Source organism: Geomicrobium sp. JCM 19039, assembly GCF_000698145.1.
In the GTDB taxonomy this organism is placed as follows: domain Bacteria; phylum Bacillota; class Bacilli; order Bacillales; family Marinococcaceae; genus Geomicrobium_A.
In genome coordinates, this window is sequence record NZ_BAXB01000006.1 from 1 (window position 1) to 115,343 (window position 115,343).

The window sequence follows — 115,343 nt, forward strand, 5'->3', positions numbered from 1 at the left end:
TTATTTCTTCCTTTTTCGTTGTTTTTGTCGGCGTTTCGGCCTCTCTTGCGGCGACTCTTAATATATTATCAGCTCTCTAATCTACTGTCAACGATTCTAGTGATATTTTTTAAAAATAATTTTATAGGGTGTGTATTTTAGAAAGGAAGCACGAAGTAATGAACAGCGAAGAGCATAATAACGCCTGGTATACCAAGGATTCCTGCCACCGATGATGTAAACAGATTGATTGGCATATGAATCCCTGCTAAGTTTCCGAATAAATTAATAACAAAAAGAGCGATCGCGCCAATGAGAATTCGAACTGCGCCACTGCCTAACCACTTTATTGGCTTTAGAGAGGCACTAGCAATAACACCTACAAATAATATCGCACTTACAATAGAAATAATGATTACAGGATCCACAATCATTCCTCCTTCATAGCTTTATAACCATACTATGCTTGGACATGTGTGGACTTGCTTACTTCTTTAAATAAATTCATAGGTAACAAAAGAAAAACGAAATCACCCCCTACTCATTATCCAGGGACGACTTCGCCGCTTTTACCATCTTCTCGCTTCTTTAAGGAGGAAGCGATATTTTGCTTCTTCCATTTTCAGTTGCGCTAACGCTTCTCTACTTGGATCAATGCTCTTTTCCATATGCTTCTTCTGTGAGCTAAGTTTGAATTTCTGCGCATCTAACACTTCATATAGACGTTTCTTTTCTTTATGGTAGATTTTCGCTTTTCTTCTCATAACTCTCGCCGCCCTTCCACTGCCCGTGAAAGGGTCACTTCATCCGCATACTCTAAATCTCCACCAACCGGTAGACCATGAGCAAGGCGCGTAACGCGAATGCCTGTTGGTTTAATCATACGTGACAAATACATCGCTGTCGCTTCACCTTCAATAGAAGGGTTAGTTGCGACAATCACTTCTTGAACGGTATCATCTTGCAGACGTTTGATGAGTTCTGGCATTCGTATATCCTCAGGACCAATCCCATCCATTGGTGAGATCGCCCCGTGCAATACGTGATACAAACCCCGATACTCCTGCATTTTCTCCATGGCCATAACGTCTTTAGAATCTTCAACAACGCAGATCATCGACCGATCACGATGTGAGTCATCACAAATGAGACATGGATCTTTATCGGTAATATAGAAACAAGACGAACAATGCGTAAGATCTCGTTTCGCATTCACTAACGCTTTCGCAAAATCCAACACATCGTCTTCTTTCATATTGAGTACGTGAAAAGCAAGGCGACCTGCCGTTTTTGGGCCAATCCCTGGCAATTTCATAAACCCGTCAATTAATTTTGAGATCGGTGCAGGGTATTGCACAAACCATTCCTCCTAGAACATGCCCGGAAGATTCATCCCTTTAGTAAACTTACCGAGATCTTCTTCAACGAGTTTGTCAACTTGAGCCAACACATCATTAGTCGCCGCAAGCACAAGATCTTGAAGCATTTCTACATCTTCTGGGTCGACAACTTCTTCATCAATTTGAATATCGAGGATGCGCTTATCCCCTGAGGCAACAACTTTAACTGCGCCACCGCCTGCAGTTGCTTCTACTGTCTTTTCTTTTAGCTTCTCTTGCGCTTCCGCCATTTGCTTTTGCATCTTTTGCATTTGTTTCATCATATTTCCCATATTTTTCATCGTTTAATATCCTCCTTAAGGTTTAGGTGGTGCATCGTCTACAATTTCGACGAGTTCCTCACCGAACAATTTATGCGCTTCAGAAACAAGCGGATCTTCTTGAGGCTCTTGCGGCTGTTGTTCTTCTTCGCCTGACTCTTCTTCTGCATTTTTCGATCGGTAGGAAGATTTTATTTCTTCCCATTGATGATGCAGAAGATTAATTATCTGATAGCTATGTTCATTATTAGACGCAATCGCCCGTTCCGTCAACGTCCGAAACTTATCGTCAATCATCCTCTGTGCATTTCGTTTTGGAACACGAGAATGATTGCTTCTGTACTAGCTGCTACAGGCTTCGCATCATTAATCCAAGCGGATGCGGGCACACTCTCTTGTTTAATCGTGCGCAAGGTGTCCGCCCAACGACTTTCTACTTTCGCCCGTTCTTCTTTCGAAGCGTTTGGCAACATCCGCTGCGCTTGTTTCACTGATGCACTATTTTGCGCATTTGGTTGCGGTTTGCGCTTCGCCTGTTGTTTCTTAGGCGCTTCCTCCTCACTAGAAGAAGCACTGCCCGCACTTACTTTTCCAAGCTTCTCTTGAAGAAGAGACACTTGTTCTTTTAACTGTTGGACCACTTCATCATCAACCGATGATTCAGACTGAACCGTTTTATTCTTTTGGGCTACATGAATGAGGGCCATTTCCAAGAATATCTTAGGGTGTGATGCCCCTTTCATTTCTCTTTGTTCTTGATGGAGCGTCTCAATTGTATCATAGACCCATTCTCGATCGGCGAGTTTCGCCAATTCTGCAAACGCATCATCCGCTTGAACACGGTCTAATAACGTGTCCAGCGAAGGCGCGGTTTGGTACAACAACAAGTCTCGCAAGTAATAAATGAGGTCCTCCATGAACCGTAACGGGTCTTTCCCTTCACGCACGAGCGCATCCGCAGCTTGCACAGCCGCTTGAGCATCCCGATTCACCAATGCTCTCACCGCGTCGGTAAGAAATTGCTGTGAGACTGCACCCGTAATCGTCAACACATCACCAGAACGCACCGTTTGGTCTTCGGAAAATGACAGTGTTTGATCAAGCAAACTAAGCGCATCCCTCATCCCACCTTCGGCCACTCGCGCAATGAATTGAAGGGCATCGTCTTCCGCCTCCGCGCCAATTTCTTGGACGATATAGCGCATGCGTTCCATTAACGTCTCCGGACCAATTCGTTTAAAATCAAACCGCTGGGTCCTCGATATAATCGTCAGTGGAATCTTATGGGGTTCTGTCGTAGCAAGAATGAAGATGGCGTGCGCTGGAGGTTCTTCTAACGTTTTTAATAACGCGTTGAACGCTCCTGTTGAAAGCATGTGCACCTCATCAATAATATACACCTTAAACCGTACATCTCGCGGTGCAGCAATGACATTATCTCGGATATAGCGAATCTCATCCACTCCGTTATTTGATGCCGCATCGATTTCAATTACATCAACGACCGCGCCGCTCTGAATTCCTTCACACGCCTGGCACGCATTGCACGGCTCAGCGACTGGTGCATGTTCACAATTGATCGCTTTTGCCAAGATCTTCGCAGCACTCGTCTTACCCGTCCCTCTTGGTCCACTAAACAAGTACGCATGAGCGACCTTTTGTTGCAATAATGCATTTTGCAGTGTCTTCGTAATATGATTCTGCCCAGCCACATCCTCTAACCTTCGTGGGCGCCACACCCGATACAACGCTTGGTAACTCAATCGACCCCCCCTTCCTTCGTCCATCCTCTGACTTCGCGCAGTTTGCTTTTATTATACTTGTTCCATTGTCGATTTTCAAAACCTAAAAAGAGCCCCTCTTTAAACAAGAGAGACTCTCCATTATGTAGCCGCGCACCTTCCATCGATCTATACACCACAAGCGTTACCTAAGCAGTTGGCTCGATCCAGGCAACTCCACGGCACACGAAAGGTCACGCTTACTGCTGCTTCCTTCCGGACCTGACAGGGTTCACGAGTTTCCGTTGCGTGGAACCCAAATGTCAACACTACTTACTTAGGGCAGACCTCGCAGCGTATAAACCTCAGGAAGGGATTCAGTCTTGCTGTAGCGGATTGCAAGTACAGGGCACCGCTAATTCCCCACCTAGCACGGCATGTAAAAGTATAAATCATCAATTACGAGAAATCAATGCTTGTTTCTTTTCTTTCTTTCACGAAGCTCTTTGAAAAAAGAAGACAGCATCGTCCCGCACTCGTTTTCGAGCACACCGCCAATCACTTCACTCCGATGATTAAACCGTTCATCATCAAGAAGATTGTAGAGAGAACCCGTAGCACCGGCCTTTGGGTCCCGTGCACCGAATACCACCCTTGGCACCCGGCTTGCAACAAAGCCCCTGCGCACATCGGGCACGGCTCGAGTGTCACATACAATGTGCATTCTTCTAGTCTCCAAGAACCCACATGTGCGTTCCCTTCACGAATGACGACACATTCTGCATGCGAAAACGTATGCTGATCATGTTCACGTCGATTGTGCGCCTTTGCAATCACCTCGCCCTCATAGACGAGTACAGCCCCAATCGGCACTTCATCAATACGAGCCGCTTTCATCGCTTCTTCCAAGGCCAAACGCATATAATATTCATCCAATTGTGTTTGTTCCATGTGAAACGACTTCTTTCTATAATAAATTTACATACAAAAAAACTTCCAGCAATTGTGGAAGGTTTGGTTTGTGTAATAATGGCGGAGGAGGAGGGATTCGAACCCCGCGGGGCGTTAACCCCCTGGCGGTTTTCAAGACCGCTCCCTTCAGCCAGACTTGGGTACTCCTCCGTGCAATGTATAACGTATCTTGTCCGACAAAAATTATAGTAGCACGGACACACACACAAATGCAACACTTTTACCTGGTTTTTTTTAAAATCCTTTTGTATTTACGCGTGCGCATGTCCATTGTTACACCTGATTTACAACGTTTTAATCATGCGTTCGAACGGTAGCCGCAGGCTCTGTGCCCATCATTTCAATGATCTCATTTTTTGCATTCATGATCGCCACCCGCGGTTGGAAAGCACTCAGTTCTTGTTCATGAACGACGGCGTAACCGATAATAATGACCGTATCCCCGGGTTGAACTAACCGTGCAGCTGCTCCATTCAAACAAACGACTCCACTACCACGCTCACCTGCAATAATGTATGTTTCCAGTCTTGCTCCGTTATTATTATTCACGACTTGTACTTTTTCATTTTCCATTAGGTCGACAGCATCTAGCAAGTCTTCGTCTATAGTAATACTGCCTACGTAGTTCAAGTTCGCCTCAGTCACTACGGCTTGGTGAAGTTTCGCTTTCATCATATGACGGTACATGTCTCTTCCTTTCGAACAACGTCGGCATCCTTTGTCTCCGGTTTTCACACTCGAAGCAAATACATCTGTTGTTCACTACAAAAAGTACAGCTTCCAAAGAATGCTGTCTACCGTTTTATTATACCAGAATCATCACAAGGTTTGATCGTACATAAATCGGGAATGATAAAATGAAACTTCTTAAGAGAAAGGGTTCGTGGACCAATGGCTAAAAATCAAGACAATCAATCTCTTTTACTCGTCAAGTTCCCAGAACAAGCACAAGCATTTGAAGCGCTGTCAGAACTTAAGAAACGAGCAGAAGGGCCGAACCATACGATCGTACAAGCTGCAGTTGTAGAGAAAAGTATAAATGATGATATGGTGTACCGAGACGGATTCACAACAGAACAAGAACGAAGCAATGACTGGTTTAAAGGCGGCATCATTGGCAGCCTCGTCGGAATTCTTGGCGGACCGTTCGGTGTACTCATCGGCGGTGGTATCGGCACACTGATCGGTACAATCGTTACTCAAGATAAAATTCAAGACCAGAGCGAAATCATAGATGGGAAAATGGCGGACATTGATGCGGAAAACCCATTTATTCTTGCTCTCGTCGAAGAAGACGAGAGCAACGTGAATTATGTATTCCGCGAAATCGACGAGCGCGTCGTCATCCGTCGTACAGATGCAAATGTCGTTGCCAAGGAAATCAAACAAGCACAATCAGAAGATTAATTATATAGTCAAGACGGTATCAAAATTCCATCACAAGAAAACCTGTGTTGGAATTTTGATCGTTTCATCCTACTATTCGGAGGTGTCTTATGGCTCGACAAACCTTCCCATTGTATATGTTTGGTCTCCTATTTGGCATTGGGTTTTGCTTGCACTTATTTTTCAATCGCCATACGTATGACCCAGACTACATGTTGAGCGGTTTGATTTTTACTGGAGCCGTTCTCCTTTACTATTTTCCAGCTGTGTATGTGTATCATCGCCACCCCATCGGTAAAATTATTGTGATGATTAGCTGGCTCATCATTTTCGCATTCTCAATATATATGATCTTTTTCGTCGCATCGTGATATAGTGAGTAAAAACGATGAGGGGCGTCAAATGTTTACAGAATACGGAGAATTAAGTGCGCAATTTTATGAAGTTTCTAAACCGGTGGGCACATCACTATCTGGAGATATCGAATTTTACACGGAACAACTCAACCACGTTACAGGCAGCGTATTGGAAGCGGGTGTCGGTACAGGTCGTATGCTCATTCCCCTTCTTAAACGAGGCATTGCCGTTGACGGTGTCGATTTGTCAGAACAAATGTTGAATGTGTGCAAACAAAATTTGCAACGAGCTGAACTCCACGCCAACTTGTATGAGCAAGACCTCACAACATTGACATTGCCAAAGCGATACGAAGCCATTATTATGCCTTCTGGCAGCCTGAATCTACTACCGGGAAGAGAGGCATTGGAACAAATGTTATCCGCATTCAAAACCCATTTACAGCCAGGCGGACAAATCATTGTCGACATGCTGCTCCCTGTCAATTGGCAACAAGGAAAGGTCATGACAAAATCAATCCAAACAAGCAATCACGAAGGCATCGTTCTCACGTCCACATCTGCAGAGATAAACTGGGAACGTCAATACACCATCGACCTACACAAATACGAAAAATGGCGAAATGGGCAGCTTCAACATACGGAGCTTTCACAGTTCACCCTCCACTGGTACGGGGTCCAAGAATTTAAAGACATACTGACCGGGTACGGATTTACTCGTATTCACATTGTGCCAAGTTACAACAGGGCGAACCCGGATGGCTCTCTCTACACGTTCATCGCGTCTTAGTGGATAGGGTTCGACAGTCTACATAAGTAGACCATCGGAACTTGTAGGGATGATTAGTCAATGAGTACTTCTCCTATTTTATGAATAAAATACGGCAAGAAGTTTATGGGAACCTGCGGTTCAAGAGAGAGCTGGTCATTCGCGGTCGCGGTGTCGTGAGGACGTGGTGAACTTGTCAGAAGCAGGAAAAACACTGGTAACTCAGATATCTGGGGGCTGTGCACACACGGCAACCGGGCACCTCCAATTGGTGAGACGGGGGAGGGCTGAAAAAAATACTCTCTCACTTTATATGTTACTCGTGCAACCCTTGGAGTTCGATCTATTTTGGGATTCCAGTGATCGGGGGCGTGGATGCAAATAATCCTCTCATAGAGCCGTCTACGAGGGGATATTGCCTTTCTATGTGGGGATTCCAGCAAAAAGTGTGTCCTCATCAACATAAATACCATCAAAGACAGCGTCTATGCGGGATCTTCTACTAAAAACAAGATTATACGTTTTTCAATTTGCCTCTTCCCGCATCCTCCTTGGCACCAACTAGGCTCAGGACGAAAACTTTACCATAGAGCTTCCTGTGGTAAGAATTCTCTCCTTCTCCGCGTTTTGTTTTTGGAAATCCTACCATAGAAACCTAAAATCCCACCATAGACAAAACAATGGTAAGATTTTAGCTAATTCGGCTCCCTACTTGCAAAAAATCCTACCATAGCCAGGAGCCACTCTTTAAAATACGTAAGCAAACGTGCACAGTCACCGAAAGAAGCTCCTCACTTTCTAAGCCAATCTTTAACGCGAACGATCCGATCTATTTGGGGTTTTCAATTCCCCTTTTTCAGTGACCTCAGTCCGCCTTCTGCTCTACTATTTTGTCGTGCCGAGTAGTTCAAGAAAGCTCCTCATAGTTTGTTTTCCTATATTCTTTGAATGACCATTTTAAAAACGGATATAAGAGAAGGACGAACGCGACGTTGCCGATGGCGTGCGCGGTGTCGAATGGCAAACCTGCTAAATAATACGCCCAGTAATTATTGGCAAAAAGCAGCATGTTTAAAGAGACGATTGCCCCGTATACGTACCCAAGCACACCGCCAATGGCTGCCAACACGTAGCGATTCGTGTTCGGAAACAGTTTTCCAATTCCTCCAGTAAGAAATCCAATACATCCCCAAGCGACGATTTGAAAAAGTGTCCAAACGCCAGAGCCTAAAAATAAATTCGTAATAACCGCACTACCTACGGCAAGCAGGAAACCAAAGACTGGCCCCATAAAAAATGAAGATAAAATAATTATTGCTGTCACCGGTTGTACGTTAGGAATGAACACAAACACGACGCGTCCGACGACACAAAGTGCAATCATCACCGCTAATAACGTTAGTTTTTTCGTTGTCATGTCGCGCTTAACCATTTACCGGAACCTGTACACATGAAGAAGCCACCTTCCTTACTCTATTCATCAAGTGTACCAATCCAGTATTTTTCACACAATCTATCGTACATTCCAAGATTCAAGGTGCTGTTGCCAGCGTGACATAAATTCTTGCTCATCTATATCAATTTTCTCATCCGACTCTGCTTGAGCGAATAACTCTGCTTGAGAGTAACACTGACCTCCCTTGCCAATGATTTCAATTTTACTAACGTTTTCAATGTGTTTAAGAGGGTCTTCTTTTAATAGCACGAAATCCGCGCGATTCCCACGTTTAATTTCACCAAGATCAGGTCGATTTAACACACGCGCAGGAACGATTGTTGCACTTTTCAATGCTTCATATGGCGACAAACCGGATTGTGTGAGTAACATTAACTCACGGTGCAAACTAGCCCCTGGATTTGTAAAGATGATCGCTGGCGTGTCGGTTCCTGCTAAAACCGTCCCGCCCAACCGATGGTAGACTCGTGTTATCGCTTTCGTATAAGTGAAAATCGCTTGAAAGCGCCACGACGAAACATGAGGAGCTGTTTGTTCCCACACCTGTAATAAACTCGGGCTTAGAAAGCGGTCCGACACCCGATGGTTTGGATAATCAGCTGCTTGTTTGAACAATCCTATTGTTGGTACAAGAATCGCGTCCCGCGCCAGCAATGGTTGCAAAACACGAGCGATCTCTTCTTCATTTGGTGGCTGCAAAAACGGTTCATAAAGATCATCACTTGCATTCATATGCCAGCCAGGGTGAAGCATCTGCATAATCCCTGAGTTATGCTCCAGAAACCGGACGCCTACCTCGACCGCCACCTTTGCATCCAGTGAATCCGCCCCTAGCAAATCGGCACTAACATCTAAATGATTTCTTTTAGATTCCTTTATAACTTCTTTTAACATGTCTTCAGTAATCTTTGAGTAAACCTTTATGAAATCCACACCCGTCTCGACTTGCCTTTTCACTTCTTCTTTCGCCTCTTCGAGATCATCAGTTGATAGTGATCCGTGACTCGTTTCTCCCCACGACCCTGGAGTGCCATCAATCATACGATCTGCTGTAATTAGACGCGGAACCGCTTCGTGTGCATCCGCTTCTCGAATAGATGAGAGCAAGAGATGATTGCCAGCAGTATTACGTACCGTCGTAATTCCAGCTGCTAGAAAAAGGGATGCATAATTTGCGCTGATGTGGCAATGGCAGTCCATTAAGCCCGGAATCATATACAAACCATCACCATTAATGACCTGCTCCCCAACTCGTGATTGGAGTACACCCATTTCTGAAAATAGCCCTGCCTCGATGCGAACATCTTGTAACGTATAACTACCTGTAGCTATATCTAAAATTTGACTTCCTTTAATTAACATAAGGTTCCTACCTTCCTATCCTACCGATTACGCCACTTCGGATGGCTTCTCTTCGTTTCTTTGCTCGCGAATTTTTCGCCATCCGATGATGACAGCTATAATTGACATACATGCTGCGATTAAGATGACAAATTCACTGTCTACGACCATGAGGATGAACCCTGCAATAAACACGCCTAGCGGTTGGGCAATGGTCACCCCTGAGGAAAGCATCCCCATCGTACTACCTAACATATTTTTCGGTGTGCTTTCTTGAATTTCGGTCGTGAAAATAATCGATAACGGGCTGATAACAATCCGAATATGCCGAACAAAAGGATGCTAAAAATGATTTGATCAATAAGAAAACCTGCACAAACGACAGCTAAACTAGAAATGATATATAAAGTAATGGATACGTCGAATGTGATCTTTTTCATCCTGAATGTTAAGGCTGCACCGATGAGAGTTCCGAGTCCGATCGCAGTGAAACAAACCCCTAAAGCCGCTGACCCGTTAATGCTAATATCCGCGAATAGATACGGCAAAGCTGCATCCATAATCATGACGAACGCCATATTCGTGAACACTGCAGACAATACACCGATGACGATCCAATTTTGTTTTTTTATTTGTTGGAATGACTCTTTTAGTGCATTCAATGTGCCTGAACTCGTTTTTTCGTTTCTCGGGATATGTACTCGTATTTTTAAAATAAAGTAACAACTGATCGAAACAATTGATAAACTAATCGCGAGAAGTATCGTCACACCAAAACCGGTAACAGCAATCATAATTCCGGCGATACTTGTACCGATCAGACTTGTAACCTGGGATAGTGCTGTGATCACACTGTTTACAGACTTCAACTCACCTTCATTGGCAAGGATGGGCGTGAGCGTGCGTTCGAGTGGAGACAATACCGCTGAAGCCATACCCATAATGACGACGAGCGCGACATACACCCAGTATCCGGCACCAACCGCTACGACCTCGTTTAAACCAATCACTAAAAAAATACAGAGAGTGATCAAGTGCCAAATACTCGCCCCTAATCCGAGTGTTATCTTATCAGTGCGATCAATCGCCACGCCACTTAACATCGTAAGCAGTATGCCGGGTATGTATCGAAAAGCCATAAGCGAGCCAAATGCGACTGCAGACTCGGTAATTGTCGTAAAGTACCAGGCAAACGTGATAAAGATAATACTTGATTGCAAGGATTGCGCGCCAACCGCTACAATGACGAAAGAGACATTACGATTCATAACATTATCGATCCACCCTTACTAAATGATCATTTTATTTTAGATAAATAATAATATTAAGAATATTAACCCTCTAGTAAGACTATCCCTTCTTCGAAAAAACGTAGAACAAGCCCGTTTAAAGGCCTGTTCTATTAAATAAACAGATGGTTTATTTCTCCACGACTCTAGGGTCTAGTGCATCTCGCAATCCATCACCGACGAAGTTAAAACTAAGTACAGTGATGAAGATCATTAACCCTGGAAATAGTGGATACCACCAGGCAGTCTGGAAAATCGTTAAATTTTGTGCGGATGAAAGCATGTTCCCCCATGTAGCCGTTGGTGGACTAATACCAAGACCTAAGAAGCTCAGTGTTGATTCCGCGATTATAAATGAACCAATAGCTAGTGTTGCCGAAACAATGAGCGGTCCGATGGCATTCGGCATAATGTGGTTGAAGATGATTCTCCATTTTGGTAAACCAAGCGTTCGAGCAGCAAGAACGTATTCTCTGCGCTTCAATGATAGAATTTCTCCTCGCATAAGTCGAGCTGTGCCCATCCAACCTAATGAACCAAACACGACGACTAGCCAAAATGGGCTCGGTCTAAATAAGGCAACGAGGGTGATGAGTAAAAAGATGTTCGGGAATGAAATAAGAACGTCTACAATTCTCATAATAATACTATCAATCAGGCCACCAAAATAACCTGCAATTGCTCCTAAGGAAGCCCCAATGATCGTTGAACTTGCCATCGCAGCAAATCCAACGAGCAATGACATTTGACCAGCATACAATAACCGACTAAACAAATCTCGCCCCAGTTGATCGGCTCCAAGCCAGTACTCTGCGCTTGGTTCATGTAAACGGGCAATCAATGTTTGATAATTGGGATCATGAGGTGCAATCAATGGAGCAAAAACTGCAGCACCTACAATAATTCCTAGCATAATTAAACCAAAAACAGCTAATTTGTTCTGAAAGAATTTGGTTACTATTATCGCTAACATCGAACGGTGTTTGCCTAGCGTCTCCGGATTATTAGGGGTAATTGATTCTTGTTTTCCTGCTTGATTAAATTGATCCATAGCTGTTCCTCCCTAATACTCAATACGCGGATCGACAATGGCATATAAAATGTCCGCGATCAGATTTCCGATTACGACAAGGAATGCGGTAAACATCGTCATTGCCATAATCACTGGATAATCACGCTGGTTTACACTCGTTAAGAAGAGTTCCCCAATTCCTGGCCAGGAAAAGACGTTTTCAACAACGACAGAACCGCCAATAAACGTAGGCAACATCAGACCAAAAATTGTAATTAACGGGAGCAACGCATTACGAAGTGCATGCTTAAAAATAACTTTCCCTTCTTTAAATCCTTTTGCTCGTGCTGTCCGAATGTAATCTTGGTTCTTCACTTCCAACATGCTCGTTCTTGTATAACGGGTAAGCGCAGCTGTGTCTGCTGTTGCTAAAACGAGTGCTGGTAAAAATAAATGATGCAACCTGTCCCAAAGATTAAAGTCAGCATTTAAGGTTTGAACACCCCCGACAGGGAACCAACCAAACTGAACACTTAAGAACATAATGAGCATCAAACCAATCCAAAAGTTCGGTACAGCTACGCCGGCAAAAGAAACGAGCGTAATTGCATAATCGGTTTTTGTATACTGACGAACGGCGGATACGATTCCTATCGGTATGGCAATGACAACTGCCAATACTGAGGACGCAAACATGAGAATTAATGTGTTTGGCAACCTCTCTGAGATCATATCAACAACCGGTCGTTTAGAAATGTAGGAATTTCCTAAATCCCCTGTCACAACCCCACCCATCCAGCGTGCGTATTGGACTGGAAGCGGGTCATTTAACCCTAATGCCTCAATCTGAGCCTCTCTCGCTTCTGGTGGGATATCCGGGTCAACATCAAGTACCGCTGGATTTCCAGGCGCGAATTGCATCATTGCAAACGTGATGATGGAGATCCCGATTAGCAATGGAATTGTCATGATGAGTCTTCGAATGATATATGTAGTCATATTCCAAATCTCCTTTTAAGCGAAAGAGAAGAGAGGACGTCCTCTCTCCCCTTTCCGAATGAAGATTTACTCTTCAATCCACCACTCATTTACACGGAATAAACCTGCTCTTGAGTTGTACTGATGATTTTGAATTGTATCACGGTGTACTTGGAACTCAGTTGGGTAGTACATGAACGTATATGGTTGATCTTCTGCCACTTGAATGGCAGCTTCACGAAGAACATCAATTCGCTCATCAGGATCTACAATACTACGGTTGTCTCCAGCAAGCTCATCAAATGCATCACTTGCATACGCAACATTATTTTGTCCTTCTTCAATGTTGTCTGAATGGAACAATGCTTCTAGGTTTGGATCTAAAGCGAGACTCCATGCCCCTGCAATTGCATCAAAATCCCAGTTTGGTGGGTTAATGCGGTCAAGGTAAGCACCAAACTCCATTGTTTCTGTTTCTACAGCAATACCAATCTCACCAAGCATTTGTTGAACAGCTACAATCCAATCTGTACGAACAAGTGCTTCAGAGTTTGTTAATAAGTTGAATGAGAATTGTTCGCCGCTGTCATTAACAAGTTGATCTCCTTCAAGCTCCCATCCTTCTTCAGCAAGTAGCTCAAGGGCGCTTCTGGATCATAAGGAATTTCTTCAATCTCATCTGCATAGATTGGACCTTCAGGACTGTGCGGGAAGTTCGCAATCGTTCCGTGGCCATCCATAATTCCATCGATAACCCCTTGACGGTCAATTGCCATCGTCATCGCTGTACGAACATTCGCAGATTCAAACAATTCATTTCTTTGGTTCCAGCCGATATAGTTGTAACCAAATTGTGGAGCTTCTGTTAATGTGAATCCGTCTACAGATTCAGCTGTTACTACATCTTGAGGTGCAACATTCATTACATCAATTTCATTTGCTTGAAGCATAGCAAGTTGTGCATCCGTATCACCGATACGTTTTGTAATATTTTGGATGTAAGGACCATCTTGGTGATAATCATCACGTGCTTCGTAGTTAATGTACTGACCAGACGTCCAATCTGTCATTTCGTAAGGACCTGCACCAACAACAGCGTCAGTTGTGCTAGCTTCGTGCTCTTCAATTGCTGAATAGCTGTCAGCGTCACCAAGGATGTGTTCTGGAACAATTGCAACACCAAGGCCTACAGTAAGCGCTGCATCTGGCTCATTAAGCGTCAATGTAACTTCAAACTCATCTGTTGCTTCTACTGAGTCTACGCGCTCAAACGTCGTAATTGCAGGACCAGCATAGTCTTCCATGAGGTAAATACCAATCGTAAACGCAACGTCTTCAGCAGTTAATTGCTCGCCGTCACTGAAATATACGTCATCGCGAATTTCTACAACGTACTCCATTCCATCTTCAGAAATCTCAGGCAAGTCTACAGCAACGTCTGGCTCAACTTCATACGCATCACTTTGTTGACGATAAAGTTGCGCATGAACAAGGTCATGGGCATCACGTGAAGCTGTATCTGATACAGTTGCAGGCGTTAACCCGTTTGGCTCTGCATCCGTACCAACGATTAATTCGCCGCCTTCAACCGGATCGCCTGTTGCTGCTGTATCATCGTCGCCATCTTCATCATCTGTATCATCGTCTGTTTCTTCTGTATCTGGCTCGTCATCGCCACCTGCATCGCCGTCTGTTTCTGTTTCGTCAGCGCCGCCGCCACATGCAGCAAGCAATAGACCTAATGCAAAAATCATTGCTAGAAGTAACCAATGTGCTTTTTTACCCACTTATAAATCCCCCTTTAATAAATGTAAAGATAATTGATTTGAACCTTCCGACAATTGTTTAGCATCCCTCCCTGTACAGGGTAATCTGTTCTTACTCGTGTAAGTGACAAGCGACGTAATGCTTCGGTCTAATTTCTTTCATTTCCGGCTTCACTTCTCGACAATGGTCCATCACATACGGACATCTTGTATGGAACACACACCCACTCGGTGGATTTGCAGGACTCGGGATATCCCTTTTAGAATGATTCTCTCCCGCGTTTGTTCACGAGGGTGAGAACGAGGAACCGCAGACAATAGCGCTTGTGTATACGGGTGTAGGGGTTCATTGTACAAATCATTCTTTTCAGCAACTTCAGCCATATTGCCAAGATACATGACTCCAATCCGGTCAGAGAAGTGTTTCACAACACTTAAATCATGAGCAATAAATAAGTACGTAAGGTCAAACTCATCTTGAAGATCATTAAGTAAGTTGAGTACTTGGGATTGGATCGAAACATCTAATGCCGATACGGGTTCGTCTCCAACGATAAGTTTTGGATTAAGGATAAGTGCTCTAGCAATCCCAATACGTTGACGTTGTCCGCCGGAAAATTCATGGGGATAACGATTAATGAATGAAGGGTTTAACCCCACTCGCTCCATGATTGACTGAGCAAATTCACGTCGTGCTTTCGTATTCGATTGAATGCCGTGCACCTTCATCGGTTCAATAAGCGTCGCCCCTACGGTTTTACGGGGGTTAAGTGATGAAAATGGGTCTTGAAAAACCATCTGCATATCTCGTCGTAACGAGAAAAGATTACGCTCTTTGCTCTTTGTGATATCGTGCCCGTCAAACATAATCGTGCCGTCTGTCGGCTCATACAATCTTGTGATCGTACGCCCTGCCGTCGATTTCCCACAGCCAGACTCTCCAACGAGTCCAAACGATTCACCTTTACGGATATAGAAATTAATTCCATCAACCGCTTTGATTTGCCCTTTTGTTCTTTGGAGCACTCCTGCTTTAACTGGAAAGTGTTTTTTCAGATTTTTAATTTCTAAAATCTTATCATCATTCTGATTTATATTCGTTGATGGATCATGAGCTACGTTCGTGTTCGCCATCGTTTACGACCCCTTCCTCATGTAGAAAACAGCGCACTTTATGTCCGGATTCTTTTTCTAGTAATGTTGGCTGCTCTTTTGTACATACTTCCATCGCATACGGGCAACGCGTCACGAAACGGCATCCGACAGGGAAGTTATCAGGTGTCGGCACGGCACCTGGAATCGATTGCAAGCGATCTTGTTCTTCATCAAGCTTCGGCATCGAGTTTAATAATCCTTCTGTGTACGGGTGTAACGGTTTATCAAATAAATCTTCTATAGCAGCCTCTTCAACAACTTGGCCAGCATACATAACGACGACTCGTTGAGCAAGCTCTGCTACAACGCCAAGATCATGTGTAATCAGAATAATCGAAGAATCATACTCATTCGATAAGTTCCTCATTAAATCGAGAATTTGTGCTTGTACCGTTACATCAAGTGCCGTTGTTGGTTCATCGGCAATGAGCAACTTCGGATTATTACTTAGCGCAATCGCGATCATCACCCGCTGCCTCATCCCACCTGACAACTGGTGCGGATACTCTCCCATGATTTCTTTCGCTCTTGAGAAACCGACGCGCTCTAGCATTTCGATTCCCTTCTGATGAGCTTCACGCTTAGACAGTGGCTGGTGATACATGAGTTGTTCCCGAATCTGTTCTCCAACAGTATATACAGGATTTAGCGATGTCATTGGTTCTTGGAAAATCATCGAAATGTCATTTCCGCGCACCGTATACATCGCCTTCTCTGGCTTTTTAAGTAAATCTTCTCCGTTAAAGATGATTTCACCGTTCGTAATCTTCCCATTTGGTGCAGGGACGAGCTGCATAATTGAAAGAGAAGTCATACTCTTTCCCGATCCTGATTCACCAACAATCGCTAGTGTCTCCCCTTGTTTTACGTTGAAGCTGACACGATCGACGACGGTTAATTCTTGCTTTCTGCTGTAAAATGATGTGGTTACTTCTTTAAGTTCAATAACATTCTGCTGTTGATCCATAGATGATTGCACCTCATCTCTTTCATCCCTGTATATTTCTATTTGATTGAATTGATAAACAATTCTAACTAGCGTTTGCCTGCTCATATGTAAAAAAGTACTATGACAGAATATTTATTACAAGAAACTAAAGATCATTATAAGCGCAATTCTATGAGCGATGCAATAATTTCTTTAAATTTTTTTAATTTTTTTGTGATATAAATGTCATACTTCGTAATAAAACTTAACTGTCAATGTAAGAAAACGTATCCTTATATTGCTTTAGTTCAACATTTACATCGACGCTAATAATTCCTTCGATTTCTGATAATTCCCGATTTACAAATCCAATAAGTTCATCGTTGTTTCGGAAGTAAGCTTGAATGATCAAGTCATGCTTTCCGGAGAACGCCCCAATAAAACGAACAGCCCCATGCCCCTGAAGCCGACAAGCAATCGAATCTTGTTTACCGAGCCGTGTTTCCAAACCAATAATGGCTTGCACGTGCAGTCCTATCTTATTTGGATTTGTATGAATAATGAATTCAAACACTTCTTCTTTGAGCATTTTGTTTACCCTGGAACGGATGGTTCCTTCACTTACTTCAAGACCTCTCGCAATCTCACTATACGATTGTTTTCCATTTTCTTGAAGATGCGCCAAGATCTTAAAGTCCATTTGATCTAGTTCCATAGCTTCACCACTTCTTTTTCCATGTATATAGTTTGAATATTCGGCTTAAAAAGCAAAAAATGAACTTCTTTTTTACTGATTTCGTAGAATATTTTAGACTTATTATACTTTTTGCTTGTCTGAAGTGCAATGCTTTTCTACACAAAAAAAGATTATTGCTCATGGAGTCAATAATCACGACATCAGGCTTTTACGTATGATTCGATTTTTAGACGACTCATATGTTTTTAATTCGATATTCATCGTCACTCCTAGTATGCCATCCATTGCTGCCAAATGGTCATTCATAAAAGCGGTCAATGCTTTCTTATCTTTAAAGCGAGCCCTCATCAGTAGATTAAAATCACCAGAATAGGCACTGATGAAATGCACTTGCTCACAATCCATAAGTTCGCGGGCAATCGTATCTTGTTTTCCTGCTACGGTCGTAAGCCAGATGAGAACGTGTACTGTCCCCAAACGACTCGGGTCTACGGAGATAAGAAACTGGAATACCCCTTCTCGAAGCATGGCATTCACTCGGTGCTTAACCACTCGTTCACTTAGCATCAACTCGCTAGCGATCTTTCTATATGATTTCCTTCCATTTCGTTGCAGTTCATCTAGTATTGAAAAATCAATTTCGTCAAGATACACCGTCCTCACCTTCTTTCATAATCAACTCGTCGTTTGCTGCATGGTCTTTAAAGCATTACCGATTGAGAAAAAGATTAATGAAGTAACAGCAATGGCTAACGATGGCCAAAAAATGACCCACATTTCATTAGGAATATGTGTACGAGCGTTTGAAAGCAGTGTTGGCCACGTTTCAAATGCATTGATCGCGATTGGCTCACCTAAGTCATTAACAGCGAACGTCATTGATATGAACATCGCGAAAAACCCAAGTTGTCCGAGTAACATCATCATTTTACTAATATCTAAGCAGAACAACACGATAAGTGGACCTCGAATATGACGCCAATAATATTTTCGCCAAACTGTCCAACGGCTGCTGCCAATCATTGCAGGTGCCTCCATAAAGGATTTCTGACGAACTTGATGAAAGCTCTCTTGAACTGTAACTGCTGTCCTGCCAAGTTCAAATAGTACAATTCCAATAAACACAAGAAACATTCGGTATTCAGAGGAAATGACAAACGGAATGGTCATAAAAAAAATCATTCCAATGAGTAACGGCATAAACGAGAACAATTGATTAAGAAGATGGATTCCTTGATGAAAGATGCCCTTTTGTTTCCTTCCGAAGTAAGCGAGCGGTACGGCAAGAACAAACCGAATAGCGACAATCATCAACACGAGTAATAACGTTCCTTGACCCGCACTCATCAGTTGTCCGAATAAATCATTACCCGCAGCGTCCGACCCGAGTAAAAAATCTTCGCCTGGAGGGAACGGAGCCGTTCTAATCGAGCCATCATTCATTATCATCACCCCATCTTGGTCTTCTGGCGATGAATAGATGAGGGGACCGACAAATAAAAAAGCAACGAGCATCACAAGGGCAGACACTGAAATGGTCAGTGAGGCAGGAAGGTTCTTCACGATAATCTCCTCCTCGTCACAATTTCCGTCATAACTCGACTACCGATGTTGACAAGAAAACCTAAAGAAATAAAGAATGTCAAATAGACGACAATTACAGGTTCTTCAATGTAAAATTGGTTAGGTAAACTTTCCAAGCTCGTCTCTTGAAATCCCATTGCCTGATAGGTCCTATACATTGCCCCTCGGAATGACGTGAGAAATTCTACCATTAATAAGTTAGAAAGTAAGTACATAAACATAATCGGAATCTGTTGAATAATCGACGGTAGGGCATTTGCTAACTGATGTTTGATTAACAATACGCTTTTTTTAACTCCTCGTCCTTTGGCTGCTATTAAATAGAAGGAACCTTCTTCGCTTTCAAGTGTTGAAGCGACAATGTTCGCAAAATACATAGAAGGAAATAGTGACAACAAAACCGCAGCAAACAAGAACGAAGACAGATCCTCATTTCCATACAATGAAAATTGCGGGAACCCTTGTCGAAATAGCCACAAGACGACCATTTGCACGACAATAATGATGAAAAAATCGGGCAATGCCTGCATGCCTTGTCCAATTTTTCGACTTGAACGAGCAAAGATTCCTTTATACCGTGTGTCAAAATACGCTTTTGCTGTTCCTATAAAAATAGCGATAATCGAAGCGATTCCTATGAGTTGCAAGCTACGGCTCGCATACAGGTGTAAATCCACGAGTACACTCGTCCCGTATCGATTCTCTCCTAACGATCCCGCCCCAATCATGGCGACATATTCAGAGAGCCTCTCCCCGTAGAGTTGCATATTCATCGTCGCAATTCCATACGTTTCGTATTCTTCGGAAACAAACACGAGGTCTCGTGGCAGAAAGGCAATAAGCACAACTACCACGACCATACATACCCACAGAAAGAGTTGTTGCAGAAGAAATATTCTCATGCACGTCGTTCCTTCCTATAAGCGGGTATTTATTTTCTGCTGCTTTTCGGATCAAAAGCATCTCGTAAACCGTCGCCAATAAAGTTAATTGATAATACCGTAATAACGATCATGATGCCTGGTGGCATCCATGCCCACGGCATGCCCGTAAGGATATTTAAACTTCTTGCTTCGTTCAGCATCGCCCCCCAAGACGGCGTCGGAGCAGGGATCCCAAAACCGATAAAACTTAGTGCAGACTCTAAGATAATCATCTGCGCCATAATGATTGTTGCATTTACAATGATCGGACCGATCGCATTTGGAATCATGTGTTTCATGATAATGCGTAGATCGGTCGCGCCTGCCGCTCTTGCACTATATATAAACTCTCTTTCACGTAACGTGAGATATGTTCCCCTCAGAATCCTCGTAATGTTTGGCCAGACGATGAGCCCGAGGGTGATGACCAGAATCGCAACATTCACATTTTGTAAGATTGTAACGACGGTCAGAACGAGCAATAGAAACGGAAAGATTAAAAACAAATCAGTAACTCTCATAATAATGCTATCTATCCAACCACCGAAATACCCAGAAATACTACCGAGAACAACACCTATCACAGATACAATGAGCATGATAAACACGCCGACTTGTAAGGAAATTTGTCCTCCATACACAAGGCGAGCAAAATTGTCTTGACCTGAGCTGTTCGTTCCGAGCCAATGATCGGCGCTCGGCTCTGCATACGTATTTAATGGGTTTGTTTGCGCTGGATCATGTTCGACAAACAAAGGAGCTGAGAAAGAAAAAATGACGACAAGTAAAAACATAAATACACCGGCTACTGCCAATTTATTTGCGAAAAATCGTTTCACGATTAATTTTGTCGGACTATAGCTTTTCTTTTGTTCTTTCGCTTCTGGCATTGGTGGCTCGGTGTTTACTTGCTTTGTGCTACCTGGACTTGGTCCGCTCATCAACTACCACCTCAATCATAACGAATTCTCGGATCAACAACTGCATACATAATATCGGCTAACAGATTCCCAACAAGTATTGTGACACCAATGAGTAAGTTAATGCCCATAATTAACGGAAAATCACGATTTTGAATGCCTGTTAGGAACAGTTGACCAATGCCTGGAAAATTAAAGACCGCTTCGGTAACAACGGCTCCGCTTACAAGTGTTCCAAATTCAAAACCGAGAAGAGTTATAATTGGAATCGTTGCGTTTCGAAGCGTATGCTTGTACACGACAGTCCCTTTTGTCATTCCTTTTGCACGTGCAGTCCGGACGAAATCACTGCTCAACACATCAAGCATCTCCGATCGAATGTAGCGCATGTAGATGGCAACACTTGCAAGTCCAAGTGTGAGACCGGGCAAGATAAGGTGATGCAATCGATCCAAAAATTCTGCCAGACCACTGATGGATGCACTGCTCTGTGTACCTTGCGCTGGAAACCAGCCAAGTTGAAAAGAGAAAAAGTAAACGGCTAATAAAGCGAAGAAGAAGTTCGGAACAGCAAGTCCAAAGAAACCAAATGTTGTTACAAAGTAATCTGCTGCAGTGTATTGCTTTCGAGCCGCATATATACCGAGCGGCAGTCCGATGACTAGCGTAATAAATAGAGAGAAAACCGCAAGATATACCGTATTCGGGAGACGAGACCAAATTAAATCTTGGACGGTTCGTCCACTAAAGTACAGTGAATCCCCTAAGTTCCCTGTCGCTACTTCACTCAACCAATTTATGTATTGCACAGGCGGTGGGTCATTTAATCCGAGTGCTTCTCTTCGTTCTTCCAGCGCTGCTGGATCAATTGTAGGGTCAAGTTGTTGACCTGTTAATGGGTCTCCTGGTGCTAATGTAGCAAGAGTAAATACTACAATCGTTACGATGAAGAGCATCGGAATAAAGATGAGTAAGCGCCGCAAAATATACTTTGCCATAGTACATTGGACCTCCTTATAAGCCAATGATGAGAAAAGGCGTGTGGTGGCTCTGCACACCACACGCCTTTTGCTGGTGTTTCTCGTCTATTCTTGGACGTACCACAGATGTGGATCTTTTAGCATCGTTACTGGATCTTCTGTAATTCCACCAACACGATCTGTTGCAGCCCAGTTATTAATCATTGACCATAAGAATGCGTAAGGCACTTGCTCGGACACATATTCTGCCCACTCGCTATATACTTCCTCCCGGTACTCTTGCTCAAAAGCATCCGGTGCAGAAAGTCCACGTTGAATCATTTCATCACTCGTTTCATCTACCCAACGCGTGTAGTTGTAAGGAACGTGTGACGTGAAAATCCCTCCAGGGTCTGGGTCGCCTGATGCAAGGCCCCAACCCATCAAGTACATATCAATACTCTGGTCATCATTTTCCACAATCTCAGAGTGAGCTGGAAACTCTCTTGGTGTATCGACGTTCACATTGATACCTACTTCAGCTAGTTGTTGTTCAATAACAATTGCGGCATTTTCTCGTGGTTCATTCCCTGTTGGATAAGCCAATGTGAGTACGTACTCTTCACCATTTGGATCTTCAACAAAACCATCACCATTCGTATCTTCATAACCCGCCTCAGCTAATAGTTCCATTGCACGGTCTGTATCGTACTCTAGACCGATGTCAGCATTTTCATCGAACGCCCACGATGCTTCTGGGAACGGAGCATGAAGCACTTGACCTGACCCTTGAAGAAGGCCACCTTCACCGTCTTCACCACCAACCATCGCTTCACGATCTAAAGCATGAACGATCGCTTGACGAACACGAACATCACTTAGCTTTTCATTCTCAATAAAATTATCCGTATCAATCACACCAGCTTCAACATCTTCCGATGGGCGATAACCGATTTTGAAGCCCATATATTGATACCCTAAGTCTTGGGGTTGATACAAAGTCACATTGTCCATCTGTTCAACAGAAGCGACATCACTTGGCACAATACCATCCGGTTGGATAACCATGTCCACATCGCCAGACTCGAGAAGACCGGTAATAACAGCTTGGTCACGAACTTGCAATGTTACCGTATCCAAATTAGGTGCACCATTCCAATAATCTTCATTTGCATTCAACACGTACTGATCCCCTTCGACGAAGTCTCCGAGCATGAACGGTCCAGTTCCAACAACTTCACCCGTTGCAATGGAGCTTTCATGACTCTCAATTTCACCAGGTTCAACCGCGCCAAAAATGTGCTCAGGAATAATCGGGAAACTTGCATTAAATTCCGGTGTTACGCTTGACTCTTCCCATCGGAATATAACGGTTTGATCATCTTCTGCAACGACACCTTCAAATTCTTCCGATTCGCCAGCACGAAAATCTTCATACCCTACGAGTTTATCTGCATACGTTCCACGCACACCCGTATATTCCGGATGAGAAATCATTTCGTACGTAAATACGACATCGTCAGCTGTAAATGCTTCCCCATCATGCCAAGTAATGCCTTCGTTTAATGTAATCGTCATTTCCGTTTGATCATCATTTAGTTCATAACTTTCTGCCAAATGCGGTTGCAATAACAACTCATCATCCGTTCTAAATAATGCTTCAAAAATAAAGTCCATGACGTTTGCATCATAAGTAGACGTATAATAAATCGGGTTAAACTGATGCTCAGGAGGTGAGAAGAAGGCAATGTTTACATTTCCGCCTTCACTTGCTTCTCCAGCTGTGTCGTCGTCACCATCGTCATCACCATTTTCATCATCTGCAGGCTCTTCCCCGTTGTCATCTGCAGGTTCTTCTGGGTCTGTGCCTGTCTCATCATCGCCCCCGTTACATGCTGCTAACAGTAGCACTGAGAATGTAAGTGCTAATAAGAAACTCCACCATTTTTTTAAATTCACGATATCATATCCCCCTTAGTTAATCTGCACTAGGCAAAACATTCAATCCATCCATGCTTTCGGTACACCACCCCCTAAACGGATCTAAATGTTAACTTTGTGTATACAAGTGACAAGCAACGTAATGTTCTTCTCCCATCTTTGTCATTTCCGGACGCTCCAACGTACAGCGTTCATGCGCCTCTGGACAACGTGTGTGGAATGGACACCCACTAGGCGGATTGGCTGGGCTCGGCAAATCCCCTTGCAATATAATTCGTTCCCGTTTTTCATCAATATCTGTCGTTGGCACAGCTGAGATCAACGCCTGTGTATACGGATGTAATGGATTGGCGTACAAGTCGTCTTTCGGTGCTACTTCTGCCAGTCGTCCTAAATACATCACGGCCACGCGGTCGCTAATATGCTTAACGACGCTCAAGTCATGGGCAATGAACAAATACGTAAGTTGAAAATCATTCTGCAAGTCTTCCATCAGGTTCAATACTTGTGATTGGACCGATACGTCAAGTGCACTGACAGGCTCATCACCGATAATCACCTTTGGCCGTGTTGACAGTGCACGAGCAATACCGATCCGTTGGCGTTGTCCCCCAGAAAACTCATGCGGGTATTTATATCTTGCTTCCTGTTGTAAACCGACTCTTTCTAGTAAACTGATTACATTTTCTTGCCGTTCTTTTGATGATCCCGTTTTTTGGATAAGCATGGGTTCTTCAATAATTTCCCCAACACTCATCCTCGGATTGAGCGAAGCGTACGGATCTTGAAAGATCATCTGCATATCTTTACGGAGCGGGCGAATCTTCGATTGTCGAATGGTAGAAATATCAACGCCATTAAACGTAATCTGTCCTTCGGTCGGATCTAACAGACGCATCATCATTCGACCTAATGTTGATTTCCCTGAGCCGGACTCCCCGACAATCCCCAAAGTTTCGCCTTCAAAAATATGTAAGGAAACGTCATCTACAGCCTTGACATGACCGACGGTTCGTTTTAACACCCCGCCTTTGATCGGAAAGTATTTCTTAAGATTCTGAACTCTAAGGATTTCTTTTTTTTCGTTAGGCTCTTTGACTGGTTGTGACATCGTCATACCGTTGTCCCCCTTGCTCGGCATACAGGATGCACCGAACCAAATGTTCATTTTCATTGTTGACGAGCTCAGGAATGTCTTTCGTACAATTCTCAGTCGCGAAGTCGCACCGTGGTGCGAATCGACATCCTTCTGGAAAACTATGTGCCGGTGGTACACTGCCACGAATCGATGTTAACCGCTCTTTATTAGAAGTTAGGCTAGGCATACTTTCCAACAACCAACCGTATACGGGTGCTTTGGCGTTTTTAACAACTGCCTTCTCGTCGCTTGTTCAACCACTTGTCCTCCGTACATAACGATAATGTCATCGGCCATCTCTGCCACAACACCAAGATCGTGAGTAATGAGTAAAATGGATGAATCGAATTCTTTTTGCACTTTTTTCATTAGGTCTAATATTTGCGCTTGAATGGTTACATCAAGTGCAGTTGTCGGTTCGTCTGCAATCAGCAGTTTAGGGTCACAACTCATGGCAATTGCAATCATTACCCGTTGCCTCATTCCCCCGGATAACTGATGTGGAAACTCTTTCATCGTATCTTCAGCTCTTGGGAACCCGACGAGCTTGAGTAACTCAACCCCTTTTTGAAATGCTTGACTCTTTGACAATCCTCGGTGTTTCATTAACGGTTCTTTGATTTGTGTTCCAACAGTGAACACGGGGTTCAAACTGGTCATCGGCTCTTGAAAAACCATGCCAATTTCATTGCCACGTACTTTCTCCATTTGCTTATCACTTAATTTGAGCAAGTCTTTGCCCGAGAGTTTCACAGCCCCATCAACAATCTTTCCAGTTGGACCTGGCACAAGTTGCATGATGGATAACGACGTCATACTCTTCCCACTACCTGACTCCCCAACGATCGCGAGTGTTTTCCCTTTCTTGATCGTAAAGTCTACACCATCTACCGCTTTAGCAACATTGCCACCCATGTAAAAATACGTCTTTAACTGATTCACTTCTAATAGCACATCATCAGCCATGATTTCACCTCTATCTGACAATACTGAAAATTCACCTTAAACGATACGAAGAACAATTCTCCTTTTTCTGAATTTGAATGAGTTTATTATAATCATGTCTATAGGACATTGCAACAAAAAATTCCAAACTTTTTGTTTTGGATTAGATATAAAGTAGCACCACTATAGAATGAGTGTGGTGCTACTTTTATTTACAATACTTTTTTTCCACCCATGTACGGAACGAGTACATCTGGAACACGGACAGTTCCATCCGCTTGTTGATAGTTCTCAATAATTGCTGCGATCGTACGTCCTACTGCAAGCCCTGAGCCATTTAATGTGTGCACAAATTCCGCTTGAGATTTAGCATCTCTTTTGAATTTAATGTTCGCACGACGAGCTTGATAGTCTTCACAGTTACTGCAAGAAGATATTTCTTTATACGTGTTATAGCTCGGCAACCAAACTTCTAGATCATACGTTTTTGCCGCTGTAAAACCAATATCACCTGTGCAAAGGTCAAGGATGCGATAAGGCAGTTCTAAATCTTGTAAAATACGTTCTGCATGTCCTGTGAGATTCGTAAGCGCCTCATAAGAATGTTCCGGCTTCGTATACATAATGAGTTCGACTTTACTAAATTGATGCTGACGAATAATGCCCCGTGTATCTCTTCCTGCAGAACCTGCTTCAGCTCTAAAACATGCGCTGTACGCGACATATTTGAGATCGAGGTCATCGCCGGTTAACATTTCGTTTCGATGCAAGTTCACCACAGGCACTTCTGCAGTTGGGATCAAGTAGTAGGGCTCTCCTTCAATACGAAATGCGTCTTCTTCGAATTTCGGCAATTGACCAGAACCAACCATACTATCCTCATGAACAATTTGGGGGGGATCGTTTCTGTATACCCATGCTCGTCGGCATGCGTATCCATCATCCATTGCATTAGCGCGCGCTCAAGGCGTGCACCGTTGCGTTTGTAAAAGGCAAAGCGACTCCCCGTCGTTTTCGCCGCTCGTTCAAAGTCAATAATATCTAGTTGTGTAGCGAGGTCCCAATGTGCTTTTGGTTCGAATTCGAAACTCGTCGGCGTTCCCCACGTTTTTATTTCGATGTTTTCTTCTTCGCTCTCGCCGAAAGGCACGGTCTTGTGTACGAGATTCGGAATGTTAAGCAGAAGTGTTTGCAGCTTCGACTCTATCGCGCGTAATTGTTCATCATAATCCTTCATCGCCTGTGAAACGTCTTTTGTAGCTTGAATAAGATCATCGGCGTTCTCTTTTGCCCGTTTTCTTTCAGCTACTTGTTTACTAATTTCGTTACGCTTTTGCTTTTGCTCCTCTGTTTTAACGATCAATGCTCTTCGTTCTTCGTCATAACGAATGGCTTCATCAATTTCTCTTGGGTCCACTCCTTGTGACTGGACATTCGCTTTCACTTCTTCGGTATTTTGCCGAATGTACTTCATATCTAACATGATGTTTCCCTCCTAAAATAAATAAAAAAACGCCCCTGTATATTATATACAGGGACGATTGAACACCGCGATGCCACCCTCATTATCAGCGCTAATAGATTACGTTTAGCTACTGATCCGCTCAACTCCATTAACGCTGGACAACGGAGAAAATTACGCCTTAATGGTTTCCATTTCTCACTCAAGACTGGATTCACTTCAATCAACTTACCGGCTTTCACCAACCGCCGACTCTCTGAGAAATCGTCGAAGTTACTATTGTCTCTCAATGCTTTAGCTTATAGTATCACACAATATGATAAAGAGTATACCACGAAATCAAAATTAAGAGAACCAGCCACCAATTGTCTCCGTCGTTCGACTCCAAAGTCCAGAGAAAAAGTCCCCGATTCCTCTCATAGAAAGAACAAACCAATTTGAACGATCCACATTTTCTTGAATGACAACAGGTACAGTTTGCCGCTGTTCATGGGCATTTGTAAGAAATTCGTATTCACCTTCACCTTGGTACTCGACCATGGCATAACCGACCGTTTGCCCGGCTTCAATCGGTGCATCAATCGTTCCATCTTCATTTAGCGCATCCGGATCAAGCGTAAAAGAAACTTCATATAGTTCTTCTTCACCTTCTTGAATTGGGAGCACAAGCTGTTCACCCGCTGCAATTGCCACCTCTTGCTCCTGACCATTCGGGACTTCAAGCATCATATGTTCAGGATCTTGATCACCTTCAGCAATCATTTCCGTCTCAACAAACTCTTCAAAGCCATAATCGTAAAGCGTTGCTGTTTGGTTAAAACGTTCTTCATGACTTTCCGTTCTCATGACAACCGATAACAAACGCGTGCCATCTTGCTCAACCGTTCCTGTAAACGCACTTCCAGCCCGAGAAGTCGAGCCTGTCTTCAGACCGTCAACACCGTCATACTCTTGCCCAAGGCCTGGTAACATCCGATTCCAATTCAGCATCGTAATTTCATCGTTTGTTCCTTCACGAAATTGCATTTGCGGAATGCTCGCTGTATCTAAAATCTCAGGGTATTCGGTAATAAGGCGGTACGCTAATGTCGCAGTATCTCGAGCTGACATTTCGTTTTCTGCATTTTCATCCGTGCCTTCAGGATGGAAACCTTGCATACTGGCATTGTTCAACCCTGTAGAGTTCACAAATACGGTATCATCCAACCCTAATTCACTTGCTGTTTCATTCATTAGGTCAACGAAGGCCGCTTCGCTGCCAGATACTGCTTCTGCAAGTGCGATTGTTGCGCCATTAGCTGAATAAATTGCCATCGATTCATACAGTTCTTCAATTGTATACGTCACATCCGTGCGTAAAAATACATTCGAAAGTGCTGTATCTTGCGATAATAACGCAATTTCATCTGTAACCGATACTTCATCATCCCAAGACAATTCCCCTGCATCAATTGCACGGTTCACCAAGTATTCGGTCATCATTTTTGACATACTTGCTACCGGTAATTGTGTATCGATCTCATCACCATGAAGAATGACCCCGCTATTCATATCAATGAGGATCGAAGCATCTGCTTGCAATTCGGGACTTTGAGCTTCGGCTGATATTGGGGTAGCCATCGTTGTTAGTAAAGCTGTAGCAGCAATCAAGCTTATGTATGTATGTTTCGTTTTCGTTATAAGTTTCTTCATGATTAATTAGCACCTCCGAGGTGTAGTTCACTGAACTTGTCCAGACGTAATTTTACCATATATGCATCGGAAAGAATAGGCGAGCTCGGACAAAAAAAATCCCGGGATATTTCCCGGGAAATAATCATTAAAGGCTATAATTTGGCGCTTCTTTCGTAATTTGTACGTCGTGAGGATGACTTTCTTTCAACGATGCATTTGTAATCTTCACAAATTGTCCATGTTCTCGTAACAGTTCCAGGCTGTCTGTACCACAATAACCCATTCCTGCTCTCATACCGCCTGTCATTTGATAAAGCGTATCTGCCAATGGTCCTTTATATGCAATTCGACCTTCAATGCCTTCAGGAACGAATTTTTTATTTTCTTCTTGGAAATACCGATCATTGCTTCCTTTCTCCATCGCTCCAAGCGAACCCATTCCTCGGTAAACTTTAAACTGACGTCCTTGATAAATCTCCGTCTCTCCAGGACTTTCAGTCGTTCCGGCAAGCATGCTACCGAGCATAACCGCATTTGCACCCGCTGCTAAAGCCTTTACAATATCTCCAGAGTATTTAATTCCTCCATCAGCAATGATCGGCACATCATGTTTCACCGCTTCTTGGGCACAATCATAAACTGCTGTAATTTGTGGTACACCGACACCTGCAACAACGCGCGTTGTACAAATCGACCCTGGGCCAATACCGACTTTTACAACGTCTGCACCGGCTTTAATTAAGTCTCTTGTTCCTTCAGCTGTAGCGACGTTCCCGACAATGAGTGTAATATCAGGATACTGACTGCGTATTTCCGCCACTTGATCGAGAACACCTTTGGAATGACCGTGAGCAGTATCAATAACAAGTGCATCCACATCTGCATCAGCCAGCGCTTTCACGCGGACTGCAGTATCTTTAGACACACCAACCGCTGCGGCAACAAGAAGACGACCTTGGCTATCTTTCGCTGAATGAGGAAATTCAATTGCTTTTTCTATATCTTTAATCGTAATTAACCCTTTTAATGTCATATCATCGTCAACGAGGGGCAATTTTTCGATCTTATACTTCTGTAAAATCTTCTCCGCTTCATTCAAGGTAGTCCCAACAGATGCGGTCACGAGATTATCTTGGGTCATCACTTCATCAATCGTAATCGCGTAGTCTTCGATAAAACGCAAATCCCGATTCGTAATGATGCCGACAAGCTTTTGGTGTTCATCAACAATCGGCACACCTGAAATGCGATATTTCCCCATGAGATGCTCAGCATCGAACACTTGCCGATCTCTTGTGAGGTAAAAAGGATCGGTGATAACACCACTCTCTGAGCGTTTCACACGGTCGACCATTTCCGCTTGTTCTTCCACCGACATGTTCTTATGAATCACACCAAGTCCACCTTCACGTGCCATGGCAATCGCCATTCCAGCCTCAGTGACCGTATCCATGCCAGCACTTAAGATCGGAATATTCAGCGGTAGCTTCTTTGTCAACTGCGTCGATATATTAACATTTCTAGGATGAATTTCTGACCTTGCCGGAACGAGCAGTACATCGTCAAACGTTAATCCTTCTTTTGCAAACTTATCCTCTCTCATTGAAGCTCCACCCTTTCTTCGATTACACGTGTATTTTGTACAAAACGGGGACAGTAATTCTTAACAGCAATAGTATTTTTCCTATTTTATCACGTTTTCCAACGTTTTTATTGCTAGGAAGAGAAGTTCTAACTTTCAAACAATGATTGGGGTGCTCACATTGGAACCACTTGATACTTTGCAAGCGTTTACGACGACCGACCATTTGCAACCCGCATTGCAAAGCCATTACGAGCGCATTGGTTTTAGCGATCCACTCCCCAAAAAATATGCGTATGCCAATACATTACCGTTTTTGCATCGGTATCTACAAGCCCGACGACTTTTAGCGTCGACCGGTCAGAATGACGTCCATATTCAGCCACTGCTCCTTTACTATAGTTTTACCGAATTTATGAAAGCCATTGTCTTATTTCATGATCCTGAATATCCGTCAACAACTTCTGTGCTTCAACACGGTGTGAGTACGAGAAAGCGTAAGAAAAAAGATTATCGGTTTATCGATGATGAGGTGAAAATTCAACAAAACGGATTGCTTCCACTTCTTAACCGCAAAATGTTTCACGTGAAAATGAATGATGGCGAACGATTTACGATGGGGAAACTATTCGGAGAGCTCGATGACTTGAGAGCCATTCTTCAGCACGATCGTCGTCTGTCGAACCAACATAAAGATGCTCGAAATCTTCCGGCTTTGTTCGTACATTATCTAATCCTCTATAATTTGAGCATGATTTGTCGTTATGAAACCGAATGGTGGGGGGAACTGATTTCATCACGCTCGTCTATTGATTTGCCGCTAATTGAACACTACTTGCGCATCGCCCCACTTCATATTTGTGAGGAGATTGCTATTGAAATGCGCACACATCTCATAAGTGATTGATCGATATATGTTGAATTATAAACGGTTACTTCCGCATGGAGCTGAGTGAGCCATACTACATGAAATGAACGAAACCTTTTCCATCTTAGCACCGTTAGTTGGTGCTTCCCACTGCTAGCGTATGGTTGCAGTCCAGACTATAAGGGCAACATCGGTGGCTAAAAGACAGCCCCCGTGTTTTCTTGACACTCCAGAGCATAAGTACGACATCACCTCTCACTGCGCTCTCCGCTTGTGCTCGCTGTGGCTACTTTACAGTCCAGACTACAAGGGCAACATCGGTGGGCGAAAGACGCCTACCGTGTTTTCTATGCTATCGCGATCATAAGGGCGAGGTGGTTCACGTTTCTGCCTACTGACTACGGGGTGTGAAAAGAAGTCCAAGTGCCCCATATATTCATTTATGCGACACTTTGGAAAGAAAAATCATCATTTTAAACGTGGATGCGCACATAAACGGAGTCAACGGTCACATATCGCGATATATGTGACCGTTGAGGGGTGAAAGTGCCCGGTTTGAGCTGAATGGTCACATAAGTGACAGGTCATCACACGCTTGTGCCAGGTGGTAACCATCAATCATGACTTTTCGATCTTTATAATTTAGACGAAAGAATTTCTTCAAGAACCAATGGGAAGCTTTGGAAAGTGGAAACTGTGCTCGAGTTGCGACTGAACGGTTCTCAAGTTGGGGAAAATCGCAGGAAAAGCGGTATATTCTCATAAACGAAGGAACAGATTACCGGGTCACGTGTACATCCCCTGCCCGAAGTACTCACAAGCTATCGGCGCGAGCCGCGCCGAACCGAGTCCGATTTTGCTTCCGCCCTGCTGGGGCCGACGTGTCGTTGGCAATTCAGCATTGAATCTGCGCTCCAGTTGGAACAAACTGCGCAGGAGTTTAGCGGAATGAGCGCCGAAATCGTTTAACTAGGCAAACTTGCGCGCAGAACGTGTAAACTAGCGCGCAAAATAGCACCCAGCACCGCGCTACCTTTCCTACCCAACAGCGCAAACAATAAACAAAAAACGGACGCTCTCCAATAATAAGAGCGTCCGTTTTTAATCTATTCTTCTTCTGTTGAATTTTCTTCTGCATTTTCTACTTCTTCAGTCGGTGCTTCTTCCTCTTCGCCATCGATGTCTTCGTCTTCATCGATTTCAATTGGAGCGACAGTAGAAACTTCTTCGTCATCACTAACACGGATCAGTGTGACTCCTTGTGCATAACGACCGAGTGTAGATATCTCATCCGATTTTATGCGAATGAGCACCCCTTTAATCGTGATCAGCATTAAATCAAAATCATCATCAATGACTCGTAGAGACACAACGTGTCCAGTGCGATCAGTCAACGTTGACGCTCGAAGACCTTTACCACCCCGATTTTGGATGCGGAATTCGTCTTCGTTTGTGCGTTTTCCGTAACCCTTATTGGACACAATGAGCACTTTCTGACCGGCTTTCACGATGTCCATGCCGACAACTTGATCATCATGATCTAATGAGATGGCTTTCACACCGCCTGCTGTCCGGCCCATTGAACGCACATCATCTTCTTGGAAACGAATCGCCATCGCTTTTTGCGTGCCGATAATCACATCACTTTGACCATCTGTTAGACGTACACCGTGCAATTCATCATCGTCACGAAGATTAATTGCAAACAGCCCGCCTTTTCGAATGTTCGCGTATGCAGAAAGTGGCGTGCGTTTGGAAATCCCTCTTTTCGTCAAGAAGAACAGGTACTTGTCATCACTGAATTCCTCGATCGGAATGACCGTACTGATTTCTTCGCCTTTTTCAATTTGCAAAAGGTTGATGATCGGAATGCCTTTCGCCGTTCGCGAAAGGTCAGGAATTTCATAGCCTTTGAGACGATACACTTTCCCTTTATTCGTAAAGAGAGAATCGTGCGGTGCGAATTCGTCGTGAACAGATGCTCGACGAAGTCCCCGTCGTTCGTTCCCATTCCTTGAATGCCTCGTCCGCCACGACGCTGACTTTTGTAAGTCGTAATTGGCAGTCGTTTAATATATCCTTCATGCGTTACCGTGATAACAACGTTCTGCTGTGGAATGAGATCCTCATCTTCAAGCACATTTTCACTCGCATGAATCGCTGTGCGTCGTTCGTCGTTAAAACGCTCTTTCACTTCAAGCAATTCTTCGCGAATAAGGTCGAGCACTTTCTCATCGTCAGCAAGAATGGCTCGTAGCTCTTGAATACGAGCGAGCAACTCATCGTACTCATTCTCAATCTTATCTCGCTCAAGACCGGTTAAACGTTGCAAACGCATATCAAGAATGGCTTGTGCTTGTTCGTGGGACAACTCATAGTTCTCCATCAAGCCGTTACGCGCAATGTCGGCCGTTTCAGAAGCACGAATGAGGGCAATGATCTCATCAATATGGTCAAGTGCAATTCGAAGACCTTCAAGAATATGGGCGCGTGCTTCCGCTTTGTTCAAATCAAATTGCGTCCTGCGGCGAATCACTTCGACTTGATGGTCTAAGTAGTGTTCTAGCGTTTGTTTGAGGTTGAGCACTTTCGGTTGCCCATTTACAAGCGCAAGCAAGTTAACGCCAAACGTCGTTTGTAATGCCGTTAACTTGTACAAGTTATTTAGCAATACGTTCGCATTGGCGTCTTTTCGAACCTCGATGACAATTCTCATCCCTTGACGAGCAGACTCATCGCGCAAATCCGTAATACCTTCAATCTTCTTCTCACGAACAAGTTCAGCAATTTTTTCAACAAGGCGTGCTTTGTTCACTTGATACGGAAGTTCAGTAACGATGATTTCTTCTTTGCCGTTCGCTTTTTGGTCAATATGAACGTTCGCCCGCAACGTAATGGACCCACGCCCGGTTTGGTATGCCTTTCGGATTCCGCTGCGCCCCATAATTAAGCCGGCTGTTGGGAAATCTGGTCCTGGGATATAGTCCATCAGTTCTTGAATCGTAATCTCTTTGTTATGGCTATAAGCGAGCAATCCGTCAATGACTTCTCCAAGCTGGTGAGGGGGATGTTCGTTGCCATCCCAACCGCGATGCCGGATGCACCGTTCACGAGCAAATTCGGGAATCTCGCAGGTAATACAACCGGTTCACGTTCAGCCCCGTCGTAATTATCTTGGTAGTCAATTGTATCTTTTTTAATGTCCCGGACGAGTTCCATCGAAATCTTCGACATTTTCGCCTCGGTATACCGCATGGCTGCAGCAGAGTCCCCATCTACTGAACCGAAGTTTCCGTGACCATCAACAAGCATATAGCGGTAGCTGAAGTCTTGTGCCATACGAACCATCGTCTCATACACCGCTGAATCACCGTGAGGGTGGTACTTACCAATCACATCCCCGACAATTCTTGCTGACTTCTTGTATGCTTTATCTGGCGTCATGCCGAGTTCATTCATAGCGTACAAAATACGTCGATGAACGGGTTTCATCCCGTCACGAACATCTGGCAGGGCACGGCTGACAATGACACTCATTGCATAGTCAAGAAATGATGTTTGCATCTCTTGGCTAATGTTAATTTCATGAATTCTTGATTCTTGGTCTGCCATCCTCTTACCTCCAATTTCTTAGAACACTGCGAAATGTTCGTTACACGTCCAAGTTCTTCACGTATTCCGCATTTTCTTGGATAAACTCACGACGTGGTTCTACACGATCACCCATCAATGTTTCAAACACTTGATCCGCAAGCATAGCGTCTTCTAACGTCACTTGAAGAAGTGTACGTACTTCTGGGTCCATCGTTGTTTCCCATAACTGTTCTGCGTTCATCTCTCCAAGACCCTTATACCGTTGTACATCAGGCTTTGGTGTATCTGGCCATTCGCTAAGCGTATTTGCAAGTTCTTTATCAGAATGTACATACGCAATCTTTTTCCCTTGTTTGATTTGGAACAAAGGAGGTTGTGCAATATACACGTAGCCTTTTTCAATAAGTGGTCGCATGAAACGATAGAAAAACGTCAGGATGAGGGTACGAATATGTGCACCGTCGACATCTGCATCGGTCATGAGCATAATTTTATGATACCTTGCTTTTTCGATATCGAATTCATCGGCAATTCCTGTTCCTAACGCCGTAATTATCGTACGAATCTCATTGTTGGCAAGGATCTTATCTAATCTTGCTTTCTCGACGTTTAGAATCTTCCCTCGTAACGGTAGAATCGCTTGAAAATGACGATCTCGTCCCATCTTCGCGGATCCGCCGGCTGAATCACCCTCAACGATATACAGTTCACTAATAGATGCGTCCCTTGAGGAGCAGTCGGCAAGCTTACCAGGCAAGGCACCGACATCGAGTGCACTTTTTCGGCGGGTAAGGTCACGTGCTTTTTTCGCTGCTTCTCTCGCTCTTGAAGCAGTTATTCCTTTCTCAACAATGAGTCGGGCTGTGTCCGGGTTTTCTGCGAGAAAACGTGAGAACAATGTGCTGAACTGCTGGTCGGTAATTGTTCTTGCTTCGCTGTTTCCAAGCTTCGTCTTCGTCTGCCCTTCGAATTGTGGATCGGGAATTTTGACAGATATAATTGCTGTTAAACCTTCCCGAACATCTTCACCAACAAGGTTCGGATCATTTTCTTTAAACAGTTGGTTCTGTCTCGCATAATTGTTAATCACACGGGTGAGTGCCGTTTTAAACCCTGACTCATGCGTTCCACCTTCGTGTGTATTGATGTTATTGGCAAACGAGTAAATGCTGCTCGTAAAACTGTCGTTGTATTGAACGGCAATCTCCACACTCATGCCGTCTTGCTCGCTTTCAATGAAGATCGGCGGAGCATGAAGCGGCTCTTTCGAACGATTCACATATTCCACGAATGAACGAATCCCGCCTTCATAGTAATACTTCTTCTGAGACGGTTCTTCATCACGCTCATCGGTAAAGATGATGCTTAACCCTTTGTTCAGAAATGCCAGTTCTCGAATCCGTGTTTGCAGTATTTCCGCTTCATAAACGGTTGATTCTGTAAAAATGGAAGGGTCCGGTTTGAAATGAACACGCGTACCTGTGAGCTCCGTTTCTCCAATAACCGAAATGTCCCCTTGTGGTTGGCCTTTCCGGTAATCTTGATAATGAATTTGACCGTTTCTGTACACATGAACTTCAAGATGTTCTGATAACGCGTTTACAACAGACGCGCCTACCCCGTGAAGGCCACCAGACACTTTGTACCCTCCGGCACCAAATTTTCCGCCCGCATGCAAGACCGTCATTATAACTTCTAAAGCAGGTCGGCCTGTTTTTTCTTGCGTATCTACTGGAATCCCACGGCCATTATCGGTCACAGTAATGCTGTTATCTTTCTCCAGCACAATAGTAATCTCATCCGCATATCCAGCCATCGCTTCGTCGATGCTATTATCAACGATTTCCCATACGAGATGATGCAAACCTCTTGGACCTGTCGAACCAATATACATTCCCGGTCGTTTACGAACTGGATCAAGCCCTTCGAGAACTTGAATTTGACTAGCATCATAAGAGTGTTCAATCGACAATCTATTCACCTTCGCTTCTGTCAGGTATTCAGGGGGCAAGTCTATAGAGACATGCCCTGTCATTTTGTTGCTATTGGCACATGACGGTAACGATCACACCACTCAAAAAATAAAATCAGACGGGATCATCTTCTTCATGCAATGAATCGTGTCCTTGCACTGCCCGTCGCTTCAATGTCACCGACGATATGGGTGAGTAGAAGACTTTTGTATCTGTGATGACAACCGACTTTGTCCCTTCTTCACTAATGTGTACGACATCTTCTTTTGGCACATGAGCCAAAAAATTATCGGTATGCAAAGACGTATCTTCTTCGTCGTAATTCAAGATTGCAACAACATCTTTTGATTGAATTACCGCATAGCCACCAAGATGTAGGAACAAATCAACCACCTCACTTTTACACAATCCGTATATGTTCGTTTATTTAATCAAGCAAAGAAATGCGTCCATTTTGCACGTTGTACCTCTTTGCTTGTTGCAACGTACGATGTTCAATCCCGGAAACATTCGTCGTCGTTACGAATGTTTGGACTTTGCCTTGAATCGCATGCAGGAGATGTGATTGCCGGTGGTCATCAAGCTCACTCAACACATCGTCCAATAGCAATATTGGCGGGTCCCCGGTCGCTTCAGTAATCAGTTCTATCTCTGCTAGCTTTAAAGATAGGGCCGCAGTTCGTTGTTGGCCTTGTGAACCGTATGTGCCAACGTCTCGGTCGTTCACATAGATTAAAACATCTTCCCGATGAGGCCCAACGAGGCTAAGCCCTCTGCGGATCTCTTGATCTTTCTTTTGCACATACTGACTCGTATATGCCTCTTGCAATTGTGTCAAACTCAAGTCGCCATCCACATCTGCAGATGCTTCGTACTGGAGCTGCAGTTGTTCAAGGCTTCGGCTAATTTGCTCATGAATCTCTTTTGCCCAAGATTCAAGCTGACGAATAAACGCTAATCGGCGATGAACGACTTTCGCTGCGACTGCAGCCAGTTGCTCTGTAAGCACATCCAACATGACGTGATCAGGAGATTTGGAACGCCAAAAATCTTTTAACAGTTGGTTTCTTTGTTTCAACGTTTTATGGTACTGGGATAAATCGTGAAGGTAAACATTACTAATCTGCCCAATTTCCATGTCAATAAAACGTCTGCGTTGCTTTGGTCCGCCCTTTACAAGATTCAAATCTTCAGGAGCAAACATCACCACATTTAACGCACCGATGTATTCACTAAGACGACGCTGTTCAAGATGGTTGATTTTTGCGCGTTTTCCTTGCCCGGAGAACTGAACATCGAGTGTGAGTGGTCCGACACGTTTTTCCACTGTTCCGTGGATCCGTGCGTACTCTTCCCCCCAAGCAATTAATTCACGATCTTTAGATGTTCGATGAGATTTCGCAAAACCTAGCACATATAAGGTTTCTAAAATATTCGTTTTTCCTTGTGCATTTTCACCGAGAAAAAGGATGACGGAATCATCAAAGAGAAGAGTATGTGTGTCGAGATTCCGATAGCCGCTCACTGACAATTCACGTACAAACACAGTTTATGCTCCTTCTCATTTAGGCATCATCATGGGTGTGAGCGACGACAAAAGACCCCGAATCTTCTACTTCGACGAGATCACCAGGATATAACTTTCTCCCTCTGCGCTCTTCAGGTTCTCCGTTCACACGCACATCGTACTCAGCAAGAATCATCTTCACCATTCCCCCTGTACCAACGACGCCTCCCTGTTTTAAGAGCTGCCCTAAGGTAATGTATTCAGTCTGAATCGTCACTTTCTCTGTCATGGTCTACACCTTTCTCGGTTGCGATCCCTATTCGAACATTCGCATCCAATCTTTATTTTACTAGAAATTATCTTCGAGCGCCAAAAAATTTAAGAGATTTCTCGAAATGAGGTCCATCTGCACAAACATCCAAACAAATAAAAGCTCTAAAAGAACAAGTTCTGTTCTTAAAGAGCTCTCGATTAGTTCGTACGTACGGGTGAAAAGAGATGAGTCATTTGGTTATGGTCCGTCGGCCGAATGACGAATGGACTCATTGAACCGGTAAACATAATCGAGATCGATTCGCTGTCGATCACCTTTAATGCATCAGAGATATTCTTCCCGTTAAAGGCAATTCGTAATTCTTCTCCATCCATCATCTCTGCGGTTAATTGCTCTTTCACTTTCCCGACTTCAGCAGAAACGGATGTAATTTCGACATCGCCGTCAGAACTTATCCTCATGTGGATAACATTATTTTTCGCTTCTCTTGACAATAGCATGGCACGATCAAGCGCTTGATTCAATGGTTTTGTGGATAACGTCAACGTCATCTTACCCGATTGAGGAATCATGTTATTTGTGAGCGGGAACTTGCCGTCTAAAAGACGTGAGTAGAATAACAGATTTTCCATCTTAAACAATACTTGTGTCTTTTCTAAGACGACAGTGACTGGGGTCTCATCGTCTTTCAAGATTCTGCTCAACTCAACAAGACTCTTTCCAGGAATAATTACATTTGTAAAATCTAACTCATCACTCGTATCTACAGTTGCACTGCGCATCGCTAAGCGGTGGCTATCTGTCGCTGTAGCCGTAAGCTGTTGGTTCTCAACATCGAAATTAACACCCGTTAACACCGGCCTCGTTTCTTGAGAGGAAACAGCAAAAACGGTTTGACGAATCATGTCTTTAAGCAGGTGTTGGGGCAATGTCAATCGGTTATCTTCGGGTAGTTCAGGCAACCTTGGATAATCGTCTGGATCGTAGCCATTCAAGTTGAATACGACCGCGTTCGATTGGATGGTTGCAGCCATTTGTCCGTCCTTTTGCAAGGTGAGAGATTCTCCAGGCATTTTTTTTACGATATCGGTGAAATATTTCTCTTGAAGGACGAGTTGACCTTCTTCATGAACCGTCATGTATTCTCTTTCTTCATCGCCGAGAGGAATAAAGGTTTCAATCGAAATATCAGAATCACTTCCAGTTAATGTGACGCCTTCTTGTGTCGCAACGATTTTAATTCCTGTAAGAATTTGTATCGTTGTTCTGGAAGATACAGCTTTACTTACATATTGAACCGCGGTCACAAATGTATTTGTATCGATGGTCAGGTGCATAATTCATCTCCCGTGTGCCATTAATTTCAGGAATAGACAGCTAAAAAGCTGTAATAATTATATAGATTTTTAAACCGTAGTAGTAGTATATACTGTGAAAGATGTGGATAAGTTAGTGAAACCTATACATATCAATGTTTTGAGCGTGTGGATGAACTGTGCATAACTTCGTATAAAAAAGAGCACTTATTCACACGCTCATTGCTTGATTTTCTCAGTAATCTCGTTTATTTGTGCTTGGACGTGAGCATCTTCTGCAAACAACTTCGTAATCTTTTCATGGGCATGGATGACTGTCGTGTGGTCTCGACCGCCAAATTTCTCACCGATTTTCGGCAGTGAGAAGTCGGTCATTTCACGTGATAAATACATGGCAATTTGCCGAGCATGGGCGATGGACTTCGTTCGTTTTTTAGCTGTTAACTCCTCGATCTTTAACTGGAAATATGCAGCAACGTGCGACTGAATGTCTTCGATTCCGATTGTTCTAGCTTTGCACTTGGAATGATATCTTTCAACGCTTCTGCGGCTAAATCCGCATTCATATCTTCATTAATTAAGGATGAGTACGCCACAACACGGATGAGTGCGCCTTCTAGTTCTCGAATGTTCGTATCGATTTGATTGGCGATATAGAGCATCACTTCATTTGGAATATCGAGCATGTCAGCTTTTGCTTTTTTACGAAGTATCGCGATTCTTGTTTCAAGATCAGGCGGTGTAATATCGGTAATTAATCCCCATTCAAAGCGGGATCTTAGGCGGTCTTCTAGTGTTGGAATCTCTTTTGGCGGTCGGTCACTTGAAATGACAATTTGCTTGGAATCTTCATGAAGCGCATTAAACGTGTGGAAAAATTCTTCTTGTGTTTGTTCTTTTCCCGCTAAAAATTGAATATCATCAATGAGAAGCACGTCACATTTCGGTACTTATTACGGAAATTGTCGCCGCGGTTGTCACGAATGGCATTAATAAACTCATTCGTAAATTTCTCAGAAGATAAATAGACGACGCGAGCCCCTGGGTTATGTTCAATCACATAATGTCCAATCGCATGCATAAGATGGGTCTTCCCCAAACCAACGCCCCCGTAAATAAATAACGGATTATACGCTTTAGCCGGTGCCTCTGCCACGGCGAGTGAGGCTGCATGAGCAAACCGGTTTCCTGATCCAATAACAAACGTATTAAACGTATATTTGTCATTAAGTGGCGCATCTTCACGTTGAACGATCTGGCGCTGTTGTTGCGTCATTTCTTTTTTTGTATCTTTTTCAGATGGAATGGCTTGATTCTCTGGCGTCGTGTCATACACCCGCTCTTGTGGAATCACAAACTTCACATCATATTTTGAACCTGTAATTTCTTCAACGGTACTGGCAATAATGACGGAATAACGATCTTCTAACCAATCTTTAGCAAATTCGTTCGGTGCAGCAATGAGCAAGGTGTCTTCTTTCAGCTCCAACGGCTCCGTTGCTTTTAGCCATGTTTCATAACTAGGCTTGCTAACCCGTTCTTTAACGGTTAACAGTGTCTTTTCCCAAAGATCTGTCAAGTGCTCCAATGGTAACGGTCCCCTCCTTTTACGTACTTTGGTATAGCCTCTCTACACAATCTATATATCGCTCATTCAAACTAGAAAAGGGAGGTACCCTTTCGCTCGTGTGAAAAAGCTTCCTACTCATCACTCGTTTTGAAGTAAGGAAGCTTTCTGATTCTACATGCTCAAGATACGTTTCGTCCACATCAAAAATCTCTAGTCATTCGTGTGGTTTCCACAGTTCTTCACACTATACACGGGAGTGTGGACAACAGTATAAAGAACCTGTGGACTTTATCCACATAGATATACACAGCCTGTGGATGAACGCATTTCGCTCGTTTAAGTTTTCAAGAAAACATGTTAATCATATCAAAAATATAGAGGGGCTTCAACGGGTAATAATAAAGTTATCCACACCACCCAGTGAGGATTTTTGTTTCCTTTTCCACAACATGGGATATGTGGACAACCTGTCGATGAGTGTGTCGATAAAAATCGAGACCACCCACATTTTGAAAATGACTGTGTGGATAACTGTCGAAAATCCTTATGTTTGTAGGGATAATGTCGAATGAATGCGTGTGGATGAAGATAGAATAGAAATCGAGCAAAGGGAATTGCGAAGAAGAATTTACGTGCGGTATTGACAGATGAGTGGATCTGTCTGTATACTTTTTTAGAATGCCTGAATATGGATTGATTTGAGGAGGTGGCTTGCGATGTCAAAGAAAACATTTCAACCGAATAATCGTAAGCGGAAGAAAGTTCATGGTTTTCGTTCTCGCATGAGCACGAAAAACGGTCGTCTCGTACTAAAGCGTAGACGTCAAAAAGGACGTAAAGTTCTTTCTGCATAAGGCCACTGTCGCTTCAGTGGTCTTTTTTCTCATTTGAGTGAGACCATTGTACATATATTGACTAAATGAGGTTTAAGAGATTTTATGAAAAAAGCCTATCGAATTAAAGATCAAGAAGAGTTTGCTGCGATTTTTAAGCATGGGAAGACGGCTGCCAATCGTCAGTTCGTCATTTACGTGCTGGACAAGCCGGACCAACAGCATTTTCGCGTCGGTTTTACCGTAGGAAGAAAAGTTGGGAATGCAGTCACTAGAAATTATTTGAAGCGCTGGATGAGAGAACTTATGAGAGCGCATGCAGACCAAATTGAACAAGATAAAGATTACGTTCTTATTGCAAGAAAAGCGCTTTTGAGTATGGATTATGAGGCTGCTGGTAAAAGTCTGAAGCACGTACTTAAACGAGCAGAAGTATGGAGAAAATGTTAACACCATTGAAACCGAGTCTGTTTCTCTATATCTTTAAGGATAGAGTATTCACCAAGGAGGATGTACGCGTTGCGAAAGAAATTATCACTGGCAGCGATTCTAATAGCTGTAACCGCATTAATGACGGGGTGTTTCAGCCTTGATCAACCGATGGATGGCAACCCAGAAGGCATTTGGGATACCTTCTTTGTTTTTCCCCTCTATTGGCTAATGGTAAACATTGCCGAAGCGACGGGGCAAAACTATGGACTTGCGATTATTGTCGTTACGCTCATTTTAAGAATCTTGATTCTGCCACTTATGATTAAGCAGACAAAAAGTACGAAGGCGATGCAGGAAATTCAACCTGAATTGCTGAAATTAAGAGAGAAGTATAGCGCCAAAGATCAAAAAACGCAGCAAAAGCTGCAGCAAGAGACGATGAGCTTGTTTACAGAGAACAGCATTAATCCGCTCGCCGGTTGTTTGCCTCTGTTCATACAAATGCCGATTCTCATTGCATTCTATCACGCAATTATGCGTACGTATGAAATTCGAGAGCACGATTTTTTATGGTTCCAACTTGGTGAACCCGATTTTATTTTGCCAATCATTGCTGCTGTGACGACTTTCTTACAGCAGAAGATGATGATGGTAAACAACATGAATCCACAAATGCAAATTTTGCTTTACATGATGCCGATCATGATCGGGGTTTTTGCTTTCTTCTTCCCATCAGCACTCGCACTGTACTGGGTAGTCGGTAACATCTTTATGATCGCTCAAACGTATTTCATTACAGGTCCAGGTGCGCAAAAGCGTAAAGAGGATAAAAAGAATCCGGGAGGAGCTAAATAGTCATGAAAACCATTTCGGTGTCAGGCAAGACGGTTGAAGAAGCGTTAGATAACGGACTTACACAACTACAGGTCAGTCGTGAACGAGTCGAATACGTTGAAATCCAGTCACCGAAAAAAGGATTTTTAAATCTTTTTAGCAAACCGGCGATTTTAGAAATCACGGTTAAACCCGATCCTGTTGAAGAAGCACGCTCGTTTCTTTCAACGATTTTGGAATGCATGCAAGTCGATCTGACGATAGATGTTCATCGATTTAAAGAAAATGAAGCACGATTTAATCTTGAAGGTGAAGACGTTGGCATTACGATTGGTAAACGTGGTCAAACACTTGAATCATTACAGTATTTGACCAATTTAGCAGCGAATCGCCATGCGGATCGTTTTTACCGCATTGAATTGGATGCTGAGAATTACCGCGAACGTCGCCAGAAAACGTTAGAACAGCTTGCGTTTAGGCTTGCAGAAAAGGCGAAACGAACGAAACGAAAAGTAACGCTCGAACCAATGCAGGCGAAAGAGCGAAAGCTCATTCACCAGACATTACAAAAAGATCGAGCCATTGAAACCTTTTCTGACGGGAAGGAACCGAGACGACATATTGTTATCGCCCCAAAAAACCACTGATCTTCGTTGCGATCAGTGGTTTTTGATGCAATCTATATGAATGAATTTCATAACTTGATTACAGTTTGTAAAGACGAACATTAAAACCTGTACCGTTTATTGATTTTCACTGCAGGCGGATGCTTGCACTCCAGAGTATAAGGGCAACATCGGCGGCCAAAAGATGTCCACCGTGTTTTCTTGACACTCTAGAGCATAAGGCGACACGGTTCACGTTTCTGCCTACTGGTTACGGTGTGGAAAGAAGTCGAAATGCCCCATATATTCATTAATGTGACATTTGAGAAAGAAAAATCATCATTTTAAACGTGGATCCGCACATAAACGGAGTCAATGGTCACATATCACGATATATGTGACCATTGAGGGTCGGAAGTGCCCGGTTTGAGGGCTGAATGGTCACATAAGTGACAGGTCATCACATGCTTGCGCCAGGTGGTGACCATCGGTCACGTCTTTTTTCCTTTCAGCATACGTTTTCCGTACTGTCCGCAACCCTCGGAGTGACGACCAACGATCGGCAACGAAGTTTTCGAAGTGAGATGAACTTCAAAAGACGATAGGTAGACATTCACCTGCAAACAGCGATTTCGACCATCGAATTCAGTGAATTTCTTTCGTTCAACTTATATAGAAAGAATGAACGTAAGATATTCCTGATTTGCGCTGTTGGGTGTTGGGTTGGAGGGGTAGCGCGGTGCTGGGTGCCGTTCTGCGCGCAAGTTTGCGCTTTTCACCGATTTTAGCGCCGATATCACCAACTTGCGCGCAGATTCAATGCTAAGAAGCGTGCAACCTGTCGGTCCCAGCGGGACCGAAACGAAACCGGTATCGGTTCGGCGCGGCTCGCGCCGAGGTGTTGATGGCACCATGAGCGGGGTGCGGGGCGATAGCTGGAAGCCCAAAGTAAAAGTGCATCACTCTTTACTTTAAATCAAACGATAGAGCCGGGGTTATTAGTCCCACATCGTTGCATCAAGGCCCCATTGGTGGCTAGAGTTGATCGTTATGAAATGCGTTAATATACGAGTCTCTGTTTTCGAGCTTCTATGGTATGATTCTCATCAAATTACATAGGTCAACCAAGTTAAAACCATCTCATAGACCATTCTATGGGAGATTTTAATATTTTGGACACGTTATAGTTACTGGTCCACTTTGATTGGAATATGCAAGCATGTTTACTAGCGACCGTTGGCATGTCTGAACTTTACCCGTTGTGGATAAAACAAAAAGAGGACAGGTGGAAATATCCACATGTGGAAAAAACAAGCGTCACAAAGTTGTCCACACAACAATGGTTTGATCTTTTTTCATGTGTTATCCTAAGGAGATGTGAAGTGAATCGTATCGGAGGTAGAAATGATGGAATGGGATACAATAGCGGCGATTTCGACTCCTCCTGGTGAGGGTGCGATTGCGATTATTCGCCTGAGTGGAGACGGTGCCATGAAAATTGGAGACCGTTTATATCGAGGCAAAACAGCGCTTCAAGACGTAGACACCCATACGATTAATTATGGACATCTCGTTCACCCAACGCGTGAAGAAGTCATTGAAGAAGTGATGGTGTCGGTATTGCATGCGCCGAGAACATTTACGAAAGAAGATATGATAGAAATTAACGTTCATGGGGGCGTAGTTTCTGCTGATCGGGTATTGCAGCATGTGTTGGCTGAAGGAGCACGGCTTGCTGAACCAGGTGAGTTCACAAAACGTGCGTTCTTAAATGGTAGAATTGACTTGTCACAGGCAGAAGGCGTTATGGACATGATCCGTGCGAAGACAGACCGAGCAATGTCTGTGGCGATGAAACAGCTTGAAGGTCGTTTAGCTCGAGAAATTAAACAGCTTCGCCAACAGTTACTTGAAGGAATCGCCAGTGTAGAAGTGAACATCGATTATCCGGAATATGATGCAGACGATGTGACACTGACTTCTTTATATACACAAATCCAAGCCGTGGATGTTGAGATTGATAAACTACTAAAGACAGCAAAACAAGGAAAGATACTACGTGAAGGGTTAGCAACGGCGATTATCGGACGTCCGAACGTCGGGAAATCCTCACTTTTAAATACACTTGTCCAAGATGCAAAAGCGATTGTAACTGATATTCCTGGAACGACAAGGGATGTGCTCGAAGAATATGTGAATGTGAATGGGGTACCGCTCAGACTGATTGATACAGCAGGGATTCGTGATACCGAAGATACTGTAGAAAAAATCGGTGTCGAACGTTCGCGTCAAGCGTTACAAGATGCAGAGTTAATCCTTCTCGTCTTCAATGCGAATGAGCCGCTCACTAAAGAAGATGAAGCGCTCATTGAAGCAAGTATTGCTTTTGATGTGATCATCGTTTTAAACAAAACCGATTTGCCAAAGCAAATTGACGAAGAACGTTTGCAACAATTAGTACCAAACCGACCAATCGTGCGCACAGCATTATTGCAAGAAGAGGGTGTTCGTGCGCTTGAAGAAGCAATTGGCTCCTTGTTTTTTGAGCAAGGCGTTGAGGCGATTGACATGAATTATGTGTCCAACACGCGGCACATTGCTCTGTTACATCAAGCAAAGCATTCCATTCATGAAGCATTAACGTCTGCTGAAGACGGCATGCCGATTGATATGGTACAAATAGACGTTACGAGGGCGTGGGAACAACTCGGCGAAATTGTTGGAGAGACTGCGCCTGATCAATTGATTGATCAACTGTTTTCACAGTTTTGTTTAGGAAAATAAAAGGAGGAGAAAACGATGGCATTTGAACACGGAAATTATGACGTAATTGTCATTGGTGCTGGTCATGCAGGGGCGGAGTCGGGACTTGCTGCTGCTAGAATGGGTGCAAACACACTCATGCTTACATTGAATTTGGATGCAGTCGCCTATATGCCTTGTAACCCTTCGGTTGGTGGCCCGGCAAAGGGGATTGTCGTTCGCGAAATCGATGCGCTTGGCGGCGAAATGGCACGAAACATTGACCAAACGTATATTCAAATGAGAATGCTGAACACAGGGAAAGGCCCAGCTGTACGTGCTCTGCGCGCCCAAGCAGATAAGTTCGAGTATCAGCATGAGATGAAGAAGACGCTAGAAAACACGGAAAATCTGACGCTTCGTCAAGGACTCGTTGAACGTCTAATTATTGAGGATGGCGAATGCAAAGGTGTCGTGACGAACACAGGTGCGCACTACCGCGCCCAGGCCGTCATTGTTACGACAGGCACGTATTTACGAGGGAAAATTATTATCGGAGACTTGGCGTACGATAGTGGTCCGAATAACATGCAACCTTCAGTAGAGTTGTCTCATCATCTTCAAGAGTTAGGATTTGATATGGTTCGTTTTAAGACGGGTACACCGCCACGTGTAAACGGGGACTCCATTGATTATTCCAAGACGGAAATTCAACCTGGAGACGATATGCCACGATCTTTTTCTTATGAGACGGTTGATGTAATTACCGATCAATTGCCGTGTTGGTTAACGTATACAAACGATACAACCCACGGGTATATCAATGACAATCTTACCCGTTCACCGATGTACTCTGGCATGATTGAAGGAACCGGTCCGAGATATTGTCCGTCGATTGAAGATAAGATTGTTCGGTTCCACGACAAAGATAAGCATCAAATCTTTTTAGAACCTGAAGGTCGAAACACGAATGAAGTGTATGTACAAGGACTTTCGACGTCATTACCAGAAGATGTCCAGTATGATATGTTAAAAACGATTAGCGGGTTAGAGAACGCGAAAATGATGCGGCCGGGCTATGCAATTGAATATGATGCCATCGTTCCGACGCAACTGTGGCCAACGCTTGAAACGAAAATGATTCCAGGGTTATTTACAGCTGGGCAAATTAATGGCACTTCCGGGTATGAGGAAGCGGCTGGACAAGGATTAATGGCAGGCATAAACGCTGCACGGCGCGTGCAAAATAAAGAAGGTATTATTTTGGGACGTGCGGATGCGTATATTGGCGTTCTCATCGATGACCTCGTCACGAAAGGCACGAATGAGCCGTACCGATTGCTTACGTCAAGAGCAGAGTATCGTCTGCTTCTTCGTCATGATAACGCAGATCTACGGCTGACTGAACTTGGGTTTGATATTGGGCTCGTAACAAAGCAACGTTTTGATAAACTGGAAAAGAAAAAGCAAGCGGTTGCTAATGAGCGCAAACGCTTGAACAAAACGATCATTAAACCGAGTGATCATGTACAACGTGTGTTAGAGAAAAAAGGGTCAGCGGTGATGAAAGAAGCGTTATCAGCAACCCATCTTCTCAAGCGTCCGCAGCTCACATATGCAGATATCGAAGACATGTTGCAAGAAACGCCTGAGTTGGACGCTGAAGAAAAAGAGCAAGTCGAGATTCAGACGAAATATGAAGGATATATTGCAAAGCAGCTTGAACAAGTGGATCGTCTTAAAAAAATGGAGCGAAAACGTATTCCAGATTGGGTTGACTATGACCTCATCCAAGGCCTCGCGACGGAGGCAAGAACGAAGCTCAAAGAAGTCCGTCCATTGTCCGTTGGGCAAGCGTCTCGTGTATCTGGTGTGAATCCTGCGGATGTATCGATCTTGCTCGTCTTTTTAGAACAAGGTAGGCAAAAGCAGTCATCCTAACAAGTAATGCAGATCGTTGTTCAGATAACGATCTGCATGTTTATCATAATGAATGGAGGACGATCCATGAGGGTGTTTAAGCAATGGCTAAAAGAGATTGATGTTGCGCTAACGCATGATCAAATGAAACAATTCGAAGCGTATTACGATACGTTAGTCGACTGGAATGAAAAGATGAATCTGACGAGAATAACGGATAAGGAAGATGCTTATGAAAAACATTTCTTTGATTCGTTACTAGCAGCGAAGTGCTACGATTTCACGTCGGTTCAACGAATGATTGATGTTGGTGGTGGGGCAGGGTTTCCGAGTATCCCCTTAAAAATTGCCTACCCACATCTTAATGTGACGATTCTTGACGCATCAAACAAGCGCATACAATTTTTAACCCATGTAGCCAAAGTGTTAGAACTCGATAATGTTCACCCATTCATAGCCGGGCAGAAGACGCCGCTCGTGACGATAATCATCGCGATCAGTACGATGTTGCTATTGCGAGGGCAGTCGCTAGAATGCCAGTGCTTGCAGAATATTGTTTGCCGTTTGTGAAACCTCAAGGGGTATGGATTGCCATGAAAGGAAAAGGTGGCGAAGAAGAACGGGAAGAAGCAGAAGTCGCGATTAAACGACTACAAGGCACGGTCTCTGACAATCATTATTTTGAACTTCCTACAGAGGCGAGCGAGAGAAGGATTTATGTCGTAGGAAAAAGGGATGCTACCCCTGACACATATCCCCGAAAAGCCGGCACAATTACTAAGAAACCGCTCATGTAATGACTGCTTCGACATAAAACGTGTGAACATTTCTTTACGGCATGGTAAAATAAATGCAGTATGAGTAGCAATGAGGGGGGAGACGGTGAAAAGTTCTTTTCAGCGTATTTTCGGTTTTGGTGAGGATTCTAAAAACAGTGAATTAAAAACGGATAAAGACGGCGAGAACCATGAAGAAGTCCGTTTGATCCCGGTTTCTGACATCGTGCCCAATCCGTTCCAACCTCGAACAATCTTTGATACAGAGAAAATCGAAGAGCTTGCCCGGACGATTCACACGCATGGCATTCTTCAACCGATCGTCGTACGTATTCGGGACGGACAATATGAATTAATTGCTGGAGAGCGCCGCTTGCGTGCAGTAAAGCAGCTAGAATGGACGGAAGTTCCGGCAATTATTAAAGAGTTTAATGATGCACAGACGGCGTCGTTAGCGCTTATTGAAAACTTGCAGCGCGAAGAGCTGACCGTGATCGAAGAAGCAAGAGCATATAAACAGTTGATTGAATGGCATACGCTTACGCAAGAAAGTCTTGCTCAGCGCCTAGGAAAAGGGCAATCGACCATTGCCAACAAACTGCGACTTTTATCTTTACCAGAAGAAGTTCAAACTGCGCTTTTGAATCGACAAATTAGTGAACGGCATGCCCGCGCACTCATTCGGTTGAAGGACGAGCAGTTACAGCAGGACTTGCTTTTAGAAATCATTGAACACGATTACAATGTAAAAGCTACAGAAGAAGCGGCCCTTCGTCTGCTTGAAGAACGAGAACAAGAAGAACAACCAGCAAAAGAAAAGAAAAAGGCTAGAAAACAACATTTTCCTAAAGATATGCGCATCGCAATGAATACGATTCGTGAGTCACTATCAATGGTTGAGAAATCAGGAATGAGTGTCGATAGTTCGGAAGAAGAACACGATGATTATTACCAATTTACGATTCGTATCCCGAAGAAATGATCTATCATGAGAATACATGATAGATTTTTTTGATGGAGTGCTAAAATAAGAGAAGGAGAATTGTGACACAAACAACAAGGCAGCTTAGGGGAAAGGTTGTGTGCGAATTGGCGAAAGTTATTGCCATCGCGAATCAAAAAGGCGGCGTCGGCAAAACGACCAGCTCTGTGAATTTAAGTGCTTGTTTGGCATACATAGGAAAGCGTGTACTGTTAGTTGATATTGATCCACAAGGAAATGCAACGAGCGGGACAGGAATTGAGAAAGGTGATGTGGACCAGTGCGTATACAATCTTCTCGTCGATGATGTAGACGTAAACACAATCATTTACTCAACAGCTGTTGAGAATCTTTCCGTTGTTCCGGCTACAATCCAACTTTCGGGAGCGGAAATTGAACTCGTTCCGACGATTTCACGTGAAGTGCGTCTGAAAAAAGGACTCGCAGCGTTGATGATCAATTTGACTATATTATTATTGATTGCCCACCTTCACTCGGACTATTGACAATTAATGCGTTGACTGCAGCGGATGCCGTATTGATCCCTGTACAATGTGAATACTATGCCTTGGAAGGGTTAAGTCAGTTGTTAAATACCGTTCGCCTCGTTCAAAAGCATCTGAATACGCACCTTGAAATTGAAGGCGTTTTATTAACGATGTTGGATGCGAGAACAAACCTTGGGATCCAAGTGATTGAAGAGGTGAAGAAGTACTTTAGAGATAAAGTATTTAAAACCATCGTTCCCCGCAGTGTTCGTCTCGGCGAAGCACCGAGTCACGGAATGCCGATCGTTCTTTACGATCCAAAGTCGCGAGGAGCGGATGTGTATTTAGAACTGGCAAAGGAAGTGGTTACTGGTGCCTAAAGGATTGGGCAGAGGATTGAATGCGTATTTTCCTGATGAAAGCAAAGGAGACGATGTGCAAACAATTGCTCTTAAAGAAATGCGTCCGAACCCGTATCAGCCCGTAAAACGTTTGATGATCATGCCATTGAAGAGCTTGCCCAGTCAATTGATGAACATGGGATCTTGCAACCTTTGCTCGTACGAAAAAGCATTAAAGGGTACGATATCATCGCCGGAGAACGCAGGTATCGTGCAGCCAAACATGCAGGGCTAGATGAGGTTCCCGTCATTGTGAAAACACTCGATGACAAAGAAATGATGGAGATTGCCCTTATCGAGAATTTGCAGCGTGAAGACTTGAATCCGCTTGAAGAGGCTATGGCTTATGAAAAACTACAAAAACACTTAAAAATTACTCAGGAGCAGCTTGCAAAAAAGGTCGGCAAAAGCCGTCCACATGTTGCGAATCACCTGCGCCTGTTACAGCTCCCTGAAGTCGTGCAAACCGAGATTTCTGAGCAACGGTTATCAATGGGTCATGGGCGGGCTTTGCTCGGCATCAATCACGAGGAACAGATGCCTGAGGCGGCTTATATGGTCATCGATCGTCAGTTAAACGTTAGACAAACGGAACAACTCGTTCAAGAGATGAATGAGCGGAACAATAAACCAAAGCGAACAAAAGAAAAAGCAAAACCGATATTCATTCGGGAACAAGAGCATCTACTCCAAACGTATTTCGGAACATCTGTACAAATCAAAAAAGGGAAACGTAAAGGTAAAATCGAAATTGAATTTTTATCAGATGAAGATTTGGATCGGATTCTTTCTCTCCTCGACCAACAAGAGGACGGTGAATAATGGATTTTGTAGGTTAGGAGACACACATGGTATTGCTTGGAACACTTGTAAATGGAGCGGCGATTCTATTCGGATCGCTGCTCGGTTTACTTTTAAAACGAATTCCAGAACGAATAAAAACGACGGTCATGCAGGCGCTTGGTCTTGCCGTCATCGCTCTAGGCATTTCGATGTCTTTAGAGGGAGAACAGTTTCTAATCACAGTTGCTTCCTTAGCACTCGGCGCACTGTTAGGAGAATGGATGCGCCTAGAGGAACGTCTTAACGATGTGGGCTCGTGGCTTGAGAAACGGGTCGGGAGCGGCGGCGGAGAATCTCAGTTCGCGAAAGGTTTCGTCACGGCTTCCCTCGTTTACGTTGTTGGTGCTATGGCTATTCTCGGCGCTCTCGACAGTGGGTTACGTTTAGATCATAGTTTGCTTTATACGAAGGCGATGCTAGACGGTTTCACCGCTGTGCTTTTCTCCTCCATTTTCGGCATTGGCGTCTTATTTTCACTCGTTCCCGTCGTTTTGTACCAAGGTGGGATTGCCTTACTTGCAGGCCAGATCGATCAGATCGTCCCAACAGCAATGCTCGATGAATTTATCATTGAAATGACAGCTGTCGGTGGCATTATGATTATCGCCATCGGTTTAAAAATTCTTGGCATCTTGCATATCAAAGTCGCTAACCTACTTCCAGCATTGCCAATCGTATTTCTGCTCGTGATGTTTGTATATGTATTGTAGACGGGGTCAAACGAAACCACCCATAGAGCTTTATATGGGTGGTTTCGTTTTGGATGAAAGATAAGTCAAAGACGACCAGGGGTGTGCCGAAGTGCACGTAATCGACAAGCAAGTGCACGCTTTCGCCACTGTGAGTATACAAAAACATAAAAAACGATCTGCTTCTCGTCAACCGCGTTAAAGAATTCCCCCCCTCTCCTCAATACCAGATTTTTCATATGCAAAGAAGGGTAAAGGGGATTAAGGAGGGAGTAATCCTATGGCAAAAGCGATTTTTGGATCAACATTAATGATTGTTGCCACGATCCTCTTTATCGGAACGTTTATTACGACGGCGGTTGCTTCAGGCGGCGGTGTGGATATTACGGAGATGATCTATTCCTCGATGTGGAACGCTTTCCCTGTGCACATAGTTGTCGCAAGCATCGTATTTGCAGCAGGGCTGGGAATATTGGTGTATGAGGTCTTTCGTAACAAATCTTAGCTTCGTAGAGAGAGACGTTTTCTAGCGGTAAGCGACGACATACCAATAAATATTTACGCAAATGAAACAGACGGCAATCGTCAAAAAGATGACGGTTGTCATCGACCACACACCTAGCACGGAGCTTGCGGATAACATGAAGAAGAACATAACCGCGTTGAAGAATATTCCGAAACCAGCTGCGATACTCATAACGTGTTTCATCGGCAATACACCGAGGCGATACGGGATGAGTAGCAGCGCATACAGAATGGTGATTGTGAGGATGGCTGACCACATGCCCCAGTCTCCGAATTGATTGGCGTTCGGCCCGTAAGCGGCTAAAGGGGTTAACGTCGCGGCAACGGTAAGGGTAATAAAGAGAAATAATGATACGAGTGTTAGGTTTGTTGTTGATTGCATGCTGACCAGCTCCTTATGTTCATTATATTGAAAAATCTTTCTTTTTCCATTCGTCCGGGGACGGAGCTAAGTCATTGAAAAAATAGGTCTAGAGGCGTATACTTACTCGGATAAATCCTTGATAACAAACAAGGTTCACCCTCGGTGTGGCTTTTCAATAGAAAGAAGGAGTAGTATGGGGAAAATCATCAATGACTATCGCACGTTTGGTGTGCGTTACTTTATGAAACGTGTAAGTTTGTTCATTATTGGCTTAATGGTCATGGCCTTTGGTGGCAACCTAATGATTCAATCAACGATGGGAACAGCGACGTGGGATGTGTTGCATATAGGTCTTGCCAACTTGACCCTTTATCGATCGGTGCTTTGGTACAGATTGTCGGACTATTTATGATTGCCATTGCTTGTTGGTTGGAAAGGGAGTGGCCGCAAATCGGTAGTCTTTTAAACATCATCCTTGTCGGTATGTTTTTAGATTTATGGCTGTTACTTCCGCTACAAGAGTTGTTCAATGCAACGTGGCAATCGGTGAGTATGTTATTTCTAGGCATTGTTGTTATTGGTTTAGGCTCCGGCATGTATGTCTCATCTCGCTCGGTGCAGGTCCACGTGACGGGGTTACATTAGCGGTTGCTTCAAGGACCGGTTGGTCGGTTCGACGCGTTCGGACAAAACTTGAGATGCTTGCGCTCCTTATTGGCTGGCTCATTGGTGGTCCGGTTGCATTCGGTACATTTCTGTCTGTCTTTTTAATCGGCCCGGTCATGCAGGCATCGCTAGAGTTTTGGCGTTCTAGAGTACAAGTTTGGGAAAATGATGCAGTTGCTCGCCAACATCCACATACATTTACTGCGTAAAACTACAGCGAACGACGGTGTAGTTTTTTGTCTAATTTGTAAGCGATTTCATTACTATCCTTTCGGGAAAAAGGATGCTACACTTATGGGTAGTGTAATTGAATTCTAACTTTTCGAAACTTTGGGAGTGAATTGGGATGGCACAGAAAGCAGCGAAAGACCTACAGAAAGAACTTTTGAAAAAAGACCAGAAGCATTTTCTTCATCCAACGTCGAATCCGAAACAACAAGCAAAATCAGGTGCTTCAATTGTACTTAAACGAGGCAAAGGCATTTATGTGGAAGATATTGAAGGGAAACGTTACATGGACGGCCTCTCTAGCCTTTGGAACGTTCATATTGGCCATGGAAATGAAGAGCTTGCAAATGTTTCTTACGAGCAAATGTCTACGCTTGCCTATGCGAGCTCTTTCAAAGGATATTCAAACCCGGCTGCGATCGAATTGTCAGAAAAGCTTGCCGATATTGCCCCAGATAAATTAAACAGTGTATTTTACACTTCTGGAGGTTCAGAATCGAACGATACCGCGTTTAAACTGTCGCGATTTTATTGGGAACAAGTCGGCAAACCCGAAAAGAAGAAGATTATTGCGCTAGAGCGCTCATATCACGGGGTAACGGTAGGGGCACAGTCGGCGACCCATTTACCAGCATTCCATTCATTTTCGGGATCATACATGAACGGGATGTTTCATGCACTGCCTCACCTCACCGATTGTGAGCGAGGCAACACTTCTGCTGACCATTATGAACAGAGCATTCGTGGCATTGTCGAGAGGGAAGGTGCAGACACTGTAGCTGCTGTCATTTTGGAGCCGATCCAAGGGGCGGGTGGCATCTATGTTCCCCCTGCAGGATATCTTGAAGCGGTCCGGAAGTTGTGCGATGAGTTTAATATCCATTTGATTGCTGATGAAGTGATTTGTGGTTTTGGAAGAACAGGCAAAATGTTTGCGGTTGAACACTGGGACGTGACTCCTGATTTTCTATGTGTCGCAAAAGGGATTACGAGTGGGTATGCACAGCTTGGTGGTGTCTTGATCCACGATACGATCCAAAAAGAAATCGCGAATTTTGACGGGGTACTCGCGCACGGTTTTACGTATAGTGGTCATCCTACTGCATGTGCGGTCGGATTAAAAAATATCGAAATCATTGAACGTGAAGGCCTCGTCGAGCGGGCGGATGAGATGGGCAAAGTGTTAGCGGATCGACTTGAGCAAGTCGTCACTGCTCATTCGACAGTAGGTTTAACCCGAGGAATGGGATTGCTCCGCTCTATCGAACTATTCAAAGACTCAAAATCATTTGAACGTTTCGATCCGAATGAAAATGCTGCAGAACGTGTATATCAAGCATGTTTTGATCGGGGGTTGCTACTACGCACATCTGGTGGAAATGGCGTGAATATCATTCCGATGGCGCCGCCTCTAATTATTACGGAACCAGAAATCGATGAACTTATCGATCGCTTAGACGCTGGACTTACGGCATTTGAAAGCAGTCTTTAACAAGATGAAAAACAAGGCCCATTCATTCTTCGCGAATGGGCCTTGTTTTTGAGTTTACGTATCGGTTAGGCGAGTTGACAATATATAGCTAGTGCAATTCCTCGGTCGGGGCGGTAAGTGATCCCCCATGTACGGGCAACGGCACATGCGAGAACGCCTCACCGTTGAACGACTGTTAAGAAGTCGATCGGCTTTTAGAATCCCTTCAGCGGTCCACTCGGCCATTTGCATGACAAAATGCAAACGTGTATTTTGTAGAATAACAAATTCCATCATCCCCCACATTGACCGTCCCTGTAATATGCATATCTCCTGCAGCAGGCAATACCTTTTTGACGGCACTTCCTGGACGTACCGGCCCAGAGGCAAAAGTCACCCGGCCAACACTTTCTGACTTGCCCATACTTGCGTCAATGGCAATGACGAGGGCACCGTGATGGAGCAGTTTGATTTCATTTAGTGTCTCCTCAAGGTTTAGCGCATGGACGGGTTTTTGCAATGTTCCATAGACCGTCATCCGTTTGGAACTATTTTCATGAATGATCGTGCCGACTAACGGCCCGAATGCGTCACCGGTGGAGCGGTCCGTACCGATGCAGATGAAGACAATGTGGTTCTTTTGCGGAGAGCTTTGCAACTGTTCGTAAACGTGTTCAGCCAGTTGATCGCTTCGGTCTTGTTGCTCAATATAATAGTGATGATGAAATGATTTTTCTTTGAAAAAAGAGAGCTTGATGGACATACCTTCCCCTCCTTCAACATACTAGTCCCAGTATAGGAGTTTTTTTAGAAGTCTATACTTGTGCTTCTGTAAGGGAGAGAAGGCAATGGTCGGTAGAGGGTTAAAATGGATGCTTTTACTTACAGGAACAATGATTGGCGCCGGTTATGCGTCTGGTCGAGAGATTTGGCAGTTCTTCGGTGCAGATAGCGGCGTTGCCATTATTTTGTTCAGCATGCTTTTTATGATTTGTTCTTATACGGTTCTTAAATTAAGCATTTCACTGCGGGCAGAAAATTACGTGGTCGTGCTGGAAACACTTCTCGGTAAACGACTTTCAAAAGCGTACGACAAGTTAATTATCTTATATTTATTTTTAACGACGGGAATTATGATCTCTGGTGGCGGCGCAACATTGGAAACGTTTGAACTTCCGTATTGGTTCGGCATTGCGCTTATGTGTATTTTGTTAACGGTGTTATTCATTTGGGATTTGGACGGGCTTACATCGGTAAACAACTTTTTGACACCGGCATTAATTGCTGTACTAATTGTCATCTTAATTTTCTTTCAGATGTCAAGTGAGGGAGGGTTTGTGCTAGAGTGGGGCTCCCAATCGAACTGGCCGTCTGCAATTACGTTTACCGCGTTAAATTTATTGCCGATCGTTGCGGTGTTATCGGCCATTGGCACAAAAATTGAGCATCCAGGAGAAGTGTGGATTGCGACGATTGGCAGCGGACTGATTCTCGGTGGAGTGAGCTACTTATACAACCAATCCCTCTTAAAAGTGGCTGATGATATCATTCTTTACGAAATTCCTTTGTTCTCCATTTTAAGTAATTACCCGTATTTACTCGTCATTGCGATGACAATCCTTTTATGGACGGCAATCTTTACGACAGCTGCCGCAAACATCCTCGGTCTCATCAGTCGGTTTCGTCACGTGCTCAGCAGTCCAGGATGGCTGTTAACGATTGTTATTTTACTCCCGCTACTCCCGATGACAACGTTTGGCTTTTCTACGCTCGTTGCCTTCTTGTATCCATTATATGGGATGTTAAATCTTTACTTGCTCGGTTCGGTGTTACTCTACCCGTTTTTAAATGATCGATATGACCGGCTTCGGTAGGATATACCAGACAAATATGGTATACTGATGAGTGCTTCCGTTTACTCGGAAGCTTTTCTATGTTTACACTAGTTTTTTAATAGATAAGGAGGGTGAACGACTTGGCGGATCAAGGTTTTGGGTTACACGATGTCGTGGAAATGAAAAAGCCTCATCCGTGTGGGACGAATCGTTGGAAGATTATCCGCATGGGCATGGACGTAAGGATAAAGTGTCTCGGGTGTGATCATAGCGTCATGATTCCGCGCAAAACATTCACCCGTAAAATGAAGCGCATTCTAGAAGTTGCACCACGTGATTAAGACTGAGAGGAAGTGGCAGTACGATGGCTTTAACTACAGGCATCGTCGGCTTGCCGAATGTCGGCAAGTCGACGCTCTTTAATGCAATTACACAAGCGGGGGCAGAAGCGGCAAACTACCCGTTTGCAACGATCGATCCTAACGTCGGGATTGTTGAAGTGCCGGACGAGCGCTTGCACGTCTTAACTGAACTTGTGAACCCGAAGAAAACGGTACCGACAACATTTGAATTTACCGATATTGCAGGTATTGTTGAAGGGGCGAGCAAAGGAGAAGGGCTTGGGAACAAGTTTCTTTCTCATATTCGTGAAGTAGACGCAATTACCCACGTTGTCCGCTGTTTTGATGATGATGACATTACGCACGTATCCGGCAGTGTTGACCCGCTTCGTGACATGGAAATCATTAACTTAGAACTCGTTCTAGCTGACCTTGAAACCGTAGCAAAAGGCTAGAAAAGGTAAATAAGCTCGCAAAAACAAAAGATAAAGTGGCACTTCAAGAACAAGCCGTACTCCAAAAGATTGTGAGTGCATTAGAAGACGAAAAGCCAGCGCGTTCAGTTGATTTAGACGATGATGAGCGTAAAATGGCAAAAGGCTTTCAACTTTTAACATTGAAACCTGTTTTGTATGTCGCAAATGTGAGTGAAGAAGATTTACTTGCCGGATCTGACAATCACTACGTCGCGAAGGTGAAGGAACGAGCAGCTGAAGAAAATTCAGAAGTCATTTCAATTTGCGCAAGCATTGAAGCAGAAGTGGCGGAGCTTGAAGGGGAAGACCGACAAAGTTTCCTCGAAGACCTCGGCATTGAAGAAGCGGGGCTGGATCGTTTAATTCGAGCGGCTTATGCACTTCTTGGACTCGCCACATATTTCACAGCCGGCGAGCAAGAAGTTCGCGCTTGGACCATTCGCAAGGTACGAAAGCGCCACAAGCGGCAGGTGTCATTCATACTGATTTTGAGCGTGGCTTTATTCGAGCGGAAGTCGTCGCATATGAAGACTTAAAAGCATTAGGCACGATGACGAAAGCAAAAGACGCTGGAAAAGTACGACTCGAAGGAAAAGAATACGTCGTCGTCGATGGCGATGTCGTTCATTTCCGCTTTAACGTGTAAATATGCTCACCAAAACCATCGTAATGATGGTTTTTGGTTTATTTAATTGGAGGTTATGATGGAAACGTTTATGAAAGTAGCAAAAGCGATTGCCGATACGTACGATACGCACCTCCCTCATGCTGAGCTTCTGCTCGTTGGGGGATCGGTGGCTAGAGGTAGAGCAGACGAAGATTCAGATCTTGAACTCAATGTACTCTGGAAAAGACCACCTTCAGACGATGACCGGTTAAAGCTGATCGATGTGCATAAAGGGACGTTACTAGAGTTCTATCCATTTGAAGAAAATGAATGGTCAGAAAGTTACGAAATAAACGGACTGAAGATTGAGATGAGTCATTACTTAACAGAATACGCGATGCAAACGGTTGAGGACGTGCTTGTCCAGTATGATCCTGCCATCGATAAACAATGGCTTATTTCTAGTATTCAAGACGGTGTTGCAATTGGAAATGAGGAATGGTTTCATCATTTGCAACAGCGTGTGATGTGCTACCCAGAAGGGTTGAAAAACGCGATGATCGCCCGTTTTAGCAAGCTTTCAAATACGTGGAACCATCGCGATGCGCTCCTGCAACGAGGGGATTGGTTTGTGTTACGGCAAGCAATGGGGGATGTTCAGCGCCAAATGTTGGCGCTTGTATATGCTGTCAACGGCCGTTATGTTGAGCATCCGTATTTCAAGTGGAATTCACTAATCATAAAGGAAATGACAAGAAAGCCAGACGGTTTTGAAGAGCGACTGGCCTCGTTGTACACGCTTCCGTTACAAGAGGCCGTCCGTGAGCTTGAATGTTTGTGGTCAGAAGTGGAACAGTTGACTCGCTGGGGCGCTTATGAATGTCAGAATAATTGAACATTCCGCCCGGTTGTTTGGTGCGAGTCCTGATCATTGGCGATGTATCGGAGGGTTTCACAACAATGTGTTTTTAAGTCGTCAAAATGGTATCGTGTTAAAATTTTTAAAAAAAGACAGTGAAGACGTGGACGCTCTACGTAGGCAGGCCTATGTCATGGAGCTTGTGCATAAAGAGGGTGTGCGTACGCCAAAACCGATTCGTTCAATGAATGGCATGACGGTTGAAACGGTGGAGCACTTGTACGTAATGGCCACACAGTTTGTATCGGGAGAGCCGCTCGAAGGACTTGAACAGAAACCGCTACAAATTCAACAGTTTGGGCGAGTGCTCGGGAGGTTACATGAAATCGCAAAGAGGCATACAAAAGCGTTTCAGTCATATCCGCTAGCATGGGATCATGATATTTCGCACCGACAGTTTACGACCGGCATTAATCAAGAGATCCAACAAAAATGGCAATGTTATATGGAAAAGTTGCAGAAGCTTCCTAAAGATGCCAGTGTGTATGGACTTGTGCATCATGACTTACATCATGAGAACGTGCTCATCCGTGACGGCGGGATGACGGTTCTTGATTTTGGTGACCTTCGCCTAAGTTGGTTCGCCTATGATGTGGCGATTCCCATTTACCACGCCACCGATGCCACCACATACCGACAGTTTTTCAAGACCCATTTCTTAAAAGGGTACCGTATGGAAACACACATGAGTGAAGATGTGGAGCAGTGGATTGATTTTTTCTTATCATATCGGCGCATCTACTCTTATTTGTATTTCTACGATGTGCTCACGCCTGAACAGTTAACACCATCGACGAAACAAGCGTTGGCGAAAATGAAAGAGAACATTCTAAATCAAGAATAATGGAGACGCGCTTTTGCGGAAGAATCGTCAGCGAGTGAGCGTGCAGCAGTCGCTTTGACGATACCACGGGGTTTGCCCATGCGCGAATACACGGATTCGTATGCGCCTGCCCGCACGTCATACGTCTCATGAAACACACCGACAGCTTCGCTTTTGGCGACTTTTTTGTAGAAATCAATCCAAGCACTTTTATGAGTGTGTCCGTGGGCATAATCAAGTAGCTGATCGGTGCTTTCCCAATATTGTGTCAACACAATGGTGCGCCCGCTGACGGCTGTGTCATGAGACAAGAAGCCAAGGGAACGGTCAGTATACAATTCTTTCATCATTGGTGGCATCGCCATGAATACGGGCCACCAGCTTTTTATATTCCACCATTTATTTACCCTCATCCCGATAATAAATACGACGATGTCCCCGTCATGATCTGCCGTTACTCGCTTTTGCATTTAATATCCTCCTTTGTTTTTTGACACCAGAGTAGTTCAGCTTGTGCTATTTCTTTGCCGTAATTTAAGGTGTACAGCCAAAATTCTGATTCGTCGTTGTTGCAAATATTCGTTTCAATTTGTTCATAAACGTCTAGTTTTGCTTGTAGAAGCTCCGCCTGCTCCTCTAAATGAGCGACTGCCTGCTTCCTCGTCATTTCGGTTCCAAAAAACAATTTTACGAGCAATTCGTTTTTCACGACACTTGTATCATGAATCGCGTCTCGAGCCACCGATGAAGCATGCGCCTGCCTGCAAGTGTGATCGTGTATTGTTTCTTTTCCGGGGCGCCTTCAGTTCTCACAACCGATTGCGTCGCATACCCCTCCTCGACAAGTACTTTTAATGCAGGATAAATTTGCCCATAACTCATTTTCCAAAAATGTTGAAAGCTCGCATCCATCAAGTTTTTGATCTCGTAACCGGTTTGACAGCCAGTCGTCAAAATGCCAAGAATGATCCATTTCGTTTCCGTTTTCACTAGCCACCTCCATATATCTTTGAGATATGTATCTTAAAGATATATGGAGGTTTTGAAAAAGTCAATAAATTTTTTGGGGTGGCTAAAAAAAGACGTTTAAAGAGAGGCGTAGGTGGGGGAAGCGGCTATGAAATTTTTGAAGGAGGAAATGATTAATTTACTTGTTAACATGAAGGGTATATAGGGGCAATCGGATAAGTGCTGGCTATGGGCAGATTTCCACAGATTGGATCGCTTATTCGGCTAAAATCTTCCCATTGGCCTTACTATGGTAAGATTTCCAGTTTCTAAGGTAAGATTTTCAACTATATACCTCGTAAGACAATGAAAATCCCACCATATCAGATTCCATGGAAAGATTTCTGTGCTATAGGCCGCCGCCTTGGGTCTTGTTTTGCCAATCTTACTCAGTGTCATCGCATTTCGTTTACAATGAACAGCAACCGAACGTAAAGAGTGAAACGATCGATTCTTCTAAAACAGCCACGTACTCAACTTGCTCACGCAATCGATTGCGTGAGCAGCATTAAATGGCGGAAATATGAAGGATCTCAGTAATAGATTGCATCGTTTATGTGAGCGTAACTAATAATTTTTTATCGTTGCAGGAAAATGTCTCACATTGGCGAACTAAATTAGGTATAAAGGAGGGGATTTATGATTGATATTGTGAAAGAACTGCGTAAGCCTGAACAAGTTTGGATTTTAGAAGCATTATCTCGCAGGGTGCCGCCAGGTGACGCCCGCACTGTTCAGGAGGTAGAAGGAAAACTTCGGCGCGCGCAGGCAGGTTTTGCCGGAGAAAAGCAGCTGTTTTTTTACCTGCAAAGTTTGGCAGGTAGTGCTCAGACTCATTTGTTGCTCCATAACGTACGCCTCGTAGACGAATCTGCATATCAAATGGATGTCGACGTGCTCACCACTCGCTATGTGCTCATCCTCGAAGTCAAACACATTCATGGACTCGTTCATTTTGGCGACCATGACCAATTCACGCGCGAAGACAAAAATGTTGAGATTTTCTCGAACCCCCTTGAGCAGTGTCTACGTCAAGAACGCCTCTTAAAAACCTTTCTTGAATTCCACAACTTACCCGCTCATTTCCCAGTATTCAGCCGCGTCGTTTTCACATCAAACAAGACAATTTTAAGTGTATCAGAGGTGTGTAAAACAACCATTCGCGAACGCGTTTGGCGCGGCGACGCCGTTTTGTCCAAAATGAAAGAGTTGAATTATCACCCCAGTCTTGACCAGATCCCAGTAAAAGAAGTGTACCGGCTTGCCCATGTGATGATGCAGCACCATACACCGGCATGGTTTAGCCACTTACGCAAAAAGGACTGGCGATCAAAACTCTGCAAAGAGGAGTCTACTGTCGAGATTGTTATAGCTACAACATAATTCGGCAAATAAACAATGTTTATTGGATATGCAATAGTTGTGGAGTGAAAGATCGTCGACCTTACGTCCAAAGTTTGCTTGATTATGCAATGCTTATTAGCCCTATCATTACGAACCGAGATGCAAGGAGTTTTTTACAACTTGACCACCGTCATTACGTGCAGAGATTATTGAAGGAAGTCTCCGATCGGAGTTCTGGAATTAGAAGAAGCAAGGAATATGTAATTCAGCTTCCAAAAACATGATTTTGCTTCCAAAGTACCTTTGTTTGGAACCAAAATAGCACCCATTTAGGTAATTTCAAGAAATCTGATTCCAAACAAAGGTTATCTGGTTCCAAAGTACGGTTATTGGAAGTAGATGATCAGATCAGGATCACAATATAACTTAGCCCCCGCCCTCCACAACGATCAACCCGAAAACACTGCAACCCCCACGAAATAAAAACACCCTGCTTCGTCAATGACGACACAAACCCCATAGCGCCAGTCTAATTCCCTCTTGTGTATTCCACCTTTTCCTGCTAAAATAGGATATTGCGAGTTAAGAAATGGGATTGTCCCTTTTTTATAGCTCCTTGCTCTTACACATGTAAGGGCCGTTTAGACCAAAGGGAGGTGACTAGAATGCGTAACTACGAGATTCTTTACATTCTTAGCCCACAATTGGATGAAGAGGCTGTGAAAGCGGCGAACGAGCGTTTTCAAAAAGTCCTTACTGACAATGGTGCTGAAATCACATCTGTTGATGATAAAGGAAGACGTCGTCTTGCTTATGAAATCAACGATTTCACAGAAGGCTATTATGTAATATTGAAAGTACAAGCTGAAACTGTAGCGGTTAACGAATTTGACCGTCGTGTAAAGCTTACTGATGATGTAATCCGTACACTTGTCGTTCGAGATGACGACTAATTGAATAGAACAAAATAAAAGGGAGGGTTATGCATGATTAATCGCGTTGTACTTGTCGGCAGACTCACGCACGACCCTGAACTTCGTTATACGCCGAACGGTGTAGCGGTTGCGAATTTCAGCATTGCTGTTAACCGACCGTTTACGAACCAACAAGGCGAGCGGGAGGCTGATTTTTTTAGTTGCGTCGTTTGGAGAAAACAGGCTGAAAATGTTGCGAACTACTTAAAAAAAGGCAGCTTAGCAGGCATTGACGGACGTCTTCAAAGCCGTAGCTTCGAAAATCAAGAAGGCAAGCGCGTGAAAGTTGTGGAAGTGCAAGCTGAGAGCGTACAGTTTCTGGAGCCCCGTGGCTCACAAAACTCTGGAGGCGGCGGTCGTTATGATCAAGGCGGCGGCTACCAAGGTGGAAACCAGTACAATCAAGGTGGCTACAACCAAGAACCGCAACGACAATCATCTAACCTAAATGACGATCCGTTTTCTAATGATGGAAAACCGATTGATATCTCTGATGACGATCTACCATTCTAATATGAAAGGAGCGAGACCACATGGCACGTCGTAGAGGCAAGCGTAGAAAGGTATGTTATTTCACGGTAAATAAGATCAAGCGCATTGATTACAAAGATGTGGATCTGCTTCGTAAGTTTGTATCTGAGCGTGGGAAGATTCTTCCACGCCGTGTAACAGGTACTTCTGCGAAATACCAACGTAAATTGACAATCGCAATTAAGCGTTCCCGTCAAGCAGCACTTCTTCCTTACGCGAAAGAAGTATAAGCAGATGACAAGAAAGGGCCATCACCTCCAATCGTATGGAGAGGGTGGCTCTTTTTCGTCGGAAGATGCACGCCTTTCATTTTATGGGTGAATGGGCTACAATAGATCAGTGAAAGCTATCGAATAGAAAAGACTTCGTTAGGCAGATGGGTGGTTACGAAAAGAAATGAATCAGTCACGCAGATTAACTGAAGGCGCAGTGATGGTTGCTGTGTTTGCAGTTCTTATCGCGCTATTATACATACCGCTTATTGCCCTCTTTACCATATGGTTTTTGCCATTACCTGTTATGATTTATACGGTTCGACACGGTGCAAAACCGGGTTTGATCGTGCTCGTTGTTGCAGCGCTCGTCAGTTTCCTCATCGGTTCGGTATTGGCACTTCCAGCCATCCTTATTTTTGGTATCGGCGGGTATGTGACCGGATTGAGTTATGCACGAGGCAAAGGGCCATTTCAAACGCTGTTTGCAGGTAGTGTAAGTTATGTACTATCAATCATCGTATTTTTTGTTTTCTCGAACCTCGTTCTTCAAGTGCATCCATTTGAAGCGATGGTCGACATTATGATTGAATCGACGAATTCGGCGGAGCAGTTGATTACGGCTGTTGGCGCTGATGTAAATGAAGAAGCTCTCACGCTATATCGTGAAATGGCACAGATGATTCCACAATACTCAGCGCTCATCATGATTTTTACCGGAGTTGTGTTTGCGTTTTTAACGCAAGTTGTCGCTCATCCGATTTTACGCCGTTTTGTTAAAGGGAATTTTGGATTTCCCCCGCTTCGTACGTGGTCTTTGCCGACATTTTTCATTTGGGTATATTTGATCGGGATTGTATTTAGGTTAATTAGTTATAGTGATCCAGGGTCGGGGCTTTACACCTTTATGCAAAATGTATCTCCGATCCTTGAAGCTGCCATGATTATTCAAGGTGCAGCGGTCATGTTCTACTTTGCGCATGTGAAGAATATTTCTAGAGCGTTTCCGATTCTCATTTTAGTGTCGATTCTATTGGTACCATTTGTTGGTTTCCTTGTCAGAATGCTAGGGATTATTGATCTCGGTTTTGATTTGCGGAGTCGCATTAAGTCTGATAAGAAGTAGGGGTTGATCAGTTTGCCCAAAGTCACACATTATAAATGGTACTTGTATCCGACCATCCTTTTATTTGTGGCACTAACGTTCAGTGTTACCGCTTTGTTATTTTACCAATGGATTCTAGCTGTTGTTGGATATGTAGTCATTCTTCTTCTTGGGGTCTTGTACTATTATATCCAATCCAATTATCGAAAAGAGCTCGGACAGTACATCTCAACGTTGTCTCACCGTGTAAATCGAGCCGGTGAAGAGGCAGTGACGAATCTACCAGTAGGAATTATCCTTTATGATCAAAACTACAACATTCAATGGGTGAATCCGTATATCCATGACTTGCTGCCAGAAGAATACCTCGGACAGCCGTTGTCGATTATCTCGTCAGAGTTGCCCATTCTATTAGAAGATAAAAATCAGGAACACCGGCTAAAGCTAGGTGATCTTGAGCATTACGTATACGAGCGACCGAATGAACGGCTTCTCTATTTCTTTGATATGACCGAGACTGTTGAAACGAAAGAGCGTTACAACGAAGAGAAAACGGTCATTGGCATTATTTTTCTCGATAATTATGACGAAGTCACGCAAAGCCTTGAAGATCAAGTAACGAGCTCTCTACGAAACAAAGTTGTAGGCTTATTGAATCAATGGGCAAATGAACATGATATTTTGTTACGAAGTACCGATGATGACCGGTTTGTCGCTGTTTTTAATCAGCGTGCATTATCAGAGATTGAAACGAATCAATTTCAAATCATTGATCAAATTCGCGAAGAAACGTCCAAAGATCAAGTGTCTCTCACACTAAGCATCGGTATTGGAACAGGAGAGCGGACGATGCGTGAACTCGGCTCTCTCGCCCAGTCTTCGCTTGACCTTGCGTTAGGTCGTGGTGGTGATCAAGTGGCGATTAAGGAAAAGAGTGGTCAAGTTCGTTTCTACGGAGGCAAAACAAATGCCGTTGAAAAACGAACGCGCGTGCGTGCACGTGTAATTTCTCATGCGTTACGTGATTTTGTTCGGGAAAGTAACCAAGTGATTGTCATGGGCCATAAAACGCCAGATATGGATGCGATTGGTGCGAGTATTGGTGTATTGAAAGTGGCTGAAGTGAATGATAAAGACGCCTATATTGTTGTTGACAATGAAAATGTAAGCCCCGATGTGCAAAAGCTCATGGATGAAGTGGAAAATCACGAATATTTATGGTCGCGATTCATTTCTCCAGCTGAAGCGTTAGAACAACTTACAAAGCAAACGTTGCTCGTTGTTGTGGATACGCACAAACCGTCGCTCGTTATTGAGCCGAAGTTGTTGGAACGAGTGCACCGGGTCGTTGTGCTTGATCATCACCGTCGAGGTGAGGAATTTATTGAAAATCCTGCTCTTGTATACATGGAGCCCTATGCTTCATCGGCTTCAGAACTTGTTACCGAGCTTCTTGAATACCAGCCGAACAAAGTGAAGATGGACGCCCTTGAAGCGACTGCCATGCTAGCCGGGATGATGGTCGACACGAAGCATTTCAGCATTCGCACAGGTTCACGTACGTTTGAAGCGGCATCTTACCTAAAAGCGAACGGTGCCGACACAACAGCCGTTCAATTGCTCTTAAAAGAGGACTTAGAGAACTATAATGAAAGGTCTAAGCTCATTTCCCGTTCCGTGATTTATGGAAATGGCATGGCGATTGCGCGTGGTGAGGAGGGTCAGAGCTATCATCAAGTGCTCATTGCCCAAGCGGCTGACACACTTCTCACAATGAATGATGTGAGGGCATCGTTTGTCATCTCTTATCGTTCGGATGGACGGTTAAGCGTAAGCGCCCGGTCATTAGGAGATGTGAACGTACAGGTTATTATGGAGAAGCTGGGCGGTGGAGGTCATCTCACAAATGCCGCGACACAAATGGACGACACCACACTTCTTGAAGCTGAAAGCATGCTTAAAGAAGCCATTGATCAATATTTAGGAGGGACATCAAAGTGAAAGTCATTCTTAATCAAGACGTAAAAGGACAAGGGAAGAAAGGCGAGGTTAAAGACGTATCCGAAGGGTATGCTCGTAACTTCCTCTTAAAAAATAATTTGGCAGTGGAAGCCTCATCAGGCAACCTTAAAGACCTTAAAGCAAAGAAACAAAGCGATGACAAAAAGGTTGAGGAAGAAAGGCAAGCTGCTGAGGAAATGAAGCAGAAAATGGAAGCGACAGACATTGAGATGACGGCAAAAGCGGGTGAGGGTGGACGGCTATTTGGAGCGGTTTCGACGAAGCAAATCAATGAAGCCTTGAAAAATAAAGGCTTTAAAGTCGACAAAAGAAAGATTGAACTTAATGATCCGATTCGCACGCTCGGCGTCACGAAAGTGCCAATTAAGATTCACCCGGAAGTCATTGCTACGGTTAATATCCACGTAAAAGAACAAAAGTGAAGTGAGAAACAGAGGAAGGAGGGGTTACAGTGTCCGAACAATGGCAGGAAGACCGATTGCCACCACAAAATATTGAAGCTGAGCAAGCGGTTCTCGGCGCAATATTTCTGGAAGAAGAGTCACTCGTAGCCGCCTCAGAACGGTTGCGCCCGGAAGATTTTTACCGGGCGTCACATCAGCGAATTTTTGAAGCGATGGTTGAGTTATCTGATAAAGGGGAGCCTGTCGACCTCGTTACGGTAACATCAGAGCTTCAAGATCGTCATTGGCTTGAAGAAGCAGGTGGCGTCTCTTATTTGACCGACCTTGCCAATGCGGTCCCGACAGCTTCCAACGTGTCTCATTATTCGCGGGTCGTTGAAGAAAAGTCGTTATTACGCCGCCTCATTCGTACAGCGACTTCTATTGCATCGGATGGTTATGAATCCGACCACGAAGTTGATGATGTGTTAAGTGATGCGGAGCGCATGATTTTGGAAGTCTCCAACCGGAGAACGTCAGGCGCATTTGTGTCCATTAAAGATGTGCTGATGGAGACGTATGACAACATTGAAATGTTACAAGGACGTGGGGATGCCCTCACCGGGGTCTCCAGCGGTTTTCAAGACTTGGACCGGATGACAGCAGGCTTTCAAAGAAGTGACCTCATTATCGTTGCTGCAAGACCGTCAATGGGGAAAACGGCTTTTGCTTTAAACATTGCCCAAAACATTGCAACGAAAAGCGATGAAAATGTTGCGATCTTTAGTTTGGAGATGGGAGCATCCCAGCTCGTACAGCGGATGCTCTGCGCCGAAGGGAACATTGACGGGACTCGTCTGCGTACCGGTCAACTCATTGAAGAAGATTGGGAGAAGTTGGCGATGGCGATGGGCTCCCTTTCTCGAGCAGGCATTTATATCGATGATTCCCCAGGAATTACAGTCGCTGATATTCGCGCAAAATGTCGCCGACTCAAGCAAGAGCGCGGGCTTGGGATGATCTTAATTGATTATTTACAGCTCATCCAAGGCCGTGGCACAGAAAGCCGCCAACAAGAAGTTTCTGAGATCTCAAGGAACTTAAAAGCAATCGCGAGAGAACTAGACGTGCCTGTCATCGCGCTATCTCAGCTATCCAGAAGTGTGGAATCGAGACAGGATAAACGACCGATGATGAGCGACTTGAGAGAATCAGGAAGTATTGAGCAAGATGCTGATATTGTTTCTTTTTTATTTCGAGAAGACTATTACGATCACGACGCAGAAAATCAGAATATGATCGAAATTATTATCGCGAAACAACGTAACGGTCCGGTAGGCAGTGTGGAGCTTGCGTTTATTAAAGAATACAATAAATTCGTCAACCTAGACCGAAGGCACGACGAAAATATGGCGCCCCCTGGGGCTTAGCGAAGAGTTCAGCTCTTCGCTTTTTTATGTTGCCGATCCGTCTGGCAACGCTGTAATACGAATGAATATATGTATTTATAAATTAATGTTCGGATTTACTTTGACCTATTCGGGTTATTTTGCTAAAATGAACTTCGGTAAACGTATAAATAATGAACAATTATCCTACTGGAAGAGGTGAGTCTTTTGTCATCCATCGTTATCGTAGGCACGCAATGGGGAGACGAAGGCAAGGGGAAGATTACAGACTATTTATCGGAGAATGCGGAAGTCGTTGCCCGATATCAAGGGGGAAACAACGCCGGTCATACGATTAAGTTTGGCGGAGAGACTTATAAATTGCACTTGGTACCTTCCGGGATTTTTTATAAAAATAAAACGTGTGTGATTGGAAACGGCATGGTTATTGATCCTAAAGCGCTCGTGGAAGAGTTGAAAGGCCTTGAAGACCGGGGTGTGGATACGAGCAACCTTCGAATTAGCAACCGCGCGCATGTGATCCTTCCGTATCATATTAAGCAAGATATTGTGGAAGAAGAAAGCAAAGGTGCGAGCAAGATTGGTACGACAAAGAAAGGCATTGGTCCCGCGTACATGGATAAAGCCGCGCGCGTTGGGATTCGAATCGCTGATCTATTAGAAAAAGAAGAATTTGAGAAGAAACTTTCTAGAAACCTCGTCGAAAAAAACCGTCTACTTGAGAAGATTTATGAAACAGAAGGGTTTACGGTTGAAGAAATTCTCGATACGTATTACGCGTATGGTCAACAACTTGCAAAGTACGTTTGTGACACGTCAGTCGTGTTGAACGATCGCATTGATCAAGGCAAGCGTGTATTGTTTGAAGGTGCACAAGGTCATGCTCGATATTGACCAAGGAACGTATCCATTTGTGACGTCGTCGAATCCAATTGCTGGAGGGGTAACGATTGGTTCGGGTGTAGGGCCTTCAAAGATCCATAAAGTTGTCGGTGTATCAAAAGCGTATACGACACGCGTAGGGGATGGTCCGTTCCCGACAGAATTGACGAATGAAATTGGGGACCGCATTCGCGACATCGGCAACGAATACGGGACGACAACCGGTCGCCCGCGCCGCGTTGGCTGGTTTGACTCAGTCGTTGTTCGCCATGCAAGACGCGTGAGTGGGATTACAGACTTGTCCTTGAACTGTCTTGATGTGTTGAGTGGTCTTGATACAGTTAAGATTTGCACAGCGTACGAGTATGAGGGGGAACGTCTTGAAGAATTCCCAGCTAGCTTGAACATTTTGGCAAAATGTAAGCCAATCTATGAAGAAATGCCTGGTTGGCACGAAGACATTACCGGTGCGAAGACGTTAGGTGACTTACCGGCAAACGCCCGTCACTACGCAGAGCGTGTGTCGCAACTGACAAACATTCCACTCAGTGTATTTTCAGTCGGTCCTGACCGCACGCAAACGAACGAAGTTCGCGGTGTTTGGGGATTATAACAATCGTTTACATACATCTCATAGACGGGTCTATGGGGTGTATTTTCTTATAGAGTTGTTTTTGTGTCAGAATGTTCTGTTTGGTTTATACTGAGAGTAAGAGTGGTTGGTCTACTATTTTAAAGTTTCTTTTTAGGGTGATATAGGGTAAAGCGTTACAAACAACAAGAAAGCGAGGGGCAACGGTATGAAATTTCTAATCAATGGTGAATGGACAGGTGACGAACTCGAACAAATCGAGGTCATCAATCCAGCAAATAATGAAGTTGTTGACACCGTTCCAAAAGGCGGTCAAAAAGAAGCGGAAGCAGTCGTGGATGCGGCAGCAAAAGCGTTACAACCGTGGAAGGCACTCACCGCAGAGGAGCGGTCAGCAAAGCTTGAGAAATGGCATGCGCTCATTGGTGACAATCACGAAGAATTGGCAAGAACGATGACGAAAGAACAAGGCAAGCCGCTAAAAGAATCTAGAGGTGAGATTACGTACGCCAATTCGTTTATTAAATGGTATGCAGAAGAAGGCAAGAGAGTGTACGGGGAAACGATTCCCGCCTCTGCACCGAATAAACGAATTTTCGTGTCAAAACAGCCTGTTGGTGTTGTTGCCGTTATTACACCGTGGAATTTCCCGGCAGCGATGATTACGCGTAAGATTGCTCCAGCACTTGCCGTCGGCTGTACGGTTATTATTAAGCCTGCAACCGAAACGCCGCTGACGGCGTTGAAACTTGCGGCTTTAGCAGAAGAAGCAGGCATTCCTAAAGGTGTCGTCAATGTGATTACAGGAAAAGCGAGCGACATATCAAACGTATGGCAAAATGATGATCGCGTGCGCAAATTGACGTTTACCGGTTCTACAGAAGTCGGACGAACGTTAATGGAGGGTGCAGCAAAGAACATTAAAAAGATCTCACTGGAGCTTGGCGGTCACGCGCCGATTGTCGTGCTCGAAGATGCTGATGTTGATAACGCTGTAGAGCAGGCCATTGCTTCAAAGTTCCGTAATGCTGGACAAACGTGTGTGTGCGCAAACCGCATTTATGTCGCGGAAGCCATTGAAGAAGAATTTGTGAAAAAAATGAAAGCTGGCGTAGAAAAGTTGAAAGTCGGCTACGGATTGGACGACGGAGTTGACATCGGACCGATGATCAATGAAGAAGCGGTCGATAAAGTGATTGAGCATATTGAAGATGCGAAACAAAAAGGGGCAAACGTCGTTACGGGTGGAACGAAGAAGGACGGGCTCTACTTGATGCCTACCGTGGTTTCAGGTGTGACCGAAGAGATGGCGTGTATGAATGAAGAAACATTTGGGCCCCTCGCACCGATTTCCACATTTAAGACCGATGAAGAAGCAATACAACGTGCGAATGATACGATCTATGGTCTCGCTGCGTACTTGTTCACAAGTGACATCGCTAAAGCCGTGAGACTGACAGAAGAGCTAGAGTACGGCATTGTTGGATTGAATGACGGTGGCCCTTCAACTGCGCAAGCGCCATTTGGTGGTTGGAAGCAAAGTGGTATTGGCCGAGAAGGCGGCCACCACGGGATTGAAGAGTATCTTGAAACAAAGTATATCTCTTTAAAGCTATAAGTAGGGCTTCTTTATAGACAGGTAGTAGAGACTTCGACACGGATGCCGACAAGCTGTTTCGGCATCCGTTTTATCATGTCAGAGCGAAGTTGCGTTCACTCATAACCGGCATCATTGTTGTGTCCATCAAAAGAAGCAGATTTATATCGAACGTTCATACTATCGTTTTGCTTGCAAGCGGACGAACGGCTATGAAGACATTTAGGGGAGCATGTGTGAGCCTCCCCTAACGCCTTACATTCCAACAGCGTCTGCTTGTCCGAGCGTTTTCTCGTAGTATACAAACGGTTCGCTCCGAGTTGCCGTGAGCAATTTGCCAACGTTTGTATAGCCGAGCTTATTAAATAATCGCATAGCTTTCGTGTTTAAGGAGTACGTATCGACTTTTATCGAAGTGTGCCCTCGCTCGAGCGCGACGTGTTCAGCATAAGTAAATAGTGCAGCAGCCACCCCGCGATTTCTCGTATCTGGATTCACTGCGAGTCGGTGCAGCGTGATGGCATCTTTATGAAGATCGGTCCATGTGAGCTCATCGTACTCAGTGGCAAATGCTTGATTTATGACGATAAATCCTTCAATTCGCTCTTCAACAAATACATAGAGTTCTTGATTGGTAATATCAGTGGCAAAGTGTTTTAACGTTGGGTATTGATCGTTCCACTGGTCACTACCCTCGTCGTTCATTTGTGTAACGGCTCGTTTGGCAATCGATACAATGCCAGAAAGGTCTTCCATTTGTGCTAAGCGAATCATATGTCGTCCTCCTGTTCTGCACGTATCATTATAACGCGAGTAGTACAGATGAATTTTCTGAAAACATCTTGACAACGTATTTTTCGATCGTATACAATACAGTCAAATAAAGTTGACGGAGTGAGAAAGGCATGATGAGTAAATGAAAGATGTGTTCATAATGACGAAGTACGCACAATTAAAAGCTGTGAGCGATCCGTTTCGAGGACATCTACTCACGCACTTTGGCATCGAACCGATTACCGGACAACAGCTTGCAGAAAAATTGGATCTGTCTCGATCAAAGATTCACTATCATCTGAACGAACTTGAGAAAAATGGCATTATCCATATTGTGAAACGGGAAGAGAAAAACGGGATTTTACAAAAATTCTATCAGCCCGTGGCCAGTTCCTTTCTCGTTGATGAACAATTGCTCAATTTTGTTGAAGGCTCAGGTGGTGAAAAGAGTGGGTTTAAAAGCGCATCGTTTCGCGGAGATGATGAAGCCCGTCAAAAGTTTCTTACTCACGTATCCGACGCCATTGACGAAGGCCGCAAGCGATATGCCAAAGATGAAGGTGAAACGTTTACGATTAGCATGAGCTGGACACCGAAAAGCTAAACCGTCTATGTCTTTACAGCCATAGACGTTCATTTTACCCGAACGGTCAATTATTTTTGACGAAATAAATTCAATCACTCAGGAGGTTTTTTCATATGAAGCAAATTCTGAAAAATTTTAACTTTGTTATTTTGTTACTTGGTCGAAGTTTATCAAACGTCGGAAGCAGTTTGTACTCGGTCGCGGCGATGTGGCTCGTTTACGAACTTGGCGGATCATCCTTCTATACGGGATTGGCGCTTTTCTTGACACAAATGCCTGCGATTTTGCAAATTCTGCTTGGACCGATGATTGATCGATTTCACGTGAAACGTCTGCTCGTAGGCACACAAATGCTTCAAGTCGTGTTACTGCTCATCGTTCCTGTGGCACATGCTTTTGGCATTCTTACGATCGCTGTTGTTCTAACGGTCATGCCTGTTGTTTCACTTTGCAATCAATTTTTGTACCCTACGCAGCTCTCATTATTGCCAAAAATTTTGAAAAAAGAGCAGTTGACCAAAGGAAATTCATTATTTGCGGTTGCTTATCAAGGGACCGATGCCCTCTTTAATGCGATTGCCGGTTTGTTGCTTGCAGTTGTTGGAGCGATTGCAATTTTCTACATAAATAGTCTTACATTTCTGTTATCTGCAGCGTTACTTATGCTGCTTCGCATCCCTTTCACAAAAATGGCAAGGCAACATTCAGAAAAACCATCGGCACGAGCGATGGTCACTGACTACATCGGCCAATTAAAAGAAGGCATCAACGTTTTAATGCACCCATTTTTCAGGAATTTACTCGGCGGGGTTGTGTTCGTCAATCTAGCAGGAGCGGGCATGTTTGCCGTTCTCCCTGCTTTCAGTGCCGCACATGGTGGACCAGAATATTACGGGTTATTTTTATCAGCTGCCGGAATTGGCGTCATTGTCGGAGCCGCACTCGTATCGGTGTTAAAGCTCGACCGCATTAAAGTAGGGCGGTTGTATGCCGGAGTGATTTCGATTAATGGCGTTTGCATGGTCGTGCTCACAATGATTCCAAACCCATGGGTATCGATACTTCTCTTCGGCTTGTCTTGGTTGCCTGCCGGCATTATTAATGTCAGTTCACAAGTCATTATCCAATCGGCGATACCGAGTCATTTGCTTGGTCGCGTAATGGCTGCTGTCATGGGAATATCTGCGGGAATAGCTCCAGTAGGGGCATTGCTCGGTGGTTCTGTCGGAGCAATTCTCACAAGCGATGCAGTCATTCTAATTAGTGGGATCATCATGTTAATTGTGGCGGTTATTTGGACGTTTAATCGCACAATGAAAAAAATCCCTGCAGTGAAAGACTTAACTCCAGAAACATTTCAACTCGGATAGAAACCGATGCGGCGGGCATAATGATAATGTTCACCTCCCATTCAAATAAGAAGTCGATGAAGGGGCGAGTGAAACGCCAATTTATGATAGAATGAAGAGGTTGTTTCTCGCACCTTCGAGGTCGATCATTGATTTCCTGCACAAACTTAAAAAAACCGTTGCAAAACAGAAATAGACATGCTAAGATAAATCTTGTCTTTCGATAAGAAACGAGAGCCATTAGCTCAGCTGGTAGAGCATCTGACTTTTAATCAGAGGGTCGGAGGTTCGAGTCCTCCATGGCTCACCATTTACATATTGCCAACTTCATCTTACAATAGAGTAAGCGTACTTTGTACGTAACTCGAAATAAGAACGTAGTGGTTGAAGAATTCGCCGCTTATTTTTCAAAACAAGTAGTATTTAAAAGAAGCAAGGAGTTCGCGGAAGCAACTGACTGAACAAGTGAGTGTACAACGTACGCGACTCGAGTGAAGGAAGGAAGCTGACAAAGAAATCCGCCGCTTTATACTCGATTTTGAAAAGGAAGCAAGAAGGTCGAGGAAATGATTGAGCGAGTGAGTGAGCGTACACCGTACGTGACTCGAACGAACGAAAGAAATTGACGAAGAGATTCGCCGCTTATTTTTCAAAATAGGGGCCTGTGGTGTAGCGGTTAACATGCCTGCCTGTCACGCAGGAGATCGCGGGTTCGATTCCCGTCAGGCCCGCCATTTATAATTGGCTCGATAGCTCAGTCGGTAGAGCAGTAGACTGAAAATCTACGTGTCGGCGGTTCGATTCCGTCTCGAGCCACCATTTGATTGTCTGTCATTCGTATATTCAATCAAATCACTTACGACATTTATGAAACAGCGTTAAGCTAGACCCTGAATCTTATGATTCAGGGTTTTTTATCGGGGATTTGGATGGCTGTGTTACAATAGAGACGGACAAATAAGTAGACAAGCGTTCATATAAATGGGGCTCCAATAAACAAATCTACGAGAATCGGGGAGATTGTGACATGAACGAAAAAATACTCGTGGTTGATGATGAAAAACCAATTGCAGATATACTAGAGTTTTCCTTAAAGAAAGAAGGTTTTGAAGTAGAGGTTGCGTATGATGGTGATGAGGCTGTGGAGAAGGTCGAAACTTTCCAGCCTGATCTCATTCTCCTTGATATTATGTTGCCGAATCGCGATGGCATGGAAGTGTGTCGAGAAGTACGGAAGAACTATGACATGCCAATTATTATGCTGACAGCGAAGGACTCAGAAATAGATAAGGTGTTAGGTTTAGAGCTAGGCGCCGATGATTATGTAACAAAGCCATTTAGCACGAGGGAACTGTTGGCCCGTGTGAAAGCGAACATTCGCCGTTTGCAAGTTGCGCCTGCGCAAGATAAGCAAAAGAGCGGGGAAATGGAAATCGGCGGACTTACGATTGACCCAGAAGCGTATCTCGTTCGAAAGCGCGGTGAGCCAATCGAGCTTACGCACCGAGAGTTTGAGCTTATCCATTACTTGGCCCGTCATATTGGACAAGTGATGACCCGGGAACATTTACTACAGTCGGTGTGGGGATATGACTACTTTGGGGATGTACGTACCGTCGATGTGACGGTGCGGAGGTTACGTGAAAAGGTTGAAGACAACCCGAGCTACCCCATTTGGATTATTACACGCCGGGGTGTAGGTTATTATTTGCGTCATCCTGAACAGGAGTAATGCTGCATGGAGAAAATCCTTAACTTCTTTAAGTCTTTCCAATTTAAGTTAATTGCGATTTATGTGCTTTTGCTGCTCATTGCGACGCAAATTATCGGTGCGACGTTTATGACCTCTCTAGAAAGCCAAACGATCCAAAACTATAACGACTACCTCGACGATCGGGGTAGTCTGCTTGCGAATAACGCGGCGGAGATTATGACGGAAAATCGCTCCGATGATGATGAAGTCGATCCTCAAACCCAAGTGCGCCAAGAAATGAATGAACAAGTTGATCTATTGTTTGGGGATCCGAATGAGCATGTAGAAGTGGTGGATAGCAATGCGACGATCATTACTTCAGCGGCACAATCGTTGGTTGGGCAACGGAATACTGACATACAAATTTCAAGAGCATTGTTTGGGCATGAGCAACAAGCTGAAACATATATGAATCCTGATACCGGGGATCGTACGCGCGTCATTATAGAAAAAATCGAAGGCAACAACGATCAAATTATCGGGGTTGTCCAAATTCGTGCGTCGCTAGAAGACTCGTATGAACAGGTGACTGAAATCAATGCGATTTTTACGTGGAGTGCGGTCATTGCCCTAGTGATTACGGCCATTATCGGTATCGTTCTTTCGCGAACGATTACGCGACCGGTATTAGATATGCAAAAACAAGCGAAACGAATGAGTGACGGCGATTTTAGCCGACAAGTTCGTGTGTACGGTAGTGATGAAATTGGACAGTTGGCGACGTCGTTTAATACGCTAACGCTTAGTTTGAAAGAAGCGAATGCAACAACTGAAGGTGAACGTCGGAAGTTAAGCTCTGTACTTTCGCACATGACGGATGGGGTTATTGCTACAGATGAGTTAGGGAGAATCATTCTTTTGAATCGGCAAGCTGAAATTCTTCTGTCTATGTCTAGTGACGAAGCGATGGGTCAACTGCTACCCGACTTGTTACAACTATCGGATCAAGTAACCCCGAGTAAGCTCTATGATTATTCGGATTCCATGATTCTTGATTTTAGTGATGAAAAAAGCACATATTTGTTGGAAGCGAACTTCAGCGTGATTCGTCATGAAGACGGACCGATAACCGGGCTTATTACCGTTCTTCATGATGTGACTGAACAAGAGAAGATTGCGAGTGAGCGTCGTGAGTTTGTTTCCAATGTGTCTCATGAGTTAAGAACACCACTCACGACACTAAAGAGTTATATGGAAGCATTAGAAGATGGTGCACTGGAAGATCCTGAGCTTGCGCCACGCTTCTTAGGTGTTGCCCAAACGGAAACGGAGCGGATGATTCGCCTCGTAAATGACTTGTTACAGCTTTCGAAAATGGATCGTGATGATATACACCTTAATAAATACGACTATAACCTTATCGCTTGGCTCCATGAAGTGTTGGACCGATTTGACATGATGGTTAAAGACAAAAACATTGGGTTCGAGCGCCAACTCCCACCTTATCCAGTTCGAATTCAAATCGATCGTGACAAAATGACACAAGTGATTGATAACATTATTTCCAATGCGATTAAATACTCCCCTGATGGTGGGACGATTACGGTCGGTACAGACCTGCAAGAAGAAGGGGCTGTTATCTACGTACAAGACGAAGGAATGGGCATACCAAGAGAGAATTTACACAAGATTTTTCAGCGTTTTTATCGAGTTGACAAAGCCCGTGCTCGTAACTTGGGTGGAACAGGTCTTGGGCTTGCGATTGCCAAGGAAATGGTAGAAGCTCACGGTGGAACGATTGCTGTGAGTAGTGAATGGAAAAAAGGAACGACGATTACCATTCGTTTACCATATACAACGTTCAGTGAAGGCGGGTGGAGCTCGTGACAGAACGAATTAAGTCAGGGGTGCTGATTGTTCTCATCCTCTCCAGTTTATTGCTTACTTGGCAACTATGGACGTATCAACCGAACCTAGAAGTCTTGATGAAGGAGGATATACAACAGAGAGTATCGGTGAAACAGCTGCAACCGATGACATCATTAAGCCAGCAAACATTATTTACCATGTCGAAGACGAACGATTTATGACGTATGGAAATAACAGTATAGAAACGGAGAGGCTTCTCGATGACTTGAACAGTCATGGCCAATCAGATTTTGAAGTTATTGAGAACCCGAATTCTTCTTTGGATTTGTATCCGGACACAGATTTTATTGAACTGAGCTTTCCAACTGGAATCCCACCTGAATTGGTCCAACAGCTCCTCAATGAAGATTCAGAGCTGTTAATGGATACCGAGACCTCTTTTGAACGAATTATTCTCTATGAAAATCAAGAAGATACCGTCATTCGTTATCTCTCCTTTGATGGCGAAGAATCTGTGGAAGCTCGGGTGAACATTAACCCATCAGTATTTCGAAGCAACTATTTATACAACTATGAGGTGGATAATGTGTACCCGGTATACAGTGAACTGGCTGGAGGCACGGGGGGCGCTTAGATAAGCCTCTTTATTTACCGATCGAACCTGTATATTATACGAACAGAAGTTATGAAATTGAGACCTCAGACTACATTTCGCCAGCTGCTTTTGAGCCGTTATTGTTCGATGAAGAGCCGATTCCAGTATCCGAACAGAGCATTTACATTGGCAGTTCTCAACAAATGACAGTGAGCAGCAACAACGACTTTTTGGAGTTTACAGATGTGACGGTGCCTGTCACCCAATCGGAAAACCCTGACCAAATTGTCCAGGATGCGATTAATTACGTAAACTTGCACGGAGGATTCACAGAAAAATATCAGCTTTACGGGTATGGGTCTGACCGCACAAATGTAGAGGAAGATGAGTATGCTCGTTTCCGCCTCGTCGAAGACGGAGTGCCGGTATTGGATTCTTCAAATGACGGCTATATCAATGTGACGAGAAGTTACAATGAAGTCATATCCAATTATACGAGGCCTTTGTATACACTCGGAAGGTTTCAAAGTGAGCTTGCTTCGTCTGAGCAATTGCCACACGGTGAAAGAGTTTGGGAGAGTATAGGCGAAGACCGAGAAGAAATTACGGACGTTCGTGTCGGGTATACAATTCATCGAGAGCAAGGCATTACCGAGACGATCAGTTTCGAGCCTGAATGGTATGTTCTGTTAAACAATGTTTGGCAGCCAATCGACTTTGGTTCGGAGGAGGATTCATATGGATTGGAGTAGAACAAAAACCATTTTCATTGTGACATTCTTGTTCTTGAATACTTTCCTCGCTTACCAACTCGTTGATAAGCAATCGTATGAAAATATTTTAAGTGAGCAAAACGACAATGAACAAACATTTGAAGAGCTCGTAGAGACGGAGAATATTGTCATCGATGCAGAGTTACCCGAACACGAGAATTTGCCACAACTAATTGTAGAAACAGCACCTGTTTCCTATGATATTGTGGAAGAGTTTTATGGTGGTAATTCTTGGTTTGAAGACTTGGATGAAGATATTGTTGATGGATCTCTTGAATTAACATTAATTCTTAGCTCTAACTTTTCTGTCGATGACGGCTTGTTTAGTAGCGTGAACGCGTTTGTTGAAGAGCAAATATTAGAAGGTGAGTACTACAGCTTTGGTGGAATGGCAAATGCGGAGAACACAGACAACGTCGAAATGAATTTCTACCGTGACCATGAAGGGTATACACTCTATGGGAGTGGAGGCAATGCTCACCTCGTCATTACGGTGAATGAGAGTCGAGAAATTACAGTTGCAGAACAACAATTTCTTAACATTGATGTGAGAGAAGAATTTGAGGAGCTGGAATTAATTACAGCGGCAGACGCGATTGAGGCTCTATTCGACGAACAGGTCGTGACGAGAAATGCGACGATTCATGATGTAGAGCTTGCCTATTATAGTGCCAATACAGATGGTGAAAGGGCCGTATACATTCCGGTCTATCGCATACGGGCAAGTGATGATGTATATGAAGAGGATCCTCCTTTTGGTGATTATTATATTGTGAATGCCGATAGTGGACGCGTCACGTCAGATGAGTCGCTCAGTGATGAATAATAGGGTGGGGAATATATGAGTATGCAATTCAGCGTTCTCGCAAGCGGCAGTACTGGCAATGCTATGTACGTTGAAACAGATAAATCTAAAATTTTGATTGATGCTGGCCTAAGCGGAAAGAAAATTGAAGAGCTTTTTCTTAGTATTGATCGGTCCCTTTCTGATATAGATGCCATTCTTGTCAGTCATGAGCATACTGATCATATTAAAGGGGTCGGCATCGTTGCGAGAAAGTATAACGTGCCCGTGTATGCCAACGAGAAGACGTGGAAAGCGATGGAGTCATCCATCGGGCCCGTGAACGCTGAACAGCGTTTCCATTTAGAAACTGGACGTATCGCAACGTTTGAAGATGTGGACATTGAAACATTCGGCGTCTCCCATGATGCAGCTGACCCAATGTTTTTTGTGTTTCACCATGAAAATAAGAAACTAGCGATTGCCACAGATATGGGGTATGTGAGCGAGCGCATTAAAGGCACTTTAAAAGAAGCTGATGCATTAGTTTTTGAGTCAAACCATGATACAAACATGCTTCGAATGGGAAAATATCCTTGGAATGTGAAACGGAGAATTCTTGGTGATCGTGGCCACGTATCAAATGAAGATAGTGCGTTAGCGTTGTCTGAAATTATTACCGAGCGAACGAAACATGTATACCTTGCTCATTTGAGTCTCGATAATAATATGAAGGATTTGGCGAGGATGACTGTGGAGCAAACGTTGGCAGAACAAGAGGTTACGTTGGGACATGCTGGTGTTCAACTCGTTGACACGGACCCTTTCTCACCGACACCGCTTCGTTTATTGTCATAATAGGGAAAGAACCTCGGTATAATTTGATTGAAATGAAACAAAAAAGGGTAGTTTAATGGTGAATGAATTGCGGATGAATTGTTGGACGGCTCGCTGAGTGATTCGTTACACTAATGGTACATCCTGTGCAATTCACAATTTCTTTCTCGTTACGGTATTAGCAAATCGACATGGGGGGCATGTCAGACAATAGTAATCAAAGAAAGAAAGGTGGAGCAGCCATGGGTTATTATGATGATCACTACCCATCAAGAAAAAGGAAAAGTAAAGGTTCGATTTTTTTAGGCATTATTCTAGGTGCAGCCCTTGTCATAGGCATCATAAGCATTGGCCAGATGATGAACATCGGTGGGTCAAGTGCAGCTCAAGATGAAGAACAAAATGATCAAGAAGAAGACTTCTTTGCGGGAGACTCTGATACGGTCCACCTCGATGTGACGACAGATGTCACAGATGTTGTTGACAATGTTTCAGATTCTGTCGTTGGTGTGTTTAACCTCCAAAATACAAGTTTTTGGGGTGGCGCTGACGGTGTTGAAAATGAAGAAGGCGTCGAAGCTGGGACAGGGTCTGGTGTTATTTATAAAGTAGAAGGCGATCTTGCTTATGTTGTCACGAACGAGCACGTTATCCAAGGTTCAGATGAATTAGAAGTGAGCTAAGTGAAGGACAGCGCGTTCCTGCAGAGCTCGTCGCTCAGATATTTGGACCGACCTCGCCGTGCTTACGATTGACGCTGAGAATGTGGATACCGTCGCTGATTTTGGAGACTCCGATCAACTTCGTGTTGGAGAGCCTGCGATTGCTATAGGGAATCCGCTCGGACCACGGTTTGCCCGCACCGTCACGCAAGGATCATTAGCGCCACCGAACGCAGTGTGCCTGTTGACTTGACAGGGGATGGACAAATTGATTGGAACGCAGAAGTGTTACAGACAGATGCTGCGATTAACCCTGGAAACAGTGGGGAGCGCTTCTCAATATCCAAGGAGAAGTGATTGGCATTAATTCAATGAAGCTAGCCCAAGTTGAAGGGATTGGCTTCTCAATCCCAACGACGATTGTGCTGCCTGTCATTCAAGATATTGAGCAATATGGAGAAGTTCACCGTCCTGAAATGGGTGTTATGATTGGCTCACTAGATGAGATTCCGAGCTATCATTGGCAGGAAACGTTGAATTTGCCAGAGGATGTTGGTGCAGGGGTATTTATTCATGAGATCGTGCCGAATTCTCCAGCAGACGCAGCTGGTCTAGAACAATATGATGTCATCGTTGAACTTGATGGAGAGCCGATTGAAGCTGCCCATGATTTACGAAGACATTTGTATACAGATGTTGATGTGGGCGATGATATGAGCGTGACGTTCTACCGGAATGGGGAACAAATGGAAACGACAGTTACGCTAAGTGAACAGCAAGATATGCTATAGAATCAATTGGTGTAGCTCCCCGAGATGCTTTCTTGGGGAGCTACACAAGTGTGAGGAACATTTTAGTTGTCCACACCCGATCGATACAAAAAGTCCTTTACATAGAGGAGTACTTGTTCCGGCTGTGAATATGTGGATAACTATTGTGGATAAAGAGGTGGATAACATGAAGATTCAATTACTTACTGTAGGAAAATGCAAGGAAAAATACATACTAACGGGAATTGCTGAGTTTCAAAAGCGGTTGCAAACCGATGTGAAGTTTGAAATTATTGAAGTGGCAGATGAGAAAGCGCCAGAGCGACTTAGCGACAAAGAAATGATCCACGTGAAACAAAAAGAAGGGGAGCGGCTACTACATAAAATTAAACCACAATCATACGTTGTTGCCTTAGAGCGCCAAGGAAAAATGATTGATTCTGCTGCACTTGCTAACAAGATTCAGCAGCTTACAACATATGGTACGAGCGATTTTACATTCATAATTGGCGGTTCTCTCGGGCTTAGTGAAGACGTAAGAAACCGGGCAAATTATGAGTGGTCGTTTTCACCGTTGACATTCCCTCATCAATTGATGCGTCTAATGGTAACGGAACAGATCTATCGTGCGGTTCAAATTAATAAAGGAACCCCTTACCATAAGTAATAAACACAATGTTTCACATGAAACAAGCATCGGCGAATGTGTGAAAGGTTTTGAATATGATAAAAACGATGTATTTACGGAGAATTTATGCGTCCTATATTCTTAGCGTGATTGTAGCTATTATTCTTGTAGTCTTAATCACTTTTACGAATGATTGGTTAGGGTCGTTGCCTCTGTTTATATTGATGATCGGTTCGATTGCAATCATTCCGGTCAGTCATTATAAATACAATCAAGTGAAAGATTTGATCGTCCCTCAATCTGACACCCCGATGTTGCAACTTGACCATCTTGTGATTCAAAGAAATGTTGCCTATTTTCCACAGTTGTTGTTTTTCAAGAAAGACGGAAGCTATACGGGTACAGCGAAACTTCGAACCCTCCCGTGGTACGGCTATTTATTATCTCCGTTTTTCAAATCGGACTTAATTACGATTCTTCCGTTCACTTTTACGGTGTATGACGAGTCCGAAAGGGAGGTCTTGCATCTTCAAAAACGAGGATGGTTTCTTAAATCATATGTGACAATTTTGAATGAAGATGGACAACGCCTTGGGTCTTATGAGCAAGAAGACTACCGAATTTTTAGTATTCAAGGCAAATTGAAGGATGCAGCTGACCAGCTGTTATTGCCTATTCATGCGGATTTTACAACGAGTTTTACGCTCACCGATGATCACAAAAGACAGTGGGCGAGCTACTATCAAGGACGTTTTCCGCATGAGTATACGCACATTTTTCGTGATATGGAAAATCATATTGTCGAACTGTCCGACTCTCTTGAGGAAATGGATCACCGGCGATTGCTCGGTGTGCTCACATTTTTATTTTTACATATTAAGAGGTAGACGTTATATAGGAGGAATAAGGAATGGGACTGCCGTTAGAGAACGATTGGCGCCATGTTGTTGGCGATGAATTTGAGGAATCTTATTATAAACAACTCCGGACATTTTTGAAAGAAGAATATGAAACAAAGAAGATCTATCCATCGATGTATGACTTGTTTAATGCACTCCATTTAACGTCGTTTGCGAATACGAAAGTAGTCATTCTCGGGCAAGACCCGTATCACGGCCCGGAACAAGCTCATGGGTTGAGCTTCTCTGTTCAACCTGGTGTTTCCATTCCACCGTCTCTACGAAATATCTTTAAGGAATTAGAAAGTGATCTTGGTTGCCTCGCACCTGAAAATGGTAATCTAACGTCTTGGGCGGAACAAGGTGTGCTGTTATTAAATACAGTTCTATCGGTACAGGAAGGGACCCCTGCTTCTCATCAAAACAAAGGTTGGGAACGTTTTACCGATCAAGTCATTCGTAGTCTAAATCAAAAGGAAGACCCGGTCGTCTTCTTGCTTTGGGGAAAGCATGCAGCTGCCAAAGCCAGATGGTTGACGAAAAGCATTGCATCATTACAACGTCACACCCTAGTCCATTTGCGGCACATCGAGGTTTCTTTGGTAGTCGGCCATTTTCACAGGCAAACGAATTTCTCCGTTCCAATGGAATTAAAGAAGTTCGATGGTGCCTGCAGAAAGCTGACCAATAACGATGCCTGTGGATAAGTTGTGGATAAAGAAGATTGGGTTTCTGCTCGTTGCATTTATCGTAGGTATTGTGTTTCAAACGATGGGTGTGCCTGCTGGTTGGTTGTTAGGGGCTTTACTAACGGGCATTTTTTATGGGCTATTCATTGAGACGTATAATTTTAAAGGATGGCCGTTTGCCCTTGCCCTCGCGCTTGTTGGGGCAAACATCGGAATCATTATGGAAGCCGAGCTTTTTGTGCATCTGCACCAGTATTTTCTTCCGCTACTCGTGACGCTTATGATTACACTTTTTGGTGGTCTTGGTTTTGGTCTGTTGCTTAACAAATGGACGGGATTAGACCGAACGACGGCGTTTTTTTGCACCGTTCCCGGAGGTGCATCGGAAGTGATTGCCCTTTCCGCGCATTACGGAGCAGATGAGCGAGTCGTCGCTGCTTTTCATACAGCGCGGATTACGATGTTTGTGCTTATTATCCCGTTTGGGGTCGGTTTGTTTTATGGGCAAGGAAGTCCAGAGACATTTTCAGAAGCGTCGACGCAACTGCAGCCGAATCAACTTTTCTTCTTTGCGGTAGTGATTAGTATTGCCTTTCTGTTGCATCGACTGTTTACATTCCCAGGCGCAATGCTCATTTATTCAATCGTAGTCGGTTTTTTGCTCAGTCAATTTGTGTTTCAATTAGGCACTTTACCGAACTATATTGCAGGAGTCGGACAAGTACTGATCGGAGCGATGGTTGGCATACGATTTGAGCGATCAACGGTGAAGCGGCTATCCTCCATTGGCGTGCCCAGTTTGAAGATTCTAGCGATGTATGTAGGAATGGCTCTATTCGTCGCGTTGCTATTTTTTATGATGACCCCGCTAAATTACGTAACAAGTCTGTTAAGTACCGTCCCAGCCGGTGCACCGGAAATGTCTTCTACCGCCTTTGCTTTGAAGCTAGAGCCTTCTTTAGTTGCAAGCCTGCATATCATTCGGATGGTCAGTATCTTTCTCGTTTTACCTTTGTTCTTGCGACTTATTTTAAAGAAGTCGTAACAAAACTGTCATGTAAGAAGGGTTTATCTGAATGAGGGATGGGGAAAACCTTTACTACTTGGAGGTGAAGGCCGATGATTATTATCGGTGATTTGCAGATAATGGCACAGCGCTATACAGACGTAGAAGAGGCGCGAAAGGACTTTAAACAGGACGAAGTCATCGTACGTGACACAGAAGATAATTATTGGATCATAGATTCCGAGAACTTCGAGAAGATTGAAGCCTACGGGTACGAGAAAATTGACGAGAAGAAATAACAAAATGAGGGCGGTGTTCTTTTGAGAGCACAGCCCTTTTTATCGGTCTGAAACGCCATTCAACCATACAAACCGCCTATAATATGGTATGCTAACACTTAATGAAAAAAAGGAGCTGGTGGTATGTCTTCAACAACTTCATTACAATGGGATCTTACAACAATATTTTCAGGTGGAGATGCAACATCAGGACAATTTCAAGAACATGTCAACAAATTGGAAAAGTCAATTAACGACCTTAGTTCAGATGTGAACGATGGTGTATTAACATCGATGTCTTTTAGCGATTATTTTCTAACATTTCAGCGATTAACGGCTGAAGTGCAAGAAGCAAGTGCGTTTATTTCTTGTCTACTAAGCGATGATACGAGAGATCAAGAAGCGAAGAAATGGAAGATGGTGACTGTCCAGCTCGGCTCCAGACTTAAAGCAATGGAAGCCGACTTTGAGCATTTTCTTGCGTCTTTAGAAGATGAAGAGTGGCGAGAGCTCGTACAAAAGCCAGAACTAGACGGCTTAACGTTTCCTATGGAAGAGCGTCGTGAACGTGCGAAAGGGAAGATGGACAAGCAGCTCGAGCAGTTAGCCGAATCACTAAGTAAAGATGGTTACCACGGATGGAATGATATGTATTCAACGCTGATTGGTCATATTCGCGTGTCCGTCGACGGTGAGACGCTATCTGTTGGCCAAGCAAATACGAAACTTGGAAGCAGTGACCGAGAAGAGCGGGAAAAATGGTCGGGCGCACTTCGAAAAGAGTGGGAAAAGTATGAAGATGTATTTGCAGAAACGTTAAACCATCTAGCTGGTTTCCGGTTATCGCTTTATGAAGGCAGAGGATGGTCCGATCCATTGCATGAACCTTTATTAATTAATCGTATGAGCGAAGAGACGCTGGATAGTATGTGGAGTGCAATTGAAGACGTGAAACCAGCACTCGTAAAGTTTTTGGAACGAAAGAAACAAATGCTTGGCATAGAAGAAATGAAGATGCATGACGTGTCGGCGCCGATGGGTACAACGGTGTCTAGCGAGACACCGTTTAGCACAGCCATTGATCAAATTGAGCGTCATTTCAGAAAGCTAAGCCCGATTATGGCCGACTTTGCTCGAGAATCGGCAGAGAAGCGCTGGATCGAGGCTGAGGATCGTGATTTCAAAGGAGCTGGAGGGTTTTGTACGAGTTTCCCGATCTCCAATCAAAGCCGTGTGTTCATGACGTATAACGGCACCCCAAGTTCTGTACAAACACTCGCTCATGAACTCGGTCATGCGTATCATCAACGGGCGATGGGAGACATGCCTTACTTCTCGACGAGATATAGCATGAGCGTTGCTGAAACAGCTTCCACATTGGCCGAACAGCTCGTCGCAGACGCAGCCGTTCAAGAAGCTGCCTCCGATGAAGAGCGGATTGCCTTGTTGGACACGAAGATCAATCGCTCTGCCGCGTTTTTTATGAATATTCATGCTCGCTTCCTCTTTGAAAAGCGCTTTTATGAACGTAGAAAAACCGAGTGGTTGTCAGCAGGCGCACTGAAGGAACTTATGGTAGAAGCGCAAAAAGAAGCATATCATGATCAGCTTTCTGAGTATGATCCGTATTTCTGGGCTTCAAAGATGCATTTCTTTATTACACGTGTGCCATTTTATAACTTCCCGTACACGTTTGGCTATTTGTTTAGCTTAGGTATCCTTGAACATGCAAAATCAGCCGGTTCAGAATTCGAGAGCGCGTATATTGACTTATTAAAAGACACAGCCAGCATGTCTGTTGAAGATTTGTCGAGAAAGCATTTAAGCAAAGACTTGACCGATAAACAATTTTGGCTCGATGCAGCGCAACCGATCGTAGAAGATATCGAACAGTTTTTGAAATTGACAGAAGCATAATGACGGACGATCTGCACCCTAAAGCGATTGCTTAGGGTGTTTTTTGATGGCAGAAACGTTCAAAAACGATTAGCAGATGAGGAGATTGTGGTAAACTAGCGGTAGATTAAATGAAAGGACGATGATTGTTGAGTATACCGATGAAAACGGTGATTGAGCAGATTCAAAAAGAGACTGAACGTCTAGCGCAGGCCGAACAAGCTGGAGATCATCGGAACCTAGAAAAGCATGCACATACAATTCGGGGCTATTGTGAACTGATTGAAGGTATAGATGATCGGGACAAAAAGGTCTCTGCACCCGTTGTTAAGGAAACAACTGAGGTACAAAGAGCACCAATGCCAACCGTACAATCAACACCACGAAAACAAGAAGAAGGAAGTCTACTCGACTTTTAGAAGGAAGGTTTGTTTTACGTGAAACATACATGGATTGCCGTCGGTGCGCTGTTTGCTGCACTCGCTGTTGCAATTGGCGCATTTGGCGCTCACGGCTTGGAAGGGATCGTAAGTAGCAGTATGCTTGAGAACTACGAGACAGGCGTGCAATATCATATGTTCCATGCGTTAGGCATTATCGCCGTCGGTCTGTTTGCAACAAATCAAGAGATGAATGGTAAACTCCAAGCGGCGGCTCTCTTCATGAGCGTAGGGATTGTGATCTTCTCTGGGAGTTTGTACGTCATGGCGCTTACAAACATGACGTGGCTCGGAGCCATCACTCCAATTGGTGGCGTTTCTTTTATTGCCGGTTGGGTCTTTCTACTCGTCGCAGCGTTGAAAAGATAAAAAAGGCAGGGGGCATCGAGCCTTCTGCCTTTACTATTAACCAAATATAGCAATGACACCAAAATGAATCAATGCTCCGTAAACAATCGACCAAAGAATGAGGCTAATGGTCATCCAAAGTGTTAAATATGCACGATTTGCCCCAAACGAGCACGCAAGTGCGGCGGTTAAATGACTGCTGAGCAACCCTGTACCAATGATGGCTAGACCAGGTAAGCCAAAGCGATCCCAATATTTTCTCGCCCGCTGCGATTGCTTGGAGAACATGTTTGATTGCTCTTCTTCAACTGCGACTTCTTCCGGCGCGTCTTCAACACCAGGCTCGGCATCTACAATTTCTTCAGCTGTGTCTTCGATGACTTCTGGTTTTGGTTTTTCGCGATTTTTGATCCTTGCTCGAATCTTGTCGATGAGCAAAATGAGCAAAAAGACGGTGAGCCAATTTCCGATAATGGCAGCTGTAATCGTCAATGTTGAACTAATGTCAGAAAAGAAGACAATGCCTACGGGAATCGCCGTCATATATTCCAAAAACGGAACGGCCGCGATGATGAGCACGATGAGAAAATAAATGATGGTATCCAAAACGACAACCCTGCTTTCTTACTTATGTTCCACTCTTCCGAGCAGTAGTGCGATAATAATGCCGACGAAAAAGGCGACAATTGATGTGAATGCAGCCGCGAAATCAAGTGGGATTCCTGGGAAGATAATAATCCCTGAACCTGCAACCATTCCGATGACAACTGCGTACGTTCCAACTGGAAAGCGTTGGAGGAAAAAGTGCACGATTTTACTCGTGATAAGCACCCCAACCCCAATCCCGGCAATGAGTGTGATAAGTACAGGGAAATGCAGGTTCGAAAGTGCGTCAATGATCGTGCGATAGTAGCCTGTAATTAAAAGAATAAATGAACCACTAATGCCTGGGAGCAGCATCGCGGAACTGGCAACCCAACCGGCAAAAAAGATGGCAACATAATCACCGGTCGTAATGCTCGGCAACAGGCTTTCTGCTTCTTCGCTATGGACGCCTTGCCACAAACCAAACGCAATAATGATGGCGAAGGATAAAGCGAGAATTGCGTAATGTTTTGAGGTAAATGTTTGTTTCACGCGGACGCGCTTTACTAAAAAGGGTAGCACGCCAAGAATTAATCCTAAAAATAAGTAAAACAGCTGTGCTGTGTAATGCTCAAAGAGAAAATCAATGAGATTTGCTATGGAGAATACGGCAATGAAAATACCGATGACAAGTGGTGCAAGGAACAGGATGGATTGTTTCCATTTTCGTGTAGACAACCCGTTAATTGAAGCAATTAATTGCTCGTAGATGCCGATAACGACGGCGATTGTTCCGCTGCTTACTCCGGGCACAACTTCGGTTGTTCCCATAATGAAGCCTCGCCATAAGTTATGATAATCAAGCTTGCCCATAAAAGCCCCCTACAATATACAAACTGTGTCTTGCTCCTCAGTTATACCATGTGAAATTTAAAAAATCTATCGATTTAAGACGTTAAAAAGACAGCAGCTAAAAGCCACTGTCCCGTTACAATAAACCTGAGCATTATTGATTAAAATACTGTGCGTTTAATTCAATGTATTGAGCTTCCTCTTCTGGTACTTCATCATCTGGGTAGATGGCTTCAACCGGGCAGACTGGTTCGCACGCTCCACAATCTATGCAAATATCAGGGTCAATGTAGAACATGTCTTTCCCTTCTTCGATACAATCGACAGGGCACACTTCTACACAAGAACCATTTTTTTCCTCTTTGCAAGCAGACGTAATAACAAATGGCATGTCGTCTCTCACCTCCCTATTAGAATCATGATAACGAACGATGATATATCGTTTAAAGGGCTGTCCATAAATGAATGAGCCAGACCAGACGTTGATCAGTTACTCACATGATTGTATCATATTCCTCCATGAACAGCACACAGGGTAACTTCATGAATTATATTTTTTACCCCCATATCTTTCTTCATACTCTTTTCGTTTACGTAGATGAAAAAGAAGTTGTTGAAGGAGGAAAAAAGATGCAGCACGTTCCTTATGTAATTGAACAGACGGCAAAGGGAGAGCGCTCCTACGATATTTATTCACGGTTGTTAAAAGATCGAATTATTTTTATTGGTACCGAAATCCACGACCAACTTGCCAATTCCGTTGTTGCTCAATTGTTATTTTTAGCCTCAGAAGATGAGAACAAAGACATTCACTTGTATATTCAGTCTCCTGGGGGTTCGATCTCGGCAGGATTTGCAATTATTGATACAATGAATGTAATTAAACCAGAGGTAAACACGCTTTGCACAGGTATGGCGGCATCAATGGGTGCGCACATCTTAGCTATGGGGGCAAAGGGCAAAAGAAGAGCCTTACCGAATGCTGAAGTGATGATTCATCAGCCTTCTGGAGGTTCAAAGGGACCCGCAGCTGATATGTTGATTTACGCAGACCGGATTCAAAAACAAAGAGAAGTAATCAAGAAACAACTCGCTGAAAAAACCGGGCAATCAGAAGAGCAAATTGGAAAAGATATTGACCGTGATTATTTTATGAGTGCAAAGGAAGCGTTGGATTACGGAATCATTGACGAAATTTTAACGTAAGGAGGAGACGAGTTGGACGACTGGAACGAAACATACGATGCGCTCATTCGTTATTGTCGCTATTTGAGCAAGGAGGATGGGTACGATCTTGCTCACGATGCGTTTTTAAAAGCGGCCACTTCCTCGAAACGAGAAGTAAACAAAACGTATATGAAAAAAGCCGCTCGCTCAGTATGGGTTGATCAATGGCGCAAAACACCAGGAGAAATAACGAATATTTCAAATGAGAAAATCACCGACCAACGAGACGATCATACACTCATTCTCGTCACTGAGTGGCTTGTGCAACACCTGACAAACAAGCAGTTAGTCGTATTTGTACTGCGCTTTGGCTTTTGCTTAAAAATAAAAGAAATTGCTGACCACTTGAATGTCCCTGAATCAACTATAAAAGCGTTGCTACAGCGGGCTAGAGCACATACGGGGACGTTTCTAGAGCAAGATGAGCACGGCATTCATGTTCCTGTTGGCACGAAAAGAGCAAAGCGCGCCCAACAGCTGGCGTATATGATTAGAACGGGACAATTGCAAGCACTGTCGAGCATCTTTGACTATGAAGACCGAGGCGAACTGCTTTCGGTCTTTTTTATGTGCGCACTTCTTCATGTTGAAATTGCAAAGCATTCAAATGTTCATATACGCCTTTTTCAAGAAGCAGTTGTTCGTGTGTACCTGATTCAACGACTTCTCCGTCTTCCATGACAATAATATGGTCTGCATGTTGAATGGTTGATAACCGGTGCGCAATCACGAGCGCTGTCCTTTGATTGAGCAATCTTGAAAGCCCAGATTGGATCGCTTTCTCAGAAGCTGTGTCTAAAGCTGAAGTTGCCTCATCAAGCAGAATGATCTTCGGGTCTTTCAATATTGCCCGGGCAATACTGATCCGTTGTTTCTGTCCACCCGATAGCTTCACCCCGCGTTCCCCAATCTCTGCTTCATACCCATCTTTAAACTCGGAGATAAACCCGTCAGCATTAGCGATCATCGCTGCTTGTTGAATATCTTTGAATGATCGATCGGGTTGTCCGTAAGCGATGTTTTCGGCGATCGTTCCATTAAAAAGAAAAATGTCTTGGGAGACAACAGCAATTTGTGACCGCAAAGAGGAAATGTCCACATCTTTAATGTTTGTTCCATCAATGATAATATCTCCGTGGTCAGGTGAGTAAAATCGGCTAATGAGCTGAGTGACCGTCGTCTTGCCTGATCCTGAAGCACCTACGAGCGCTGTTGTTTTTCCGCCTTCGAGTGTGAAATTCACATCGTGAACGGCACGCTTCTCATTTGTGTATGAAAAAGACACTTGTCGAAATGTAACTTCTCCGTCGGTAATTTCAAGGGCAGGGGCATTTTCTTTGGAAACGATCGCTGGTTTTGTGCTGAGCACTGCTTGGATGCGGTCGTAAGCCGCTGCGGCTTGCTGAATCGTGTTCATAAGCCGACTTACCCGACGAATCGGGTTTTGTAGCAATCGCAAGTAAAGTAAAAATGTCGCGATCATCCCCACGGTCATCTCACCTGCCATCGTCTGCCAGGCCCCGACCGCAATGACGATCGCCAAACCTAAATAGTTAATTGCATTCACAAGAGGTCCGAACAGAGAAAAGTTTTTGGCCGCTTGTACATTTGCAGACCGGTTTTGCTCATTGCGTTTCAGAAATTTATTCATCTCATACCGTTCCGCAGCAAAGGACTTCACAAGTCGGATGCCAGAAAATGTGTCTTGTAGATGGTTGTTCATCTCTCCGATACTCGCCTGTACTTGCCCGTACGCCTTGCGCATACGCTTTGAGAATTTTCTCGTCACATAAAAGAGTAGGGGGAAGGTGAGTAATACGAACAACGCTAGCTGCCAGTTTACATAGAACATATAAATGCTGATTGCAAAGAAAATGAAGATGTCAGTAATTAAACTTAGTAAGCCAGAAGATAATAATTGTTGCAGCATATTGACGTCGTTCGTCATGCGCGACATTAGGTCACCTGTTCGTGTCCGGTCAAAGTAAGCGACGTCTGATTGTTGAAGGTGTTCATACAAATCATTTCGCAAGTCATAAAGCGCAGATTGTCCGACCCTTGCCATAAAAAAACTGCCGATAAATTGAAATAAAATTAAGAAGGCCGCACCTGCGACGACAGCGACAAAAACCGAAACGAGTAAAGAAATGGATGCCTCGGGTATGACGACGTCGATCGTATATTGAACCGCTTGGGGGATAAAAAATTCAATCATCGCGACGAGAAAAACGGCTACGATCGCAACGGAGACGAGTTTCCAATGAGGCCTAATTCTTCGAATTAAATCTTGGAGCATATGTTTGATTTGCTGCTTTGGTGGCTCTTCACTTTGCGAGTGTCGCTGTGATGAACTTGTGCCCATAGTACACCTCCCAAGCATTAGTATTTACGTTACGTTTATGAAATAAAGACTATCGGATTGATTTTTAGCTGTCAAAAATTGTGTTCTATACGAGTGTTGTTCATTTATTTCCATTTCCAAACACTCTAGCACCATCGTCGTCGAAAGGAGACGATGGTGCTAAAGTGTGGCTTTTTCGTCGAAAGCGAGCGCTGATGTGTCGAATAAGTGCACATCGGTGTCGGAAGCGTGCACATATGTAAATGTTCTGCTTTTGTGCATATGGGAAAGAGTGCACCGTCTACGGCGAATTTTATTTTTCAGTCTCTTATAAGTAAGCAAACGACTTTCTGGAGTCGAACATATAATATAGATGCCAATCCCGTTGTTGATCATAACCGATAGCTTGTGTTAAAGGAGGATAACGTAACGGTCCGTCATAAATTTGGAAAATAAAAAGCCCCAAAAGTTTGTTTATGCTACTAACTTTTGGGGTGTAGTCGCCTAATCATACGGTTATCTAGGGTTTTGTGAAGCAATTTGACTACCGCTGAATGGGTATGCGTACTCTAGCTGTTCATTAAACACAATATAGTCAAGATAAACCATAAGAAGCAAATAATATTGACCTGTTTCATTGTCACTTATAATGATGTGATCGCGACCAGCTTCTTCTAGTTGACCGACAAACACTTGCGTTTGCTGATTGCCACCGCTGCCAAATGTCATGTAGATGGTCACTTCTTTACCAAAGTTCAATCGCAGTATATTTTCAATATATGATTGTTCAATCGGTAGCATGGAGCCTTCAGGGCTCGGAATGTTCAATTGAGGCTGTTGCCTCTGTTGCGAAGATGCTGGCTGTTGAGGATATTGCGGGTAGTGCCCATACCAAGGATTCATGTACATGTCGTCGACCCCTTTCAAATTGGATGGTTAGTACACTTGTGGACATTCAGAATAAGTAGGGTTGTAAAAGCAGTGTGCTTTAAACTGCCCTGACAACGGCTGCCCAAACCACTCACCTGGGCAAGGAGCATCGGGCCTAAAAAACCAAAGCGCACGTTCACCAGGGTGGAATTGTTCACCGCGTATGAGACGACGAGCGAGTTCAACGTCTTGGTCTCTGGCCCGTTGATAAAAGTATGGTTTTTGTACCGCTTCAAACCCTCCAGGAGACTGATAGACCATCTGTTGAATGTTACGGATGTTGGTGAAATCGGAACAGTCATACCGCGTTCGGTTTACCATCACATTGCCGGCATTGAGCATGCCGAGTTTCCCTTCGCCTTCCGCCTCTGCGCGTATGAGACGAGCCAGTGTCTGAATGTCCTCTTCTGTTGCAGCAACAACCGCCATAAGCGCACCTCCCAAACATACTTATACAGTCTATGAACCGACGTTTGAATTATGCGTAATCAAAGCAAAAAAGCACTCTCCCTATAGTAGTCGGGAGAGTGCTTCGATTCTTTCGTTAGGACTTACTACTTACTTCTTCACGTGCAACGACAGCGGCGCTTACCATTTCTTTTAGTGCAGCAATGGTTTCTTCTTCGCTACGTGTCTTCAACCCACAATCTGGATTTACCCAGAATAGGTCAGCCGGTAACACACTGAGGGCACGGTGAATGACATTTAGCATCTCCTCTTTTGCAGGTACGCGTGGGCTATGGATATCATAAACACCAAGCCCGATGCCTTTGTCATACACGTTGTCTTCAAACGTGCTAAGAATGTCACCTTGGCTTCTAGATGTCTCAATGGAAATCACATCGGCATCCAAGGCTGAAATCGCATCAATGATGTCTTGGAATTCACTATAGCACATGTGCGTATGCACTTGAGTCGTATCTTTCACATAAGAAGAGCTCAGTCTAAAGGCGTGTACCGCCCAGTCAAGGTAGGACTGCCAATCGTCTCGTTTAAGCGGCAACCCTTCACGAAGCGCAGGCTCATCAATTTGGATCATTTCAATACCCGCCTCTTCCAATGCTGCAACTTCTGCGCGGATCGCTTCGGCAATTTGGAAGGCGACTTGGCGCTTCGGTAAGTCGTCTCGTTCAAAAGACCAATTTAAAATGGTAACCGGTCCTGTGAGCATGCCTTTCACCGGTAATTTCGTTAACGATTGCGCATAGACCGTTTCTTCGACCGTCATGGGCGACTTAAAGGCAACGTCTCCATAAATGATCGGCGGTTTTACGCCTCTAGACCCGTATGATTGAACCATGCGTGCTTCGTAAAGGCAAAACCGTCTAAACGCTCACCGAAAAATTCAACCATGTCGTTTCTTTCAAATTCGCCGTGAACGAGCACATCGAGACCAATGTCTTCTTGGTGTTGAATCCATGTACGGATGTGCGCTTCAATTTGTTCAGTATACGCTTCTTGTGATAAATTTCCCTTCTTTAACTGCGCGCGCAGGCGACGTACTTCTTTTGTTTGTGGGAACGAGCCGATGGTTGTTGTTGGTAAGATCGGCAAATCCCATTTCTCTAATTGTTTTTGGCGACGATCTTCATAAGAGAGTGGTCGCTTCACTTCTTCAAAAGGTGCTGTATCAGGTTGTTCTTTTCTCCAGCCTGTTGCTTCTAAATCTTTGAACAATTGTTCGTTTTCTTGGATGGCGGTACGGTCCCCATCTTCTTTGCTTTCCAACAGCTTTTTGAGCGTAACGACTTCGAGCAATTTCTCATCAGCAAAAGAAAGGGCGCGTTTAAGTGTTGGATCCAATTCCGTTTCGTTTTTCACTGTAACAGGTGTGTGAAGTAAACTGGCTGACGGTTGAACCCAAAGCTTGGAATGGTCAGCGACGGAGCGTTCCAATTGTTGGAGCAAGGTGAGCTTATCAATGACTTTTGCTTTCCAAATGTTGCGACCATCGATTACGCCGGCGGCAAGCACTTTGTCGCCAGGGAACCCTTTCGTCTCAACAGCGTGTAAGTTTTTTCCTCCATCATGGACAAAGTCGAGGCCGATGCCGGCAACAGGTAATTCGACAATCGTCTCATAAGCATCAACTGCGTCGAAATACGTTTGCAACAAAATATTTAGCTGTGGCACGTCGCTTCTAAGTGTTTCGTATGCTTGTTGAATGAGTGCCAACTCATCTTCAGATACGTCACCAGTGAGGGAAGGTTCATCGATTTGAACCCATAGTACCCCAACGTCAGCAAGTTCTTTCAGAACTTGACTGTAAAGAGGAGTAAGTTGTTGTAGCCAGTCACCAAATTGTGCAGTTTCGTAATGTTTCGCCAATTTTAGGAAAGAGTAAGGACCAACAAGCACAGGCTTTCCTTCAATGCCAAGCTCTTCCTTTGCTTCCTTGTATAAAGCCAGTGGGCGATTATCGGTTACTGAAGGGGTTAAGCCTTCAAGTTCAGGAACGATATAGTGATAGTTTGTGTTGTACCATTTTGTCATTTCACAAGCAGGTACATCTTGGCTACCTCTTGCCATTGAGAAATACGTATCAAGAGGAACTTGACCAGAGATCTTGCCGTAACGTTCAGGAATGAGCCCAAACATGACCGCCATGTCTAGCATATGGTCATAATAAGTAAAATCACCGACAGGGATGACGTCGATGCCACTTGCTTGTTGCTTTTTCAAATGGTTCAGACGAATGTCCTTCATTTCTTTGTGAAGCTCATCTTCTGTTGTCTGCTTTGCCCAATAAGCTTCTAGCGCTTTTTTCCACTCTCGTTGCTCTCCAATTCTTGGATAACCTAATGTTGAAGTTGTCACAAGATCTGCCTCCTATCCTTGTAAAGAAAATAACAGTACAAACAAATTGAAATTTTCCTTCTATCTTTAGCGTACTGCACTATTAAAAAGAATGAAAGGATATTTTTGTTCAATTTCCTAACAAAAATATCCTTTCTATGGTTGTTTAGTTTTTCGGTGTGAAGAAGAAGTCAATCTCCTCAAGGGGTAAAACGTTTCCAACATAAAACGATCCGAACTCAGCAAATCGTGCAGAAACTTCGTCAAATCGCATTTCATAAACGAGCTTCTTGAACTGAAGGACGTCATGGGCAAAGAGTGTAACTCCCCATTCCCAATCGTCAAAGCCAACAGAACCTGTGATGACTTGTTTGACAATGCCAGAATATTGACGACCAATCATTCCGTGGGAGTACATCATTTGTCCGCGCTCTTTTGCGGGGAGCATGTACCAATTATCATCGCCGTCGCGCTTTTATCCATTGGATAAAAGCAAATGTGCTCCCATTTAGGTAGAATCGGGAAGACACGTTCACGAATGCTAGGATCCTCAAGGGGATCGCCGTCTCCACGGTACATATATTTCCCAAGCTCTACCACTGAAACATAAGAGTACGCGGGTATCGTAAACTCCGAGAAGCGAGTTTGATTAAAGGCATTTTCAATTTCGTTTAGCTCTTTCATCGTCGGACGGAGGACCATAAACATCATGTCTGCTTTCTGACCGACAATGGAGTAGACGGCGTAACTGCCCTCTTCGCGTTCTTCATTGTCAATCCAGTCTTCGACCATGTCTTTAAACTCAGTGATGATCTGTTGACGCTCATCCTCTGGGAGCCGTTTTAGTGCTGCCCAATCAATGGTTCTAAAATCGTGCAAGCTATACCAACCATCAATTGTTTCTGCTGGTTCGCCCATAGTTGAATGCTCCTTTCTATTGCCATACATGTTCTTCTCAATCATAGCATAAGCAACCGAGCGTGTTAAAATGTAAGCTTTCCCTTCACAAAGCCGTCAAAAACGCTTCGGGCAGATGGCTATATAAGTTGAACAAAAGAATTTCTTCAAGAACCAGTGTAACCTTCGTAATGTGGAACCTGTGCTCGAGTTGGGACCGAACGGTTCCCAAGTTGGGGAAATCGCAGGAAAAGCGGTATATTCACATAAACTAGGGAACAGAATGAGCGAACTCGGTAACAGATTACAAGGTCAGGGGTACATCCCCGCCCCGAAATACCCACAAGACATCGGCGCGAACCGCGCTACCCGAGTCCGATTTGGCTTAGGACAGGGTGCTCGCTTATGGGCATTGAATCTGCGCTCCAATTGGAACAAACTGCGCAGGAGTTTAGCGAATGAGCGCCAAAATCGTTAAATTAGGCAAACTTGCGCGCAAAATGGCACCCAGCACTGCGCTACCCCAACAACCAACACCGCAAACCAGGAAAATCTTAAGTTCATACTATAGGTAGAAGCGAGCTCAAGTAGAAAAAACACCGGTGTCGAAAGATAGACACCGGTGTTTTTAAATTATTTTTTTATAAATTGTTGTATTGCATCCATATGCTCTCGCGTTTTGCCAGCAACCGTTTGTGCGATTACTTCTTGCTCGAGCACATGAGGTAACGATGATTCAAAGCTTTCTTTCATGTTCCGTTTCATCATTCCGTATGCGGTAACGGGGACTTCGGTAAGCTGACGAGCAAAGTCATCAGGGGTGCCCATCAGGTTCACAAGATTGATACGGTAGGCTTCTTCAGCCGAAATCGTTCCGCCAAGAGCAAGCTCCATTGCCTTTCCTTGACCGACAAGTCGAGGTAAGAAATAGGAGGCTCCGGCATCCGGAACGAGGCCAATCCGAATGAAGCTAAGTGCAAGTTTGGCTTCTGGTGCTGCCACCCTAAAATCACAGGCTAGCGCGATGCTGAGACCTGCGCCTACTGCGATGCCATTAAGATAAGCGATTGTTGGTTTGTTCATTCCTGCAATCGTTAGAATGAGGCGGTTATACGTATCACGCAAGCTATGTCCGTAGTTAAAATCATCGTGATTTTCTAAAGGTACGCTTTTTAGGTCTGCACCTGCAGAAAACGCGCCTTCACTTCCTTGAAGGACAATGACGGCTACCTGAGGGTCTCGGTCAGCTTCCTTAAAAGCAGCAAACAACTCTGTGTGCATGTCATTGTTCAGTGCGTTTTTCACGTGAGGGCGGTGAAGCGTAATGGTCGCGATCTTTTCAGCTACTTCATAACGAATCGTGTTTTGTGCAAGAGTCACTAGTAAAACCTCCAGAATTTTCATTGTCTTCTGTAGTCTACCACAAAATGAATGAATGCTCATTCGTTTATTGACGACAAAGACGCATCATTAAAATAAAAAGAACCTTACCATAGGTCAAGGCTCTAATATCTTGCGATTACGCTTTTTTACAAGTTCTAATCGATCGTTGAACAGATGTCGTTCGGACTCGGTTAACCGTCCATTTTCTAAAGTAATCCCTCGCTGTTCAAATACGCGTTCAATGCGGCTAATGCTATCGTTCACTGTCATCGGCACCCCATATAAATCAGAAATCGAAGCCATCGTTTCTGGACGGATTGTCATCACTTTCTGGTCGGTATCCTGTTCGGCTTCATCGTAAAAGTGTTTAATTTCCTCGGCTCGGAGAGAGCCGCTGCCTGTAACGGCAATGTAAACTTGCACAGCGATACCGCTTCGTAGACGCCGTTGCGAGATGCCTGCGAACTTTTTGTCGTTGATACTGAGGTCATAATTTCCCGGGCAATAAGAGCCGACGATTTCTTTTGCTTCAATCTTTCCGGGCGCGTCATCATACATCACTTCGACAAATTTCCACATTTTGTCATATGTGGCGTCAATCGTTTCACCTTTTGCATCTTTAATAATGAGTGATACATTGAGTACACCAGGGTCGAGGTAAACGGCAAGTCCGCCTGAGTTGCGAACGATGACGGTATATCCTTTAGCTTCAAAGCGGGCTTTTGCTCGTTGAATCGTGTGTAATCTGCTGTCTTGAGTGCCGAGCACAATCGTCGGTTCATGCACCCACGTATGCAAAATCGGGGGTGAATCCCATATCCCGACAGATTGACAAAACACATCGTCATATGCAAAAGATTGTAACGGATTTTCTTTTTTACCTTCGGTTTCGCGCCGCATCCAGCGCCAATAAGTAGGGTGTTCGATCATCTGTAATCTCCTGTATTATCATTGAAATTCTTTGCTCTATTATAGCACAGATCACCGTTTAGACGCCCCGAGAACGGGTATAGACCAGTAATACGTAGAGGAGGATGATTATGAAATCCGGAATGAAACGAATACTCACGGTTGCGTTAGTTGTGGTTTTCTTTCAATTCTTCTTTTTAGCAGGATATCAAGCGCTGTTTGCAGAACAAGTGAATTGGGTGTTTTTATCTGTAATGACACTCATTATGTTGGCACTTGTTGGAACGACCGCCCTAACCCACCGACGACTGAAAAGTGAGTGAAGTAGACAATGAAGAAAGCTTTGCAAGCCCCGAAAATGAGGGGACGACGGGAGTTGTTTCAGCAAGCCATTTGCCCTGAAGAGCTCTATGAGAATATAGAAATTGTTGAACAAAGCTATGATGAATGTGATGGGAAGCATGTGCGATTTTCTAATGCCTATTTCAAAGGCGTATCTTTCCTTTCCTCGAAGTTTGCGCATTCTGAATGGATTGATTGTGTGTTTAAGAAGTGTGATTTTTCCAACGTCGATTTCGCGAACGCGATCTTCCATCGAACAGAATTTATGAATTGCAAAATGTCTGGTGCAACGCTTTCGGATATGGGCATTCAGGATACGCGTTTTGTGAATACGCACATGCCTTATGTATCACTAAGTTTTAGTACGTGCAAGCGGGTGCGGTTTGAAGAAGGTTGCTCTCTTTCGAGTGCGGATGTTGTGGAAGCCACGTTTCAGTCGGTTGAGCTAGGGGACAGCACGATCGAAGACGTTCAGTTTTCAAACACGAACCTTGGTGGTGTTGACTTTAGTGATTGTCAATTTGAACGATTAACCGTCTCCGAAGGTCAGCTAGCGGGGTGTACCGTTTCGGAGACACAGGCGATTGCATTTATTCGTGCCTTCGGTATACATGTGAAAGGATATGAGTGATTTTATGGAGAAGGACACACGTTTAGCAAAAGAGTACCCGACCGATGCGAAGGTTCTTTACGAATGCGCCTCAGGGTACGACCTGCTCGGTGAGGAGCGAGCTGCTGCCCCTTATTATGAGCGTTCATTAGACGGGAAGTTGAATGAGACGGATCGACGGGGCGCCTATACAGGTCTTGGGAGTACATACCGAACGTTAGGTGAATACGAAAAAGCGAAATTGGTGCTTGAAAAAGGAATGGATGAATTTCCTGACGACGAAGCGTTAAGAACGTTCCACGCCATTTGTTTATATAATCTTGGACACAGTGAAAAAGCGGTGGAGCAACTGATTGGCAGTTTATTAGACACGTCTACTGATCCGCACATCCATATGTATAAAGGCGCGCTTGAATATTATCGTCATCGTTTAAATCAAGTATGGGAAGGTTAACTCCACATTTGGTATACTAAGGAAAAACAGCAGGAAGGCTGAAAATCCGATGACTGGAAATGAAAGATTAAAAGAAGAGAAAGTGTTTAAAGATCCTGTTCATCGATACATACACGTTCGTGACCAACTCGTTTGGGATCTCATTGGCACAAAGGAGTTTCAACGACTTCGACGGATTCGACAGCTCGGTACGACATTTTTAACGTTTCATGGCGCGGAGCATACGAGGTTTAACCATTCGCTCGGTGTCTACGAAATTATGCGACGGATGATTGATGTATTTCATGGACGCAAGCATTGGGATGAAGAAAACCGCTTACTTTGCCTATCCGCGGCACTGTTGCATGACATCGGGCACGGACCCTTCTCTCATTCGTTCGAAAAGGTATTTAAGACCGATCATGAAGAATGGACAAGAGCAATCATTCTCGGAGATACCGAAGTAAACCGCGTTTTACTACGCATGGGGGAGGACTTCCCAAAAGAAGTCGCCGACGTCATTGAGAAGACGCATCCAAACAAGCTCGTTGTGAGCATGATATCCAGTCAGATTGACGCCGATCGGATGGATTATTTGCAAAGAGACGCATTTTATACGGGGGTTAGCTACGGCCATTTTGATATGGAGCGAATTCTGAGGGTGATGCGGCCAACAGAAGATCAAGTTGTGATCAAAAGTACAGGTATGCACGCTGTAGAAGACTATATTATGAGTCGCTATCAGATGTATTGGCAAGTCTACTTTCATCCCGTTACGCGTTCGGCTGAAGTGATTTTGAACAAGATATTGCGCAGGGTAAAAGTGCTTCATGATGATGGTTATGATTTTAAACAACAACCTAATCATTTTATCCCGTTCTTCTTAAATGACGTCCAAATTCAGGACTATTTGCAATTGGACGAGTCTGTCATCTATTACTACTTTCAGATGTGGGAAAACGAATCCGATCGGATTCTTGCTGATTTGTGCGGTCGTTTTTTACACCGTCGCCTGTTTCAATATGTCGAATTCGATCAATCGTTTATCCTTCATGATTGGCCCGCACTTCAAGAAAAGTTTCGACAAATTGGCATTGACCCTGACTATTATTTGGTGATAGATTTTTCATCGGACTTGCCTTACGATTTTTATCGACCTGGAGAAGAGGAAGAGCGGATGCCGATTCACTTGTTAATGGGGGATAAGAAATTACGTGAGTTATCACGTGAATCAGATGTGGTTGAGGCTATATCGGGTAAGAAAAGAACGGATCATAAGCTATATTATCCGGCTGATTTGTTGGACCAGCCTGAATTTGAAGAGGAAAAGCGCGAGATTTTAACAATGTTGCGTGTTTGAGGAGGGATTCATCGTGTTGACAGAACATGTCAATATTATGAAACTGTTAGATATGGCAGAGGAAATTGTGGGGAGAAAGAAGTTCCAGAAAGTTGTCTATATCGGGAAACAGCTAGGCATGCCTTTTCAAGAGAAGTACGGGTTTCATATGTACGGACCTTACTCTGAAGAATTGAGCGTGCGATTGGATGAGCTCAAGCAGTTCGGTTTCGTGTCGGAAGTAAAGGAAGAGAAGGCGGGCTATAGCCAATATCGGTACAAGCTGGCAGAGCCGGGAACATCCTTCGTACGCACGTCTTCGTCTTTCCAAGGAGAACAGGAGAAGTCTGTCATTGACGAGATGAATGCTTGTTCGTCAAAATTCCTAGAGTTGACGGCGACGATTCTCTATTTACAACCTGCAGAGCGAGACAGTGTCATTGCCCGTGTACATAAGCTGAAGAAAACGCAAAAGTACAGCGAAGAGGATATGAAAGAAGCCTTCTTGTGCATTGAACGCTGGCGCACACTTCTTAAACGCGCCTAAGTCGCACGACTGTTTAGACAGCGTCTGCTTGTGATACACTGGTAGAATAAGGAGTGAACGTACATGGACCTTTTTAATAAAAACATGAACAAGAAACAAGGATCTGGTTTTAATATACTCAGCGGCGATTCGACGGATGGTCATGGTGGCTACGGAGTAGGCGCGCTTAGCCTCGACAATTTAACTCCGGTCATTCTTGACCCAATCGATGAGCGTGTTTTTATTGATATGGGCGCCATTCACGCCCGTTCGGAAATTGAAAAGAAAGTAAAACTTGTCGAAAGCCTCGAGGAGCTAAACGACCCGAAATTGTACTGGATGATTTGGGTGACAACCGCTCTTACCAAAGCCGGTGAGCCGAAGTACAGCGGGATTGGTGCATGTCACTATTACCGTGAAGAAGAAGCCCCTGCAGGAAGCAGATTTAAACGAGCCTACAAAAGCATGCCAGAACATGTGAACAACATGGACAAAGCATTAAAAGGCCGAATCATCGTTGACCAAATGGACGAAAAGAGTTTGTACATGTTACGGGAATACTTGAAAGGATTCAGCGAACAGTATTGGAACAACTCTGATGAAAAACTGCACGAAGCATTAAACGGTGCATAGTTTTGACTGATTTGTGAACAAGATTTCGAACTGGTTGAGATTTTGTAAGATCATGTGTACGCTAATGTATAGACCTTTTTATAAGGCTAAGAACGCGAAAATGCGCAGGGAAGCGATTCCTTGCGCATTTTCGTGTCTTTTTTTATTCGGATGGTATCATTTGCAAATGTTGACTCGTTTCTCGATAAGTGGCGGGTTCAGTCGAGGTGGCATGGTATGTCCCTTCCACCCAATCATGGAGTTGATCATGATAATGGTCACTTCGCACGTGCCCCGATTGACCAGGCCCAACGATATGGTAGCTTTCGCTTAAGTCTTGAATATCCATCACCCCTCGCCAGCCGGCTCCGTGATTCGTGTTCCCAGTCTCATCATTGTATCCCGCTGCCATGACCGTAATCCGACTTCCATCCACCGGTTCTGGTGTCGGGTTAAACAAAATGTCTAGCGGTTGCATGGCCCCAAGCGGGTGACCGAACGTCACTTGGTGGTAGTCTCCCCACTGCCACTCGTTAGGGTCTCCTCCTTGCATGTCTTCGGCGCGGTCAACAGCGTCTTGCAATGCACCTGTTAACAGTCCCTCCAGACCGCCGTTGTTCGTTACCCACGGTCCGGCATCGCCGGAAGCGGCATTTCTAAGTAATTCGTCAACAATGTTGGCCCGCCCCTCAAACAAATCGAGCATTTCCTCTGGAATCCGATCTGCAAATAGGCGATCAGGGATTTCTTGGAACCATAAGTGAAAGATGAGCGCACCACCTTCTTCTCGAGCATCCTCAAAATTCCATTCACGCAAAACATTTAAAGCTTCTACATCGATGTTTCGAAGCGAGCTTTCATCGATATGTTCAAAAAAGATCGGTAGAAATTCTTTAGCGTGCAAATTCGTCACGTTCATCTGCATTTGTTGCATGTCTTCGGCTGTGAAATCGTTCCCCTCTTCAAGCATCGCAAGGATTTGCTCATGGCGATATGGTTGCGCCCACGTGTGCGAGATATGGTACGGGTAGTCGGCATCATCAATTTGATTATTTGCCGTTGATATCATGCCTGACTCTGGGTTGTATAGCGTTGGCAGCTCGTCCCACGGAATAAATGAATCCCAATCATGTTCACCTGTCCAACCTTCTACCGGAAGAAGAGCGTCGCTGTTTTCGCGAATCGGAATGCGTCCGTTCGCCCGGTAGCCAATATTTCCATCTGTATCAGCATACACAAAGTTTTGTGCAGGCGCATGAAACGCTTCCAATGCACCGGTAAACTCTTCCCAATTTCCTGCGCGGTTAAGGTCCATCACCGCTTCGAGTTCTGTCGACGCATCAAGCGCTGTCCAGCGAAGCGCCAACGCCATGTCGTCGGTTTGTTCGCCCGCATACTCAGAAATTAACGGACCGTGGCGCGTGACGACGACTTCGTGAGACACTGGCTCATCATAACCGTCAACGAGAATGGTTTCTTCAATAATGTCGGCATTGTACCATTCGTCTTCATAAAGGAATTGTGTTGGGTCTTCTGGGTGTCGTTGCTCGATGTACAGCTCTTGTACGTCTGGTCCTACGTTGGTCACGCCCCAAGCAATCTCGTCATTGTGTCCTAATATAATGCCGGGTACGCCTGCAAAAATGACGCCAGTGACGTTCACATCCGTGGAAGAGAGGTGGGTCTCATACCAGATGGAAGGTGTAGCAAGGCCTAAGTGCGGGTCGTCAGCGAGCAGTGGCATGCCACTTTCGGTATGATGACCTGAGACGACCCAGTTGTTGCTACCGTTAAAAGGTTCCGGCTGGTACGCCCCGACGTTAGCAAACGCGCGTTCAATATCAATGTCGGTTTCTTTTGCTATGTCTAAAATGACAGGTCCATCTTCAGGGTAGACAGGCATCAAGTCTAGCGCTTCCTCCTCAGTTACATTGTTTGCAAGCCAATAACGAAAGGCTTGACCTTGCCACGTACCGCCAAGGTCATAGGCCATGAACTTGCCGATCGTGAGGGAATCGATGGCGGTCCAAGCCGTCGGTGTATAGCCGAGCAGGCGAAATTCAACCGGGATGTCGCCGGAGTCTGTCATGTGGGCAATATAATCGTTCACCCCATCAGCATAGGCGTGTAAGGCAACGAGCGCTTCATCAGAGTAAAGTTCGTAGGAGTCGTGAGCTGCTCTTCGTAAACCGAACGTGCGAAAATACTTGTCTGTATCGAGCGCACTTTCCCCAATGACTTCGCTTAATTCTCCGGATGCCTGGCGGCGACTCAAGTCCATTTGGAACATACGATCTTGGGCTGTGACAAACCCTTGCGCATAATAGAGATCATAGTCATTTGTCGCCTCAATATGGGGCACGCCGAAATCATCACGATACACATTCACCTCGCTCTCCAGCCCTGCGGCTTCATAAACGCCTTCGGTTTGCGGAAGCCCAGCTCCGAGTTGCACCCACCCCCAAGTGAGTGCGCCAATAACGAGCACGAACAGTGCACCCATGATGCCGAAAAAAATCGTCCATCGTCTTCTCTTTCGTTTGGACTTACCTGTATGTACGGGTGTGTCTGCTGTTGATGGCATAAAAAAAGCCCCCTGTTCTCTATAAGAAGATCTGTACATATATTCGCTCCTCATGCATCATGTTCCTGCATAGAAGGATAGCGCTTTCAAAGCGAGTCCAGGGTGATGGAGAGCGGGAGTAGGGGATGAGAACGATCTAGATCGCAGATTTTTGAGCGAAAACACCAGGTATGGCGCGATCTAGATCGTTAAGGTGGTGATCTAGATAAGTTGAACGAAAGAATTTCACTGAATCCGGTGACCGAGATCGGTCTTTACAGGCAAACACCTACCGATCGTCTGTTGAAGTTCATCTCACTTCGATGTCGATCGTTGTTCGTTACTGCGAGGGTTGTGGGCAACACGGAAGACGTTTGCTGAATGGCAAAAAAAGACGTGACCGATGGTCACCACCTGACGCAAGCGTGTGATCTCCTGACACGTATGTGACAATCCAGCCTTTAAACCGTGCACTTTCGACCCTCAACGGTCACATATATCACGATTTGTGACCGTTGACTTCGTTTATGTGCGCATCCACGTTTAAAATGATGATTTTTCTTTCTCAAATGTCACGTAAATGAATATATGGGGCATTTGGACTTCTTACCACACCGTAAACAGTAGCCAGAAACGTGAACCGTGTTGCTCTTATAGTCCGGACTGCAAGCATCCGCCTGCAGTGGAAAGCAACAACAAACTGTGCAATTAGAAAAATGCTAAGTTCATCCTATATAGATCAATAGACTCTTAATATTTCCCAAAAACGACTTCTGGTTGGGACGAGCGTGGGTGTTCAGGCAGTGAAAACGATTTATATAAGTTGAACTAAAAGAATTTATCAAGAACCAATGGTAAGCTCAGAAAAGTGGAAACTGTTCTCGAGTTGCGGCCGAACTGTTCTCAAGTTGGGGGAAATCTCAGGAAAAGTGGTCTATTCTCATAAACTAGGGAACAGAATGAGCAAACTCGGTAACAGATTACCGGGTCACGTGTACATCCCCGCCCCAAAGTACCCACAAGCTGTCGGCGCGAGCCGCGCCGAACCGAGTGCGGTTTGACTTCGGCCCCGGTGGGGCCGACAGGTTGCTCGGTTATGGCATTGAATCTGCGCGCAAGTTGGAACAAACTGCGCGCAAGTTTAGCGGAATGAGCGCCGAAATCGTTAAACTAGGCAAACTAGTGCGCAAAATCGCACGAAGCACCGCGCTACCCCTCCAACCAACAACGCAAATCAGGAAAATATTAAGTTCATTCTATATAGATCGTTAAGGTGGTGATCTAGATCGCAAAACTCCTAAAATATTCCATCAAATTCCTGCCTTATGGGGCGAGCGCGCGCGTTCAGGCAGTGAAAACGATCTAGATCGGTTAGTATTCGATCTAGATCGCAAAGTTTTGGGCGAAAACACCGGGTATAGCGCGATCTAGATCGTTAAAATAGTGATCTAGATCACTATTTTAACGACGCACGTAGGGGCGTGGCTTGAGGTAACCTGAAGGATTCTGTCCACCAAACTCTTTGTTCTTTCGGTGTCTTGATTTTACTTGTGCGTTACTCCATTTCTAGCTCTTCACTTGTAAACCAACGTTTGAGTTTGTCCATTAGTTTATCTTTTTCTTTGCGGACTTCTTCTTTCGCTTCTTCCGCATCCAATACATCGTCTTCAATGTACTCTGTGCAAGACTGATCTGGTGCGGTTTTTTTCATGAAGGCTACGGTATAGGATGGACCGCAAGCTTCGTCGCCGAGCAGACCGGTTTCGAGGTCAATGTCGACGTTTTCGACGCCGCGGGGCAACTGAAAGTCTTGCTTTAGTTCGCCATCGAGACTCGCTTCTAATGACTGAACCCAAATGCGTTTAGCGATTTGCCCGTACTTTTTATGGTCGAGCGGCGTATTGTCATCAAAGCGACCCAGACGCCGGTGATGAGGTTTGGCGTGTAGCCGATCATCCAATTATCGTTAGGTGTACTGCCGCTCTTTCCTGCTGCGGGGCGCTGTAGCAAGTGAGAGATAGAATGCCCTGTTACGGAAGTATAATCGTTCATTTGCGGGTTAAAGATTTGCTTCATCATGCTCGTCATCATGTAGGCGTACCGTTCGTCATAAACTTGTTCGCGCTCGGGTTCGGTCTCTAGCAACACATTTCCACTTGCGTCTTCTACACGTTCAATGAGGCGAGGGGTTACACGTGCGCCACCGTTCGCGAATGGACTATATGCATTGGTGATCTCCATGATGCCGACATCTGAGGCACCGAGCGCAAGGGACATATTCGGAGCGAGCGGGCTTTGTATGCCTGCTGTCTCGGCAGCTTCAATGAGCGACTCAGGTTCTTGTAGAACGTGCGTTTTTACGGCGTATATGTTGTCGGAGTATGCAAGTGCTTGCACGAGTGTAATAAAGTCATTCGCATAGATTTCACCATAGTTCCCCGCTCGTAACGTTCTTCGCCATCGGGATGAGGAAAGGACGTCGGTTCACTTCGCAACATCGTCGCTGGTGTGAAACCGTTGGACAACGCTGCATAATATAAGAATGGCTTAAAGGTGGAACCTGGTGCGCGTCTTGCATCATATGCGCGATTGTACGGGCTCGTTTCGTAATCTGTACCGCCAACCATCGCTTTTACATCACCGGTTTCAGGGTCAATGCTCACGACTGCGGTTTGCAAAGGCTCATTGTCAGGCATTTCTAAGTCCACGTAAGTTTCAGCGGCGTTTTGAATGGTTGTGTCGAGCGTCGTATAAATGTTCAGTCCACCTGCTTCGACAATCCCTGGATCCAAATCATAACGTTCGATTAACTCCCGCTCTACTACATCTTGAAAGTAAGGGGCGACTGTATCTTGTTCCTGTGTCGCTTCTGCATATTCGATCGGGGTATTGATTGCTTGATCGTACGCTTCTACAGAAATGTATCCTTCATCTTTCATCGCACCGAGAATCAATTCTTGACGGTCTTTGGCGCGTTCTGGATGGTTGTATGGCGAATAGTATGAAGGGCCACGTGGCAAACCAGCAAGAAGCGCTGCTTGTTCTAAGCTTAACTCTGCAGCAGGTACGTCAAAATACTGCTCGGCCGCCCTTTCAATGCCATAAGCGCCGTGTCCGAAGTTGATCGTGTTCACATAGCCTTCCAAAATGTCTTCTTTTGAGACATGCCACTCTAAGCGTAAGGCGTATAACGCTTCGCGTGCTTTTCGATCCCACGTTTTGTCGTGGTTTAGAAAAAGGTTACGGGCATATTGTTGTGTAATTGTACTTGCTCCTTGCGAGCGGGACATCGTTTGCACATTTTTTAAAACGGCCGCGCCAATTCGCATATAATCGAATCCGTGATGGTCATAAAACTTGCGGTCTTCAACGGCTACAAAGGCATCCAACACATAGGGGGATACGTCTTCGATGTCTGCCCAATTTCTTTGATGACCTTGCCTCGTCTCATTAATGACCTCATCATTGGCATCATAAATGAACGTTGACTGGGACACTTGAAGGGGCGGCGGCCCTAAAAAGAATGTGTACAAGAAAACTAATAAAAGTCCCGATGCCCCAACAATTGCAGAAATCATTGCAGTACGAAAGAACAATTTGAATAGAAAACGGCGTCGTCTCTTTCTCTGACTGCGTCTTGTTGCAATCTGCACGACCAGCACCTCTTTTGATATAATAATAGATGCTAATCAGTGTCGGTATTTAAAGCGAATATTAAACATCAGGAGAGGATTATTTTGGAAAAATGGACGACCATTTCGCGAGAGGATCTCCATATCGCTCCACGATTTGGAAATGTTGTGAAAGAGCACGTTAAAATGTCGAATGGTTTTGAAATAAAAGAATATATCATAAATGAATACCTGACTGGGTAAATGCAGTTGTGATCACAAAGGATAACCGAGTCGTACTCGTCAACCAGTACCGTCATGCAGGAGGACGAGCGTTTTTTGAGGTGCCTGCAGGGATGAAAGAAGCGGGAGAAACGAATGAAGAGGCAATCGCTCGGGAAGTGAAAGAGGAAACAGGTATATGTCTACGAAAGCACCGGTTTACCTTGGCAGTTATTATACAAATCCTGCCGTGGCGACAAACCAAATCCACTCCTACTTAATTACGGATGCGACAGAAGGTGAGAGGCAATTGGACGAAGGCGAAGTGTTGGATGTGCACGTGTTGTCGTGGGAAGAAGTAGAGCAGCTCGGCCTCACACAAATGTTTTCCGTTCTTGCGCTTATGCTTGCCAAACAAAAACGGGAAGCTCTCTAGTCGTAGAGCTCCCACGATGTCTTAAGTGAAGAGATAAGGTAATCACTCACTTCTTCAATGTCAAGATGGTCGGTTCGAAACTTGGAATTATGATCGGCATAAATGCCTTGACGTTTATGAAATAGCTCTTCAATTTCTTCAATGGATCGTCCTTGGAGGACGGGGCGGCTTGCGACTAATAAACTGAGTCGCTCTTTCCACGCATCCCACGAAAGATCTAAAAATAAAACGATGCAGTTCTCAAGACAGTGGTCCCGAATGTCTGGTTCATAAACGCTCCACCACCGACGGAGATGATCTTTAGCGGCTGTGTGCTCAAACGAGTAATCATTTCTTTCTCTTTTGCTCGAAACGTCTCTTCTCCGTGCACGCGAAAGATTTCGGTTACTGGCATTCCGTATTCTTTTTCAATTTCTTCGTCAATATCAATAAAGTCGCGGTATAACTTCTTTGCAACCCGTTCTCCAATCGTCGTTTTTCCTGACCCCATAAAGCCAATAAAAACGATGCTTTTTTCTCGATATGACCGTGGTTTTTGACTCATCGCTTTTCGCTACCCTTCTTAGAAATTCGCTATTGTTTATTGTACCAAATGACAGCTCTCCACTGGTGCTTTTTTCGGAATCATTTCATAATATTGATTGACATGTATACTAGTATGCGCTTACAATTTTCTTAATTCAAACGCAAGAAGGTGAATTATGACAGATCTAACCTTTCCAAGGAAAACGCTAGGTACAGAAATTTACCGTTATTTGTATAACGAAGTCATTACGTTGAAGTATAAACGGGCAAATGATTTCAGAAAATGAACTTGCGCAAGTACTCGGTGTGAGTCGGACACCGATACGCGAAGCCATTCGTTTGCTCTCATCTGAAGGGTTTTTACGCGTCATCCCTCAAAAAGGAATCCAGGTGGAATACATTTCTTTTTCGAAAGTTAAAGAAGCCTACCAAGTGCGGGAAAGTTTGGAGCGGACCGCATTTCGGCAAGTCGCGGAAACTTGGAATCCGAATACAGACGAGACAAAACGCCATAAAAAAGCGGTACTTGAGGTGATTGAAAAACAACGTGAATCCGCGTCTACTGGCGATCTTGAGCAATTTTATCATTATGATGAAGTGTATCATGACAAGATTCTAGAAATCTCCGGAAATGAAACATTAAGTGCATATGTAAGACAAGTTCGTGGGCATGTGAATCGCATGCGTTACCTTGAATTTTATGAGACTCAAGAAACGGACCGTATTATTGAAGATCATGAAAAGATGTTTCAGTTTATTGAAGAAAATCAAGTTGAATCGTTAGATAAAAAGCTGACCGATCATCTTGATAACATTTGGTCTTACTATGATTACATTTTCGAGAAATATCCGGAGTACTTTGCTGGGCGACGATAACGGGTATTTTTTATCGTCGTTTGCAACGGCACCTCAACTTGTATACTAGTATCACAAAGGAGCGAACGTTATGAAGAGAATTGCTGTTTTAGGGATGAATCATGGGTATACCTTTGCGAAAGATTTGCAGGAAATGGACAATGGCCTGCTCGTTGCTGTGGCAGGTAGGGGAGAAACTGATAAACGAAGAGCAAAAGAATTAGGTGTTCCACTGTATGAAAATTACGAAGAGCTTATGGATTCAGAAGAACTTGACGGTGTCATCATTGCACTGCCAAACCGTTTACACAAACAAGCGGTTCAATTAGCTGCTGACAAAGGCATTGTGCCTCTTGTTGAGAAGCCGATTGCAACCGATGCTGAAGAAGCGATGGAAATGATTGCATATTGTGCGGCGAAAGAAGTGCCGTTACTCATCGGCCATCATCGTCGTCATTCGGCAAAGATGCAACAGTTAAAAACGATCATTCAGTCTGGAGTCATCGGTGAGCTCGTTGGCGGCAATTTACTTTTTGTACTAGCCAAAGACCGTCCGTATTTCCAAGAAGAATGGCGTGTCACTAAAGGAGGCGGCCCCTTACTCATAAACGGCATACATGATATTGATAACTTAAGATACGCCACCGGTCTTACAATTGAAGCGGTTTACGCGGTGACTCGTAATCTCGGTCGAGGTCATCAAGTTGAAGATACGGCTTCAATGATATTAGAGGCTTCAAATGGTGCAACGTTTAACTATTTTATTTCCGATGGAACACCGGCTCCGTGGTCATATGAATTTACGGCAAAGGAAAATCCAAAGTATACCTTTTATGAGGAAGATTGTTATCACTTTTTTGGCACTCGTGGAGCATTGCTTTCCCGAGTATGCGCGTGTTTACGTACGAGGAAGACACCT

Annotated in this window: 102 protein-coding genes, 4 tRNA genes, 1 other RNA gene, 20 pseudogenes and 1 other annotated feature (1 of these 128 running past the window's edge); of the genes and pseudogenes, 66 read left to right on the plus strand and 61 right to left on the minus strand. The window is 44.3% G+C overall.

What is annotated here, in order from left to right; genetic code table 11:
- Positions 1 to 137 precede the first annotated feature (137 nt).
- The 10 genes and pseudogenes from JCM19039_RS07585 to panD form a co-directional block, all read right to left on the minus strand.
- The gene (locus JCM19039_RS07585) at positions 138 to 407 is read right to left on the minus strand and encodes a pro-sigmaK processing inhibitor BofA family protein (protein ID WP_042402223.1); all 270 of its coding nucleotides are present in this window, start codon (positions 405 to 407) and stop codon (positions 138 to 140) included.
- Positions 408 to 548: 141 nt separating this feature from the next.
- Positions 549 to 743, minus strand: a complete 195-nt coding sequence (locus JCM19039_RS07590; RefSeq protein ID WP_042402226.1) for a DUF2508 family protein — start codon at positions 741 to 743, stop codon at positions 549 to 551.
- Positions 740 to 1,336, minus strand: a complete 597-nt coding sequence (gene recR / locus JCM19039_RS07595) for a recombination mediator RecR (RefSeq protein ID WP_042425653.1) — start codon at positions 1,334 to 1,336, stop codon at positions 740 to 742. The genes JCM19039_RS07590 and recR overlap by 4 nt, the downstream gene beginning before the upstream one ends.
- Before the next feature lie 12 nt (positions 1,337 to 1,348).
- Positions 1,349 to 1,660, minus strand: a complete 312-nt coding sequence (locus tag JCM19039_RS07600; RefSeq protein WP_042402231.1) for a YbaB/EbfC family nucleoid-associated protein — start codon at positions 1,658 to 1,660, stop codon at positions 1,349 to 1,351.
- A 15-nt stretch (positions 1,661 to 1,675) separates the two neighbouring features.
- Positions 1,676 to 1,936 (minus strand): hypothetical protein, encoded by a 261-nt coding sequence (locus JCM19039_RS27225; RefSeq protein WP_307190198.1) that lies wholly within the window; start codon positions 1,934 to 1,936, stop codon positions 1,676 to 1,678.
- Positions 1,933 to 3,402, minus strand: coding sequence for a DNA polymerase III subunit gamma/tau (gene dnaX / locus JCM19039_RS07605; protein ID WP_307190199.1), 1,470 nt, complete (start codon positions 3,400 to 3,402; stop codon positions 1,933 to 1,935). Before dnaX ends, JCM19039_RS27225 begins: the two co-directional genes overlap by 4 nt.
- A 128-nt stretch (positions 3,403 to 3,530) precedes the next feature.
- Positions 3,531 to 3,796, minus strand: an RNA gene (gene ffs / locus JCM19039_RS23090) — signal recognition particle sRNA large type.
- Positions 3,797 to 3,829: 33 nt separating this feature from the next.
- Positions 3,830 to 4,311, minus strand: a pseudogene (gene tadA, locus JCM19039_RS07610) (tRNA adenosine(34) deaminase TadA).
- Between the two features lie 79 nt (positions 4,312 to 4,390).
- Positions 4,391 to 4,482 (minus strand) — tRNA-Ser (locus tag JCM19039_RS07615).
- A 144-nt stretch (positions 4,483 to 4,626) separates the two neighbouring features.
- Positions 4,627 to 5,019 carry an aspartate 1-decarboxylase gene (gene panD / locus JCM19039_RS07620; protein ID WP_042425655.1) on the minus strand — a complete coding sequence of 131 codons (393 nt, stop codon included), beginning with the start codon at positions 5,017 to 5,019 and terminating at the stop codon, positions 4,627 to 4,629.
- A 204-nt stretch (positions 5,020 to 5,223) separates the two neighbouring features.
- Here panD and JCM19039_RS07625 point away from each other — a divergent pair, with 204 nt between their 5' ends.
- The 3 genes from JCM19039_RS07625 (at position 5,224) to JCM19039_RS07635 (ending at position 6,864) form a co-directional block, all read left to right on the plus strand.
- Complete coding sequence (locus JCM19039_RS07625) at positions 5,224 to 5,739, plus strand: hypothetical protein (protein ID WP_042425657.1); 516 nt, start codon at positions 5,224 to 5,226, stop codon at positions 5,737 to 5,739.
- Positions 5,740 to 5,828: 89 nt separating this feature from the next.
- Positions 5,829 to 6,089 (plus strand): hypothetical protein, encoded by a 261-nt coding sequence (locus JCM19039_RS07630; protein WP_042425660.1) that lies wholly within the window; start codon positions 5,829 to 5,831, stop codon positions 6,087 to 6,089.
- A gap of 31 nt (positions 6,090 to 6,120) precedes the next feature.
- Positions 6,121 to 6,864: a class I SAM-dependent methyltransferase gene (locus JCM19039_RS07635; RefSeq protein WP_042425663.1), complete on the plus strand. Its 744-nt coding sequence runs from the start codon at positions 6,121 to 6,123 to the stop codon at positions 6,862 to 6,864.
- Positions 6,865 to 7,750: 886 nt separating this feature from the next.
- Here JCM19039_RS07635 and JCM19039_RS07640 read toward each other — a convergent pair.
- From JCM19039_RS07640 to guaB, 21 genes and pseudogenes are all read right to left on the minus strand, one after another.
- Positions 7,751 to 8,260: an ECF transporter S component gene (locus JCM19039_RS07640; RefSeq protein ID WP_042425945.1), complete on the minus strand. Its 510-nt coding sequence runs from the start codon at positions 8,258 to 8,260 to the stop codon at positions 7,751 to 7,753.
- Between the two features lie 96 nt (positions 8,261 to 8,356).
- Positions 8,357 to 9,661, minus strand: a complete 1,305-nt coding sequence (locus JCM19039_RS07645) for an amidohydrolase family protein (protein ID WP_042425665.1) — start codon at positions 9,659 to 9,661, stop codon at positions 8,357 to 8,359.
- Positions 9,662 to 9,688: 27 nt separating this feature from the next.
- A complete protein-coding gene (locus JCM19039_RS21780; protein ID WP_152550130.1) occupies positions 9,689 to 9,895 on the minus strand; it encodes a hypothetical protein in 207 nt (68 codons plus the stop codon).
- Positions 9,889 to 10,908: an MFS transporter gene (locus JCM19039_RS07650; protein WP_052398602.1), complete on the minus strand. Its 1,020-nt coding sequence runs from the start codon at positions 10,906 to 10,908 to the stop codon at positions 9,889 to 9,891. The genes JCM19039_RS21780 and JCM19039_RS07650 overlap by 7 nt, the downstream gene beginning before the upstream one ends.
- Positions 10,909 to 11,059: 151 nt before the next feature.
- Positions 11,060 to 11,980 (minus strand): oligopeptide ABC transporter permease, encoded by a 921-nt coding sequence (gene opp4C / locus JCM19039_RS07655; RefSeq protein WP_042425668.1) that lies wholly within the window; start codon positions 11,978 to 11,980, stop codon positions 11,060 to 11,062.
- A 12-nt stretch (positions 11,981 to 11,992) separates the two neighbouring features.
- The gene (locus JCM19039_RS07660) at positions 11,993 to 12,940 is read right to left on the minus strand and encodes an ABC transporter permease (RefSeq protein WP_042425671.1); all 948 of its coding nucleotides are present in this window, start codon (positions 12,938 to 12,940) and stop codon (positions 11,993 to 11,995) included.
- A 66-nt stretch (positions 12,941 to 13,006) separates the two neighbouring features.
- Positions 13,007 to 14,673: pseudogene (locus JCM19039_RS07670) on the minus strand (ABC transporter substrate-binding protein).
- Between the two features lie 124 nt (positions 14,674 to 14,797).
- Positions 14,798 to 15,819: pseudogene (locus tag JCM19039_RS07675) on the minus strand (ABC transporter ATP-binding protein).
- Positions 15,794 to 16,807, minus strand: a complete 1,014-nt coding sequence (locus JCM19039_RS07680; protein ID WP_042425679.1) for an ABC transporter ATP-binding protein — start codon at positions 16,805 to 16,807, stop codon at positions 15,794 to 15,796. Before JCM19039_RS07680 ends, JCM19039_RS07675 begins: the two are co-directional and overlap by 26 nt.
- A 226-nt stretch (positions 16,808 to 17,033) precedes the next feature.
- Positions 17,034 to 17,483, minus strand: a complete 450-nt coding sequence (locus JCM19039_RS07685) for an Lrp/AsnC family transcriptional regulator (RefSeq protein ID WP_042425682.1) — start codon at positions 17,481 to 17,483, stop codon at positions 17,034 to 17,036.
- Positions 17,484 to 17,657: 174 nt separating this feature from the next.
- Positions 17,658 to 18,119, minus strand: a complete 462-nt coding sequence (locus tag JCM19039_RS07690) for an Lrp/AsnC family transcriptional regulator (protein ID WP_052398603.1) — start codon at positions 18,117 to 18,119, stop codon at positions 17,658 to 17,660.
- Between the two features lie 21 nt (positions 18,120 to 18,140).
- Entirely contained in the window at positions 18,141 to 19,028 is an 888-nt protein-coding gene (locus JCM19039_RS07695) for an ABC transporter permease subunit (RefSeq protein ID WP_042425684.1), read from the minus strand.
- Positions 19,025 to 19,909, minus strand: a complete 885-nt coding sequence (locus JCM19039_RS07700; RefSeq protein ID WP_193744173.1) for an ABC transporter permease subunit — start codon at positions 19,907 to 19,909, stop codon at positions 19,025 to 19,027. The genes JCM19039_RS07695 and JCM19039_RS07700 overlap by 4 nt, the downstream gene beginning before the upstream one ends.
- A gap of 71 nt (positions 19,910 to 19,980) precedes the next feature.
- Positions 19,981 to 20,913: an oligopeptide ABC transporter permease gene (opp4C, locus tag JCM19039_RS07705; protein WP_081834394.1), complete on the minus strand. Its 933-nt coding sequence runs from the start codon at positions 20,911 to 20,913 to the stop codon at positions 19,981 to 19,983.
- Positions 20,914 to 20,924: 11 nt separating this feature from the next.
- The gene (locus JCM19039_RS07710) at positions 20,925 to 21,890 is read right to left on the minus strand and encodes an ABC transporter permease (RefSeq protein WP_042425689.1); all 966 of its coding nucleotides are present in this window, start codon (positions 21,888 to 21,890) and stop codon (positions 20,925 to 20,927) included.
- Positions 21,891 to 21,977: 87 nt separating this feature from the next.
- Entirely contained in the window at positions 21,978 to 23,810 is a 1,833-nt protein-coding gene (locus JCM19039_RS07715) for an ABC transporter substrate-binding protein (protein WP_042425692.1), read from the minus strand.
- A gap of 91 nt (positions 23,811 to 23,901) precedes the next feature.
- Positions 23,902 to 24,903, minus strand: coding sequence for an ABC transporter ATP-binding protein (locus JCM19039_RS07720; protein WP_042402319.1), 1,002 nt, complete (start codon positions 24,901 to 24,903; stop codon positions 23,902 to 23,904).
- Positions 24,878 to 25,896: pseudogene (locus tag JCM19039_RS07725) on the minus strand (ABC transporter ATP-binding protein). Before JCM19039_RS07725 ends, JCM19039_RS07720 begins: the two are co-directional and overlap by 26 nt.
- Positions 25,897 to 26,087: 191 nt before the next feature.
- A pseudogene (gene serS, locus JCM19039_RS07730) lies at positions 26,088 to 27,358 on the minus strand (serine--tRNA ligase).
- Between the two features lie 47 nt (positions 27,359 to 27,405).
- Positions 27,406 to 27,636: a binding site (T-box leader), on the minus strand.
- Between the two features lie 46 nt (positions 27,637 to 27,682).
- On the minus strand, positions 27,683 to 29,029 hold the full coding sequence (locus JCM19039_RS07735) for a D-alanyl-D-alanine carboxypeptidase family protein (RefSeq protein ID WP_042425695.1): 1,347 nt from the start codon (positions 29,027 to 29,029) through the stop codon (positions 27,683 to 27,685).
- A gap of 127 nt (positions 29,030 to 29,156) precedes the next feature.
- A complete protein-coding gene (gene guaB / locus JCM19039_RS07740) occupies positions 29,157 to 30,614 on the minus strand; it encodes an IMP dehydrogenase (RefSeq protein ID WP_042425698.1) in 1,458 nt (485 codons plus the stop codon).
- A gap of 160 nt (positions 30,615 to 30,774) precedes the next feature.
- Between guaB and JCM19039_RS07745 the strand changes: the two genes are divergently transcribed.
- Complete coding sequence (locus JCM19039_RS07745) at positions 30,775 to 31,500, plus strand: YaaC family protein (protein WP_193744174.1); 726 nt, start codon at positions 30,775 to 30,777, stop codon at positions 31,498 to 31,500.
- Between the two features lie 1,067 nt (positions 31,501 to 32,567).
- On the opposite strand, the gene JCM19039_RS27865 is transcribed toward JCM19039_RS07745, so the two are convergent.
- The 9 genes and pseudogenes from JCM19039_RS27865 to dnaA form a co-directional block, all read right to left on the minus strand.
- Positions 32,568 to 33,314: a DNA gyrase C-terminal beta-propeller domain-containing protein gene (locus JCM19039_RS27865; protein WP_373975304.1), complete on the minus strand. Its 747-nt coding sequence runs from the start codon at positions 33,312 to 33,314 to the stop codon at positions 32,568 to 32,570.
- Positions 33,315 to 33,329: 15 nt separating this feature from the next.
- Positions 33,330 to 33,386: pseudogene (locus tag JCM19039_RS27870) on the minus strand (hypothetical protein); the annotation flags it as partial.
- Between the two features lie 98 nt (positions 33,387 to 33,484).
- A pseudogene (gene gyrA, locus JCM19039_RS27875) lies at positions 33,485 to 35,073 on the minus strand (DNA gyrase subunit A); the annotation flags it as partial.
- Between the two features lie 40 nt (positions 35,074 to 35,113).
- Positions 35,114 to 37,090: a DNA topoisomerase (ATP-hydrolyzing) subunit B gene (gene gyrB, locus JCM19039_RS07755; protein ID WP_081834395.1), complete on the minus strand. Its 1,977-nt coding sequence runs from the start codon at positions 37,088 to 37,090 to the stop codon at positions 35,114 to 35,116.
- A gap of 52 nt (positions 37,091 to 37,142) precedes the next feature.
- Positions 37,143 to 37,412, minus strand: a complete 270-nt coding sequence (gene remB / locus JCM19039_RS07760; protein ID WP_042402273.1) for an extracellular matrix regulator RemB — start codon at positions 37,410 to 37,412, stop codon at positions 37,143 to 37,145.
- A gap of 43 nt (positions 37,413 to 37,455) precedes the next feature.
- Positions 37,456 to 38,574 (minus strand): DNA replication/repair protein RecF, encoded by a 1,119-nt coding sequence (recF, locus tag JCM19039_RS07765; RefSeq protein WP_042425703.1) that lies wholly within the window; start codon positions 38,572 to 38,574, stop codon positions 37,456 to 37,458.
- A gap of 19 nt (positions 38,575 to 38,593) precedes the next feature.
- Positions 38,594 to 38,824, minus strand: a complete 231-nt coding sequence (gene yaaA, locus JCM19039_RS07770; RefSeq protein ID WP_042425705.1) for a S4 domain-containing protein YaaA — start codon at positions 38,822 to 38,824, stop codon at positions 38,594 to 38,596.
- 182 nt (positions 38,825 to 39,006) lie between these two features.
- Positions 39,007 to 40,146 carry a DNA polymerase III subunit beta gene (gene dnaN / locus JCM19039_RS07775; protein WP_042402275.1) on the minus strand — a complete coding sequence of 380 codons (1,140 nt, stop codon included), beginning with the start codon at positions 40,144 to 40,146 and terminating at the stop codon, positions 39,007 to 39,009.
- 198 nt (positions 40,147 to 40,344) lie between these two features.
- A pseudogene (gene dnaA, locus JCM19039_RS07780) lies at positions 40,345 to 41,713 on the minus strand (chromosomal replication initiator protein DnaA).
- 698 nt (positions 41,714 to 42,411) lie between these two features.
- Here dnaA and rpmH point away from each other — a divergent pair.
- The 12 genes and pseudogenes from rpmH (at position 42,412) to JCM19039_RS07840 (ending at position 53,745) form a co-directional block, all read left to right on the plus strand.
- Complete coding sequence (gene rpmH / locus JCM19039_RS07785) at positions 42,412 to 42,549, plus strand: 50S ribosomal protein L34 (RefSeq protein ID WP_042358041.1); 138 nt, start codon at positions 42,412 to 42,414, stop codon at positions 42,547 to 42,549.
- An 84-nt stretch (positions 42,550 to 42,633) separates the two neighbouring features.
- Positions 42,634 to 42,978: a ribonuclease P protein component gene (rnpA, locus tag JCM19039_RS07790; protein ID WP_042402282.1), complete on the plus strand. Its 345-nt coding sequence runs from the start codon at positions 42,634 to 42,636 to the stop codon at positions 42,976 to 42,978.
- A 69-nt stretch (positions 42,979 to 43,047) separates the two neighbouring features.
- Positions 43,048 to 43,815 carry a YidC family membrane integrase SpoIIIJ gene (spoIIIJ, locus tag JCM19039_RS07795; RefSeq protein ID WP_042425708.1) on the plus strand — a complete coding sequence of 256 codons (768 nt, stop codon included), beginning with the start codon at positions 43,048 to 43,050 and terminating at the stop codon, positions 43,813 to 43,815.
- Between the two features lie 2 nt (positions 43,816 to 43,817).
- Entirely contained in the window at positions 43,818 to 44,441 is a 624-nt protein-coding gene (jag, locus tag JCM19039_RS07800) for an RNA-binding cell elongation regulator Jag/EloR (protein WP_042425710.1), read from the plus strand.
- A 1,365-nt stretch (positions 44,442 to 45,806) separates the two neighbouring features.
- Positions 45,807 to 47,183: a tRNA uridine-5-carboxymethylaminomethyl(34) synthesis GTPase MnmE gene (gene mnmE, locus JCM19039_RS07805; protein ID WP_042425712.1), complete on the plus strand. Its 1,377-nt coding sequence runs from the start codon at positions 45,807 to 45,809 to the stop codon at positions 47,181 to 47,183.
- Positions 47,184 to 47,198: 15 nt separating this feature from the next.
- Positions 47,199 to 49,082, plus strand: coding sequence for a tRNA uridine-5-carboxymethylaminomethyl(34) synthesis enzyme MnmG (gene mnmG, locus JCM19039_RS07810; RefSeq protein WP_042425714.1), 1,884 nt, complete (start codon positions 47,199 to 47,201; stop codon positions 49,080 to 49,082).
- Positions 49,083 to 49,148: 66 nt separating this feature from the next.
- Positions 49,149 to 49,858: pseudogene (gene rsmG, locus JCM19039_RS07815) on the plus strand (16S rRNA (guanine(527)-N(7))-methyltransferase RsmG).
- Between the two features lie 85 nt (positions 49,859 to 49,943).
- Positions 49,944 to 50,819, plus strand: coding sequence for a nucleoid occlusion protein (noc, locus tag JCM19039_RS07820; RefSeq protein WP_042402287.1), 876 nt, complete (start codon positions 49,944 to 49,946; stop codon positions 50,817 to 50,819).
- Between the two features lie 107 nt (positions 50,820 to 50,926).
- Positions 50,927 to 51,687, plus strand: a pseudogene (locus JCM19039_RS07825) (ParA family protein).
- Positions 51,680 to 52,530, plus strand: a pseudogene (locus JCM19039_RS07830) (ParB/RepB/Spo0J family partition protein). Before JCM19039_RS07825 ends, JCM19039_RS07830 begins: the two co-directional pseudogenes overlap by 8 nt.
- Before the next feature lie 26 nt (positions 52,531 to 52,556).
- Positions 52,557 to 53,261 (plus strand): DUF554 domain-containing protein, encoded by a 705-nt coding sequence (locus JCM19039_RS07835; RefSeq protein ID WP_042425717.1) that lies wholly within the window; start codon positions 52,557 to 52,559, stop codon positions 53,259 to 53,261.
- Between the two features lie 259 nt (positions 53,262 to 53,520).
- Positions 53,521 to 53,745, plus strand: coding sequence for a hypothetical protein (locus JCM19039_RS07840; RefSeq protein WP_042425720.1), 225 nt, complete (start codon positions 53,521 to 53,523; stop codon positions 53,743 to 53,745).
- Positions 53,746 to 53,766: 21 nt separating this feature from the next.
- Here the strand turns inward: JCM19039_RS07840 and JCM19039_RS07845 are convergent, their stop codons facing one another.
- On the minus strand, positions 53,767 to 54,147 hold the full coding sequence (locus JCM19039_RS07845) for a DUF5391 family protein (protein ID WP_042425723.1): 381 nt from the start codon (positions 54,145 to 54,147) through the stop codon (positions 53,767 to 53,769).
- A 175-nt stretch (positions 54,148 to 54,322) separates the two neighbouring features.
- On the opposite strand from JCM19039_RS07845, the gene JCM19039_RS24790 reads away from it, so the two are divergent.
- The 3 genes from JCM19039_RS24790 (at position 54,323) to JCM19039_RS07855 (ending at position 56,515) form a co-directional block, all read left to right on the plus strand.
- Positions 54,323 to 54,541: a hypothetical protein gene (locus tag JCM19039_RS24790; protein ID WP_052398604.1), complete on the plus strand. Its 219-nt coding sequence runs from the start codon at positions 54,323 to 54,325 to the stop codon at positions 54,539 to 54,541.
- 124 nt (positions 54,542 to 54,665) lie between these two features.
- Positions 54,666 to 55,004: a hypothetical protein gene (locus JCM19039_RS24795; protein WP_202963192.1), complete on the plus strand. Its 339-nt coding sequence runs from the start codon at positions 54,666 to 54,668 to the stop codon at positions 55,002 to 55,004.
- 137 nt (positions 55,005 to 55,141) lie between these two features.
- Entirely contained in the window at positions 55,142 to 56,515 is a 1,374-nt protein-coding gene (locus tag JCM19039_RS07855; protein WP_042425726.1) for an aspartate aminotransferase family protein, read from the plus strand.
- Positions 56,516 to 56,720: 205 nt separating this feature from the next.
- On the opposite strand, the gene yyaC is transcribed toward JCM19039_RS07855, so the two are convergent.
- Complete coding sequence (yyaC, locus tag JCM19039_RS07860; RefSeq protein WP_052398606.1) at positions 56,721 to 57,257, minus strand: spore protease YyaC; 537 nt, start codon at positions 57,255 to 57,257, stop codon at positions 56,721 to 56,723.
- 85 nt (positions 57,258 to 57,342) lie between these two features.
- Here yyaC and JCM19039_RS07865 point away from each other — a divergent pair, with 85 nt between their 5' ends.
- From JCM19039_RS07865 to JCM19039_RS07885, 5 genes and pseudogenes are all read left to right on the plus strand, one after another.
- A complete protein-coding gene (locus tag JCM19039_RS07865; protein WP_042425729.1) occupies positions 57,343 to 58,368 on the plus strand; it encodes a membrane protein in 1,026 nt (341 codons plus the stop codon).
- A gap of 101 nt (positions 58,369 to 58,469) precedes the next feature.
- On the plus strand, positions 58,470 to 58,670 hold the full coding sequence (locus JCM19039_RS07870; protein ID WP_042425732.1) for a DUF951 domain-containing protein: 201 nt from the start codon (positions 58,470 to 58,472) through the stop codon (positions 58,668 to 58,670).
- A 23-nt stretch (positions 58,671 to 58,693) separates the two neighbouring features.
- A pseudogene (ychF, locus tag JCM19039_RS07875) lies at positions 58,694 to 59,792 on the plus strand (redox-regulated ATPase YchF).
- Between the two features lie 58 nt (positions 59,793 to 59,850).
- The gene (locus tag JCM19039_RS07880; RefSeq protein WP_052398607.1) at positions 59,851 to 60,648 is read left to right on the plus strand and encodes a DUF4037 domain-containing protein; all 798 of its coding nucleotides are present in this window, start codon (positions 59,851 to 59,853) and stop codon (positions 60,646 to 60,648) included.
- A complete protein-coding gene (locus JCM19039_RS07885) occupies positions 60,629 to 61,516 on the plus strand; it encodes a phosphotransferase enzyme family protein (protein WP_042425735.1) in 888 nt (295 codons plus the stop codon). Before JCM19039_RS07880 ends, JCM19039_RS07885 begins: the two co-directional genes overlap by 20 nt.
- On the opposite strand, the gene JCM19039_RS07890 is transcribed toward JCM19039_RS07885, so the two are convergent.
- Genes JCM19039_RS07890 through JCM19039_RS21800 form a run of 3 tightly spaced genes read right to left on the minus strand, consistent with a single transcriptional unit; the run spans position 61,507 to position 62,485 of the window.
- The gene (locus tag JCM19039_RS07890; protein ID WP_042425737.1) at positions 61,507 to 61,965 is read right to left on the minus strand and encodes a DUF4188 domain-containing protein; all 459 of its coding nucleotides are present in this window, start codon (positions 61,963 to 61,965) and stop codon (positions 61,507 to 61,509) included. The genes JCM19039_RS07885 and JCM19039_RS07890 overlap by 10 nt on opposite strands.
- Complete coding sequence (locus JCM19039_RS21795) at positions 61,950 to 62,237, minus strand: hypothetical protein (protein ID WP_193744175.1); 288 nt, start codon at positions 62,235 to 62,237, stop codon at positions 61,950 to 61,952. The genes JCM19039_RS07890 and JCM19039_RS21795 overlap by 16 nt, the downstream gene beginning before the upstream one ends.
- Entirely contained in the window at positions 62,201 to 62,485 is a 285-nt protein-coding gene (locus JCM19039_RS21800; protein WP_052398609.1) for a PadR family transcriptional regulator, read from the minus strand. The genes JCM19039_RS21795 and JCM19039_RS21800 overlap by 37 nt, the downstream gene beginning before the upstream one ends.
- Before the next feature lie 657 nt (positions 62,486 to 63,142).
- Here JCM19039_RS21800 and JCM19039_RS07900 point away from each other — a divergent pair.
- From JCM19039_RS07900 to JCM19039_RS07945, 10 genes and pseudogenes are all read left to right on the plus strand, one after another.
- The gene (locus tag JCM19039_RS07900; RefSeq protein WP_042425740.1) at positions 63,143 to 63,886 is read left to right on the plus strand and encodes a nuclease-related domain-containing protein; all 744 of its coding nucleotides are present in this window, start codon (positions 63,143 to 63,145) and stop codon (positions 63,884 to 63,886) included.
- 626 nt (positions 63,887 to 64,512) lie between these two features.
- The gene (gene rpsF, locus JCM19039_RS07905) at positions 64,513 to 64,800 is read left to right on the plus strand and encodes a 30S ribosomal protein S6 (protein WP_042399573.1); all 288 of its coding nucleotides are present in this window, start codon (positions 64,513 to 64,515) and stop codon (positions 64,798 to 64,800) included.
- 33 nt (positions 64,801 to 64,833) lie between these two features.
- Positions 64,834 to 65,334, plus strand: coding sequence for a single-stranded DNA-binding protein (gene ssb, locus JCM19039_RS07910; RefSeq protein WP_042425742.1), 501 nt, complete (start codon positions 64,834 to 64,836; stop codon positions 65,332 to 65,334).
- Between the two features lie 20 nt (positions 65,335 to 65,354).
- Entirely contained in the window at positions 65,355 to 65,582 is a 228-nt protein-coding gene (gene rpsR / locus JCM19039_RS07915) for a 30S ribosomal protein S18 (protein ID WP_042399576.1), read from the plus strand.
- Between the two features lie 166 nt (positions 65,583 to 65,748).
- Positions 65,749 to 66,690, plus strand: a complete 942-nt coding sequence (locus JCM19039_RS07920; RefSeq protein ID WP_042425744.1) for a YybS family protein — start codon at positions 65,749 to 65,751, stop codon at positions 66,688 to 66,690.
- 12 nt (positions 66,691 to 66,702) lie between these two features.
- The gene (locus JCM19039_RS07925) at positions 66,703 to 68,670 is read left to right on the plus strand and encodes a DHH family phosphoesterase (protein WP_042425747.1); all 1,968 of its coding nucleotides are present in this window, start codon (positions 66,703 to 66,705) and stop codon (positions 68,668 to 68,670) included.
- Complete coding sequence (rplI, locus tag JCM19039_RS07930) at positions 68,667 to 69,113, plus strand: 50S ribosomal protein L9 (protein WP_042425750.1); 447 nt, start codon at positions 68,667 to 68,669, stop codon at positions 69,111 to 69,113. The genes JCM19039_RS07925 and rplI overlap by 4 nt, the downstream gene beginning before the upstream one ends.
- A gap of 29 nt (positions 69,114 to 69,142) precedes the next feature.
- Positions 69,143 to 70,504 (plus strand): replicative DNA helicase, encoded by a 1,362-nt coding sequence (gene dnaB / locus JCM19039_RS07935; RefSeq protein WP_042425752.1) that lies wholly within the window; start codon positions 69,143 to 69,145, stop codon positions 70,502 to 70,504.
- Between the two features lie 186 nt (positions 70,505 to 70,690).
- Positions 70,691 to 71,978: pseudogene (locus JCM19039_RS07940) on the plus strand (adenylosuccinate synthase).
- Between the two features lie 187 nt (positions 71,979 to 72,165).
- Positions 72,166 to 73,575, plus strand: coding sequence for an NAD-dependent succinate-semialdehyde dehydrogenase (locus JCM19039_RS07945; RefSeq protein ID WP_042425755.1), 1,410 nt, complete (start codon positions 72,166 to 72,168; stop codon positions 73,573 to 73,575).
- A gap of 234 nt (positions 73,576 to 73,809) precedes the next feature.
- Here the strand turns inward: JCM19039_RS07945 and JCM19039_RS07950 are convergent, their stop codons facing one another.
- Positions 73,810 to 74,328 (minus strand): GNAT family N-acetyltransferase, encoded by a 519-nt coding sequence (locus tag JCM19039_RS07950; protein WP_042425757.1) that lies wholly within the window; start codon positions 74,326 to 74,328, stop codon positions 73,810 to 73,812.
- A gap of 160 nt (positions 74,329 to 74,488) precedes the next feature.
- Between JCM19039_RS07950 and JCM19039_RS21805 the strand changes: the two genes are divergently transcribed.
- From JCM19039_RS21805 to JCM19039_RS08050, 20 genes and pseudogenes are all read left to right on the plus strand, one after another.
- Positions 74,489 to 74,932 carry a winged helix-turn-helix domain-containing protein gene (locus JCM19039_RS21805; protein ID WP_052398611.1) on the plus strand — a complete coding sequence of 148 codons (444 nt, stop codon included), beginning with the start codon at positions 74,489 to 74,491 and terminating at the stop codon, positions 74,930 to 74,932.
- Between the two features lie 95 nt (positions 74,933 to 75,027).
- Positions 75,028 to 76,284, plus strand: a complete 1,257-nt coding sequence (locus JCM19039_RS07960) for an MFS transporter (protein ID WP_042425762.1) — start codon at positions 75,028 to 75,030, stop codon at positions 76,282 to 76,284.
- 213 nt (positions 76,285 to 76,497) lie between these two features.
- Positions 76,498 to 76,573, plus strand: a tRNA-Lys gene (locus JCM19039_RS07965).
- A 348-nt stretch (positions 76,574 to 76,921) separates the two neighbouring features.
- A tRNA-Asp gene (locus JCM19039_RS07970) sits at positions 76,922 to 76,997 on the plus strand.
- Between the two features lie 9 nt (positions 76,998 to 77,006).
- Positions 77,007 to 77,082 (plus strand) — tRNA-Phe (locus tag JCM19039_RS07975).
- Between the two features lie 208 nt (positions 77,083 to 77,290).
- Positions 77,291 to 77,995, plus strand: a complete 705-nt coding sequence (gene yycF / locus JCM19039_RS07980) for a response regulator YycF (protein WP_042425765.1) — start codon at positions 77,291 to 77,293, stop codon at positions 77,993 to 77,995.
- Between the two features lie 6 nt (positions 77,996 to 78,001).
- Positions 78,002 to 79,843, plus strand: coding sequence for a cell wall metabolism sensor histidine kinase WalK (walK, locus tag JCM19039_RS07985; protein WP_042425768.1), 1,842 nt, complete (start codon positions 78,002 to 78,004; stop codon positions 79,841 to 79,843).
- Positions 79,844 to 79,863: 20 nt separating this feature from the next.
- Positions 79,864 to 80,459, plus strand: a pseudogene (yycH, locus tag JCM19039_RS26420) (two-component system activity regulator YycH).
- Positions 80,460 to 80,476: 17 nt separating this feature from the next.
- A pseudogene (yycH, locus tag JCM19039_RS26425) lies at positions 80,477 to 81,172 on the plus strand (two-component system activity regulator YycH); the annotation flags it as partial.
- On the plus strand, positions 81,159 to 82,019 hold the full coding sequence (yycI, locus tag JCM19039_RS08000) for a two-component system regulatory protein YycI (RefSeq protein ID WP_042425777.1): 861 nt from the start codon (positions 81,159 to 81,161) through the stop codon (positions 82,017 to 82,019). The pseudogene yycH (JCM19039_RS26425) and the gene yycI, both read left to right, overlap by 14 nt.
- A gap of 15 nt (positions 82,020 to 82,034) precedes the next feature.
- A complete protein-coding gene (locus tag JCM19039_RS08005; protein ID WP_042425781.1) occupies positions 82,035 to 82,835 on the plus strand; it encodes an MBL fold metallo-hydrolase in 801 nt (266 codons plus the stop codon).
- Between the two features lie 221 nt (positions 82,836 to 83,056).
- Positions 83,057 to 84,267: pseudogene (locus tag JCM19039_RS08010) on the plus strand (S1C family serine protease).
- Between the two features lie 166 nt (positions 84,268 to 84,433).
- Positions 84,434 to 84,913: a 23S rRNA (pseudouridine(1915)-N(3))-methyltransferase RlmH gene (rlmH, locus tag JCM19039_RS08015; protein WP_042425784.1), complete on the plus strand. Its 480-nt coding sequence runs from the start codon at positions 84,434 to 84,436 to the stop codon at positions 84,911 to 84,913.
- A gap of 56 nt (positions 84,914 to 84,969) precedes the next feature.
- Complete coding sequence (locus JCM19039_RS08020) at positions 84,970 to 85,761, plus strand: hypothetical protein (RefSeq protein WP_042425786.1); 792 nt, start codon at positions 84,970 to 84,972, stop codon at positions 85,759 to 85,761.
- A gap of 23 nt (positions 85,762 to 85,784) precedes the next feature.
- Positions 85,785 to 86,464, plus strand: a pseudogene (locus tag JCM19039_RS08025) (uracil-DNA glycosylase).
- A 2-nt stretch (positions 86,465 to 86,466) separates the two neighbouring features.
- On the plus strand, positions 86,467 to 87,507 hold the full coding sequence (locus tag JCM19039_RS08030; RefSeq protein ID WP_042425790.1) for an AbrB family transcriptional regulator: 1,041 nt from the start codon (positions 86,467 to 86,469) through the stop codon (positions 87,505 to 87,507).
- A 74-nt stretch (positions 87,508 to 87,581) separates the two neighbouring features.
- On the plus strand, positions 87,582 to 87,767 hold the full coding sequence (locus JCM19039_RS08035; protein ID WP_042399607.1) for a hypothetical protein: 186 nt from the start codon (positions 87,582 to 87,584) through the stop codon (positions 87,765 to 87,767).
- A gap of 123 nt (positions 87,768 to 87,890) precedes the next feature.
- The gene (locus JCM19039_RS08040; protein WP_042425793.1) at positions 87,891 to 89,663 is read left to right on the plus strand and encodes a M3 family oligoendopeptidase; all 1,773 of its coding nucleotides are present in this window, start codon (positions 87,891 to 87,893) and stop codon (positions 89,661 to 89,663) included.
- A gap of 128 nt (positions 89,664 to 89,791) precedes the next feature.
- A complete protein-coding gene (locus JCM19039_RS08045; RefSeq protein ID WP_042425796.1) occupies positions 89,792 to 90,061 on the plus strand; it encodes a DUF5327 family protein in 270 nt (89 codons plus the stop codon).
- An 18-nt stretch (positions 90,062 to 90,079) separates the two neighbouring features.
- Positions 90,080 to 90,451: a DUF423 domain-containing protein gene (locus tag JCM19039_RS08050; protein ID WP_042425960.1), complete on the plus strand. Its 372-nt coding sequence runs from the start codon at positions 90,080 to 90,082 to the stop codon at positions 90,449 to 90,451.
- 36 nt (positions 90,452 to 90,487) lie between these two features.
- Here JCM19039_RS08050 and JCM19039_RS21810 read toward each other — a convergent pair whose 3' ends face one another.
- From JCM19039_RS21810 to JCM19039_RS08065, 3 genes are all read right to left on the minus strand, one after another.
- Positions 90,488 to 91,036 carry a hypothetical protein gene (locus tag JCM19039_RS21810; protein WP_052398612.1) on the minus strand — a complete coding sequence of 183 codons (549 nt, stop codon included), beginning with the start codon at positions 91,034 to 91,036 and terminating at the stop codon, positions 90,488 to 90,490.
- A gap of 18 nt (positions 91,037 to 91,054) precedes the next feature.
- Positions 91,055 to 91,888: a DUF368 domain-containing protein gene (locus tag JCM19039_RS08060; protein ID WP_042425798.1), complete on the minus strand. Its 834-nt coding sequence runs from the start codon at positions 91,886 to 91,888 to the stop codon at positions 91,055 to 91,057.
- 133 nt (positions 91,889 to 92,021) lie between these two features.
- The gene (locus tag JCM19039_RS08065; RefSeq protein ID WP_042358088.1) at positions 92,022 to 92,258 is read right to left on the minus strand and encodes a ferredoxin family protein; all 237 of its coding nucleotides are present in this window, start codon (positions 92,256 to 92,258) and stop codon (positions 92,022 to 92,024) included.
- A 239-nt stretch (positions 92,259 to 92,497) separates the two neighbouring features.
- Here JCM19039_RS08065 and JCM19039_RS08070 point away from each other — a divergent pair, with 239 nt between their 5' ends.
- Both JCM19039_RS08070 and JCM19039_RS23095 read left to right on the plus strand, forming a co-directional pair.
- A complete protein-coding gene (locus tag JCM19039_RS08070) occupies positions 92,498 to 93,073 on the plus strand; it encodes an ATP-dependent Clp protease proteolytic subunit (RefSeq protein ID WP_042425801.1) in 576 nt (191 codons plus the stop codon).
- 12 nt (positions 93,074 to 93,085) lie between these two features.
- Positions 93,086 to 93,775, plus strand: a complete 690-nt coding sequence (locus tag JCM19039_RS23095) for an RNA polymerase sigma factor (RefSeq protein WP_081834401.1) — start codon at positions 93,086 to 93,088, stop codon at positions 93,773 to 93,775.
- Here the strand turns inward: JCM19039_RS23095 and JCM19039_RS08075 are convergent.
- The 7 genes and pseudogenes from JCM19039_RS08075 to JCM19039_RS08110 all read right to left on the minus strand — a co-directional run bounded on the left by JCM19039_RS08075 (position 93,660) and on the right by JCM19039_RS08110 (position 102,371).
- The gene (locus JCM19039_RS08075) at positions 93,660 to 95,456 is read right to left on the minus strand and encodes an ABC transporter ATP-binding protein (RefSeq protein ID WP_042425805.1); all 1,797 of its coding nucleotides are present in this window, start codon (positions 95,454 to 95,456) and stop codon (positions 93,660 to 93,662) included. The genes JCM19039_RS23095 and JCM19039_RS08075 overlap by 116 nt on opposite strands.
- Positions 95,457 to 95,951: 495 nt before the next feature.
- Complete coding sequence (gene gerQ, locus JCM19039_RS08080; protein ID WP_042425808.1) at positions 95,952 to 96,344, minus strand: spore coat protein GerQ; 393 nt, start codon at positions 96,342 to 96,344, stop codon at positions 95,952 to 95,954.
- Positions 96,345 to 96,371: 27 nt separating this feature from the next.
- On the minus strand, positions 96,372 to 96,794 hold the full coding sequence (locus JCM19039_RS08085; protein ID WP_042425811.1) for a cell wall hydrolase: 423 nt from the start codon (positions 96,792 to 96,794) through the stop codon (positions 96,372 to 96,374).
- Positions 96,795 to 96,909: 115 nt separating this feature from the next.
- A pseudogene (metE, locus tag JCM19039_RS08090) lies at positions 96,910 to 99,182 on the minus strand (5-methyltetrahydropteroyltriglutamate--homocysteine S-methyltransferase).
- A 145-nt stretch (positions 99,183 to 99,327) separates the two neighbouring features.
- Positions 99,328 to 100,079: pseudogene (gene hemQ, locus JCM19039_RS08095) on the minus strand (hydrogen peroxide-dependent heme synthase).
- 612 nt (positions 100,080 to 100,691) lie between these two features.
- Positions 100,692 to 101,438 (minus strand): enoyl-CoA hydratase/isomerase family protein, encoded by a 747-nt coding sequence (locus JCM19039_RS08105; protein WP_238544970.1) that lies wholly within the window; start codon positions 101,436 to 101,438, stop codon positions 100,692 to 100,694.
- Between the two features lie 117 nt (positions 101,439 to 101,555).
- Entirely contained in the window at positions 101,556 to 102,371 is an 816-nt protein-coding gene (locus JCM19039_RS08110; RefSeq protein ID WP_042425819.1) for a lipoate--protein ligase family protein, read from the minus strand.
- 110 nt (positions 102,372 to 102,481) lie between these two features.
- Here JCM19039_RS08110 and JCM19039_RS08115 point away from each other — a divergent pair, with 110 nt between their 5' ends.
- The 6 genes from JCM19039_RS08115 (at position 102,482) to JCM19039_RS08140 (ending at position 106,233) form a co-directional block, all read left to right on the plus strand.
- Positions 102,482 to 102,673: a hypothetical protein gene (locus JCM19039_RS08115; RefSeq protein ID WP_042425823.1), complete on the plus strand. Its 192-nt coding sequence runs from the start codon at positions 102,482 to 102,484 to the stop codon at positions 102,671 to 102,673.
- 8 nt (positions 102,674 to 102,681) lie between these two features.
- Positions 102,682 to 103,323, plus strand: coding sequence for a pentapeptide repeat-containing protein (locus JCM19039_RS08120; protein ID WP_081834402.1), 642 nt, complete (start codon positions 102,682 to 102,684; stop codon positions 103,321 to 103,323).
- 4 nt (positions 103,324 to 103,327) lie between these two features.
- A complete protein-coding gene (locus JCM19039_RS08125) occupies positions 103,328 to 103,756 on the plus strand; it encodes a tetratricopeptide repeat protein (RefSeq protein WP_193744176.1) in 429 nt (142 codons plus the stop codon).
- Between the two features lie 49 nt (positions 103,757 to 103,805).
- Positions 103,806 to 105,095 (plus strand): HD domain-containing protein, encoded by a 1,290-nt coding sequence (locus JCM19039_RS08130; RefSeq protein WP_042425829.1) that lies wholly within the window; start codon positions 103,806 to 103,808, stop codon positions 105,093 to 105,095.
- 13 nt (positions 105,096 to 105,108) lie between these two features.
- A complete protein-coding gene (locus tag JCM19039_RS08135) occupies positions 105,109 to 105,621 on the plus strand; it encodes a YwgA family protein (RefSeq protein ID WP_042425832.1) in 513 nt (170 codons plus the stop codon).
- Positions 105,622 to 105,684: 63 nt separating this feature from the next.
- Positions 105,685 to 106,233, plus strand: a complete 549-nt coding sequence (locus JCM19039_RS08140) for a YwhD family protein (protein WP_042425835.1) — start codon at positions 105,685 to 105,687, stop codon at positions 106,231 to 106,233.
- A gap of 142 nt (positions 106,234 to 106,375) precedes the next feature.
- Here JCM19039_RS08140 and JCM19039_RS08145 read toward each other — a convergent pair whose 3' ends face one another.
- The 4 genes from JCM19039_RS08145 to JCM19039_RS23690 form a co-directional block, all read right to left on the minus strand.
- The gene (locus JCM19039_RS08145) at positions 106,376 to 108,796 is read right to left on the minus strand and encodes a penicillin acylase family protein (protein WP_042425838.1); all 2,421 of its coding nucleotides are present in this window, start codon (positions 108,794 to 108,796) and stop codon (positions 106,376 to 106,378) included.
- A 1,534-nt stretch (positions 108,797 to 110,330) separates the two neighbouring features.
- Positions 110,331 to 110,576: a hypothetical protein gene (locus JCM19039_RS23680; protein WP_152550135.1), complete on the minus strand. Its 246-nt coding sequence runs from the start codon at positions 110,574 to 110,576 to the stop codon at positions 110,331 to 110,333.
- A 38-nt stretch (positions 110,577 to 110,614) separates the two neighbouring features.
- On the minus strand, positions 110,615 to 111,172 hold the full coding sequence (locus JCM19039_RS26430) for a penicillin-binding transpeptidase domain-containing protein (protein WP_193744177.1): 558 nt from the start codon (positions 111,170 to 111,172) through the stop codon (positions 110,615 to 110,617).
- Positions 111,133 to 112,428, minus strand: coding sequence for a transglycosylase domain-containing protein (locus JCM19039_RS23690; protein WP_152550137.1), 1,296 nt, complete (start codon positions 112,426 to 112,428; stop codon positions 111,133 to 111,135). The genes JCM19039_RS26430 and JCM19039_RS23690 overlap by 40 nt, the downstream gene beginning before the upstream one ends.
- Before the next feature lie 230 nt (positions 112,429 to 112,658).
- Between JCM19039_RS23690 and JCM19039_RS27880 the strand changes: the two genes are divergently transcribed.
- Both JCM19039_RS27880 and JCM19039_RS23700 read left to right on the plus strand, forming a co-directional pair.
- Positions 112,659 to 112,889 (plus strand): NUDIX hydrolase, encoded by a 231-nt coding sequence (locus tag JCM19039_RS27880; protein ID WP_193744178.1) that lies wholly within the window; start codon positions 112,659 to 112,661, stop codon positions 112,887 to 112,889.
- The gene (locus tag JCM19039_RS23700; protein WP_042425841.1) at positions 112,808 to 113,044 is read left to right on the plus strand and encodes a hypothetical protein; all 237 of its coding nucleotides are present in this window, start codon (positions 112,808 to 112,810) and stop codon (positions 113,042 to 113,044) included. Before JCM19039_RS27880 ends, JCM19039_RS23700 begins: the two co-directional genes overlap by 82 nt.
- Here JCM19039_RS23700 and JCM19039_RS08160 read toward each other — a convergent pair.
- Positions 113,041 to 113,588 (minus strand): annotated as a pseudogene (locus JCM19039_RS08160) (shikimate kinase). The gene JCM19039_RS23700 and the pseudogene JCM19039_RS08160 sit on opposite strands and share 4 nt — an antisense overlap.
- A 251-nt stretch (positions 113,589 to 113,839) precedes the next feature.
- Here JCM19039_RS08160 and JCM19039_RS08165 point away from each other — a divergent pair.
- Together JCM19039_RS08165 and JCM19039_RS08170 are read left to right on the plus strand one after the other, a co-directional pair.
- A complete protein-coding gene (locus JCM19039_RS08165) occupies positions 113,840 to 114,445 on the plus strand; it encodes a GntR family transcriptional regulator (RefSeq protein WP_052398614.1) in 606 nt (201 codons plus the stop codon).
- A gap of 70 nt (positions 114,446 to 114,515) precedes the next feature.
- Positions 114,516 to 115,343, plus strand: the 5' portion of a protein-coding gene (locus JCM19039_RS08170) for a Gfo/Idh/MocA family protein (protein ID WP_052398615.1). Its footprint extends 21 nt past the window's final position; only the first 828 of its 849 coding nucleotides appear in the window; the start codon lies at positions 114,516 to 114,518; its stop codon lies off the right edge, out of view.

Excerpts from the sequence above, each read along its gene's own strand:
- JCM19039_RS07590 (WP_042402226.1), bottom strand. The coding sequence starts at position 743 with ATGAGAAGAAAAGCGAAAATCTACCATAAAGAAAAGAAACGTCTATAT.
- JCM19039_RS07600 (WP_042402231.1), bottom strand. The coding sequence starts at position 1,660 with ATGAAAAATATGGGAAATATGATGAAACAAATGCAAAAGATGCAAAAG.
- JCM19039_RS27225 (WP_307190198.1), bottom strand. The coding sequence starts at position 1,936 with ATGATTGACGATAAGTTTCGGACGTTGACGGAACGGGCGATTGCGTCT.
- panD (WP_042425655.1), bottom strand. The coding sequence starts at position 5,019 with ATGTACCGTCATATGATGAAAGCGAAACTTCACCAAGCCGTAGTGACT.
- JCM19039_RS07625 (WP_042425657.1), top strand. The coding sequence starts at position 5,224 with ATGGCTAAAAATCAAGACAATCAATCTCTTTTACTCGTCAAGTTCCCA.
- JCM19039_RS07630 (WP_042425660.1), top strand. The coding sequence starts at position 5,829 with ATGGCTCGACAAACCTTCCCATTGTATATGTTTGGTCTCCTATTTGGC.
- JCM19039_RS07635 (WP_042425663.1), top strand. The coding sequence starts at position 6,121 with ATGTTTACAGAATACGGAGAATTAAGTGCGCAATTTTATGAAGTTTCT.
- JCM19039_RS07640 (WP_042425945.1), bottom strand. The coding sequence starts at position 8,260 with ATGACAACGAAAAAACTAACGTTATTAGCGGTGATGATTGCACTTTGT.
- JCM19039_RS07645 (WP_042425665.1), bottom strand. The coding sequence starts at position 9,661 with ATGTTAATTAAAGGAAGTCAAATTTTAGATATAGCTACAGGTAGTTAT.
- JCM19039_RS21780 (WP_152550130.1), bottom strand. The coding sequence starts at position 9,895 with ATGTTAGGTAGTACGATGGGGATGCTTTCCTCAGGGGTGACCATTGCC.
- JCM19039_RS07650 (WP_052398602.1), bottom strand. The coding sequence starts at position 10,908 with ATGAATCGTAATGTCTCTTTCGTCATTGTAGCGGTTGGCGCGCAATCC.
- opp4C (WP_042425668.1), bottom strand. The coding sequence starts at position 11,980 with ATGGATCAATTTAATCAAGCAGGAAAACAAGAATCAATTACCCCTAAT.
- JCM19039_RS07660 (WP_042425671.1), bottom strand. The coding sequence starts at position 12,940 with ATGACTACATATATCATTCGAAGACTCATCATGACAATTCCATTGCTA.
- JCM19039_RS07680 (WP_042425679.1), bottom strand. The coding sequence starts at position 16,807 with ATGGATCAACAGCAGAATGTTATTGAACTTAAAGAAGTAACCACATCA.
- JCM19039_RS07685 (WP_042425682.1), bottom strand. The coding sequence starts at position 17,483 with ATGGAACTAGATCAAATGGACTTTAAGATCTTGGCGCATCTTCAAGAA.
- JCM19039_RS07700 (WP_193744173.1), bottom strand. The coding sequence starts at position 19,909 with ATGGTCGTGGTAGTTGTGCTTATTGCCTTTCTGCCACGAGACCTCGTG.
- opp4C (WP_081834394.1), bottom strand. The coding sequence starts at position 20,913 with ATGAGCGGACCAAGTCCAGGTAGCACAAAGCAAGTAAACACCGAGCCA.
- JCM19039_RS07710 (WP_042425689.1), bottom strand. The coding sequence starts at position 21,890 with ATGGCAAAGTATATTTTGCGGCGCTTACTCATCTTTATTCCGATGCTC.
- JCM19039_RS07720 (WP_042402319.1), bottom strand. The coding sequence starts at position 24,903 with ATGTCACAACCAGTCAAAGAGCCTAACGAAAAAAAAGAAATCCTTAGA.
- JCM19039_RS07735 (WP_042425695.1), bottom strand. The coding sequence starts at position 29,029 with ATGAAGAAACTTATAACGAAAACGAAACATACATACATAAGCTTGATT.
- guaB (WP_042425698.1), bottom strand. The coding sequence starts at position 30,614 with ATGAGAGAGGATAAGTTTGCAAAAGAAGGATTAACGTTTGACGATGTA.
- gyrB (WP_081834395.1), bottom strand. The coding sequence starts at position 37,090 with ATGACAGGGCATGTCTCTATAGACTTGCCCCCTGAATACCTGACAGAA.
- yaaA (WP_042425705.1), bottom strand. The coding sequence starts at position 38,824 with ATGACAGAGAAAGTGACGATTCAGACTGAATACATTACCTTAGGGCAG.
- dnaN (WP_042402275.1), bottom strand. The coding sequence starts at position 40,146 with ATGCACCTGACCATCGATACAAATACATTTGTGACCGCGGTTCAATAT.
- rpmH (WP_042358041.1), top strand. The coding sequence starts at position 42,412 with ATGTCAAAGAAAACATTTCAACCGAATAATCGTAAGCGGAAGAAAGTT.
- rnpA (WP_042402282.1), top strand. The coding sequence starts at position 42,634 with ATGAAAAAAGCCTATCGAATTAAAGATCAAGAAGAGTTTGCTGCGATT.
- jag (WP_042425710.1), top strand. The coding sequence starts at position 43,818 with ATGAAAACCATTTCGGTGTCAGGCAAGACGGTTGAAGAAGCGTTAGAT.
- mnmE (WP_042425712.1), top strand. The coding sequence starts at position 45,807 with ATGGAATGGGATACAATAGCGGCGATTTCGACTCCTCCTGGTGAGGGT.
- mnmG (WP_042425714.1), top strand. The coding sequence starts at position 47,199 with ATGGCATTTGAACACGGAAATTATGACGTAATTGTCATTGGTGCTGGT.
- JCM19039_RS07835 (WP_042425717.1), top strand. The coding sequence starts at position 52,557 with ATGGTATTGCTTGGAACACTTGTAAATGGAGCGGCGATTCTATTCGGA.
- JCM19039_RS07840 (WP_042425720.1), top strand. The coding sequence starts at position 53,521 with ATGGCAAAAGCGATTTTTGGATCAACATTAATGATTGTTGCCACGATC.
- JCM19039_RS07845 (WP_042425723.1), bottom strand. The coding sequence starts at position 54,147 with ATGCAATCAACAACAAACCTAACACTCGTATCATTATTTCTCTTTATT.
- JCM19039_RS24790 (WP_052398604.1), top strand. The coding sequence starts at position 54,323 with ATGGGGAAAATCATCAATGACTATCGCACGTTTGGTGTGCGTTACTTT.
- JCM19039_RS07855 (WP_042425726.1), top strand. The coding sequence starts at position 55,142 with ATGGCACAGAAAGCAGCGAAAGACCTACAGAAAGAACTTTTGAAAAAA.
- yyaC (WP_052398606.1), bottom strand. The coding sequence starts at position 57,257 with ATGTCCATCAAGCTCTCTTTTTTCAAAGAAAAATCATTTCATCATCAC.
- JCM19039_RS07865 (WP_042425729.1), top strand. The coding sequence starts at position 57,343 with ATGGTCGGTAGAGGGTTAAAATGGATGCTTTTACTTACAGGAACAATG.
- JCM19039_RS07880 (WP_052398607.1), top strand. The coding sequence starts at position 59,851 with ATGGAAACGTTTATGAAAGTAGCAAAAGCGATTGCCGATACGTACGAT.
- JCM19039_RS07885 (WP_042425735.1), top strand. The coding sequence starts at position 60,629 with ATGAATGTCAGAATAATTGAACATTCCGCCCGGTTGTTTGGTGCGAGT.
- JCM19039_RS07890 (WP_042425737.1), bottom strand. The coding sequence starts at position 61,965 with ATGCAAAAGCGAGTAACGGCAGATCATGACGGGGACATCGTCGTATTT.
- JCM19039_RS07900 (WP_042425740.1), top strand. The coding sequence starts at position 63,143 with ATGATTGATATTGTGAAAGAACTGCGTAAGCCTGAACAAGTTTGGATT.
- rpsF (WP_042399573.1), top strand. The coding sequence starts at position 64,513 with ATGCGTAACTACGAGATTCTTTACATTCTTAGCCCACAATTGGATGAA.
- ssb (WP_042425742.1), top strand. The coding sequence starts at position 64,834 with ATGATTAATCGCGTTGTACTTGTCGGCAGACTCACGCACGACCCTGAA.
- rpsR (WP_042399576.1), top strand. The coding sequence starts at position 65,355 with ATGGCACGTCGTAGAGGCAAGCGTAGAAAGGTATGTTATTTCACGGTA.
- JCM19039_RS07920 (WP_042425744.1), top strand. The coding sequence starts at position 65,749 with ATGAATCAGTCACGCAGATTAACTGAAGGCGCAGTGATGGTTGCTGTG.
- JCM19039_RS07945 (WP_042425755.1), top strand. The coding sequence starts at position 72,166 with ATGAAATTTCTAATCAATGGTGAATGGACAGGTGACGAACTCGAACAA.
- JCM19039_RS07950 (WP_042425757.1), bottom strand. The coding sequence starts at position 74,328 with ATGATTCGCTTAGCACAAATGGAAGACCTTTCTGGCATTGTATCGATT.
- JCM19039_RS21805 (WP_052398611.1), top strand. The coding sequence starts at position 74,489 with ATGACGAAGTACGCACAATTAAAAGCTGTGAGCGATCCGTTTCGAGGA.
- JCM19039_RS07960 (WP_042425762.1), top strand. The coding sequence starts at position 75,028 with ATGAAGCAAATTCTGAAAAATTTTAACTTTGTTATTTTGTTACTTGGT.
- yycF (WP_042425765.1), top strand. The coding sequence starts at position 77,291 with ATGAACGAAAAAATACTCGTGGTTGATGATGAAAAACCAATTGCAGAT.
- walK (WP_042425768.1), top strand. The coding sequence starts at position 78,002 with ATGGAGAAAATCCTTAACTTCTTTAAGTCTTTCCAATTTAAGTTAATT.
- yycI (WP_042425777.1), top strand. The coding sequence starts at position 81,159 with ATGGATTGGAGTAGAACAAAAACCATTTTCATTGTGACATTCTTGTTC.
- JCM19039_RS08005 (WP_042425781.1), top strand. The coding sequence starts at position 82,035 with ATGAGTATGCAATTCAGCGTTCTCGCAAGCGGCAGTACTGGCAATGCT.
- rlmH (WP_042425784.1), top strand. The coding sequence starts at position 84,434 with ATGAAGATTCAATTACTTACTGTAGGAAAATGCAAGGAAAAATACATA.
- JCM19039_RS08020 (WP_042425786.1), top strand. The coding sequence starts at position 84,970 with ATGATAAAAACGATGTATTTACGGAGAATTTATGCGTCCTATATTCTT.
- JCM19039_RS08030 (WP_042425790.1), top strand. The coding sequence starts at position 86,467 with ATGCCTGTGGATAAGTTGTGGATAAAGAAGATTGGGTTTCTGCTCGTT.
- JCM19039_RS08035 (WP_042399607.1), top strand. The coding sequence starts at position 87,582 with ATGATTATTATCGGTGATTTGCAGATAATGGCACAGCGCTATACAGAC.
- JCM19039_RS08040 (WP_042425793.1), top strand. The coding sequence starts at position 87,891 with ATGTCTTCAACAACTTCATTACAATGGGATCTTACAACAATATTTTCA.
- JCM19039_RS08060 (WP_042425798.1), bottom strand. The coding sequence starts at position 91,888 with ATGGGCAAGCTTGATTATCATAACTTATGGCGAGGCTTCATTATGGGA.
- JCM19039_RS08065 (WP_042358088.1), bottom strand. The coding sequence starts at position 92,258 with ATGCCATTTGTTATTACGTCTGCTTGCAAAGAGGAAAAAAATGGTTCT.
- JCM19039_RS08070 (WP_042425801.1), top strand. The coding sequence starts at position 92,498 with ATGCAGCACGTTCCTTATGTAATTGAACAGACGGCAAAGGGAGAGCGC.
- JCM19039_RS08075 (WP_042425805.1), bottom strand. The coding sequence starts at position 95,456 with ATGGGCACAAGTTCATCACAGCGACACTCGCAAAGTGAAGAGCCACCA.
- gerQ (WP_042425808.1), bottom strand. The coding sequence starts at position 96,344 with ATGTACATGAATCCTTGGTATGGGCACTACCCGCAATATCCTCAACAG.
- JCM19039_RS08085 (WP_042425811.1), bottom strand. The coding sequence starts at position 96,794 with ATGGCGGTTGTTGCTGCAACAGAAGAGGACATTCAGACACTGGCTCGT.
- JCM19039_RS08110 (WP_042425819.1), bottom strand. The coding sequence starts at position 102,371 with ATGATCGAACACCCTACTTATTGGCGCTGGATGCGGCGCGAAACCGAA.
- JCM19039_RS08115 (WP_042425823.1), top strand. The coding sequence starts at position 102,482 with ATGAAATCCGGAATGAAACGAATACTCACGGTTGCGTTAGTTGTGGTT.
- JCM19039_RS08120 (WP_081834402.1), top strand. The coding sequence starts at position 102,682 with ATGAAGAAAGCTTTGCAAGCCCCGAAAATGAGGGGACGACGGGAGTTG.
- JCM19039_RS08125 (WP_193744176.1), top strand. The coding sequence starts at position 103,328 with ATGGAGAAGGACACACGTTTAGCAAAAGAGTACCCGACCGATGCGAAG.
- JCM19039_RS08130 (WP_042425829.1), top strand. The coding sequence starts at position 103,806 with ATGACTGGAAATGAAAGATTAAAAGAAGAGAAAGTGTTTAAAGATCCT.
- JCM19039_RS08140 (WP_042425835.1), top strand. The coding sequence starts at position 105,685 with ATGGACCTTTTTAATAAAAACATGAACAAGAAACAAGGATCTGGTTTT.
- JCM19039_RS08145 (WP_042425838.1), bottom strand. The coding sequence starts at position 108,796 with ATGCCATCAACAGCAGACACACCCGTACATACAGGTAAGTCCAAACGA.
- JCM19039_RS23700 (WP_042425841.1), top strand. The coding sequence starts at position 112,808 with ATGTCTACGAAAGCACCGGTTTACCTTGGCAGTTATTATACAAATCCT.
- JCM19039_RS08165 (WP_052398614.1), top strand. The coding sequence starts at position 113,840 with ATGATTTCAGAAAATGAACTTGCGCAAGTACTCGGTGTGAGTCGGACA.